Raw genomic sequence first — 115343 nt, forward strand, 5'->3', positions numbered from 1 at the left:
TCCGTGCCCCCCGAACTTTGGTCCGGATGCCGCCGAACGAGTCGCTGGCGCTGTCCTCGATGATCCGCTCGACCGCGTCATAGTTCCGGCCGACCGCATCGATGAGCTCCGCCTCCTCCTCGTGCTTGGGGTTGCCGGTGTAAACGCCGCCGACGTCGGTGAGCGTCACCAGCAGGTCCGCCCCGATGCCGACCGCGATCGACGAGGAGATCATATCGTTGTCGCCGATGCGGATCTCCTCGGTCGCGACCGCGTCGTTCTCGTTGATAATGGGAACCACGCCCCACTCCAGCAGCGTGTCGATCGTGTTCTTGAAGTTGGTGAACCGATCGGTGTCGTCGAGATCGTGCTCGGTCACGAGAATTTGGGCGACCGTCAAGCCGTAGCGCTCGAAGCTCTCGGTGTACCGGCGCATCAGGTGGCTCTGGCCGATCGTCGACAGGGCTTGAGACTCCTCGACGGTGTCGTCGGGGGCGAAGCCGATCCGGCCCTTTCCGGCACCGACCGCGCCGGAGGAGACTAAAATGACGTCTTTCCCGCGCTCGACGAGCCCGGCGACGTCGTCGACGAGTTTGTCGAGTTTCTCGTCGTCGAGGTTCGACGTCTCGTCGGTGAGCGAGTTCGTCCCGGCCTTGACGACGACCCGTCCGGCCTCAGCGGCGAGTCGGCGCGCGTCGGCGACCTCCGAGGACGTGACGGCCTCGCTCATTTTTCGGCTTCCTCTGCGAGCTCGGCGGAGCGCCGTGACGCGGCGCTCAGCGCGTCGCCGACGACGGCTTCGACGTCGCTGTCCCACAGCACCTCCATCCCTTCGATCGTCGTTCCGCCGGGCGAGCAGACGGCGTCGATGAGGTCCTCGATCGACTCGTCGGAGCGGAGGACCGTCTCCGCGGCACCCTTGAACGTCTGTGCGGCCAATACACGGGCGTTTTCGGCATCCATTCCCTCGTCGACGGCCCGCTTTTGCATCGCGCCGATGAGGTAGAAGACGAACGCGGGCCCACTGCCGTTCAGCGCCGTGGCGACGTCCATCAGGTCCTCGTCGATGACGACGAACTCGCCGAGATCAGAGAGCATCTGTTCGACGTTCTCGTCGGGGGCGTCCCAGGCGACCGCGGCCGCCATATTGCGCGTTCTCGCCGCGAGGTTCGGCATAATGCGGACGACCGTCGCCTCGGTTTCGGCCTCGACGACGGCCCGCGAGACGCCTGCAGCGATCGTGACGAGCGTCTGGTCGGCCCGAAGGTCGAGGTCTTCGAGCACCAGCGGGACGATGTCCGGCTTGACGGCGACGACGACGACAGACGAGTCGCGGACGTCGTCGATATCGGTCGTCGTTCGGTCGGCGTACTCCTCGATCCGCTCGAAGGCGTCGGGGTCCACGTCGTACGCCGTGATCCGGTAGCCTCCGGCCTGTGAGAGCCCCGCGATGATGGCTCCTCCCATATTTCCGCTGCCGATTACGCTGACGTCGATCATCTTAGTTACCTCTACGCGTCTGGTTCGATATACGAACTTTGGTTTTCAGCCGGGTTCTCGGCGGGGTCGGCCGACTGTCTCCCAGCGAGCAGTAGCCACCCGAGAACGGGCATCTCGTCCGTTTCGCTCGGCATTGCTAAGATATTCAGTAGTTGTGTTCAGTGGATTCATTCAGTGATGAATATTATTGTGTGAAAACGGGTCAGCCAGCGAATTGGACCGGAGTGATCCCGAAGCCGCCGCGAGTGGTGACAATATCGGGCCCGAAGCACGTACGCCGTGTCGCGCGTGCGAAAGCACGAACCGCAAAAATGACTAAAACTGTATAAATATATTTAAGTTATATTTTGTCGCTCCCAAACTCAGTATATTTTCTAATACTACGTGAACAAGGTAGATATTGCTTTTATATGCGTTTTAAATAACAAAATAAAGTCATAGTTGATATTGAAAAAGCAACTTAATACAGTATATCTAAATTTCCCGTTATATTGGGATACGGTAAAAAAAACGGAACCGTCGGAACGATGCGAGCGTCTCGGTAGCGCTACGGGGAACGGATATCGATCTCTCGGTACCGCTCGCTCGCCGCCTTCGGGACCGTGATCTTACAGACGCCGTCGTCGAAGACGGCATCGATTTCGTCCATCTCGACGTCAGTCGGGAACTGGATCACGCGGTCGATCTGTACGGTCCGCTCGTTGATCAGGACGTTCCGGCCGTCCTCGATCTCCGAGGGTCGAGTCGCGCTGACGTGGAGCGTCCGCGGATCGCCCTCGAGTTGGATCTCCTCGGGCTTGAATCCCGGCAGATCGATGAACACCCAGATTTCGTCCGTGTTCTCGATGAGATCGATCGAGGGCGTCGGAGCCATCGGGAGCCCACCGACAGCGGACCCCGGGGCGGTCTCCATCTGCGGTGACGGGGTCAGCGCCTCCGGACCCGCCGATTGCGGCGACTGGCCCGATACCTGTTCGGTCGACCAGCCCCTCGATGGCGCGTACGGTGCTTGTGATCCGTAGGGTTCTGAAGACATCTTACTTACGAGAGTGACCCCGATTGGAGCCGGGGAATGCTCTGTTCGATAGAACCGTTCGTCTGTTGGATCCGGCTCAAGACCTCTTGGATTTCGGGTTCGTTGGAGTGCTGCTGGAGCTCTCGGCTCGCGCCTTGGATGGTCCGCTGGAGTTCTCTGGCGGCTCCAGAAGCGAACGGCGAGTCGCGCAGCATGAACTCCTTGGTCATCTCCGCGCAGTCGTGGACGTCCTCACAGGCTCGCGCTGCCGATCCGTTTCCGCGCTGTGTGAGTCGCGTCTTCGCCCAGTCGAGGACGTTGTTGAGGTGGTTCACGTCCTCGATGGCGGCCCGCACCTCCTGTGGGACCGACTGCTCGTACTGGCTGCCGAGGAGCATCGTCTGTTGCCCCGCCGTCGGGCTCCACTCGGAAGCGCCGGGCTGCTGGCTCGACTGCTCGAACTGACCCGATAGTCCCTGTCCCGGTGTGCTCTGTCCGTACTGTCCCAACGTCTGTTGGGTCTGGGCGAGCGGAATCTCGGACGGCTGGGTCTGCATCGCCGCACTGGGCTGTGCCTGCGTCGACGAAGACCGCTGTTGCATCGCCGCAACGGGGCTCACTTGGACCGGCTGTGATCCCGATTGTGACGTCCCTGAGACCGATTCAGGCGTCTGCATCGCTGCGCCCTGCGACTGGGATCCTGCCGGCTGTTGCGGCGCGAACGACTGCGGCTGGATCGCTGCGGGCGGAGAGTACTGCTGTGTCCCTTCGGACGGCCGGGACTGTTGCTGTGCTGTCTGTGACTGCCCGGAGGGAGACTGTGCTGGCTGCTGCTGCGGCTGCCCTCCCTGTCCCTGTTGTCCCGAGATCGACTGCCGCGGTTGCGACTGCTGTGACGGCTGCTGTCCGAACGACTGCTGGGACGGCTGCTGTCCGGACTGGTAGCCACCGGCAGTCGCTTGCCGACCATACGGCTGCGATTGCTGCTGCGGCTGCTGCGATTGCTGCTGCGGCTGCTGCGATTGCTGCTGCGGCTGCTGCGATTGCTGCTGCGGTTGCAGTTGTTGCGGCTGTTGCGGCTGCTGCTGCGGTTGCAGTTGTTGTGGCTGCTGCTGCGGCTGCTGCGATTGCTGTGTCGGCGGCTGTTGTGGTTGGGTCTGTGCCTGTTGCGGTTGCGCCGGGGACTGCTGTGGGTGCGTCTGCGGCTGTTGGGTGTACGCCGAGATCGGCTGCTGGGGTGATTGAACTGGTGCCTGTGTGGGCTGGCTCCCTTGTGTCTGTGTGGGCTGCGCCTGCACGGGCTGCCCCCCTGCGGGCTGCTGTGACGGCAGCTGCTGATACTGGCTCTGTTGCTCCACTGGTGACGGTTGTGGTTGGTTCGGATCTACCATAGTCATTCCCCGAGGGTGACCCCGGGACAGAAACAGCGTTGATCTGGAACCAGTATTGTAATTCAGTGTGTATTCAAAATTCCGGCAGCCGTACTGAGAAGCCCGTTCACGCGTGGTTTCGCCTATTTCACGTGAAGGGAGAACTTACCGGTCGGGGGCGAGTCGCCGGCGTCGTCGGATACACCGAAATTACTGCGAACGTGACACAGACTACCCGTCAGCGAATTTATGCCACCGAACCGACGAACCGCGCCTCCCGACCAATCCTCGAAGCGAACGTTCGGACCACTTCGATAGCGGGGCCAAGGCTGTCTTCGACCGAGAGACGTACCGGGGTTATCCCCATCTGGTGACGGCGAGTGCGCCGGCGAACAACGCGACAACCAAGACGGAGAGGCCCGGATTCGGTCCCCGCCACGAGGAGTCCGGCGCGGAGGTGGACGGTTCTGCGGTCTCCGTGTCCGGAGACTCCGGCGTCGAGGTGGCAGTCGTCGGTGGGTCGGCCGTCGCCGTGGGCGTCGGTTCGAACACGGTGACCGTTCGAGAGACGTTGTGTTCGGCCGCGCCGACGGTGACGTTTAGCTCACCCGTCATCCAGACGTTGCTCCGATACTGCAGTTCGACCGTCGACGATCCGTTCTCGGCGACATCCGTTCGCTGTTCGTCGATGAAGTGACCGTCGATCGTCAGCCGAACGGGGACTGTTCCGGAGATATCGCCGACGTTGCCGACGGTCGCGTCAACGATCAGTGGCTCTCCTGCGGGCACTCTTTCGGGAATATCGACCGACTGTACCTCGAATTCGGGTTCGGGTTCGACGAACTCGACGCGCTCGCTCACGACGTCGTCGGAGGTGTTCGCCGTGATACGGTGCGCTCCGGCGTCCTCGATCGACGTGTTGAGTTCGGTCGTCACCGTCTTCGAATCCCCTTCGGGCAGTTCGATGATGGTTTCGTTGACGGTGTCGCCGTCGAGGGTGAACCAGACAAGTTTCTCGCCGAGATCACGACCGGTGTTTTCGACGGTCGCGTTCATCCTGAGGGTATCGCCCGCGAGAACCGATTCTTCGACGTGCATATCAGTGATCTGGAAGTGGGGGTGTCCGTCGGATCCGGTGGGCCCTCCGGAACTGCCCCGCGACGTGCGAGTCTGCGCCGGCTCTTCGATTGTTACGGTCTCCGTATACCGATCGTCCGGTGTATCGACTCGCAGCGTCCAGTCCTTCGCGTTCTCGCTCTTGCTGACGTACGTGAGCGTTACCGTCTCCGACTCGCCGGGAGACAACTGGAATTCAGCGTCGTCCTTGTAGTACTGGTCGAGGTGGAACCACACCTCCTTTTCCCCGGTTTCGTTACCCACGTTTTCGACGGTAACGGTTACTTCGACGGTCTCACCGGCCTTTATCGGCGTGTTTGTCTCCACCTCTTGAATCTGGAAAAACGGGCCGATTCGCTCCGGCTCGGTCTCGTTCTCCGCGACCTGTAGGTGGACCTCGGACGCACCGATGTCTGCTGGGGCCGCCACGGCGACGCCGACGCCGCTTGCTCCCGCCATCGCGAGCACGAGCACGCACCCGAACAGCGCAGCCCAACCGAACAGCTCCGGTCGTGATATGTTGACCATACGAATGAGATTCACGTCCGTACCGCAATAGTATACATTCGATATCTGATATATGGTGGTCCTACGCAGAATTCGGTGAGTCTATCCACGTCGGGTGCCTATCTCCGGTAAGGCTAACAAAATCGGGGAGTAGAAAGCGTTTATTCAGCTAAAGCGGGAAGATTCCCGGACAGGTGGAAAATAGCGTCTTACGTGTTCTCTCCCAGACACCGGTATGGTGCACACGCACCTCAGTAGACGGCAGTTCGTTGGTACAGTCACCGCCGTAACCACCGTTGGCCTCGCAGGCTGCGGTGGCGACGGAACCGGAAACGGTGGAGAAGACGACAGCGGCGGGACCGAGGAGACGAACGGTTCCCCGACAACGACTGAGACGGACGCCCCCACAGAGACTGAGGCCACGACAGAGGCCGAAGAAACGACGACCGAAGGCGGCGATGGCGACGCACTCGTACGCGTGGTGCACGCCGCGCCCGACGCGCCGAACGTCGACGTCTACGTCGACGACGAGGCCGCGCTGAGCGACGTCGCCTTCCGAAGCGTCAGCGAGTACCTCTCGCTCGCGGCGGGGTCATACCAAGTGCAGATAACCGCCGCGGGAGACCAAGAGACGGTCGTCTTCGACGACGAGGTCGAGGTTTCGGAGGGATCGGCGACGTCACTCGTCGCGCTCGGCGAACTGGAGGCCGAGACGTTCGAGGTCCAGGCCTTCGAGGACGACGTCTCCGCCGCGGGCGCGGAGGAGTCTCGAGTCCGTGCGTTGCACGCGTCGCCTGACGCTCCGGCGGTCGACGTCGCCGTCGAAGGCGAGGAGGAACCGCTGATCTCCGAACTCGCGTTCGGCGAGGCCAGCGACTACGCCACTGTTCCGTCCGGCGCATACACCCTTGAGGTCCGAGCCGCCGGCGAGAGCGAAGCTGTCGCCTCCTTCGACGTCGAACTGGCGTCGATGACCGGCTACACGGCGTTCGCTATGGGGTATCTGAACCCGGACGAGGCGGCGGCGGACGAACCGTTCGACCTCACACTCGCGACCGACACGGTCGAGAGCGAAGCGACTGCGACCGCCAACGGAACGGAGATGACCGAAGAAACGACTGCAGCCACGACGGAGTAGCGGAACAGGGAGACCCCACTAGCGGAATACGGCTATGGCAGTGGAGAGACGCGACGGCTGCGGAACGCTCGTTTGTGGGGGCTTTTGCGGTCTTACTGACACCTCTCGAGCGGTACGTAGGAGCCTTCTCGGGCAGTGATCCACTGCGTGGTTCGGCCCGATTCGGGCGGGTCGAGCGGGTGAATCGTGCACTCGTCCGGACTCTGTTCGTACTCGACGACCGTCGCCCGGAGGGGGTACAACTCCTCGCCCACGTCCACTTTTGATGGCATTTCGATGATGCGTGCGGAACGAGAGGAACTTGTAATACGGTACCTACTACCTGTTCAGTCAGTGTTACGTTTCGTTACTTGTGCGTTGCTTTGGGCTGCCTAGCTTTACATCTATATGTGTGTAATAGCGTATAAGTAAAGCAGTGCTTGAAACGGGATCGAATCGAATCGGTTGAGAGAACGGACCGCGGTGAGAACCATCCGGACGTGCGCTCTCCCACGACCGCTCTCTCACTGAGTAAGGAGTGGCGAAAGCTGTAGCAGGCGAATACCAAAGAGCGTTCTGCGGGAAGGAGAACCCGATGTCATCACAGTGGGACGCGATCGGGTTCATCATCTCCTCGAAGTACCGCTTGGCGGTTCTGAACGTCCTTCAAGACGGTCCGGCGACGACGACCGAAATCGCGAACGCCGAGAGCCTCTCTCCGTCGCACGTCTCTCGCGCGTTACGACGGCTTCGCAACCGCTCGATCGTCGAGCTCGTCGTCCCAGAAGAGCAGCGAAAGAATCGCAGGTACGACCTCACGACGAAGGGAGATCGAATGTGGCAGAAGATACAGTCAGCCGGATTAGCCGATTGAGATGACTGATCCAGAAACGCCCGATCGCCTCCCATCGAGGGGATCGCCATCCGGCGAGTCCGGTGAAGGTCCCGGTTCGGACGGCTGGCGGCGTCGAACGCTCCTCCGGCGAGCACTGGCGGGAACGGTAGGCATCCTTTCGCTTTCGGGGTGCGGCGGTCAGCGAGATCGCGATCGGTCGACAGACGAACTCGCCTCGCCGCCACGGGGAGACGTCGATCCCCCGGCGACGCCGGTCCCGCCGCCGTTCGATTCGGTGACGGATCTGACCGACCTCGGCGTCGATCCCACGGGAGGGGAGCCGATCGGCGACGTGATCAGCGACGCAGCGAGCGACGGAGAGTTGTTGTTTCTGCCATCGGGGGAGTATCCCATCGAGGAGAGCCTCGATCTCTCGGGGCTCGACCGCTTCGGAATCGTGGGAGACGGCGCGACGATCGTGCCGATGGAAGACGCCTCTGGAACCCTCTTTTTCGTCGGCGGCGACGGGGCCATTCATATCCGAAACCTCCAGTTCGATTTCACCGAAAACAACACCGACATCCGCGCACTCGACGTGCGGGCACCGGACGATCTGCGTATCAGCGACGTGACCGTAAACGGGCAGATCGAAGGCGGACGCGGGGCGGTCCGCGTCGACGTCACGGACTCCGACGGTTCTGGGGTCGTCGAGCGGCTTCGGCTTCCGGACGGCTCCGTTCCCGAAGAGCAGGTCACGGGCTGTTACGTCGGTGACGACAACCGGGGAGAGATCACGTTCTCCGACTGCCACATCGTCGGGTTCGGCGACAACGGCCTGTACGCCGACCCCGCTGTCGGGCGAATCATCGTCGACGGGGGCTACTACGCGAACAACGGTATCGCGAACGTCCGGGTACGCGCCGGATCCGTCGTCAGGAACGTACACGTGCGTTGTGACGACGCCTCGAAGGGGTTCGAGAACATGCGGGGCATTCGGCTGACCAATTCCGAACCGGCGGCGGACGCCGAACCGCCGCTGGTCGAGAACTGCCGCGTCGAAATGATCGACGTCTCGTCGAGCGACGGCGGAATCACCCTGTCGTCGGAGCTCCCATCGATGACGGTTCGAGACACCGAGATACGGATCGACGCCGACGACGTTCACGGGGTCTGGGCGAAGACGCCGGCGGACTCCCTGCGCGACGCCACCGAGAAACTGTGGGTCGACTGCGAGGGAGTGACGGTGACGGGCGAGGCCGACAACGAGTTCGCGATCAAGATCGACGGCCGCGGCGGCTGCACCCTGAGCGGAATCGACGTCTCGCACGCGGCTACGAACCGGAACGGTGTCGGGTTCCAGCGCTCTCACGACAACGTCCTGCGAGATGCGACCGTCGACGTCGGCGGCGCGGCGATTGTACTCCAAGAGGCGACGCTTGAGACGATCGATACCAACGTCACACCCGACGAAATACGAACGCTGACCGAGGACGAGTGACGGGAAACAGTTAATCGACGACTGACGAGAAGCACGTTGATACGACAGATTCCCGAGCGCACCGCTTCTCACGGATCGCCCCGTCCGCCGGTAAATCACACCATAACAAAACCGATCTCGGGAATACCGAGCAGTGTCGCGCGGGCCCTGTGCCGTGACAGGACGGACGCGTCCGACCGACTGTGATAATGAACGCAAACGAAACTGCGGAGCGATCCACAGAGGGATACTGGCAGAAGATAGCGCTGATCGGCGGGTATCTCGCTCTCGCTGTCGGGCTGCTTTCGGTCGTACAAACCCCGGTAACGGACTATCAACTCTCAATCTACACCGAAGTTCCCGCCGGATTCTGGGCCGGTGTTACTGTCGCCGTCCTCGTCGCCGTCGCGGTCGCGGTACGGACGGACGCACGGTCGCGGACGCGGGATGCGGGGCTCCTCCTCTCGACGCTCGGCGTGCTCTCGATCGTCGCCCTCCCGGTTCTTCGGTCGTACTACTTCTACGGCCCTGGCGACTCGCTGAGCCACCTCGGGTGGGCACGGGAGATCCAAGCCGGCGTGATTCCTCCCGACGGCATCGTCTATCCGGGAATCCACCTCCTATCGGTGCAGTTTGCTGTGGTGACCGGACTTCCGATCCGGACGGCGATGCTGACGCTCGTCGCGCTCGTGGTCCCGCTGCTGTTCGTGACCGCGTTCGCCGCGTGTGCGTACTACGTCTCCGAGAGCCGTCGAACGGCGGCTGTCGGGGCCGTCGTCGGATTGATGTTCATCCCGATCAACAACGTCAGCGTCCACCCGGTCCCGCACGCGTCGAGCCAAGCGATCCTCCTGTTTCCGATCGTCCTGTTCTGTCTACTGTTGTTTCTCACCACCGACGACGAGGGGTTCGCGCTCGCGACGCCGACGGGCGCGCTGTTGTTGTTCGTCTCGGCGGGACTGCTGTTCGTCCACCCGCAGGAGGCGATGACGTACCTCTCGATGCTCGGCGGCATCGTGCTCCTTCAGTTCGTCGTGCGTCGGTACCGATCGTCTCACCCGATCGCGTCGTTTCGCCCACTGTACGCCCACACACTCGTCATCGGGACGCTGTTCGTTGGGTGGATCCGTCGACAGGGACGCGCCCGATCTCGCGTGACGTCGGTGCTCGATAGTCTCCTCTCGCGCGATCCGACAGTGCTCCAAGAGACCGACACTCGTGGGGCGTCGCTCGTCGACCTCGGCGGGAGCCTCACTGAGCTGTATCTCAAGCTGTTCTCGGTGAGCACGCTGTTGATGATTCTCGCCGGTGCGCTCGCCCTCGCGCTGCTCGTCCGCGCGGTCGACCACCGAGAGAGCCGTCAAAACGCGTTGTCGTTCCTGTTGTCGGCCGCACTGGTCCTTCCGACGCTCGGGTTTGTCGCGATCTTCTTGGCCGATCAGGGGGATCACTACTTCCGGTTCTACGGGTTCATTATGGTAACAGTGAGTCTCCTCGCGGTCATCGCGATCTCGCTTCTCGCCGACCGACTGGAGCGCTCGAGCGGGTGGCTCGGAGGGCTGCTCACGCGCCAACGCGTGTGGACCGCCCTGAGCTTCCTGTTCGTCGCGATGATCGCGCTGCAGCTCGCGACTATCCATCCCTCGCCGTACATCTATCAGGCGAACGATAGAGTGACCGAGACGGTGATGGACGGGTACGAGCAAACGTTCCGGTATCACGACGGAGAAACACCGCTGACTGCCGTCCGATCGGGTTCGAGTCGCTACGTCGACGCCATCTACGGCACGACCACCGCCCAACGAATCAATTACCCGGGATACGAGGACGCCGTCCCCGAAACCGTCTTCAACAACAACGTGACGTCGCACTACGAGGAAGATCGGTATCTCATCGTCACGACGAAAGATCGGAAGAAGGAGGTGGAGTTGTACGATGGGTTCCGGTACAGCGCCGCCGGATTCGAGGCGCTCAACACCGAACCCGGATCGAATCGGATCCGGGACAACGGCGGGTACACCCTCTATCGGCTGCGCGGTACCGACGAGTAACGTCGCAGACGACGCCCGGCGCGATCCGAGGGGAAGCTAGTCTCCCGGTAACGTGGCTCGAATCCGCGTTTCAGCGGTGTTCGAGCGTGTCACTGATCGCGTTTGCCGAGGCGACGATGTAGGCTTCCCGATCGAACGCGTCCTCGTCGGCGGGGACGAACACGAACCGATCGCCGTCGCGGTACGAGACTCGGTGTGACTTCCATTCGGCGAGGTCGTATCCCAAATCCCGGACCGGGTCCGGATCGGCCGCGAGTCGCTTCCAACCGTCTGACGAGTACACGGGCGTCACCTCACTGCCCGTCGATGGTGACGGCCGCGGAACCGTCGAACTCGATTTCGACGATCTGACCGGTGTAGCGGTATCCGTCTATGCCTTTGCTGAGAACGCCCTCGACGGTGTCGCCGTTGACGTAATCTTCGAGGTTGTCGATGCGGGTGTCCTCGGGGTTCGTGCTGATCGAGGAGTCTCGCGTGACCTCGCCGGAAACCCGGAAGGTGTACGTCGCGATCCCGTCGGCGGTCGTGCCGTCGAAGACGACGGTCTTCTCGCGGGACTGAGCCGGCTCGTCGCCGCCCGAATCGGAGTCGTCCGATCCCGACGGTTCCTCGTCGCTGTCATCGCCCGAGTTATCCTCCGGCGGCTCGGCCGCCAGCAGGTCCTCCGTCGTCACCTCTTCGCCGTCGGCGAGCAGCGTCATCTGGTTGACGTCGCCCGACGCGGAGAAGTTCTCCATCGCGCCCTCGTAGTAGAAGGCGTCGCCGCTGGCGCTGCCGCCGCCGGTCGATCCGGTCGCCGTCCACGTGCCGTCGCCGTTTTCGACGGCCTCGTCGACGGGATCCGCCGTGTCCGCGCTGTACTGGCTGCGGTCGTACAGGGGCTCGATTTCGCCGGTCGTGGTGAACTCGTAGTCGACGCCGTCGGAGTTCCGCGAGAGGACGACGAGCTCCGTGCCGTCGGTTCCGACCGGCGTCTCCGATCCGGACGAATCGTCCGAACTGTTGGAGTCCGAGTCGTTCGATCCGGAATCGCTCGAATCGTCTCCGTCCGAGCCGTTCGACCCGTCGTCCGAGCCGTCGGAGTCGTCTCCGCCGGGGTCGGTCGAGCCGTCGGAGCCGCCGTCAGTCGAGTTGTCGTCGCCCGAGCCGTCGTCGGTCGAACCGCCGCTACCGGCACTGTCCTCGCCCTGCGGGTCGTCGCCGGTCGGAACGGGACAGTCGTCGCCGACGCAGACGCCGTCGAAGTTCGACGGGTACTCGAGGTCACCGTCGCCGGTGATCGAAACGTTCTCGGCGCTCCAGCTGCCCGCCGCGCCCTTATCGTGGATCGCCGCCGTTCCGGTGTTGTTCTCGATGAGCGTGTTTCGGATCGTCCCGCTTCCGCCCGAGGCTCCGTCGTGGAGCTCGATCGGCGCGCCCGCGCCCTCGTAGGAGTGAATGACTTCACAGCCTTCGATCGTGATGTTATCTCCGGGCTCTCGGATGCGGATACCGCGCATATTGACGTCCCCGCCCTCGTCGATCGTCGGCGGGCTGCCGTCGTTGAGCACGAGGCAGTTCCGGGCCACGCTGTCGGTGGAGCCGAGTCGGATGCCGGTGATATTGTTGTTGTGCAGGAAACAGTTCTCGACGATCACTTGCCCCCCCGCACCGCCGTCCTGTCCGGGGCCGTCCGCGTAGATGCCGTTGTTCGAGAAATCGGCGATGTAACAGTTGCGGATCTCGACCACGCCGGCGTGGCCCCCGGGGACGTAGAACGCGCGCGCGTCGCCGGGATCGACGTTCCCGTCGGGCAGGTTGAAGTTGTCGATCAGAACGTGTCCGTCAGACTGGGCTTCGAGCCGGAAGCGCGTCTTCTCGGGACCGGATTCGCCCCGGAGCGTGAGGTTTCGGACCTCCACGACGCCGCTTTCGGCCTCGATGGTCTCGCCGTACGCGCCCGCCTCGTTCGTGAGGATCACCTCGCCCTCGCCGACGACGGCGGCGTCGCTGCGCGTGCCGTCGAACCCGGAACCGTGGTATTCGTACTCGCCCTCGGGAATCCGGACTTCCACGCCGCTCTCGAAGTACTCCTCGAGGTAGTCGTCGATGACGTCGCCGTCGGTCAGCCCCTGTTCGCCGAGGTTGACGACGGAGTCGGTCTCCGCGGACTGTGCGACCGCACTCCCCGTTATCGAGGCCATACCGACGGCCCCACCGAGAAGCTTCAGGTACGATCGTCGACCGACACCCGAACTCGCTTCGTCGTTTCCGTTATGGCTGTTTGCCATATCCGGGTAGAGTGCGATTACCGAAAAGAGCGTTTTTGTGGGTTCGTTGGACGAACGAGTAAGCTGTTCTTACTTGCGTAATCGATATTTAACGGATAGTTATTGATTGCTTACGAGTGGTTATGGACTGGCTGTGTCTGGCCGTAATATCTGCCTACTGGGCGCGCGCGACAAATCGTCGAAGTAGGATTCGATTACGGAGCCGATACACGACGCCCTGAGAGAGACAGCGTATTCCGGGTCGGTCTCATACAAAGAGATCGGGAGTAGGACCGCCATACGCCGTGTGGCGCGCGAAGACGTTGAATAAGGAGGGAAAAGAGGGACGTGGTACGAGGTGTGAGAGTCCGAACCCGCCGTCACTCGGTCACCGGTAAGAAGAGTGATTCGAGCGTTAGGAGCCGACTACTAGGCCGATTTCGGTCTCATCAGGGAGAACTAGTACCGAAGTCGGGATCGCGGCCAGCGCGATCTCGCGACGTCGGCGACGACTCACAACAGTTGGTGGGCGCTGATTGGGGAGTGCCCGGAGAAGCGGGGATTTCTCACGACGCCGCTGCGTTCGAGAGCGCCTTCGAGATGAGGGTTGAGACGTCGAGGTCGAAAGCGACAGCCACTGCCGGAGGAGAATCAGTCTTGGGCGGCTTCCGCGGCTATCGCCTCGTCTTCGGTCGCGACGCTCTCTCTGATCTCCTCCATCAGAGCGATCGTCCACCGCGCCTCTTCGAGTGGGACCGCCGGATCGTCGCCGGTGAGGAGCGCTTCGGCCTCGCGGTCGAGCTGGTAGTACAGCGAATCGAGCGCTGTCGCGACCTCCCAGCTGTCGTCGCGCGACCGCCGGAGGACCGATACGGCGTTCTCGACGGTGCCGGTGAATCGGTCGACGGCCTGATCGACGTTGTTCAGCGCGCGGCCGGCTGCCGAACCCTTGTAGTCGCGGTCGAACTCGACGAGCGTCTGTGAGACCACATCGGCCGCGAACGACGTCTCGGTCCCATGAACGTAGAGCACGCGGATCGGGATCGTCCCCGAGAGCATCGTGACGTTGCAGACCACGCCGTCGTCGGTGACGTACCCGACCTGTGCGCCGTCGTATCCGAACGACTGCTCGTACTCGCCGCACAGCGCCGTGTGTGACGATACCCGGGAGCGGTCGTCCGGATACCCGCCGACGCGAAGGCCGAGATACAGCGGGTGCGGGAGCCCCTCCTCGAACTCGCCGCCGAGCAGATCGAACGCCCAGCTGCCGCGGTTGGGCGTGTCCGGCGGCGTCGACCCGGTGTACTGGAGGTCGATTCCACGCATCTCCCCGAGATCACCCCGATCGATGCGGTCGCGCAGCTTCCTGATGACCGGATCGAACACGTGATTGTGAACCACGGAAACAGAGACATCGGCTTCACGCGCGGCCGTCGCCAGTTCCTCCACTTCGCTGACCGTTTCCGCGACGGGCTTTTCGATGAGGACCGGAACGCCCGCGTCGATCGCTTCGAGCGCGATCGGTACGTGGGTCGCGACGGGCGTACAGACGTGCACCCAGTCGAGATCCGCCTCCTCGAACAGCGAAGTCGTATCGTAGTACGCCTTGACTCCGTACTTCACTGCTTTCTCGCGGGCGCGTTCCTCGTCGCGGTCGCAGATCGCGACGAGATCGGTCCGCGGATTCTTTTCGAGTCCAGAGAGGTGCCGTTCGGAGACGACACCCGCACCAACTACCGCCGAACGTAGCGTCATCAGTAAGAGGGGGTCGAGGAAGCTCAATAGTTATGAAGCGCCAAACGTCCGATCGGCGGCGTCGCGAGGAGACTTGTCACCGGTCCCGTCGAGCACTCACTCCCGAGTGACTCACGCGTGGAACGAGCCCAAGCAGTTGTACAGCTGCCGCTCGTAGATGTCGGGCTGCTTGCTGATGCCGAGATGCGAGCCGATCTTCGCGTCCGCCCAGTGGACCGCGTCGGGCCCCGAGAGGAGCCGACCGAGGAGCCGCGGATCGAGCTCGAACTTCACGTAGCCGTCGTACGTCGACAGGTCGGGATCCGTGACGAAGTCGTACCCGTCACCGGTGAACGAGAGTTCGACGTACTCCTCGGGCGCGAGGCCGATCAGCACGGTAGTTTCGGTCTCGTAGCCGAGCTGTTTGCGCTTGCGCTCGAACCGCTCGAACGCGGGTCGGACCTGTTCGCGTAGCTCCGAGACGTCGGGGATCGGGTCGCGTTCGTACGTGAACGTACGGTTCGCCAGTTCCGCCTCGATATACTCGCGTTTGGCGGCCTGATCGACCGGTTCGTACGGCTTCGAGACGCGACCGGCGGCGAGATCGAGGTGTTCGCCCGAGTTGAGGAAGACGCACCGGTGTTCGTCGGGATCGACGTGCGCTTCGAACCATTCCAGCGCCTCGATCCGCGGCGGGTTCGCCGTATAGCGGTTGAGCGGAGCGAGCCGACCGGCCAAGACGTACTCGCCGGCGAACGGCATGTAGTAGTCGGGGTCGAACAAATCGATGAACTCGGTCGCGAGCTCGTGTTTCTCCTCGATCACGTCATCGCGTGCCCGCAGCTTCTCCTCGTGGGTGTAATCCTCCATACACTGCGGGTAGAACTGCGCGGCGCTGTACTGGTGACACACCAAGTCGATGTTGCCGTACCCCTCTTTGACCTGTCGCATACTCCGTTCGACCATCGGGTACGGGCAGTCGTTCATATTGACGACGGTGTACTCCCCGTCGTCGAACACCGCGAGCGAGTCGACCTGCGTCGAGCCGAGTTCGGGGTTCTCTTCGACCCACGAACAGCCGAAGTAGTTGCCGCACACCTCCGGATCGCAGGCGTCGGCCGCGAGGATGTTGACGTGGAGGTCGCCCGCGAGGTGCGTCCGGCTGTTGTGATCGAGTTCGATCACCTCGAATCCGAGCGCGGAGATCTCGTCTTTCAGGTAGTCCCAGCGGTAGTCGTGGATCAACACCGGGATCTCCGTGTTCAGTCGGCGAAGCGTCGCGGGGTCGAAGTGATCGGGATGAATGTGCGAGATGTAGATGTAATCGACGTGATCGAAATCCTCCGGGTCGACGTCGAGCGGCGGATAGTGACACCACGATCCCTCGAACGCGCCGTCGACGAGCCACGGATCGCACAACACCGACGCGCCCTCGGTTTCGACGACGATCGCAGCGGAGCTGAGGTACGTAACCTGCATACGATTCGGCGTCCGACAGGGACGATATTAAGTACCGACCGGTTACGAGAAGCGACGGTAATAACGTCCGACTACCCGAGCGGGTGGGTGCGCGTCATCGAACGTGGGGAGACGTTACCGACAGATTGGGACGGTTCACGCGAGTCTCTGAGCGACGCACGCCTCGCCCGGAGCCGATCACTCCTCGATGCGCCGTTCCTTGTCCGCGTTCTCCTCGAGGTCGAATATCATCGCGAGAATCATCGCGATCCACCCGATCGCGATCAACAGAACGCCGGACGTCGAATCCCCGCTCGTAGATGCCGAGTCGCCGCTCTCATCCGATCCCCGTCCACGGATTCGTGACTGCACAGCGCGCAGCAGAAACGCCGATCCGTAGGCGGTCGCACTCGCGCCGACGCCGTAGAGGAGAACCAGCGGGTGAAATCGGCGAACGAGGTACTTCACGCGGAGTCGCCAGAGGAAGTCGCGCAGCAGCATCGCGGAGACGCGGGGGATGTACGTGTGATACCGGATGCTGCTGGTCTCGTCGCCGTAGTTGGCCCGCCGGGGCACATCGCCGACCCGAAGGTCGGCCACGTTCAACCGGACGAGGAGGTCGTTACAGTAGCCGTAATCCTCGTACATCCGGTCGATGTCGACCGCTTCCAAGGCCTCTCGCGAAATCGCGGTATAGCCGTTCTGGGGGTCCATCGTCCGCCAGTAGCCGCTCGCGACCTTGGTCAGGAAGGTGAGAATCCAGTTCCCGAACAGCCGCCACGTCGGCATCGTCTCCCGGAACTCCCGGTTGAGGAGCCGGTTCCCTTTCGTGTAGTCGACGGTTCCCTCAACGATCGGGTCCACGTACTTCGGGAGTTCCTCGGGGCGCATCTGCCCGTCGCCGCCCATCACCGCGACGACGTCGATCTCGTCTCGGAGGGCGTGCTGATAGCCGGTCTTTATCGCGCCCCCGACGCCCCGGTTGCGCTCGTGCTGAATGGGGCAGATCCGATCCTGAAAGGCCAGGGTGTCCTCGACGGTCCCGTTCGGGGCGTCTCGGTAGTCCGTACTGACGGTGCCGCCGTCGCTTCGATGGTCGTTCGGGGCCGAGTGCCCCGCACCCTCGTCGTTCGCGCGGCCGATCTCGCTTGGGTCGTCGTCCGCATCCGCGGCGTTGACGCGTTCGGCGACCGACAGTATCTCCTCCCACGTTCCGTCGGTCGAGCAGTCGTCGATCACGTACGCGCGGTCGACGAACGGCGGAAGCGTCTCGATCACCCTGCCGACGAGTCCCTCCTCGTTGTACGCCGGGACGACGACGCCGACGACGTTATCCTTGTACATAGCTGTGAGATCCGTTCTCGGGTACTTCGCACCGGCCTATCGTTATGCGCACTCAACGGAGTCGCACCCCCGTAACGAGTCTATACCTTAGTATCTCGGCGGGCGTCGCAGCGTATGAGTACTGAAACAACTGGGGAAGCGGATACGACGGACCTACCGCGCGTGATCGAGAACTGCCGCTTCGGCGACGGCACCGAGGTCGCTCCCTTTGCCGTACTCTCCGACTGCAGGTTCGGACGCGACTGTCGGGTGTGGCGCTTCGTCAACTGTTACGGGGCGACGTTCGGCGACGAGGTAATGATCGGTTCCTTTGTCGAAGTCCAATCGGACGTCGTCGTCGGCGACCGGACGCGAATCCAATCGCACGCGTTCGTCCCCTCGCTGACCGAACTCGGCGACGACGTCTTCTTCAGTCACGGCGCGGCGATCGTGAACGACGTCTACCCGCCGAGCGGCGATTCCGGGAAGTGGGAGGAGACTGCCGTCGGCGACGGTGCCGTGATCGGAACCAACGCGACGCTGTTGCCCGTCGAGGTCGGCGAGAACGCGCTGGTCGGTGCGGGGGCCGTGGTGACCGAAGACGTTCCGCCGAACGCGATCGTCGCCGGAAACCCGGCCGAGGTCGTCGGCTATCGAGAGTAGCGGGAGTCAGAATCGGGGCCGTGCTGTCGTCGGTGAACGCCCTTCGCAGACGACGCTACTCGTGAGAAACGCGTCCGCGAGCGGGCCGCGACCCCGCCGACTCGACCCGGAGCGTCTCGTTTCGGTCTGCCGATCGCTCCGCGAGCTCCAGCAGATCGACCGCGTGCGCGCCGACGCTGCCCGGCGCACTCAGCGTCGATCGACCCTGCGAGGCGGCGACGAACTCCTCGACCTCGGCGCGGAGCGGTTCCGTCTTCGGAGTCTCATACACCTGCTTTCCCTCTTCGCGCGCGTTGAGCGAACCGTCGCGCTCGACGATCCGACTGTCGTACAGTTCGAGGACGGTGTCGTCGAGGTAGTCGATGTACGCGGACTTCTCGGAGCCGACGACGACGAGATCCCGGCGTTTGCCGAACACGGGGACCTGCCACGACTCGTTGATGACGCTCGTTGCGCCGTCGTATTCGAGCACCACCGTCGCCGTCTCGTCGATGCCCTCGCGCACGATCGAGTCCGTCGAGCAGAAGAGCCACTCCGGGTGATCGTCGAGGAGGTAATTCGAGATATCGACGTCGTGAACGGCCAGCGAGTACAGCACGCCGGTCGTCGCTCGCGGCGTCCGAAAGGAGAACCGGTTCGTCGCGAGATACTTCACGCGTCCGAGTTCGCCGCGGTCGATACGCCGCTTCAACTCACAGAGTGCGGGATGATGTCGGAAGATGTGTCCGACCGCGAGCGTTCGATCCTCCTCGTCCGCCGTGGAGACGAGGTCCCACGCCTCGGTGCTGTCGAGCGCGAGCGGCTTCTCGACGAGGGCGTCGACCCCGTCGCGGAGCAGCGTCGTCGCGATCTCGTGGTGCGTCGTCGACGGCGTCGAGACGGTCGCCGCGTCGACGCCGAGCGATGCGAGCTCCGCGTAGTCGGTGGCCGCCCGGACGCCGTAACTCTCCGCGAGCTCCGTGACTCGCGACTCGTCGACGTCGCACAGGACGACCTCGTCGATCACTCCTTCCTCGGCCAGTTCTGCGGCCACGCGGGCGTGATTGCTTCCCCAGTAGCCGGTTCCGATGACGGCGTAGTGCATCGGCGGGAACTCCGCTCGAACGGTGATTGTAATGGGGAATGTACCCGATGTGGTCGGATGCGCGACAGCGAACGGACGGATAGGGCACGACTTACGGAACGTTGGACGTACAGGATGGGGTAGGGACCGGACGCACTCGATGACGCTCGGACGGCGGTCGGGGTTACCGGTAGAACTCCTCGACCGCCGCACAGACGTAGTCGACCTCCTCGTCGGTGAGTCGTGGGTGCATCGGCAGCGAGAGGATCCGATCGCAGAGCGCTTCGGTCACCGGAAGCTCGGGCGTCTCGACCCGGGAGACGATCGCCGGGTGCCGGTGCGCGGGCGTCGGATAGTGGACCCCGGTGTCGACGCCCCGATTCGAGAGGTAGTCCGCAAGCGCCTCCCGGTCGGGCACTTGGATCACGTAGAGGTGAAAGACGTGGTCGACGTCAACCGGGACCCACGGCGTCGTCACCTCGTCGACGTCGGCGAGTCGGTCCGTGTATCGCTGCGCTGCCCGCCGACGCATCTCGCTCCAGTCGCGAACCCGGTCGAGTTGGTTCAATCCGACCGCGGCGTTAGTCTCGTCGAGGCGGTAGTTCAGTCCGAGCCGTCGGTGGACGCCCTCGTCACCGCGACCGTGGTTGCGGAGCATCCGTATATTCTCCGCGAGGTCGGCGTCGTCAGTCGTCACCATCCCCCCGTCGCCCGCGACGGTCATGTTCTTCGAGGGGTAGAAGCTGAACGCGCCCGCGTCGCCGACGCTCCCCGCTGCCGATCCGTTCCGCGTCGCGAAGTGCGCTTGACAGGAGTCTTCGAGAACGAACAGATCGTATTCGTTCGCGATGGCGTCGATCGCGTCCATATCGGCCATCCCGCCGTAGATGTGAACCGGAACCGCCGCCGCGGGTCGCTCGACCTCGGCGGCCGCGGTCGCGAGCGCGTCGGGGTCCATCGTGTACGTCTCTGGGTCGATATCGACGAATACCGGCGTCGCGCCGAGTTCGAGCACGGGACTCGCGCTCGCGAAGAACGTGTGTCCCGGGACGAACACCGAGTCGCCTTCGCCGACACCCGCTGCCGCGAGCGAGAGGAGGATCGCCGCGGTGCCGCTTGAGACCCCGACGGCGTGGTCGACGCCGCAGGCCGCGGCGAATCGGTTTTCGAACTGTTCTACCAGCGGGCCCTTCACGAACCGACCGCTCTCGAGGACGTCGACGACGTCTTCGATCGTCTCGTCTGCGATGCGAATGTCGGTGAACTCGACGCTGTCGACCATCGTCTCCGGCTCTCGGCCGCGGCAGATTGTAATGGGTCGACTGCGACGGTAACGTACTGACTACCCCGAGAAACCGGGGCGACCGGCTTCAGTGGGCGACGGGTTCAGTGGGTGCGATTACTCCGCACACAGCGAAACGGGATCATAACAAACCCGTGTCCATCCGCCCGTGCAGGTATGCAAGCCGTCGTACTCGCGGCCGGGAAGGGAACGAGACTCCGCCCGCTGACCGAGACCAAACCGAAGGGGCTCGTCGAAGTGAACGGCAAACCGATCCTGACGCACTGCTTCGAGCAACTCACGGAGTTGGGTGCGGAGGAGCTCTTGGTGGTCATCGGCTACCGCGGCGAGGACATCGAGGAGTACTACGGAGACGCCTTCGCGGACGTCCCGATCCGGTACGCCCGGCAGGACGAACAACTCGGCCTCGCGCACGCGCTCAACACTGTCGAACCGCACGTGACGGACGATTTCATGCTGATGCTCGGCGACAACATCTTCCAAGCGAACGTCGAGGACGTCGTCCGCAGACAGCGGGAGAGCCGCGTCGACGCCGCGTTCCTCGTCGAGGAAGTGCCCGAATCGGAGGCCTCTCGATACGGCGTCTGCAACACGAACGACTACGGCAAGATCGTGGAAGTCGTCGAAAAACCGGACGATCCGCCGTCGAACCTAGTTATGACAGGGTTCTATACGTTCTCGCCCGCGATCTTCCACGCGACGCGGCTCGTCCAACCGTCCGATCGCGGCGAGTACGAGCTCTCGGACGCGATCGATCTGCTGATTCGATCGGGACGGACTATCGATGCGGTCGAACTCGACGGTTGGCGGATCGACGTGGGATATCCCGAAGACCGGGCTGAAGCGGAGCGCAGGCTGCAGCGGCGAGCCGAACAGACGACGTCACGCGTATGACAGATGTCATACGAAAGCGGGAACTATTTGTATAAGCACCCGTAACGGAGCGGTGACGATTGGATGAAACAAGCACAACCAGACGAACTATCGGATTCTACGCTGTCGACGAATAGCACAACGTTCCAGTTCGCGCCCGAACGCGACACCATTGTAGTCGATGTGGTAGAAGCTGTTTCGAGGATGGCTGGCGTTGAAGCGATGCGTTTCGAACCGCGGTTGTACGACGTCGTCGATCCTGACGCACTGTCACAGTGCATCCAATCGGGTGGAGACGACGTCAGCGTTTCATTCCAGATGGGGGCGTATGACGTTACTGTTCGGGGGTGCGGAGAGATAGAGGTTGCCGAATTGTAAGCGTCGCAGATGTGTGACCGGCGGTATATTTATTACCGTCTTCTTTGAATTAACTAGTGGATGTCAGAATGGTTCACTGACGAGGAGATGGAGCGTATCGTTCGGTTTGCACAATCGTCTGGGTACGCTCGGGACCCGACTATGTTGCTACCAGACGAGGAGACGCTGACCGAGGAGGAAGCGAAGTGAAAGATCGAGAGAGATCCCAGCGAGGTCGTCTAGCGGTAACGTCAACCAAGTGAAAGATCGGGGCGGGGATCAAAAGGAAACTCGTCCGTTTTCTCTACTGTTGCTGTGTCGACGTGAGTGACTGAATCACGTTGCTCGGGGACGTCAACCGGATCACAGCGTCAGATCAGTGCGGTCGGATCACTCGTCAAGGAGGCCCTGTTGTTCGATCTCCTGCCAGAGGTCTTCACCGCGTTCTGTGATCCCGTAGACGCGACCCTTTCGGCGGTCTTCGGAGACCAGAAGATCGACGAAGCCTCGGTCGCGCAGACTCGTGAGCGCGTGTGAGACCGCAGCGATTCCGATTTCCTCGTCCTCTGCGATCTGCGACGGCGTGGCTGGTCCCTCGGCGAGTCGACTCAGTACCGCGACGCGGTACTGTGAGCTTATCACGAATCCGATGTGGTCCCACGTATCTGTCATTGGCGCTCACTCATTGTGGTTCGAATCGTTTTCCAGCGGGATCGTCGCCGAGTTAGTAAGCAAGCGGTTCGCGTAGGCGTAGTGCAAGACGCTCACGAGGACGAGACCCACGAGGATGACCACTGCGACGTATTCCGGACGAACGACAGAAAAGTCGAGAAGCGACGAGAACAGATAGCCAGCGAGCCCGACGACGGCCACGGACGCGTAGATCAGTTGCCACGGGATCGGTTCCCGCTCATCCTCGAAATACTGTGCGAGTTCGTCGACGTGACGCGTTGAGTATACCATTCCTGTCTCCGAGTCGTAGCGGACCACGTTGGCGTCGGCGAGTTTGGGGATGTGTGTTTGATACAGAGAGACGTACGTTCGCTTCCGTTGCTGTGCGGACAGTTCGGGAGGGGCGAGTCCGTTCTCCTCGGCGGCGAGCTCTTCGGCGAGATCACTGAGTTCGATCCCGCCTCGCTGCTGTTGTAAGCGTCTGAGTACGAACCGCCGTCGTGCGTTGCTCAACAGATCGAATGCGGTATCCTGCGACAGCGTTTGGGGTTCATGTGGTGACATCAGAATCTCGCGACCGCGGGGAGCAGTGATACAGCCTTCCGGAGGTATGCGCTTTGTTAGATGTTCGTTATCCGATGACAGCGATGGCGTGTTTACGGTAGCCGGGTCATTACAATGCCCATTTCTCGGTGATCAGCGAGACATGCAACAGCGCCGGATTTCTCGTTCGATAGCGACGATTTCTCATACGACAGCGACGAATAGACGCGGATCGACGTTCTCCGCACGATAATGCGCGGGGACGGAGTGGGACACGGCTCGTCGTTCGGACGAATCAGCTACGCGCCGGTCGATCTGCTGTTGACCGGACTCGTCGGGACCGTGGCGTACCTCCTCGTTGCCGTCGACAGCGGTGCGCTACGGCTTCTCGCCGGGGGCGTTCTGCTGTGGGTTCTTCCGGGGTACGTCACGCTCGCAGCGCTGTTTCCGCGGATCAGCGTCGATGTCGACCGGTCGGACTCGGGCGCACGGACGGGTTTGTCACTGCGTCAGCGTGGGATGCTGACGCTCGGGGTGAGTCCGTTCGTACTCGTCCTGATCGGGCTGGTCGTCGGGACCGTCTATCCGACGATCACCGCGGACCTCGTGAGTCGGGCAGTGTTGGCATACGTGCTAATCGGCGGAGGGATCGCCGCCGTCAGGCGGTACCGAATTCCACCCGGAACCAGGTTTTCGCTGCCGGTGCAATCGTGGGTCGACGAAGCCGTCGAAGCCTTCACTCGGGGGTCGCTGACGAATCGGGTGCTGACAGTGGGTGTGGTCTGTAGCGTACTCTTGACGGTCGGCGCGTTCGGGTTTGCGGTAGGCACAGGCCCCGCCGAACAGACGTACACCGATTTTTACCTCGTCACACCTGACGGAGACGGAGAGTACATATCCGGTGGATATCCGGAGAACCTGACCGTCGGACAGGAAGCGACGCTCACGTGGGGGATTCACAACGCCGAGTCGGAGCCGACGAGTTACACCGTCGTCGTCGTCTTGGAACGAGTCGTCGAAAGCGGAGGGGACTCCAGAGTGATCGAAAGCGAGGAGCTCAACCGAACGGCTGTAGACCTCGACAGCGATGGGGCGGAACGACGCAACCACACGGTGAGGCCGTCGATGGTGGGTGAGGACCTTCGGCTCGGGTATTACCTCTACCGCGGTGAGGCCCCCGACCGGGTCCGCGCGGAGACGGCGTACCGACACCTGCACGTCTGGACGACGGTCTCCCCCTCCTCCTGACGATGTGGCCGTGGGAACACGCCGCCGTCGGGTATCTCGCGTGGTCGGTCCTCGTGCACGTGCTTCGACGACGACCGCCGACCGGAGTGGAAGCCGTCGTCGTCGTCCTCGCCTCGGTGCTCCCCGATCTCGTCGACAAACCGCTCGGGTGGGAATTCGGCGTCTTCAGTTCTGGGTACGGAGCGGCGCATTCGGTGTTTTTCGCTATCCCCGTGGCCGTCGGCGTCACGCATCTACTCGACGAGCTCGGTCGGCGGGAGATCGGAGCGGCGTTCGCAGTGGGATATCTGAGCCATCTCCCGGGAGACCTTTTCGTCGGATTCGTCCGCGAGGGTCGCCTCCCCATCGAGCGCGTCCTCTGGCCGATTCGGACCGTCGAATCGTCGTATCCCGGAGGGTTTTCTGGGACGCTTCGGGAGTATCTGCGCGCGTACGCCGGCGAACTCCTCGAGGGTGACCTCGGGACGGCTGCCGTCGTCGGGAGCGGTGCCCTAGCCGTGTGTGTGGCCGTGTGGCTCTACGACGGCGCACCCGTTCTCAGAGAGATATTCGCATTCGTATCTCCGCGTAACCGGGAGTGAGGCGAACGAGGGCCACGCCGGCGGTGAGCGATGACAGCTGTCGTTCACCTGCCGAAGCCGGGATGTACCGCCGACACGCCAGCCATAACAAAGCCCGAATCGGCGCGTTATCGCGATACGCCTCCATACGATTATGTCACCGCGTCAGAATACGGCAAGACCACCCCGACAGATAGCCTTCCGTACCCCCGAAAACACGGCTGAGGGATGCCCACAGTCGGGGGAAGGATGGGAGGATAACCGATGAGTATTCCGATCGCTTCCCCCGAGCTCGGAATCGGCGCGCTCGGCGACGTGATAGAGACCGTCGAGGGCGCACGGCTCGCCGATGGTCCGCCGGTTAGAGCGTTCGAGGCCGCCTTTGCCGACTACTGCGGGCGCACACACGGCATCGCGACGTCGAACGGGACGACGGCGTTGCACGCGGCGCTCCGCGGCCTCGAAATCGGTCCGGGCGACACCGTCGTCACAACGCCGTTTTCGTTCGTCGCGACGGCGAACGCGATTCGCCTCTGCGGAGCCGATCCCGCCTTCGCCGATGTCGACCCGCGGACGCTGAATATCGATCCCGACGCGGTGCGCGCCGCGATCGAAGTGTGCGACGGCGACGTCGACGCGATCCTCGCAGTGCATCTGTACGGACTGCCCGCGGAAATGGACGAACTGCGAGAGATCGCCGAGGAGAACGGGATCCCGCTGATCGAGGACGCCGCGCAGGCACACGGCGCGAGTTACCGCGGCGATCCCGTCGGGTCGCTCGGAGACGTCGCGTGCTTCTCGTTTTACCCGACGAAGAACATCACGACCGGCGAGGGCGGGATAGTCGTCACCGACGACTCGGAGGTCGCCGATCGCGTGGCCCGATTCATCAACCACGGCAGGTCGGGCCGCTATGACCACGACATCGTCGGGCACAACTTTCGGCTCACGAGTATCGGAGCGGCGATCGGCAGCCAACAGCTCCGACGGCTCGACGACTTCGTCGAGATCCGCCGCCGGAACGCCGCCGCGTACGACCGGGCGCTCGCGGACCACCCGTCGGTCTCGGCACCGATCGAGCCGAGCGGGACGCATCACGCGTACCATCAGTACACGGTGCAGTGCTCGGCGCGTGCGGCGTTGCAGGAACACCTCGCCGACGCCGACGTCGACACCGGCGTCTACTATCCGACGCCGATCCACCGCCAACCCGCGTACGCGGACGTCGAGGCGGACGCTCCGGAGGCGGAACGGGCCGCCGATCGCGTGCTCTCGGTCCCGGTCCACCCCACGCTGAATCGATCCGAGGTTCGAGCGATCGCGGACGCTCTCGCGGGGTTCGAGCCGTGACGATCGACGTCGGCGTCATCGGCGTCGGAAGCATGGGCCGACACCACGCCCGGGTGTACCACGAACTGCCGGGTGCGAACCTCGTCGGCGTCGCCGACGAAGATTTGGAGACCGCCGAATCGATAGCAACCGAATACGACACCGAAGCGACGACGACGACGGCGTTGCTGAATCGGGTCGACGCGGTGTCGATTGCCGTGCCGTCGCGATACCATCACGACGTCGGACACCGAGCGATAGACGCCGGCGTCCACACCCTCGTCGAAAAGCCGATGGCCCCGACCATCGCGGAGGCGAGTTCCCTCGTCGACGCCGCGGAGGACGCCGGGGTCACGCTTCAAGTCGGACACATCGAGCGGTTCAATCCCGCGGTGATCGCCGTCCGAGAGTTCGTCGAGGATCTCGATCTCATCGCCGTCGAGGCCAGACGACTCGGTCCGCCCGTCGGCGAGAAGCGAGACGTGAGCAACGACGTCGTCTTCGATCTGATGATCCACGACATCGACGTGATCCAGTCGCTCGTCGACGGTGGGGTTCGGACGGTGACCGCGACCGGAAGTCCCGATAGGGAGTACGTGAACGCCGCAGTGCGGTTCGAGAACGACGTCGTCGGATCGCTGACTGCGAGCAGAGTGAGCCAGCGGAAGGTCCGGGAACTCACGCTTACCGCGACCGACTGCCTCGTGACGGTCGATTACAGCGACCGGGCGGTCTGGATCGACCGCCGAACGCGACCGACGTACCTCACCGACGACGGCGACCTCCGCTACCGCAGCGAACGCGTGGTCGAGCGGCCGACGGTGGACAACGGCGAACCGCTGAAAAAAGAGCTTCGCGCTTTCATCGACGCCGTCGAGAACGGGACTATTCCGGTCGTCACCGGCGAAGACGGGATCGAAGCGCTCTCGCTCGCGGCGCGGATTCGCGAGGCGATGAGATAAGGCCTGTCACCCGAGCGAGACGGTATCGCGCCGAGAAACCAACTTTTTTTCGAGTCAGGACGATCGCGACCGACTGACGGCTGCCAGTGTCGCGAGTGCCACGGCGAGGATCGCGGTGAAGACTCCAAACCCGTCGACGGCCCCCAACGTTTCCGTGGGACCGTCTGCCGTTGCACCGGAGTCGTCGCCCGCGTCGCCACCGGTCTCGTCGCCCTCGACGGTGAGCTCCGCGGACCGATCAGCGACGGAGACGTTGTAGGTTCCCGGGGCCTCGAACCGTTGTGTGAGCCTGATTCGTTCGGTTTCGCCCGGCATCACTCGGACCACCTCGACCGCCGACAGCGACCCGGAGACCGCGAGCTCCGCGCGGTACTCGCCGGGGATCGTCCCGTCGTTTCGGACCGTCGCGAGAACGACCGCGTCGTCACCGACAGCGATGCGATCGCGTTGCAGTTGCATCGCCGTGACTTCGAGATCGACCTCCGCCGGGGCGACCGACGTTGTCGTCGTTCGGTTCCCGGCTTCGATATCGACGGTCCCCGACTCCGAGACGGTCGTCGTAACCGTTCGCGTGACGTTCTCACCCGGCGAGAGAGAGACAGAGATCGTCTCCCGCTCGTCGCCGTCGACCGTGATCGGGATCTCCGTGTTACCTTCGAGGTCCCCGGTGTTGCCGACGGTGACGGTGATCTCGAAGGGACGGTCGACGACGGCGGCGGCGGCCTCGAGATCCGTCACGGTGAAGTTGGGTCCGGCAGGTTCGGGAGTGCTAGCGCCGCCACTGGAGCCGCCACCGCTCGATCCTCCCCCTCCGCCACCGCTCGAACCACCGCCGCTCGGCGCGCCGCCACCGGATCCGCCGTTACTCGGCGGACCCCCGCCCGGATCTCCGCCGGGGTCGCTGTCGTCGTTACCCCCCTCAGTCCCGTCGTTTCCGCCGCTCTCGTCGTTGCCGTCCTCTCCGTCGTTCCCGTCGTCCGTCTCCTCGTCGACCGATATCGTCGTCGAGTCAGTGGACGTCTCGTCACCTCCGGTCACAGTCAGGATCACCGTGTAGTTCCCGGACGCACCGTACGTGTGTGTAACGGCCGAGCCCTCAGCCGTCCGGTTTGCCGATTCGTTGTCGGACTCGTTCCCGTCGGAGCGCTCGGCGTCGACGAGCGTCCACTCGTAGCTGTCGATCTCGCCCGTCGAGTTGCTCGCGTCGAACGTCACCGACTCGTTGATCGTCGGTTGGGCGGGTCGCGTCTCGATCACCGCGGTCAGCGCCGGCGCGACCGACACCTCCGTCGAGGCGGTGTCCGATCGGGTCGTGCCGTCGGTGACGACGACCGAGACGGTGTAGCTTCCCGAGTCGTTGAACTGGGCCTCGAACGCGGGGTCGGACCCGTTCGCGACCGTCTCGCCGTCGACCTGCCACTCGTAAGTCAGGTTGCCCGCCGCGGCGACCGAGTCGCTGGCGTCGACAGTGACGGTGTCGCCAGCCGTCACCTCGTCCGGCGCGTCGATCGCCGCCGTCGGGCTCGGCTCTTCGACCAGCACTGTCCCGGTCGCCCCCGCGGTGTCACCGCCTGCGTCGCTGACCGTCAGGGAAACCGTGTACTCACCCGCCGAGTCGTAGCTGTGTTCGACGGTCGATTCGTTGGTCGTCGACTCGTTTCCGTCCCCGAACGACCACGCGAACGACGACACGTCACCGGTCGACTCGCCCGCATCGAACGTGACCGGCTCCCCGACGGCGACCGGATCCTCGGGCACCGAGAGCGCCGCAGAGAGGGGTTCGTTAACCGCCACTTCGGCGGTCGCCTCGCCGGTCCGGCCGATGGCGTCAGTCACGACCACCTCGACCGTCCGCTCGCCCGACGACTCGAAGGTGTACTCGAGAGTCGACCCGTTGGTCGTCGTCACCGTCTCGCCGTCGACGCGCCACTCGTACGTCGCCGGCGGTTCGTCGACGGTACTGGCGTTGGCGTCGAACAGGACCGTCTCGTCGACGGTCGCGTTGTCGGTGACGTTCAGCGCGGCCGCGGGCGCACCGCCCGCACCGACGGACACGGACGCGTTGGCCGTCCCCGTGCCGTTCGCCTCATCGACGACGGTGACCGAGACGTCGTACGTCCCCGGGCTGTTGAAGGCGTTTTCGAGCGTCGGTTCCGCAGTGGTCGAATCGGCGGTCCCGTCGCCAGTCAGATCCCAGCGGTACTCCCGTATCGGGCGCACCGACGTCGTCGCCGACGCGTCGAGCGTGACAGTGTCACCGACGCCCGTGGCCGACGGCGTCACGTCGAGCGACGCGTCGGGACCGGGACGCTCCTCACAGGAGCCGACCCAGATGTACACCGGAGCGCTGAGGCTCGATAGCTCCCGGCGCTCGAACCCGTCCTCGGTGTTGTCGATCGCCTGCCACGAGGAGATCACGCCCTGCTCCCCCTCGAATTGCCGTTCGAGCGTGGCGTCCTCGTTGAATGCCGGGTCGATTCGGATCGTCGAGCCCGGTTCCAAGCCGGTAAACGCCGCGCCGTCGTTACGGCCGTCCGACCAGACCCAATCGAGTTCACTCTCTGTACCCTCGTGGCTGAACTGATCGGTTTGGTCGTCGTAGTCGTCGTCCTCGACGGTCCATTCGCCCTCCGTCGGCAGCCCGCTCACGTCGAAGGAGGCAACGCCGCCGTCGGTTCCCGAATCGTTCGCATCGCCGGGGTACCGATCGTGAACGACGACGAGACTGAGCCCGTCGGGACCGTCGTGAAACAGGAGAATGCTCGTGTCGTTCCGCTGGTATTGGACCGTGCCGTGAGAGCTATACGGACTGGATCCGCCCGTGTAATCGTAGAATTCCGCAGCGGTCTGATCTGTCGATACGGGATCGACGACGCGACAGACGCCGTCCTGCTCGACAGCGACAGTGCCGTGCTCGTTCGCGAGCGAGACGCCGGACAGAAGCGAGACCGCGAGAACGAGCGCGAGCACACCGAAGACGAGCCAGCGTGCGCGGACCGTCCCGATACCGGACGACCGTTCCGACGAACCGTTGCTCTCGGCCCGCTGTTTCGGTCGCGTCATCGATGGGTCTCCGAATGGAACGCCTCACCGAGGCCTGTCACCGCGGTTCGAGCGCGTTTTCTCACGGGTGAGCGAGTCGCAAAACCTGATGGGCGAGTCTCGGAACGGACGGGGATCGCTGCCGACGGTCGTCGTGTAACGGTGTCTGTAAACATAGTATGATTTGCTGAACCGTCTACGGTGGGGTCGTAGGCGTACAAACGCCGTCCGGTGGGCATTGTTATATTCGGTGAAACAGCGGGTGAGGACGGTAGCGAGGGGTTTACGGGCCGTTACCGCAACCAGTCGTACGCCGCGGCGACGAGCGACCGCGGAACGGGGCTGCGAGTCAGTTCGTAGTACGGCGCGACGTCGGGCGCGAACTTCGATTTGTACTCACAGAGGCGGGGGTTGTTGGCACCGACGAGGTCGTAGCGGTCGCAACCGCGTTCGATCCCCCGTTCGATGAGGTGCCAATCGAGGAGGTCGTGTGCGGGGACCGGCGACTCGACGTCGACGACGCTCTGCCAGCGGTAGACGGTGTCGTCGTCGACGAGCACGATCGCGCCGCCGGCGAATTCGCCCGCCGCGGTACAGACGTACGCGGCCAAGTGTTCGGGGAGCGCGCGCGCCAGATCGTGGACGAAGGGAACGGTCACGCCGTAGGAGACGTCCTGTTCGGCGTGGCGTTCTTGGGCGAACTCCACCACGTGGGAGATACCGGAGCGACCGACAGTGTCGATCTGATAGCTCGTTTCGTCGGTGTTTCGGACGTTCGATCGGAGATCGCTGCTGACCGCCGAGAGAATCTCGTCGGTCGGTCGGTCCAAGTCGACGTGATACGTGTACCGGGGCGTCGCGTCGAACCCCGTCCAGAGGAACGGACGCGGGTCGTGGTACGCTACCGGTGGGCGGACGTTCACGTAGCGAGGGTTGATCTCGTCGTCGAGGTACGCGAGCGCGGCATCGACGAATCGGCGGTGGGACTTCTCGTGAGTGCGCTGTTTCGCGCCGGCCTTTCGCAGTACGACGGGGCCGAGATACGGGATCTTCCGCCCCGGTGGCGGGGAGAACGCCGCCGTGAGCGGACCCTTCCGGAGTTCGAAAATCGGCAAGAGGCCGACGGGTTCTTCTCCCTTGTAGCCGACGAGCGGGTGTAACGTCGTCCCGGTGTGGTCCGCGAAGACGTCAAGCGCCTCGCGGCGGTGAAACGGCGTGGCTCCGCCGGCGCGGTCGACGAGGCGGTTCCACGCTTCGTCGTCGTGGAGGGTGCGGACGTCGATACTCATTCTAGATATCCGATATCCGCCAGACGCGTCTCGACGTCGGCGTCGTCCGTCGCGACGGTCTCACCGCGGTAAGGCGGATACGATTCGGTTCCGGGCGGCTCGACGATCGGGAGGACCGTCCCGTCCATCCGGTCACTGACGGGAACGCCGAGCGTCGCCAGAACCGTGGGAGCGACGTCGAACAGGTGTGCGCCCTCGATGGTCTCCGACTCGACGTCCGATCCGGCGACGCCGATGATGCCGTGGCGTTTGTGTGTCCACGGTTCGCGCGGCGAGCCGAAGGTATCCTCGCGGAGCGACGCCGAGAGCGTGTGCTCGAATTCCCTCGGGACGAGTATGATATCTGGGGCCTCCTCGATGTAGGGGCCGTGAAACACCTCTTCGCGCGGGATCACACCATCAAAAACAGGCTCGCTCTCGGGCGTTTGAAGCGATTCGAACGTCTCGATGAGTTCGGCGCGGACGTCCCGATACTCGTCGGGGCTCACCGTCCCGTCGGGCTCGCGTCCTTCGAGATTGAGTCGGAGTCCGAGTTCGATTCGATCGCGGAGGTACGCCGTCGAATCCGGGAAGTCGACCGTCTCTTCGGCGGCCGCGGCGAGATCGGGCGGAACGACGCGTAACACGAGTCCGTCGAGTCGGAGTCGCCGCAGAACGGCTTCGATCCGCTGGCTGGTGATCCCAACGTTCGCCGCGGCGGCGAGGGCTCGGATGGCTAGCGAAGAGTCGTCGGGGGACGCGACCTCGCCGGTGTCACCGGTCCGGAGCCGCTCCGTCGAGATCTTCGACCACGACGGTTTCTCACCGTCGGTGGTCGTCTCGACGTACCCGCGGTCACGAAGGAGCACGTTCGGACGGACCTCATAACCCGAGCAGGGGCCGATCCCGTGATCGCTGACGATCACGACCGTCTTGGGCGGAAACGCCTTTATCGTGGCTTCGACCTCCGCGTCGATCGCGGCGTACACCCGATCTGGCGCGTCGCCGTCGGGGAACTCGTGGAAGACGGTGTCGCTCTGTTGGAACTGCACGAACGCGAACTCCGGGTCTTCCCGGTCGAGCAGGTAGCGAAACGCCTTCCCGCGCATTCCGATCAGTTCCTCGTAGCCGTCTACGCGTTCGTCTTTCGAGGCCCCCTCGCGGAGTTGCCTGTTGTAGAGTCGGTACTCGCCGATCGCGTCTCGGACCTCCTCGAGGAGCCCGGACGGGTGGCACTCGGGGTCCTCCGGCGCAATGTAGCCCGGAATCAACGCCCCCTCGAACGACGAGGGCGGATGCGTGACCGGCACGTTCACGACGACGCTCGTGAGCCCCTGTGCGGAACAGAGATCCCAGAGCGTCCGCTCTCTGACGTCCGTCGAGTTGACCACGTCCCAGTCGTAGCCGTCGAACCGAAGAAACCCGTAGACGCCGTGTTTCCCCGGGTTGACACCGGTGTAAATCGACGGCCACGCACTCGGCGTCCACGGCGGCAGTTGCGATTCGAGCGGACCGCTCGCTCCCGACGCCAAAATCGACTCGATCGTCGGCACGGTCCCGCGAGAGAGTCGGGAGAGCACGTCCCCGCTGAGCGCGTCGATCCCGATCACGAGCGTTCGGGGACCCGCTGCACCTGTCTCAGACATACGCCGGAAATCGCACACAGTTCGGCTTTGTTAGCCCCACGATACGCCCGAATCTGTCGTCGGATGCACGGATTTCGCGGTGCCTCTCGGAAGTCGACCAACGGCGAAACCGACCTCGCCGATCTGGGAGTGTCGTCGGTTGCAGGTGAGCAGTCGGAGACCGCGCGATCACGGGGAAAACGGAAAGATCGACATCGATGAAAACGATTCTGTAGGGCTGTGTACCGCGAAATTAGCTTCTCTGGTAAACCCCCGACTGCGTCGAAGTCTGGCGCTACGGCGGAACGTATCGCATAACAAAGTGCTCCAGCGGAGATGGTCCGACAGATCACCCGACGGTTGGAACACCGTCGCGGACGGACGATCTAGCGCAGTTACCACCGCTATGAGACGCAGTTACAACCTGAGTAAACCGAACCGGAGTAGAGCCACCGATCGTCGGGCATCGAGCGGCAGTCAACCGCACGCGGGCAGATGACGAAGTCGAACGACTCCCGCCCGGACGCGGTGGGAACCGACACCGGGATCGACGCCGACACCGAGATCGACGACGGCGTGCGAATCGGTGGCGACGACAGCGACGCCCCGACGGTGATCGGCGCTGGGGCGCGGATCCGCTCGGGGACGGTTATCTATCCGGACGTGCGGATCGGCGAGAACTTCACGACCGGGCACGACGCGGTCGTCCGCGAGGACACGTGGATCGGCGACGACGTGCTCGTCGGGACGAAAACCGTGATCGACGGCACCACGACGATCGGCGATCGGACGAGCCTCCAGACCGGCGTCTACGTCCCCAGCGAAACGTCGATCGGATCCGACGTGTTCGTCGGCCCACGGGCGGTGCTGACAAACGATCCCTACCCCGCTCGGACCGACGTCGAGCTGGTTGGGCCGGCGTTGAAAGACGGCGTCAGCGTCGGGGCGAACGCGACGCTGTTACCGGGGGTCACGATCGGTGAACGAGCGTTCGTCGCGGCCGGGGCAGTCGTCACCGAGGACGTTCCCCCGGAAACGCTCGCGGTCGGCGCGCCGGCGAGACACCGGCCGCTCCCCCCCGAACTCGACGGGAGGAACGAGCTCTGATGACCGGACTCTACGAGTCCGATCTCACACCGTCAGCGCAGCGAGACGCCTTGGTGAGCGGAGAGGTTCCGATTGCCGTGTACGGGCTGGGGAAGATGGGCCTGCCCGTCGCGTCGGTGCTGGCGGACGTGACGGGTTCTGTGATCGGTGCCGACGTCGACCAAGACGTCGTCGACGCCGTTCGGCACGGGGAGTGTCACGTCACGGGGGAGCCCGGGCTGCCGGAGCTCGTCGCCGAAATGGTCGCCGCGGACCGACTGCGAGCGGTGTCAGACCCCACTGAAGCCGCCGAGTCCGCGGCGGTGCACGTCATCGTCGTGCCGACGCTCTTAGACGACTCCGACGAGGTGGATTTATCCGCGCTCGGGTCGGTGCTACGCGACATCGCCGCGGGGCTCGATCCCGGCGACACCGTCTGTCTGGAATCGACGGTGCCGCCGCGGACGTGCGAGGACGTCGTCGTCCCGCGGCTGGCCGGTCGCAGCGGCCTCGACCCGGCCTCGTTCGGCGTCGCGTTCTGCCCGGAGCGGACACTCAGCGGACGCGCGCTGACGGACATCAGGGAGGCGTACCCGAAAGTCGTCGGCGGCGTCGACGACGAGAGCACTAGGGTCGCCGCGCTGCTGTACGACGAAGTGACCGAAAACGACGTCATCACGCTCCCGGACGCGACGACCGCCGAGGCGACGAAAGTGTTCAGCGGCGTCTACCGCGACGTCAACATCGCGCTGGCGAACGAGTTCGCCCGGTACGCAGACGAGCTAGCCATCGACGTCAGAGACGCCATCTCCGCCGCCAACAGTCAGCCCCACGCCAACATCCTCTCGCCGGGGCCCGGCGTCGGCGGGCACTGTATCCCGGTGTACCCACACTTCCTGCTCTCGCCGTTCGACGTCGAAAGCCCCCTCACGCGAGTCGGACGCGCGGTCAACGAGTCGATGCCCGCGTTCACGGTCGACCTCGTGCGCGACGCGCTGGCGGACGCCGGCGTCGAGACCGCGGACGCGACGGTGCTCCTCCTGGGGACGACGTACCGTCCCGGCGTGGCGGAGACGCGGAACAGCCCCGCCCTGCCGATCGCGGAGGGGCTGGCGAAGTACGGCGCGGACGTCTACAGCAGCGACCCGGTCGTCGACGGTCCCGACCAAATTGCCGCCGAACCGGTCTCACTGCGACAGGGCCTCGATCTCGATCCGGACGCGATCGTCGTCGTGACGCCGCACGAGGAGTTCACGTCGATCGATTGGGCGAACGTCGAGCCGACGGTCGTCGTCGACTGTCACGACGCCCTCGGTCTGGACGGGACCGCGCACGCCGAGTACGCTATCGGGTCCCCGAGAGCGCGGGCGACGGTAGCAGCCGAAGCGGGCGCGGCTGAAAACACGACACGCAGCGATTCGGAAGCGGTGAGTCACGGATCCGACGGGACAGATCGAACTGCGACCGTTTTCGACGGGGGAGACCTCGGTGCCGCGAGTCGGGAGGGGGGCGACCGGAGCGAGCGATGAGCCGCGTCCAGTTCGACGTCACGCATCCGGCGCACGTGCACCTGTTCAGACACGCGATCGGGGAACTCGTCGCCGACGGGAACACCGTCGCGGTCAGTTCGCGGGAGAAGGAGATCACGACCGACCTGCTCGACGCGTACGGCATCGAACACACGGTCCTCTCCGAGAAGGGAGTCCGGAAGGCGGCGCTGCTCTCCGAGTGGGTCCTCCGAGATGTGAGGACGCTGCGGTTCGCCGCCCGCTTCGATCCCGACGTGATCGTGAGCCGACTCAGCCCGACAGCGGTGCACGCCGCGGCGATGGTTGGGGCGGGGTCGGTGGCGTTTCACGACCACGAGGGGACGAACCGGTTGGCGAGTCTCCTTGCACCGTTCACCGACCGACTCTGCACGCCATCGACGTTCGAGGCTGACTTCGGCGCGTCGCACGATCGCCACGACGGCGTCCAAGAGTTGGCGTACCTCCACCCCGATCGGTTCGAACCGAACCGCGAACGGTTGCGCGAATTTGGGGTGAACCCGGACGAGCCGTACGTAGTCCTTCGGTTCGTCGAGATGGGCGCGCATCACGACGTCGGCTTATCAGGCATCTCGGCGGCCGCGAAGCGACGGCTCGTCGACGAACTATCCGCGGACGCGGCGGTGTACGTTTCCTCGGAGGGAGCGGTCCCGACGGAAACCGACGCGGAGCCGGTTCCCGTTCCGCCCGCGCTGATGCACGACCTCCTGAGCGAGGCGTCGCTCTTCGTCACCGACTCGAACACGATGGCGACCGAGGCCGGCCTCTTGGGCACGCCGACGATCAGGTCGGGCGCGTACGCGGAGACAACCGAGTTCAGTAACTTCGAGGTGCTCGCCGAGGCGGGCCTCGTCGAATCGGTCCCCGCGGAGGATCGCGCCGTCGAGCGCGCAGTAACGCTGTTCGAAGATCCGAACGCCGAGCGTCGGTGGCAGCGGCGACGGGACGACTACGTCGCCGACAAACCCGACCTCACCGACTACATCGTCGACACGACACTTTCGGTCGCGACGGACGCGCCGCGCGAGACCGACGTGAGCGCCCGGCGACACCGAGGGCTGGAGGACGAACCAGCGCGAGCGGTCCCGCGAGGAGAGGGCGATGACTGAGATCGAGTCGGCAACCGCGGCGGACGACGGTGTCAGGGAACGCGTCGAGGCCCGTCGTCGGCGACAGGTCCCCGAGGGCAAGTCGTTCGCGCTTTGTCTCACGCACGACGTCGACCGTCCGTACAAGACGTATCAGTCGATCTACTACGCGGTTAGTCAAGGGAAGCTCTCGCAACTGAAATCGCTGCTTCCGGGGCGGAATCCGTACTGGTCGTTCGATCGGATCAAAGCGATCGAGTCCGACCTCGGCGTCCGCTCCTCGTTCAACTTCCTCGACGAGCAGTCGCTCTTCACCGACCGGCCGCGGCGAGAGCTCCTCAGCCCGGAGTCGTGGATGCGCTATGCCGGGCGATACGAGCTCACCGATCCGAAGATCATCGATCTGATCCACGACCTCGACGCGGGCGGGTGGGAGATCGGGCTACACGGGTCCTACGACTCCTACCGGGACCGCGAGCGGCTTCGCGCCGAGAAACGGGGCCTCGAATCGGTGTTGGGTCGGGAAGTCTCCGGAATCAGACAGCATCACCTCAACCTCTCGGTGCCCGATACGTGGCGACACCACTCGGCGATCGGTCTCGACTACGACACGTCTCTCGGATCGTCGGTCGAGTACGGGTTCCAGCACGGCTATGGGATCGTGCGTCCCTTCGACGACTCGTTCGTCGTGTTCCCGCTGACCGCGATGGAAATCGCGTTGCCCATCGACCGCGATCCGCAGGCCGCGTGGGAGGTCGTCGAATCGCTCCTCCTCGAAGCCCGAGAGAACGGTGCGGTGATGAGCGTGCTCTGGCATCCGCGGTTCTTCTGCGAGGACACGCCGGCGTACGGCCCGCTCTACGAGCGGTTAATCGAGCGCGCGCTGGAACTCGACGCGTGGGTCGGGCCCCCCGGGGAGTTATACGAACGGCTCGATCACCCCTCGTCGACGGCGGGTCACGCGTCTCCCTCGGACTGATACGGCTCGCCGACCGCCTCGCGGGGGAGCGTGTTGTGCAGTTCCGATTCGAGGTCCTCCGCCGACTCGAACCTGTCGCTCGACGTCTCTTCGATCAGCTCGCCGAAGTTCTCCGAGCCGTCCGCCAACAGGAGCGTGACGTCTGCGAACTCGTCGGCCGCGTTCGCGCGGTCGATCGGATACTCCAGCGTTTCGAGCGCCTCTCTGACGTGGCTGAATTTCACTTCTCTGCCCATACCTTTCGTACGTCGACACGATACTTGAAGCTGCTCCGTCGGAGAGTGATTCGAGGGCGGACTCGCCCGGGGTAGTGCGGGCGAGAACGAGCTAATCACACGACTCCGTCGACGAGAGGTCGTCGTATGCGCCGAGAGCGTGCAGGTGATATGACAGTATGAGCGAGTTAACAAAGCCTCCGAGACCGGAGGATACACCCAATGGAACTCGAACGGCTCTCGCTATCGGAGTGGGACGACGCACTCCCGAAAACCGGATTCGAGGTGTTCCACTTCCCGGAGGCGCTGTCCGTGCTCGACGATCACACGCCCGGGCAAATGGAGTTACTCGGCGGATTCAAAGGCGACAGACCGACGGCACTGATCCCGGTTTTCGTTCGAGAGCACGCGGTGGGCCGGGTCGTGACCTCACCGCCGCCGGGGATGGGCGTTCCCCGCCTCGGTCCGGTTTTGATGCCAGCGAGTCCGAAGCGTCGGAAACAGGAGAAAGTGAACCAGACCTTCGCGGAACTCGTCATCGACGAACTGGGTCTCACCGCCTCGACGACACTGTTTTCGATGGTGTGTCACTCTCGATTCAGCGATCCCCGGCCGTTCGGCTGGGCCGACTTCGACGTCGGGACGCGATTCACCTATCGGCTCGATCTCGCCGGCCGGGAACCAGAATCGGTGCTCTCGACCGCGAGTAAGAGTCTCCGCCGCGAGGTGAACGACGCCCGCGAGTTAGATCTCAGCGTCGATCGCGAAGGGATCGATTCCGTAAAGCGGATCTTCGAGGACACGCGCGACCGATACGCCGAACAGGGCGAGACCTTCCCCCAGACGTGGCCGTACGTCCGTGACCTCTTCACGGCACTCGGTGAGTACGCGAGGGTCTACGTCGCCAGAGACGGTGACGGCGAATTTCTCACCGGCGTCACAGTCCTGTACTCCCCCCAAGACGCGTACTTCTGGCAGGGCGGCAGTCGGACGGTTCACGACGGCGTCGCCGTGAACAGCCTGCTCCACTGGCGCGTGATCGACGACATCATTCGGGATCCGCCGGTAGAGACCCTCCGATTCTACGACCTGCACGGAGCCAACACCGAGCGGCTCTGTCGCTACAAGAGCAAATTCGGCGGCGATCTGATCCCGTATCACTCCGTCGATACGAACGGGTACCGTATGGACGTCGCAAAGCGCGTCTACGAGCGGTTCGTGCGGTGATTCGATGCGGGTGCTCAGCCTCGTCACCAACAGTCACTCGCGGTTCTACCGCCAGCAGTGCGCCGGGCTCACCGAGCGCGGTCACGAGGTCAATACGGTGGCCGTGCCGGGTCGCTCGAAGGAGTCCGGGCGGTCGCCGTGGACCTACGCCAAGTACTATCCGCGCGTCGTCGCCGCCTCGTTCGGCGACTACGACCTCGTCCACGCGAACTACGGTCTGAGCGCACCGCCGGCGGTCGCGCAACCATCACTGCCGACCGTGCTCTCGCTTTGGGGGAGCGATCTGATGGGCACGTACGGGTGGCTCTCGCGGTACTGCGCGCGGTTCGCAGAGGAGGTGATCGTGATGTCACCGGAGATGGCCGCGCTCCTCGATCGTCCGACGCACGTGATCCCGCACGGGATCGACCTCGAACTGTTCCGACCGCTGCCGCAGTCGTTCGCGCGACGGGAGGTAGGCTGGGACGACGACGCCTATCAGGTGCTTTTCCCGTACCGCCCCTCCCGCCCGTTGAAGAACTTCGAGCGCGCGGAGCGCGTCGTCGACATCGCTCGCGAGCGCGTCGACCGACCGATCGAACTCCGAGTGGCGATCGACGTCGAACACAGCCGGATGCCAGTGTTGATGAACGCCGCGGACGCGGTGCTGCTCACGTCGAAGCGCGAGGGGTCGCCGAACACGGTGAAAGAGGCGATGGCGTGTAACGTTCCGGTGATCGCCACCGACGTCGGCGATCTCGCGGAGCGACTGGAGCCGATCTCACGCTCGGCGGTCAGCGACGACGATACCGCGCTCGCCGCCGCGCTCGCGGAGACTCTCCGCGCGGGAGAGCGCTCCGATGGCCGCGAGGCGATCGCCGAGATCGGCCTGCAGCGACAGCTTGACCGGCTCGAATCGGTGTTCGAGCAGGCTGTAGACGCGGCGTGAGGGCTGGAACGATGCCGTTCGATATCCCGCATCAACTTCCGAGAAACGGAGAGACGACCGCTTTTGCCCCCTCCACGAGATGCGGAAGCGGATCGCTCGCAGAGAGGTTCGTGCCCGTCCGCGCCGAGACGAGGTCGCCGGCGACCGCGGGCGTCGAATCGGGGCGGGCGACGGCGTGTTGGATGTCTCCCGAGAGCGGCCAGTGAAACCGCCGAGAGGAAAACGAGAAGTCGGGACGGGTTCCGTCCCGGAGATAGCGTACCATCGCTGCGGGGAAGTCCAGTCCCGAAGCGATCGCGAGGTCGAGCGAGCCCCAGAACTTCGGGTTGATCTCGATCAGGTTCGGCGTCCCGGACGCGTCGCGTTTGAACTCGACCATCACCGGTCCGTTCCAGCCCAGGGCATCGAGGATTTGAGTCCCGTACTCGGTGAGCGTCTCGTCGGTGATCGATTCCGCACAGGCGCTCTTGCCGCCCGTCGGCGGGAACTCTCGGATTCTCCTGTGTGAGTAGGTACCCGCCGGTTCACCGCCGAGGTAGAGCGCGAAAAAGCCACAGCCCTCCCCGGGGAGGTACTCCTGTGCGAGCGGTGAGTCCGCGTACCGCTCGGCGTAATCGTCGACCGCCGCGCGCAGTTCCGTCTCCGAGGAGACGTACTCGACGTATCTGGGGACTGATTCTGTTCCGGCCTTGACGACGATCGGAAACCCGAGGTCCGCCGCGTCCGAGAGGCTGCCCGCGGGATCGAGCTTCACTGTTTCCGGCGCGGGGACCTCAAGCGCTCTCGCGAGGAGGTAGCTCCGCCATTTGTCCTGTGCGATCCGCATCGAATCGCGGCTCGGGAGGACGTCGTCGACCGGGGCGGCCAGCGAGTCGCGGTACTCCGAGAACACGTTGGTCGTCCAACCGCCGACCGGAAGCACGTATCCGTAGCCGAAGCGGTCGATGACCTCGTTCACGCCGTCGACGTACGCCCCCGGCGAGGTCCGTCTGACCCGGTGCTGTCCGTCCGCGAATCGAGACATCCCGGCCATCGAACGCCGATACGACGAAACGACGCCCGTCCGCGAGGCGACAGGCGCGACCGATCGGAGTACCGAGAGCGACTTTTTCATCATTCCGTCGGTTATGAGGACCTCCATACTCCCTACTCAACGCGAAACCACAAAACCGCACGTGACAGGTACTTGTCTTTGGTGCCGTAAGATGAGCGTACGCCGCAGAGGTGGGGGTGTGCCGCGCCGACCACACCGAGTGGTGCCAACGCAGATGTGCCACCGCACGACGACGAGGCGTGTGGCTCACGAGGCCCGATCGGAGCCGTGTTTCCGGTCGCTAGCTCCGAGGTAGACGGACTCGAACCGACGGCGCTTCCACGATAATTACCGCCTTACAAAGCCGCGAGCGGCACCGCTATCGGTATGACAGATCTCCCGCTGCCGGAAGCTGATCTCGGAGACGCGACCGTGCTCATAACCGGCGGTGCCGGGTTCATCGGAGGCCACTTGGCGGCGGCCTTGCTGCCCGAAAACGAGGTTCGCGTCCTCGACGACTACTCGACCGGTGAGACGTCGAACGTCCCGGACGGTGCGGCGGTGTTCTGCGCGGACGTCCGAAACGAGGACGCCCTCGAACGCGCGATGGCGGGCGTCGACGTGGTGTTTCACCTCGCCGCGGTCGTCAGCGTCGAAACGTCCGTCGAGAATCCCGTCGAAGTCCACCGCGTGAACGTCGACGGGACGTTGGCGGTGCTCGAACGCGCCCGCGACGAGAACGCTCGCGTGGTAGTGGCGTCGAGCGCGGCCGTGTACGGCGAACCGACCGGTTTGCCGGTGAACGAGGACGCAGACACCGATCCACTGTCTCCGTACGGAGCCGATAAACTGGCCGCGGACACGTACGCCAGAGTGTACGCTGACGTCTACGACCTTCCGGTTGCAGTCCTTCGATTTTTCAATGTCTACGGACCGGGGCAACGGGGCCCCTACAGCGGTGTCGTCGACGCGTTCTTACAGCGCGCTTTCGCAGACGAGCCGCTGGTTGTCCACGGTGACGGCGAACAGACCCGAGACTTCGTCCACGTTACCGACGTGGTTCGGGCGCTACTCACCGCCGCGTCGACGGAGCACACGGGACTGGCGTTCAACGTCGGCACCGGCAGCTCGGTCTCGATCAACGAACTCGCCGACGTGATACGCGATGCGACCGGCGCAACCGCCGGCGTCGACCACGAGCGCGCACGCCCGGGCGACATTCGCCACAGCCGGGCCGACTGCACCCGAATGCGGGAGCTACTCGGCGTGCAGCCGACCGTCTCGCTGCGGGAGGGAGTCGAACACCTCGTCTCCTACCGACTGGACCGGGCAGCCAACGCGACGGGCCGAGACGAGGCAATCAGTGACTCCATCGCGGAATGACGCACCACGTCGCGCCGATCCGTCCCCGGTTCAGATTCAGCTGGCTGCTGGACCCGTGCCCTCGGTCGATCGGTTGGCTCGACGACGACTCGTGGATACCGCGCGGGCACCGGCGGGTGTATCGATGGGCGAAACAGGGGCTGACGGCGGCGTTCGAGACAGTCAAACCGGAGGAAACGGTGCTTCTTCCCGCCTACGCACCGGGCGGCGTCACGTGGGCGGCACGTAACGCTGGGCTCGACGTCCGGTACTACCCGGTCTCCGCCGATCTCACGCTGCCACTCGCCGAAATCAGGCAGCGAATTCGGTCGATCGGCCCCGCGGCGATCCAAGTCATCCACTACTTCGGCTTCGTCGACGAGGGATTCGACGAACTCGTCTCCATCGCCCACGAGCACGACGCGCTGGTGATCGAAGACTGTGCGCGGGGGTTGTTCGGTCGCGACGAGAACGGACGATTACTCGGATCCCGAGGAGATTTTGCCGTGTTTTGTCCACACAAGACGCTGCCGGTCCCCGACGGTGGAATCGTCGTCTCGCAGACCGATGCGAGGCTTCCGGAGGCACCCCCGACGTGGAACTGGCGTCACGACGCCCAGTACCTCTTCGGCTCGCTTCGAGATCGAATTCCCGTCGATCTCGTACCGGAGGCCCTGCTCGGTCAGTTTCACTCCAGCGACGCCGAGGAGGTAGCACCGGAGGAATCGTTGGCTGGACCCAGTCCACTCACGTCGTTCGGACTCGCTCGGTGCCAGCCGGCGGCCGTCAGATCGGCGAGACAGGCCCGATATCGCGTCCTCAGGGCGCTTCTCGACGGAAGCGACGAGTTCCGAGTGCTCTCGGGCGACGTATACGACGGCGCGTGCCCGTACGGCGTCGTCGGGATCGCAGACTCCGCCACGGCGCGCCAGCAACTGTTTCGAGAGCTTCAAACGGACGGGCTCCCGTGCGAAGCGCTCACGTGGCCGCCGGTGTACCGACACGAGGAGGTACACGGCTTCGAGGAGTCGACAGCCCTGCGAAATCAGCTGTTAGTGCTGCCGACGCACCAGCAGTTGTCGTGGAGTACGATCGGCCGGATAGCCGCACACGTCATCGAATGGTGACAGCCATCGGATGGCTACGTCCTCGCGTTCTCGATGAGGGGAGCGAGGTCCGGGTGGTCGCGAAGCCGCCCGCGGAGTTCGCCGCCGTCTTCGAGAAACGTCGCGACGGCGTCTCGACAAGCGGCCCACTCGTCGTGTCGCCGGAAGATAACCACCGGAACGACCTCGACGCCGAGGACCTTCGCGATGGCCAAGCGGTTGCGTCCGTCCGAGAACAACAGCTCGCCGTCGCGGCCGACGTCGACCGCGATTTCGTCGTTGATGATCCGTTCTGCGACCGTCTGTCGGCGGCGTTCGATTGGATCGTCGACGCCGGACTCCACCAGTTGTCGCTGACTGAGAAAGCCGTGTTCACGGATCGACTCGTACAGCTGATCGAGCCGGTCACAACGGTCGTAAAAGTCCGCTCGGGACGTACAGCCCCACCGTTCCCTCCCGTCGTCGATCTCCGCGACGACCCGGTCGAAGAACGCGGTTTCGTCCCACGGGACGCCGTCTTTGTAGTGGCTCTCGAACGCGCAAAACACGTCGGTATCGCGGAAGCGGATCTCGCAGCGATCCCAGTCTCCGTCGGCGACGGTCCCGAAGCGACGGAACCGCGGGCGGGTCGACCGCGCCGAGAGCCGGACGATGCGCCCCGGATCGACCCACGCTACTCGATACGGTTCGATAGGGGCCGAGTGTCGGCGGTTGTATCGCCAGCACGTGAGGCGTACGATGGCGTCGGCGTACACCGACCGACCGAGACGAAGCTGTGTCTCGAACGCGGGGAACGCATCGAAGAGCATCCGCCCGAATCGCCGGAGTGACGAATCGAGCGACGTGCCGAACTGGCCCGCGAGGCCATCCGACGGCTCGATCGCGGATTCGGCGGGCCCGCGGGGCATCGGTACGGGTTCGCGCGGCGGTCGCTCCGGAGCGCGCCGGCCCTCCACAGCGGGGCCAGACGGGGGAGGATCCATAGCGATCAGGTACCCGAAATCCGAATCAACGGCTCCGAAACGAGCCGTGCAATCGCGGCGGTCGGGACGCCGTACGTTCGACTGATAGATGCGGGATAGCCCGAGACGACACCGCGGGACAGGTCACGGAGGCGCATACTTCGTTCGAACGGTCCGGTCACGCTGGAAGCCGACGTGAACGAACCAGTTTGTATTGCTCCGGATACCGAGGATACGGACTGACTACGTTCGACGTCGGAGAGCCGCCCGCGGATCCCACAGGACGCTCAACCGCCACGACGACACACGTTTGGGGAGGTTGCCGATCCGAGCGTCGTCGAGCGCGTAGGAGAGCCGAAACAGGACGTCCGGAACAGACGACGGGAGTTGGCGAGTCGCTAAACGAATCGATAACGCAAAGTAACGTTCCGATACTGAGACGATACCCGACACAAAAGTCAGGTGGTTTTAATATTGTGCTTCTTAATAGTGTGTTTGTCACAAGAAAAACACCTATGGGCTGTGGCCGAGAATAAGACTTCCATCGAGATGAGGCGAAAAAGGTAACAACGGAGCGATCCATTCGTATGCAACAGACTACCACAAATTCGAGGGTGGAGTGTCGCGAGCGCCAGCGGATATACCGGCGCGTACCGACCGGAACGGGTCCCCGTGCTCGATCCAGTCGAGGGGCGGCCGATCGGCGGTTTAGTAAGCCCTCGAGGGCTATACGGCCTCCGGGAGTTCCCCTCAGTATTCCGGGAGTGGACCGCGTTGCACCCGTGCAATCGCACCGAAGACGCAGGAGGTGGGTATGACACCGCGCGTCCGCGGTCCCCAGTCAGTACCGGGACGACACCTCGGCGCGAAGAGCTCCCTGAATCGAGTTTTCGCAGTTGCCCTCACAGTGACGAGTAACGAGTTATGAGCGTATCAACACAGCAACACGAAGAACGGAGCGGCACCGAAGCGGAGTCAACAGAGACAGCGGAGGCGAGTCACGACGTCAGGCAGGGCGGGCCGTCACTGGACGTCATCTTCGACGTGCTCAGAAACCGCCGTCGACGGCTCGTGATGCAGGCGGTAGAGGAGTGCAACGGGGAAACGACGCTGAGTGACCTCGCCGAGCACATCGGCGGAATCGAGAACGACAAACCGCCGGAGGCGCTCAACGCGCAGGAGCGAAAGCGCGTGTACGTCGGCCTGTATCAGTGCCACCTGCCGAAGATGCACGACGCCGGCGCGATCGAGTTCGACAAGGACCGCGGGACCGTCGAGCGGGGAGAAGTCACCGAACGGTATCACAAGTACCTCCAACGAGAGGTTGAAGGGGGCTCACCGTGGCCGACGTACTACGGAGCGCTCGCCGGCGGCACGTTTTTCCTCTACGTCGGGACCGTCGCGCTCGTCGGCCCGCAACCGGTCGTCGCAGTCGCCTCGCTCGTTCTCATCGGCGCACTGTCGGCGTATCACTGGAAGAACGAATCGGCCTGAAAACCGCGGAGCGAATCGACCTGAGAACCGCTGACCGAGGGTTCACGCGCTGATTTTGCGGCATAATTAGGAGACCTCCGCATACGGCTGTGAGAGGGTTGTCACGGGGATCACGGTCATCGTGTCGGCATCGCTACAGCGACCACCTAACTGGTGTTGGTTCTGAGTGTCTCATCATAACAAAGCCCGGTGCTCCAGTCGAATACAGCCGTCCGCTTCGGTTCGGTTCCGGGCGGGTCACACAACGTATGGTCCCACAACGCAGATTCGATAGTTCACGGACGAGTCGTACCGAAACCGACGAGAGAGCGAGGGTGTAAAGATGTGTGGTATCATCGTCCGCGCCGGTGTCGGCGACGCCCTCGGAGAGCTCTTGACCGGCCTCCGAAACCTCGAGTACCGCGGGTACGACTCCGCCGGGGTGGCACTCCGGCGGAACGACGGAGAGATCGTCGTCTGCAAACGCGAGGGCGAGACAGACGCCCTCGAAGCCGACCTCGACAGTGACCGCCTGAGCGGTTCAGTGGGGATCGGACATACCCGGTGGAGCACGCACGGCGCTCCCTCCGACGCCAACGCCCACCCACATACCGACGGGTCAAACCGGGTCGCAGTCGTTCACAACGGGATCATCCGAAACTACGAGACACTCAGACGCGAACTCCGAGATCGAGGCCACGAGTTCACCAGTGAGACCGACACCGAGGTTATTCCGCATCTCGTCGCCGACGCGCTCGACGCCGGTATCGATCCCGAGACGGCGTTCCGATCGGCGATAGACCGGATCGAGGGGAGTTACGCGATCGCGATGGTCGTCGACGGTCGCGAGGAGGTGTACGCGACACGGCGCGGATCGCCGTTGGTCTTGGGGGTCGGCGAGACCGCGAACTACCTCGCGAGCGACGTCCCCGCCTTCCTCGAGTTCACCGACCGCGTGGTGTATCTCGAAGATGACGACGTCGTCGTCGTCGACGCCGAGGGCTATCAGATCTCCGACGTGGCCGGCGATCCGATCGAACGGACCGTCGAGACGGTGGACTGGGACGCCGGGGACGCCAGGAAGGGCGTGTACAATCACTTTATGCGAAAAGAGATCGACGAACAGCCCGTCTCGCTCAGACAGACTATCAACGGCCGGATCGAGGGCGGAAAGAGCGTCCTTTCGGAGTTCCCGCAGGGATCGCTCGCGGACGTCGACGAGGTGATCTTCGTCGCCTGCGGCACCTCGTATCACGCGGGGATGTACGGCTGTACGCTGCTTCGGCGACGGGGTATTCCGGCGACAGCGGTTCCCGCCAACGAGTTCGCGCACGAACCGATGCCCGTCACGGACCGCACACTCGTAATTGCCGTGACACAGAGCGGCGAAACCGCCGACACACTGGCGTCGTTGCGGGCGGCAAACAGCTCGCCGGCACGAACGCTCGCGGTGACCAACGTGGTCGGCTCCACGGCGGCGAGGGAAGCCAACGACGCGCTCTTCATCCGCGCGGGGCCCGAGATCGGCGTCGCCGCGACGAAGACGTTCTCCTCGCAGGTCGCCGCGATCGCGCTGCTGGCCGATCGGCTGGAAGACGACGGAGCGGGACAGAGCGCGGGATGGTCGACGGCCGAGGAGACTGATCGATCCGCGGATCAGATCGATCGATCGGTTTCGACGACCGCAACGAAGAATCGCGAAGGCGCGAACGGTCGGACTGGAGGAGGCGATCGCGCGGAGAACGACGGCCAAACCGCGTACGACAACGGTGATGTTTCCGAACTTCGCGCGTTGCCGGACCACGTCGAAACCGTCGTCGGCGACGGCAATGCGGCGCGTTTGGCCACACAGTACGCAGATGCGGACTCGTACTTCTTCATCGGCCGGGGCGTCGGGTATCCAGTGGCGCTGGAAGGCGCGCTGAAGTTCAAGGAGATAACCTACGAGCACGCCGAGGGGTTCGCGGCCGGAGAGCTGAAACACGGGCCGCTCGCGCTCGTGACACCCGCCACCGTCGTCGTCGCGATCTTCACCGGTCGCAACGACGAGCGGACGCTTCACAACATCCGCGAGGCGCAGAGCCGCGGTGCGCCCGTCATCGGAATCGGTCCCGAATCCGCCACGGACGTTCGAGAGAAAGTCGACGAGTATCTGTCTTATCCCGACGTCGGACCGAACCTAGCCGGGATCCTCGCCAACGTCCACCTGCAGTTGCTCGCGTATCACGCCGCGGAAATTCGCGATCGAGCGATCGACAAACCGCGAAACCTGGCGAAAAGCGTCACAGTCGAGTGACTATCGAGCGGTTCGATGTCCAGTATGAGCGGTGCTGTATCCGGAATAGAAGCAGGACTCAGGGGGTGGCACGGAGTGGGAGACGCAGAGAGTCAGAGAGTGGAGTACGTGAGAGAGACAGGGAGAAAACGAATTAGGGCGCGTTGCTCGTCGGCCATCGGATCCCCGCGCTGGCCTCCTTCTCCTCTGTCTCCGTCCGCATCGCAGCCTCGCCGACCGCCAGTTCGGTACGGGTGAGACAGTTGAGACAACCGTGAACCGTGTTGTCCAAGCCGAACACCCGAACGAACTGTTTGCTGACGGCCGCACCGCACCGTTCACACTGCCGGTTCGTGTCCATCGTGTACCTTCGATCTGGCATACACACCCCGATTGCCGAATATGGTCTTGGTTATGTGGGAGGTAATAGAACGGCCGATTGTTCACAGAGGAGTACCGAAGGGCACACCCCGAGAGTGTGGTACCGCCCCCGCGAGAACTGTTCACACGGATCCTTTCGGACAGTACGGGGGGAAATCGTCCGTAGTAGGTGTCGGCAACCACGGTCTAACGGGGTGATAACGAAGGCAGTGGGGGATGTGGTTCCGAACGCCCGGAGCGCCCGACGGTCACCCCCCCACCCCCCTTCACTGGCCCCCACACGATGCGTCGGGTTCTCGGGCAATTTTTCGGCCACCGGTCAGTACCCACCGAACACGCATCCATACGCGAGCGACGGCCAAACCCGTGAGTACGAATCTCTCTGACGAATCCGCAAAGACGAATCCACAATAAGCCGAAACGAAACTGACCGAGAGCCTCAGGAACCGGGACCGAGGAGACGCGGTGCGTTCGTTGAGGGCATCGAAGCGGGCGTCGTTCCCGCGACGAACGTCTCTGACCCCGCGACTAGGGCGCGCGACACCGTCGGCGGCGACGCCGGATCGACGACGATTACGTCGGCGCGCGCACCGGTTTCGAGTCGCCCTCGATTGTCGAGCCCGACCGCGTCGGCCGGGTTCCTCGTCACTCGGTTCACCCGCTCGTAAAGCGGTTCACCCGTGTCAGTGAGAGCCGCTGCGAGGAGCGACGGCGGGTGGTAGTCGGCACAGAGAACGTCGACGAGACCCTCGTCGATCGCCTCGCGAGCCGAGAGGTTATCCCAGAGGCTCCCGCCGCGAACGAGGTTGGGGGCACCCATCGCGATACCGATGCCTCGGTTCGCGGCGCGTCGCGCGGCCGCGAGAGTCAGCGGGTACTCGCTGATCGAGACACCGCACGCGGCCATCCGGTCGACGGTCGCCGCGCTCTCGTCGTCGTGCGACGCGAGCGGAACGCCGAGACGGTCCGCCAGCGTCGCCATACGCTCGACAAGGTCGTCGCGTTCCGATTGTGAGAACGACCTTCTCTCGGTGGCGGCCCGAGCGACGGTATCAGCCGACCACCCGCGGTTCTCTCCGTAGTGTTGCTCGAACTGCTCGCGATCGAACTGCCCCTCCTCGGGCGCGTGGTGCATCACTGAGAGGAGGTCCACGGAGACGTCCGAAGCCAGCCGCTCGACCGCCTCCACGCTCCGTTCGACCAGTTCGCATCGAGCGTGAAACCGGTTGTCGGCGATCGTGTACGACGCCGAGTCGATCTCGCGGGCGATGGCCGCCGCGTCATCGAGCGACCGGGCGTCGTCGGGAGCGTCCTCGAAGGCGACGGCGTGAAACTTGGTCGTCACACCGTTGAACAGGTTCGTTCGATCCGCCGACGCGAGAGCGGTTTGGGCGTCGACCGGGGCGTCAGACCGCGGGTACAGGTGGCTCTCGATGTCGTCTCCGTGGAGATCGACGAGTCCCGGCAGGACGAGCTGTCCGTCGACGTCGATCGATCTCACACCCGCCATCGATCGGGGTGTCGTCTCTCCGACGTGCGTGATCTGGCCGTTCGCGACCACCACGCGACCGCCTTCGATGGTGCGCGTCGGTGTGACGACTCGGCCGTTTTTGAGCTCTATCGGTCGGGTCATCGAATCCGAACTGACCCCCGGACAACCCGCGGTGACGAACGTAATTCGGCCCGGTTTAACAGTAGATGACTCTGTCTCGCGGTACTAATTGGAGCGTGCGACATACTTCGAACCGACGAGGAAATACGGCTTTGTTAATCACCGTACGGGTTCTGACTGCGGGAAGTCCGTCGTGGTAGTAGGTTACTACCCGAAGAAAGAAAGAGTGAGGATAGGCGAGATATATAATATAAATTTATATGTAATATTGATTTGGTAAATAAAACAATAAATAGTCAAAGATCTAATAAACGACGATTATACCCTATTCTTCTTATTTTTAAATGTTGGAGATCTTATTTATACAGTTAAAATTATTATTTCATATGAATCATCGGAAGGCTACTGATCCGGAACCCGCCGGGGGAAGAGACACAGATCCGCCCGGCCGGTCGCAACGAGCGTGTTCACTTTGTCGACGGACGTCGTCGGCGCAGTCGCGATCGTGGAAATCCCGGTTTCGTTGCGGAGATCGTCACTGAAATCGCTCGGACCCGATTGATCGAGGGCACGCGAGCCACGCTGCGCGTCGACGGGGGCGACCACATCACAGCCGACCGTCGCGAGTCGATCTGCGATTTCGAACGCATCCGTCATCGATATTCCCGTTGGTTCCGCCCCAGAAACAGGGATCGTGACGCCCAAGGCGTTCGAATCGGGCCACGACTGAGAGACTGCTGAAACGACGTCTCGGAGGAGTTCAGTGCGGTCGTCGAGCGACCCTTCGAGAGCGAGGAGATCGCCGAACAGCGAATCGGTACCGCCGTCGATCTGGAGGTACTCGAATCCAGCGTCGGCCGCCCGCCGCGCTGCATCCGAGAAGTTCTCGACGACCGCTTCGCGCTGAGATGACGAGAGTGCATCCGGCGCGAACTCGGCTGGCCGAACCGGATACTCGTCGCTGAGTCGCGGAGCCCACGTCGATTCTCGTTCCTTGTATCCCCCGGATTCGAGAATTTGAGCCTCAACGCCACCGTGAGCGCCCGCGTGAAGTAACCGCGTTCCGACGGTGACGTCCGCGGGGACGGACGCGAGGACATCGGCCCACGCGTCGGTATGTTCCTCGGTGTACAACCCCGGTGATCCGGTGGTTCGACGCGCGTCCGGAGCGACGGCGAGCGGTTCCGTGAGCACCAGTCCAGGACCGTCCGCGGCGGCGTCGGGCACCATCGACAGTTGTTGGGTGGACGGTGTGCCGTCGACCGCGGAAAATGTCGTTTCGAGCGGTCGAACGAACCGGTTTTCGAGGCGGGTGCCGCCGACATCGAGGGGTTGATACGCCGGGGGAAGCACCGAGTCGCCCGGCGTCGTCCGTGCGAACCACTCGTCGAACGCCTGCACGAACGACGGATCCCGTCGCTTCAGACTCCCGTAGGTGAGCCGACCGCTCCGCGTGAGATGGTGCACCGCGAACTGTCGCGGGGGCAGGTCGTAGTATCGCGCGACCTTCTCGAAGTGGATTCGGCTGCGCTCCGCCGCCGAGAGAAGGTTATCGACGAACGGCCGCCTCGATGCCTCATAGGCCGAAAGCGCCCGTTCGATGTCGTCGTGAGACTCGAACGTCTCCATCAGTCCGATTGCGTCCTCCATCGCGAGCGTCGTTCCCGATCCGATCGAATAGTGGGCTGTGTGGGCCGCATCGCCGAGGAGGACCATATTGTCGTGGTGCCAGCGCTCGTTCGTCACCGTCTCGAATCGCCGCCACTGGTCCTGTTGGGACAGCAGCGAGTGTCCGCCGAGGTGGTCGGCGAACACGTCTTCGAGGTAGGAGAGGTACTCCGACTCGCTGGCCTGTTCGAGGCCGGACCGTTCCCACGTCTCCGCGTCGCAGTCGACGATGAACGTGCTCGTCGGGCTCGGGTACGTGTGCGCACACCAGATGCCGTCGTCGTTCTCGACGAAGATGTGCGTGAGCGCCTCGAAGTCCTGCTCGGTGCCGAACCACGAAAAACGCGCTTCGCCCTCGACGATGTCGGTGCCGAACTCGTCGGCGAACGCGTCGCGCGAGCGACTGTGGATACCGTCTGCGAAGATGCAGAGGTCGGATTCAGCCGCCAGTTCCCCCGGCTCTGAGATGGTCGTCTCGAACTGGAGATCGACGCCGACGTCCCGACAGCGATCTTGCAGCACCGTGAGCAGATCAGTCCGCATCATACTCGCGAACGTGTTGCCGCCGCAGCGATAGCGTTCGTCGCCGTAACGGATGTCGAACGGATCCCAACGCTCGAAGTTTTCGGTGATCGCTCGATGAGAGGGGGCGTCGGCCTCGGCGAGGTTCGAGATCGTTCGATCGGGGAAGACGATCCCCCAGCCGTACGTTACGCCCTGTGGATTGCGCTCGTAGACGGTGACGTCCCAGTCGGAGTGGGTCTTCTTGAGCAGGATGCTCGCGTACAGTCCGCCGGGGCCGCCACCGATGATGTTGACGTTCATGAGAGAGTGTGTCGAATTAGGGCGCTCACAGTCGCGTTCGCGACGTGAGCGGTGGTTTCAGTATGCTGTGCAGCGGTTACCAGATGTTCTCGAACAGCTGTTCGTACTGTTTCACCTTATCCTTGGGGGGTTTCTCCGTGGCGTAGGCGACGAGCACCATCAGAACGATTTGGGTCACGACGAGGGGAACGAACGGCAGGAATCCGAACGTCAGACTGGCCGGAAGCAGGCCCAGTTCGAACGCCCAGATGCCGATGAATCCCCAGATCAGTCCGGCGTACGCCGCGTACTTGTTCGAGCGACGCCAGTAGAACGCCGAGCAGATGGGGAAGAACATCAACCCATAGCCGGAGAACGCGAACGTCGCGGTATCGACGATGCTGTCGCGGGTGAGCATCGCGCCAGCGAAGGCGGCGAGGAAGATGAGGATCAAGAACCCGCGTGTGTAGTAGATCTCGCGGTACTCCCCGATGTGGAAGAACTCCCGGAGGACGTCCTCGGTGAAGAACGTGCTCAAGGTGAGCACCTGTCCGTCCAGACTGGACATCAGCGCCGCGAGAATCCCCGCGAGCGCGAACCCGACGACCCACACGGGGAGCGTTTGTTGGACCAACGTCGGAAGAATGAAGTCTGGATTCGCCAAGTCCGGGAACTGCGCCACGCCCCAAAACCCCAAGAGAACCGCCGGAGTCCAGACGACGATGACCGCGATCGGGTACAGCACTGCAGTCTGCTGTAGGTTCTTCACGGAGCGGGCGGTCATATACCGCACGAACAGGTGCGGGAACATAAACGCGCCAAGGGCGACGATTAGTCCCTGTGAGAACCACGGACGGGGTTGGAACGGCGGAATACCGCCCCTGTTCAGAAGGACTCCGTCGTTGATCTGTGCGACCGCCGCCGTGGCGCTCTCGAAGCCGCCCAACCGAGTGGGCACCCAGAAGAACATCGCGAGGAGAAAGACGATGAAGACGGCACCTTGGAAGGCGTTCGTCCAACCGGTACCGCGCATCCCGCCCTGATAGACGTAGCCGCCGACGACGAGGAGGACGATCGCGGCACCCAACCAGTACGGGACAACTCCGCCGGTGAGCGCCTCGAAGACGATACCGCCTCCCTGAACGCCGACGAGGATGTAAGGGATCGTCCAGATAGTGAACATCAGCATCGCTACGAGACCGAGATACGACGCGTCCCACCGGTGATTGATGATCTGGGCGGGCGTGATGTGACCGAACTCCTTGCCGACCATCCAGATCCGGTATCCCACCGTCATCAAGAAAACGGGGAATAAGAACGCGAACAGCACGACGAAGAACCCGAACGCCCCGGCACCAGCACTGTACGCCAAACCGGGGGCACCGATCATCACGACAGCGGTCATATTCGTCGCGAACAGCGCAGCCAGCAGGATGATCGTGCTGAAGGAGCGATCCGCCATCAGGTAATCCTCTCGCGAGGTGCCGGTCGCACGCGCGGCCACGTGGCCGACGCCCAGCACGATGAGTAAGTACGCGGCCGTGATGCCGATAATCAGGAGATTCGAGCTCGAAACCATTATTCACCACCGTTCCCGACCGTCGAGGAGTCCGTCGAAGTCGCGTCTCCGTCGATAGTCGCTTCGTGTTCGGCTGGCGGTTCGGGAGCGAGCACGTACATCACTGCGAGAATGGCGGTCCCGACTAACAGGAACGCGACGTCGTAGGCGATCTGTACGGGGATCCACCCGAAGACGAGTGCCTGTGAGTTCATCAGTCCGAGCAATTCGCTCTGATGCAAGACGACCATCGCGAGCACCGCCCCCAGTAGGGCGATCCGCACCGGTCGCTTCGGTGTCCAAAAGCTATCGCCGATCATGATAACGATACCCACGTTTGAAACAAGGGTACTTGAAACTATCTATAAAGTACGTTAATATTCGACCTTCGTAGCAACGAGGTGGCTGTCAGCGTTTGCGGCCGGTAACACTATAGATTTATCACGCTGGATTAGCTACGTGACACCGTATCAATGACCGCAGGAGAGTCTACGGATACGTCCTCGTTAGCCGGATACGTCCCGTTCGACGCGCAGCGGCAGCAGTCCTACGTCGAAGAGGGATACTGGCGGAACGAGACGTTCCACGAGGTGGTCGACCGGCACGCTGAATCGACGCCTGACCAAACGGCGCTCGTCGGACCGAAGCGCGAATTGACCTACGCAGAACTCGCGAAGAACACACGACAGATTGCGGCGTATTTCCTCGGTGAACTCGGCCTCCGTCCGAACGAGCGGGTAGTGTTCCAATTGCCGAACTGTACGGAGTTCGTCGAAGCGTTCCTCGCCTGTTCGCGGATCGGCGTGATCCCGGTGATGGTTCTCCCGCGTCACCGCGAGGCGGAAGCGAACCACGTGGTGGAGTTGACTGACGCGCGTGCGTACGTCGTCGATCACGACAGGTACCCGAGCGGGTTCGACTTCGTCGATCTGGCCGATGACGTCCGAACGTCGCACGACTGTCTCGACCACGTGATTACCGTCGTCGACGAGGAGACCGACGCTGTAGATGGGTGTGTGACGTTCAGTTCGATGCGGGACGAGCAGTGGACCGAGCGGCATAGTGAAAACGTCGCAGAGAGGACTGTCGATCCGACAGAACCCGGTGTGATGCTGCTCTCCGGCGGGACTACTGGACTGCCGAAGGCGATTCCACGGACCCACAACGATTACGTGTTCCAGTGGGAGAAGATGGCCGAGGTCGCCGGGGTCGAAGACGACTGGGTGGCCTTTCCGAGCGTCCCGATCGGACACAACGCTTCGCTGAACTGTATCGTCGGTGCTGCGCTGTGGCGTGGGGCGACCGTCGCAGTCGAGCCAACGCTGAAGCCGGAGAGCCTGATGGCGTTCATCGAACGGGTCGGCGGTAGCTACACGCTGCCGATGCCGACGCAGATATTGGATATCTTGGATCATCCGGACGTCGACCAGTACGATTTGACGTCGCTGAAGGTCCTCGTCAGCGGTGGACAGAAGGTCCCGCCCGCGGTCGTCGAGCAGTCGGTCGATCGTTGGGGAGTCGGGTTCTGCAACATCTTCGGGATGGCGGAGGGACCGTTAATCTGCTCTCGTCCCGACGACGCCGTCGAAATACAGGCCAACACCGTCGGGCGTCCGATCGCCCCGGAAGCCGACGAAATTCGCATCGTCGGCGGCGACCGCGAGGACGAACTCGACGCCGGAGAACCCGGCGAACTCTCCGTGCGTGGACCCGGATTCTTCACGGGCTATTTCAGAAATGAGGAGGAGAACGCCGAAAACTTCTCTGCGAACGGCTGGTTCTTTACCGAGGACGTGCTCGCGCGGCGACCCGACGGAAATCTCCAAGTGTTCGGACGAATGAAGGACACGATCATCCGCGGCGGAGAGAACATCTACGCGCCGGGCGTCGAAGACGAACTCATCGAACACCCGAAAATCGCGAACGTGGCCATCATCGGCGTCCCAGACGACCGTCTCGGAGAGCGTCCCGCTGCGGTCGTGGAATTGGCTGACGGCGTCGAAGAGATTACGCTCGAAGAGATATCCGCGTTCTTGGACGAGCGAGGAATCGCCGTATTCAAACGCCCCGAACGGCTGGCTACCGTGCGCTCACTCCCGCGGACGGAGGTCGGTAAAATCGAGAAGAAAGAGCTCGAAGATCGAATACTCGATCTGATCGAGTCGCCCGAATCGGACACCGAGTAGTACCGCAGAGCGGATCGGTTGTCTCAATTTCTGTGTTCTGTAGCGCCGCAAGCGATTGGTGTAGTACCTCGAATGCGAGTTGGCGTCGTCCAGCTCGTTCAACTGGCAGACGACCGGAGCTCCTGAGAACTGGATGTGATGATGTATCACGATGTGCAACCGACGATCCGAACAAGGCGGATATATATCTCACAGGATGCAGATAGTACGAATAGAATTGGGCTGATAGATCGAATAGTAGTGTATTTCTTCGTGTAAAAGACCACAATATCCAGATCTGACAGATATTATAAAAATTCCACGTCACGGAATATCAGCGGGAAAACCGAGGAACGGTCGTGAATGACTCGACTGGCGTTGCACGAGGCGGAACAAATTTGTAGGAGTCGATAATAGAAGATAGCGAAATGAACGCACCACCTCGGGACACAATCAAGTCGGACGAAACACTCCTAGAGATACTCGACGCGCTTCACAGTCTCGAAACAGCCACGCTGACAGCGATCGCGTCGGAAGTCGGCGTCTCCAAGAGTACGGTTCACAGACACTTAGAAACGCTCCGAGCGCAGCGGTTCGTCGACAAGCGTGACGACGAGTACGTTCTGGGACTCGAGTTTCTCCGGTATGGCGGGGCGGCCCGCGAACGCTACTCGTTTCATCGCCAATCGAAATCGATCGTCCAACAGGTGGCCGACCAGACCGGTGAGTTCGTCGGATTCCTCGTCGAAGAACAGGGCGTCGGCACGTTCATCTACTGTGAGATGGGGACGGAGGGAGTTCCGTCGGAGGCGAGAGTCGGACAGAACGTGTTTCTCCACCAATCGGCGTCCGGAAAAGCGATTCTCGCGTTTCTTCCGGAGGACCGACGGGACCGGATACTCGAACGGTACGGACTGCCGCCACGGACGGAGCAGACGTTGACCGATATGGACGAACTGCGCGCTGATCTCAGTGACGTCCGAGAGCGGGGGTACGCTTACGCCCACGAGGAGTACACGACGGGACTTCGAGCGGTGGCCGCACCCGCTTTCGACGCCCAAGACGACGTCATCGGAAGCCTCGTCGTCGCCGGACCGACCCACAGGATGCGCGGCGAGCGCTTCGAGTCAGACCTGCCGGAACTGGTCACGGGTGCCGTAAAGGAGTTTCAACTCACTATCTCATACACGTGACGGCTACCGAGACATACATAACACGCGTACGTCCGTTAGGTGATTTCGAGACACGCGTTAGCTAAACGTCGGGAACTCCTCGTCGGTCTCTTCCATATTGATGTTCACCTCGATGACGTTCGCCGTGTTGACGACGTCCTCGATCAGTTGTTTGTGGTAGTCAGCACGCTTCATTCGACGAACGGGGCCGGATACGCTGATCGATCCGAGGACGCGCCCGTGACGGTTCGTCACCGGCGCACCGATGGCTTGCAGTCCGGTGATCTCCTCCTCATCGTTGAGAGAGTAGCCACGTTCACGTATCGTGTCGAGCTCCTCGAACAGGTCCTCACGGTCGGTGATCGTCGAGTCGGTCTTCGCCGGAAGTCCGTACTTGTCGACGATCCACTCGACGCGTTCGCGCGGGAGATGCGCCAATATCGCCTTCCCTGTCGCCGAAAAATGGAGGTAATCCGCGCGCTGAAGCTTGTTCACTTGGTAGTCGCTGCCGACGGCTTTCTCGCCGCTCACCTTGTAGAGATTGACCCCCAGTCCGTGCTGTTCGGTGGCGAGGTGAGCGAACTCGCCGGTCGTTTCGGCGAGCTCTTCGAGTTCGGGCTTCCCGATCCGATAGAGCGTGTTCTGATATCGTACGTACTCGCCGACAAGCAGAAACTGCAACGAGAGCCGGTAGGTGTCGCCCTCCTTGACGACGAACTTCTCCGCGCGAAGCGTACTGAGGTAGTTGTAGACGACGCTCTTCGAGAGGTCCAAGTACTCCGCTAATTCGGTGACGCCGGCCCCGTCTAACTCCTCTAAGGCCCGAATGAGATCGAACGCGCGCGATACCGTCTTCAAGGTCCGCGGCGAACCGGTCGGCCGTTCGTCCGTCATACCTGTTGTTCTGGTCCGTGCGACTATAGTTGTTTGTATTTCGTAAACCCGCAGTTTCGAGGTGTCGAGTTCAACCCCTCGGAGACGGCGTTCAGGGACGTCCGCGAACGAGTTGAAATATCGAAAACGCCAATTACTGGGTATTCATCGGCAATGAAGGCCGAATACGACCTCGTTCACATACAGCAGAAAAACGGGTCGTCGTTCCGGCCGAGGACGGAGACCAAACGATTGCGTATCAGCGTCGACGACGTGTTACCGATCGACGGGCCAACGGGCTGGCGAATCGAAAAGGCGTCGAGAGCCAAAGTGATCCACGGAGAAGCAAGAGTGCGCTATTCAGACGAGGAAACGCTATTCGGACGCCAGTCGTGCGAGCGCACCCGCGAGCACTCGCGTCGCGTCCGCACAGTCCTCCCAGTCAGTCCACTCGAGCGGATTGTGAGAGATCCCGTCCCGTGACGGCGCAAAGAGCAGCGCGGCGTCGGTCACGTCAGCGACGTGCATCGTGTCGTGGCCCGCGCCGGAGTGGAGGTCGATCGTATCGAGGCCGCCGTCGGCCCCCGCGGCGTGGAGCGCATCGCGGCAGCGCCGACTCATTTCGATCGGGCGACGGTCCCACGGATGCTCGAGCGACGTTTCGACGGCTCTGTCGGATTCGATCCGGTCGAGACTCGATCTCGCGGCGTCGATGACGTGAGTGATCGAGTCGTAGTCGACGTCGCGGACGTCGAGGGTGAGCGACACCCGACCCGGGATCACGTTGGGCGCGTTCGGCGACACGTCGAGCTTCCCGACGGTGGCGACAGCCGACTCCGAAACCGATCGGCGGTCGTTCGTCGCTCGTTCGACGTCGAGGACGAACTCGCTGGCGGCCGCGAGCGCGTCCCTTCGTTCGTCCATAAACGTCGATCCGGCGTGATCGGCCTCGCCGGACAGTTCGACCTGACACCGGGAGAGACCGACGATGGTCGTAACCACACCGCCGACGGCGTCGGCAGCTACCAAACGCTCGGCCTGTTCGATGTGGAGTTCGATCCACGCATCCCACGCGGCCGCGTCGAGCCGGCCCTCCCCGCAGTAGCCGATATCCGCGAGCGCGTCGCCCAGTGGAACGCCGTCGGCGTCCTCGATATCGAGTGCCGTTTGGACCGTCATATCACCCGCTGCGACCGCCGAACCGATCAGTCCCCCGTCGAAGCGTTGGCCCTCCTCCTCGGTGAAACAGACGACTTCGATCGGCCGGGCGGGCTCGGCGGCAGCGTCCTGCATCGCCCGGATGCTCTCCAACCCGGCGTACACGCCGAGCGGACCGTCGAAAATTCCGCCCTCCGGGACAGAGTCCAAGTGACTCCCGGTCGCCACAGCGGCAGCGTCAGGGTTGGCACTGTCTGGGACCCAGCGTCCGACGATGTTGCCGACCTCGTCGATCGAGATCGAGAGGTCGGCGTCGCGGAGTCGTTCGCAGAAGAATTCTCGGGCCCGCCGGTCGGCTTCGCTGCCGGTGAGAACCGTCCGTCCACGGCCCTCGTCGGTGGGAACGGCTCCGAACTCCGCGTTGGACTCGATGTCGCTTCGGAGTCGCTGCTGGTTGATCTGCATAGCGCGTATTCGCTGTGTCTATCTTCTCCTATATTATCCTATCGTCTATCTGTGGGTGGGGGGCTGGTCAGTTCGACGCATAATACTGCGTATTCCAAAATATTTATATGATAGTGTATTCTCTGACGAGCCATATGCAAGAGAATGGCAAGGAGGTAGAGTCAACTACGGATAATGATAACGGGTCGGGACGCCTCGGGCGTCGGACCTTCCTCGGTACCGCCGCGGCGACGGGTGCGGCCGCGCTCGCTGGGTGTTCGGGCGGCGGTTCCGGTGACGGCTCCGGCGACGACTCCGGCGACGGGAGTGGCGGGGATAGCAGCGGCGATTCCGGGACGGGAACGGAGTCGTCCGGGAACCCGAAACAGGGCGGCACGCTGAACTGGGGCGGCGCGGTCCCCGTGCAGGGGCTCGATCCCCACATCGACACCTCCGCGGCGTCGAAGCGCGTCCTCGAGAACATCTACGAGGAGGTCGTCGCACTGCAGGACGACTACTCGATCGAACCACACCTCGCGGAGTCGATGGAACAGTCCGAGGACAACACGCTCCTGACGTTCGAGCTCCGCGAAGGCGTCACGTTCCACAACGGAAAGGAGATGACCTCCAAAGACGTGCTCGCGACGTACGAGCGCGTTCAAAACGGCGATTACCTCGCGACGGGCTTTTTCGAGTACGTCGAGGAACTCCGCGCTCCCGACGACTACACCTTCGAGATCCAGCTCACCGAACCGTTCGCGCCCTTCCTCGCGAAGATGGCGACGGCGGAGCTCTCGGTGATGCCCGCCGAGAACGCCGAGAAGGACATGGTCGAGGAGCCGATCGGCACCGGTCCCTACAAGTTCGAGAGCCGTGAGATCGAGACCTCGTTCACGATGGTCCGCAACGAGGACTACTGGGGCGCATCCGAGGAGGATGGCCCGTTCATCGACACGATCGTCAAGAGCGAGATCCCCGATTCGAGCGTCCGACTCCAGTCGTTCCAAGCCGGCGAGTACGACTTCATCAACGGCGTCGCTCCCAAGGACGTGTCCACCGTCGAACAGAATCCCGACGCCAGGTTCGAGCGGCAGTTCCCGAAGTCGCTCGTCTACCTCGGACTGAACTGCGACGAGGAACCCTTCGACAACAAGGACGCCCGCCTCGCGCTCGATTACGCGATCGACAAGGAAAAAGTCGCAGAGGCGGCCCTGTACGGCACCGGACAGACGACCGCATCGCCCGCAGCACCCGGCAGCCCGTGGGTCCACCCGGACATCGGACCTCGCGAGCGCGACCTCGACAAGGTGCAGGAACACCTCGACGCCGCCGGGATGCCCGACGGCTACTCCGCGACGTTCAAGGTCCCGCAGTCGTACCCCGCACAGGTCCAAGCCGCCGAGGTCATCGCGGGCGACGCCGCGGAGGCCGGAATCGATCTGGAAATCCAACAGATCACGTGGAACTCTTGGCTCTCGGACGTCTTCACCGACCAAAACTTCCAAGCGACGACGAGTTCCTACCTCGCGCTGTGGTACCCCGACGTTTCGTTCTACAAGTTCCTCCACCCGAACGGGGCGTTCTTCTTCACCAACTGGGTCAACGAGGACTACAACTCTCTGGTCGAGGAGGCCCGAACGCTGTACGACGAGGACCAGCGGGCGGATCTGTACCACCAAGCGACGGAGATTCTCCACGAAGAGCGTGCGGGACACCTCTTCCTGTGGTGGCAGCCCAGCCTGTACGCGGCAGCCCCGCAGTACAAAGGTGACATCGGTGCGCCGGACGGATCGACGCTCCAGTTTTCGGACAACTGGCTCGACAGGTAACTCACCGAAAGCCATCGATGTACAATTACGTTTTACGGCGCGTCGGATTCATGGCGGTAACGCTGTTCTTAGTGACGCTTATCGCGTTCGCCGTCACGAACATTCTCCCCGGAAACGTCGCGCTCGTGATACTGGGCCCGAACGCGACAGAGGAGTCACTCGCCGCGCTCGAAGCGCAGTTGGGGCTCAATCGACCGCTGTACATACAGTATTTCGACTGGGTGTTGGGACTCCTCCAAGGAGATATGGGTCAGTCGCTCCGCTTCGGTGAGCCGGTCACGGCGCTCATCGCCGAACGGCTCCCCCGCTCGCTGTTGCTCGCGGTGACCGCGACGCTCATCGCCGTCGCGCTCTCGATCCCGCTCGGGGTCTACGCCGCAGTCAACCAGAACGAAGCGCCCGATCTGACCGCGTCGATGTTCGCGTTCATCGGGATCTCGATGCCCATCTTCCTGTGGGGGCTGGTCTTCATCCTCGTGTTCGCCGTCTGGTTTAACCTCTTTCCGACCGGCGGCTACGTCTCGCCGACCGAGAACCTCGTCGGTTCGGTAAAGCGGTTGGTGCTCCCGGCGGGGGCGATGGGCTTCGCACTCACGGCATACATCATGCGAATGACTCGATCGTCGATGCTGGAGGTGCTGAGCGCCGAGTACATCAAGCTCGCTCGCGCGAAGGGGATGAGCCAGCGGGTCGTCGTGCTCAGGCACGCGCTGAAGAACGCGGTGATCCCGGTCATCACCGTCATCGCGTTCCAGTTCAGCTACGCCTTCGGCGGCGTCGTCGTGCTCGAAGAGGTGTTCTTCTGGCCCGGCATCGGTCGCCTGACGCTGACGGCCATTCAGAGCCGCGACATCCCGCTCATCCAGGGATGCATCATCGTCGTCGCACTGATCTACATGATATCGAACTTCGCCGCGGACCTGCTGTACGCGTACTTCGATCCGCGGATCAGATACGGAGGTGAAGAGTAATGGCCGTCGAACAGCACCGCGATGAGGGCGAAGACGAGGGATTCCTCTCGGAGTCGCAAAAAGAGCGCATCGACAACTTCGCACGGAAGTTCCGATCGAACACGAAGGCGATGGTCGGACTGTTCCTCGTGGTCTCGCTGATCCTCGTCGCCGTGTTCGCGCCGTTCATCGCCCCGTACGGAATGAACGAGACGAGTATCGAAGACCGGACGGAGGCACCGTCGGTCGAGCATCCGTTCGGCACGGACGATCTCGGGCGCGACATCTTCAGCCGCGTCGTTCTCGGCAGCCGAATCTCGCTGTACGTCGGCTTCGGCGCGATCTCCGGCGCGCTCCTCGTCGGGGCCGTCGTCGGCGTCATATCCGGATACGCCGGGGGACTCACGGACGAAGTGATAATGCGGGTGATGGACGCCGCGATGGCGTTCCCACCCGTGTTACTGGCACTGACGTTGCTCGTCGTGCTGGGTCCAGAGTTGGTGAACGTGATCATCGCGCTCGCGTTCGTCTACACGCCGTACATCGCGCGCGTCTCGCGCAGCGCGGCGCTCGCCGAGCGCAACGAGGCCTACGTCGAGTCGGCCGTCGCGCGCGGCGAGAGCGATACGAGAATCGTCTTCAGTGAGGTGTTCCCGAACTGCACGGCACCCATCCTCGTCCAAGGGTCGCTCAACGTCTCGTTCGCGATTCTGGCCGAGGCCAGTCTCTCTTTCCTCGGACTCGGCGCACAGCCGCCGCGTCCGTCGTGGGGACTGATGATCAACACCGGTCGAGGGTTCATGGAGACCGCACCGTGGATGCTGCTGTTCCCGGCGCTGGCGATCGGCATCGCCGTCGTCGGGTTCAACATGCTCGGTGACGGCCTCCGCGACGTCCTCGATCCGAAAGTGGAGGCGATAGAATGAGCACACAGCGCATCGAAAACGCAGAGCCCGCCGACGGCGTCGAGGAATCGACGGATGCAGAGGCACCCCTCCTCGACGTCCGGGGGCTTCGCACCGAGTTCCGGACGGAAGACGACCCGGTCGTCGCCTCCAACGGCGTGTCGTTCTCGTTGGACCGCGGCGAGACGATGGGTCTCGTGGGCGAATCCGGCGCGGGCAAATCGGTCACCGCGCGGTCGCTGATGCGTCTGATCGATCCGCCGGGCGAGATCACGGGCGGCGAAGTCGTCTTCGACGGCGAGGACCTGTTGAAGAAGTCCGAAAAGCAGATGCGCGACATCCGGGGCAACCGGATCGCGATGATTCCGCAGGATCCGATGTCCTCGCTGAACCCGGTGATGACGGTCGGCGAGCAGATCATCGAGACGATTCGGCGGCATCAGGACGTCTCCAAGTCGGAGGCGCGTGAGCTCGCGATCGAGTGGATGGACGAGGTCGGAATTCCGGACGCCGGAGAGCGCATCGACGACTACCCGCACGAGTTCTCCGGCGGAATGCGCCAGCGCGTCCTCGTCGCGATCGGCTTCTCGTGCGAGCCCGACCTGATCATCGCCGACGAGCCGACGACCGCGCTCGACGTCACGACGCAGGCGAAGATCCTCGACCTGCTCAACGAGATGCAGGCGCGGGAGAACACGGCCGTCCTGATGATCACGCACAACCTCGGGGTCGTCGCGCAGACGTGCGACCACGTCGGCGTGATGTACGCGGGCAACCTCGTCGAGACGTCGGAGTTAGACGACCTCTTCGAGCGGCCGCGGCACCCCTACACGCGGGCGCTGATCGACTCGATCCCCGAGGTCGACACCGATTACGACGAGCTCCCGACGCTCGACGGTGCGATGCCGGACCTCTCGGATCTCCCGAACGGTTGTAACTTCGCGCCGCGGTGTCCGCACGCGACCGACGAGTGTCGATCCGGCGGCGATCCCTCTCTCGACAGCGTCGGCGACGACTCCTCGCGCGCGGCGTGTATCCACGCCGAGGAGTTGGACCTCTCCGAGAGCACCGCAGCGAAAGCCGGAAGCGGACGAAAGGAGATCGACCGCTCCGGCGAACCGCTGTTCGAGGTCCGCAACCTGAAGAAGTACTTCAGCGCGGGCGAAGGGGTGCTCGGGAACGTCCGGCTCTCGTGGGACGGCGGCGGGTTACCGTCGATCGAGCGCCGGTACGTCAAGGCCGTCGACGACGTGAGTTTCGACATCTACCCCGGCGAGACCGTCGGCCTCGTCGGCGAGTCCGGCTGTGGGAAGTCGACCGTCGCCCGGACCGCGCTCCGACTGTTGGAACCGACCGACGGCGAGGTCTACTTCGAGGGCGAGCCGGTCCACGAACTCGGATCGGGGGCGATTCGAAGCCTACGCCGGGAGATGCAGATCATCTTCCAAGACCCGCACAGTTCGCTCAACCCGCGGAAGCCGGTCGGCCGGATCATCGGCCGCGCGATGGAGCGACACGACATCGCGACCGGCGAGGAGAAACGCGAACGCGTTCGAGAGCTCTTAGAGCGCGTCGGCCTCTCGGGCGACGCCGCGAGCAAGTACCCCCACGAGTTCTCCGGCGGCCAACAGCAGCGCGTCGCCATCGCGCACGCGCTCGCCGTCGAGCCGAAGCTGATCGTCTGTGACGAGCCGGTTTCGGCCCTCGACGTGAGTGTGCAGGCACAGATCCTCAATCTGCTGAACGAGATCCAAGCGGACTCGGACATCTCGTATCTGTTCATCTCGCACAACATCGGCGTCGTCCGCCACATCTGCGATCGCGTCGCAGTGATGTATCTCGGCAAAATCGCCGAGTTCGGACGCATCGGGGACGTCTTCTCCGCGCCGTTCCACCCGTACACCGAGAGCCTGTTGTCCGCGGTGCCGCACGCCGATCCGAACCGGAAGACCGACCGGATCCTCTTGGAGGGCAGCGTTCCGAGCCCGATCAATCCGCCCTCGGGCTGTCCGTTCCAGACTCGGTGCCCGAAGAAGATCGGCGACGTCTGCGAGACGGACGTACCGGAACTGGAGGCCGTCGGCGACGGCGACCATCAGATCTCCTGTCACCTCTCTATCGAGGAGATGAGCGAGCGCGGTTCGTTCATTAGCACGGAACCGAGCGGCGTCGAAACGGCCGAATCAGACTGATCGGTCGAAGCCCGCGGGGCCGTACTCAGTATTTGACGCCGAAATTCAGCAGTTCTTCGGGGTAGTCGTCGAACACCTCGTCGGTCTCAGTCCGCACCCGCTCTCTCGCCTCACGCGCTTCCGCAAGTAACGCGCGGAGGTCCGAGACCGGCGTCTCAGAGCGGTCGATTCGGAGGTTGTGGTAGAACTGCGGTTCGGGCGCGTGAACGAGTATCGCCGCGCTCAGTTCGCCGCGGTCGTCGCCGCCGGCGCGTTCGCCCGCTTCGAGCGCCGAGACGAGTCGTTCGGGCATATCCCCCGCCGCGGATTCGTATGCGTCCGCCACAGCCTCGACGACATCAGGGCCCGTGAGGAGGTTTCCCGCGACGGTGTAGTGCTCGCCCACGCGGTGGCCCGCCCACTCGCTGCACTCCTCGCCGGTGAAGGCGAACTCCGTCTCGGCGTCGACGCCGTGGACCTGCCGATAGGACGCGTACTCGTCGGCCGCGAGCAGCGACTCGAACGCCTCGTCGACCCGTTCGCCGGCGTCGACGCGGGCGACCGTGTCGCGACCGTGCTCCGTCTTCGTGAACGCCTGCGTGAGTGCCGCCGCGTTCTCACTCACGTACGGACAGGTCGCGCCGACCGCGACTGTACCAGTCGTCACCGCGGCACCGAACGTGTTGGTCTCGGGATCGTGCGCCGCTATCGAGAACGTGCCGGGAGTGTATCGCATTGCTTCGGTTCGTGTCATCGTGTGGAACCGCTAAATAGGTGCCCGTCTCGGTCGCCGTCGCGTGCGACACGCGGTCGTCGATTCACACCGGTTCGTACACACCGCGATCCGTCGGCGAACCACAGGAGGCGACAAGTGGGGGATAGCAAAATCTTACACATAGATAAGTATGACAGATTACGTTTAATTTTTTGATGATTCTCGCGTAAATGTCGGTACCGGCCTGAAACAAGACTTTTTAGAATAGTCGTGCTATTGTATAACAATCGAATCGGACAAATTTCAATGATACGATCCCGGAAGATTAGCTAACAAAGGTACGACTGTTATTTTCTCCCCCGGAAATACTATAAGATAGTATCGTATACTCGAACTGGCTCCGGTATCTGGTAGTTCCAGAAGAGTATCGAAAATATATGTTCGAACTTGTGTTTTATACCTACAAAAGTGGAGTAAATTCGAGTATTTGGGTGTTATCCGTATGTGTTTGGCAGGAGAGTTGGGGATACGTTTCGATCGGAAAATCGGCCTCCTATCCGGAGGCACGAAGCGGCAGTGACGTCTCCGGAAGGCTCAGTCGCTTCACCCAAGCCACAGCGGAGTGCCGCGAAACGCCGTCCGATACTCGTAGCGGTGTGACTTTCTTGCCATCGCTTCCGAACGCGATGCGAGTATATTCGATTATACGAAACTATTATCATCCTATGGGAATACGTACCATTCAATGTCGGATACTGGCTCGACGGTGAAGACGACGCAGACGTCGCTGGAGATCGTTTCGACGATTCGAGAGCGCGGAGGCGTGCGGACGAACGAGATCGTCGAAGCACACGATGTCGCCAAGAGCACGGCTCACAAGCATCTGACCACACTCGAACGCGCCGGATTTCTGCGGAAGGTCGGCGAACGGTACTACATCGGTTACAAGTTCCTGAATCTCGGTGAGTACGCTCGCGAACAGTGGCCGTGGTTCACGGCGGTCAAAGCCGGCGTCGAGGAGTTGGCCGAGCGGACCGAAGAGGAGTGTGACTTCGTCGTCGACGACCACGGGCAGATAATCACCATCGTCGAGTCCTACCACAAGTGGGCCAAATACGGGAGCGGCGACGGGACCAAGCGCTATCGAGCGAACATCGGGACCTACTACCCGATGCACGCCACCGGTTCGGGTCTCGCGATACTGGCGTCGTATCCCCGGTCCCGGGTCGAAGCGATACTCGACAAGTGGGAGCTTCCCGCACTCACCGACCAGACGATCACCTCCCGATCGGAGCTGTTCGACGAGCTCGATCGCATCGAGGAGCGCGGGTACTCGATCGGCGACCAGTATTACGCCGAGGGACTGCGAAGCGTCGGGACGGTCGTCACGGGAGCGGACGGGACTCCCCTAGGAGCGCTCAGCGTCTCGGGACCGAGCTATCGGATCGACGGGTCGGTGCTCGACCGCGAGATCCCGCGTGCGATCACCGACGTCGCGTCGTCGATCGAAGCCGAAGTGGAGTCCATCGCCGGCCCCGTCTGAGCGTCCGCGTGGTACGCAAGTACGAATCGACGGGTATTCACGTGGGAGAAGATTTTTGGTAAGTGGTCACACACGTCAAGTCGTATGCGAGCAGCAGTACTCGAAGAGTACGAGGAGCCGTTAGCGATCAGAGACGTCGAACGCCCGAGCCCGGACCCCGACGGCGTCGTCGCGCGCGTCGACGCCTGCGGCGTCTGTCGCAGCGACTGGCACGGCTGGGTCGGTAACTGGGAGTGGTTCGACTACAAGCCGCCGCGAGGACATATCCTCGGACACGAGCCCTCCGGAACCGTCGTCGAGGTCGGCGAGGACGTCGAATCCGTCAGCGAGGGCGACGAGGTCGCGATTCCCTTCAATTTCGCCTGCGGGCACTGCCACGAGTGCCGCGTCGGATACGAGAACCTCTGTGAGAACCACCTCGGACTCGGGTTCCAAGAGGGCGCACCCGGCGCGTTCGCCGAGGAGGTGCCGATCCCGCACGCCGACATCAACGCCGTTCCGCTCCCCGACGGCGTCGATCAGGTGGAGGTCGCCGGGATGGGCTGTCGGTACATGACCGCCTACCGCGGGATGGCTCACCAAGCGGACGTCAGCCGCGGCGAGTACGTCGTGATCTACGGCCTCGGTGGCATCGGCCTCTCGGCGGTGCAGATCGCCAACGCGCTCGGCGGCAACGTGATCGGCGTCGATCTGATGGACGAGAAACTGGAGATGGCAGCGGAACTCGGCGCGGTCGCAACCGTCGACGGATCGGAAGTCGACGATCCCGTCGAGGAGGTCAGAGACATCACCGACGGCGGCGCGCACGTCTCCTTGGACGCGCTCGGAATCGAGGAGACCTGCAAGAACGCGGTTAACTCGTTGCGAACTCGCGGTCGCCACGTCCAGATCGGTCTCACGACGAAGGAGCAGCACGGGTACAACTCGCTTCCGACCGATACCATCGTGATGAACGAGATCGAGATCAACGGCTCCAGCGGCCTCCCGCCGTCGAAGTACGGCGAGATGTTCCGGATGGTCGAACACGGGAAGTTAGATCCCGGGGCGATCATCACCGACGAGATCGGACTCGAAGGCGTCACCGACGAGCTCGAAGCGATGACGGACTACCAGACGGTCGGCATCCCCGTCGTCACCCAGTTCGCCTGAGCGATGGTCCGATCGGACACGCGAGACGCGATTCGGCAGCGGCACCGCGAGGCCCACACCGAGGCGCTTCTCACCGTCGATGTCGGGCCGTGGATCGACGGGGAGACGAGAACCGACGAGGGCATAGGCGGCGAATCGGTCGCGACGATCGATCCGGTGATCGACGAGCCGATCGTCGAGGTCCCCGCCTGCGACGATACCGGGGTCGATCGCGCGGTCGACGCCGCGTGGGACGCCTACGAGCGAACGTGGCGCGAGACGACGCCGAGAGAGCGTTCAGAACGGCTCTCCGAGTGGATCGACGCGATCGAAGACCACAGCGAGGAGCTGACCAGACTGGAGTCGCTCGACACGGGGAAGACGCTCGAGGAGGCGCGCGGCGAGGTCGAAGGGACGATCGACACGCTTCGGTACTACGCCTCGATCGTGCGCGCACAGACCGGCGATCAGATCCCGGCAGGAGGGGAGTTACACCTCTACACCCGCTCGGAGCCGTACGGCGTCGTCGGACAGGTGACGCCGTGGAACTTCCCGGCGTGGGCGGCGGCGTGGAAACTGGGCCCCGCGCTCGCCGCCGGGAACTGCGCCGTGCTCAAGCCCTCGGCGCACGCCCCGCTGAGCACGTTGCGAATGGCGCAGCTCTCTGAGGACGTACTACCGGACGGCGTCGTGAACGTCCTCACGGGGCGGGGGTCGACGGTTGGCGAGGCACTCACACAGCATAAGGGAATCCGAAAGGTATCGTTCACCGGAAGCGAGAGCGTCGGCGAGGGAGTGATGCGAACGGCCGCCGGACGTATCGCGCCGGTGACCCTCGAACTGGGTGGGAAGTCCCCGCTCCTCGTCTTCCCCGACGCGGACCTCGACAAAGCCGCCGACGCCGCGGCCGACGGGGTCTACTACAGTACCGGTGAGATCTGCGATGCGCTCTCGCGGGTCCTCGTCCACGAGGACGTCCGCGACGAGTTCGTCGGTCGGTTCGTCGACCGCGCGGAGGAATACGTCCTCGGCGACCCACTGGTCGAAGGGACGACGATGGGACCGCTCACGAACCGAGAGCAGTACGACACCGTCCGGGGGTACATCGACGCGGGAATCGAAGCGGGGGCGACGCTGAAAGTCGGCGGCGACGTGCCCGAAGATCCCGCGCTCGCGGACGGCCACTACGTCGAACCCACCGCCTTCGCCGACGTCGACAACGATATGCAGATCGCCCGCGAGGAGATCTTCGGCCCGGTCCAGACCATCCAGTCGTTCGAGGCGTACGACGAGGCGATCGCGTTGGCGAACGACACGAAGTACGGGCTCGCGGCCGGCATCGCGACCGAATCAACTGACCTCGCACACGGCGCGGCGGCCGACTTAGAGGCCGGGATCGTCTACGTCAACGCCTACGGTCCGATCCTGCCCGAAGGCCCCTACGGCGGGTTCAAGCGATCCGGAATCGGCCGCGATCTGGGCGAGGAGGCGATCGATCACTACAGGCAGACCAAGACGGTCTACGTCAATCTCGACGATCCCGCCGGCGCGGGCGGATCGTAGTTCCGCTCGGACCGTGAGACCGAACGGCAGCCAAACGTTTTTTTCAGAGAAGCCGGATACTCCGACAGAGAGAACGATGGGACTAGTAGACACGCTCAAACGGAAGCTCAATCAGGAGAACGCATCGCGTGACACCGCCGGGATGGACAAGGAGCCGGGAGTGACTCGAATCTTCTACGCCACCGACATCCACGGCTCCACGGCCTGTTGGCGGAAGTTCATCAACAGCGCCGACTTCTACGACGCCGACGTGTTAGTGCTCGGCGGCGACACCACTGGAAAGGCGATCTTTCCGATCGTCGACGAGGGCGATCGATACACGTACACCCGGCAGGGCGACGAGCACACGATCACCGACGACGGCGAACTTGACGAGCTACTCGAAACACTCGAGAACACGGGCTATTACCCGTACGTGATGGACGAGTCCGAGTACGAGAGCCTACAGAACGCCGACGACGCCGACGAGCGACAGAACGAGATCTTCATCTCGGAGATGAAATCGCGAATCGAGGAGTGGATCGAATTCGGCGAGGAGCGCCTCGACGATACGCCGGTGTACGCCAGCCCCGGTAACGACGATCCCTTCGAGATCGACGCGGTGTGGGAATCATCCGATCTGGTCCGCCTCGTTGAGGGCGAGGTCGTCGAACTCGACCAAGGCTATCAGATGGCCAGTTCCGGCTGGACGCATCCGACACCGTGGGACACCGACCGCGAGGAGTCCGAAGCGGAGCTCAGAGAGCGGCTCGAACGCGTCGTCGGAAAGGTCGACGACTACGACCGCGCGATCTTCAACTTCCACGAGCCGCCGTACGACTCGGGCCTCGACGAGGCACCCGAACTGGACGAGGACCTGCGACCCAAGTTCGGTGCGCAGTCGACGGAACCCGTCGGGAGCGAGTCCGTCAAAGAAATCATCGAGGAGTACCAGCCGCCGCTCTCGCTGCACGGGCACATCCACGAGTCCCGCGGGCAGACCGAAATCGGTGAGACGACCGCGATCAACCCCGGAAGCGTCTACTCGGAAGGATCGTTACAGGGGGCCGTCATCGACCTGACGCCCGAGGTCGACGTCGTCGGGTTGGTCAGGGGGTAGGTTTAACTACCGGCGTAAGATGCTACACGGTAGCAAGGTGAGATCGTCGTGAGCCAAACCGAACCGCGGTCCGACCCGATCGAAGAGGCCCAACGAGTCATCGAGCGCGCCGACGAACGCGGCTTGACCGTTCGGTTGATCGGCGGAACCGCGATCAACCGCCACGCCGAGACGGCCCGTGAGGAACCGTTCAAACGCGGGTACCGCGACGTCGATTTCGTCGGACGGCGCGAGGAGGAACAGGAGATGACCGAGCTGATGCTCGATTTGGGCTACGAGGCGAACGAGCGGTTCAACACGATGCGCCGTTTCCGACTAGAGTTCTTCGATCCGGTGAACGAACGGAAGGCCGATTACGTCATCGATCGATTCGATTTCTGTCACGCTTGGGGCCTCCGCGACCGGATCGACCTCGACCATCCGACGGTCCCGATCGAGGACCTACTGCTCTCGAAACTGCAGATCGTGGAGGTCTCGGACCGCGACGTCCGCGATATCGTCGCGATGATCGCCGACCACGCCGTCGAAGCCGGGAGCGACGATACGGAAGTGATCGATTCGGCGTACATCGCCGGCCTCTGTAGCAGCGACTGGGGGCTGTGGCGGACGGTCACCTACAGCCTCGACCGGGTCCGCGAGTACGTCGAATCGAACGACGTGCCGATCGACGAAGAGGCGGTGTTCTCGCGTCTCGATAGTCTCAGAGGCAGGATCGACGACAACGCGAAAAGCCTCCGATGGAGGCTCCGCTCGATCATCGGCGAGCACAAGCAGTGGTACAAACGGCCCGAACTCGGCTGACGCGTCCCGAGTGGTGACTCTCGGCTTCTGATTCCGGCTGAATCGGATGCGAGACCGGCCCGAACCGCGGTTCTTTCGCTCGCGGGACTCCGGGTCGTGCATACCGCGTCAACAAAAAGGAAAACGTGAATTTGCAGACGCCGAGGCCGTGGCGTCGTGCTGACGATCAGTCCTTCGGGATCTCCGAGTGGAGGTTGCCGAGATCGACGCCCTCCTGCGCCCGGTAGTACTTCATTCCGAGGTAGATGATCGCCGAGAGGAGATACAGAACGCCGAGGAAGCCCATCGAGCGCGCGTTGTTGAGCCCGTAGACGCTCTCGGTCGCCCACAGGTAGAACACCGAGAGCAGGATCAGCACGTACACGCCGGCGACGATCGAGACGACCGGAACGCCCGCGATCGTGTACTTCGACACGGGGTTCTTCGAGAACAGCTCCGGACGCCGCCACGGGAACAGCATACACGCGATCGTCGAGCCGAGGAACGTCACGGCGATGGCGAACGTCGCGGCGAGCGTGAGCGTCTGAAAGCCCGGCGCGAAGAAGTAGATCACCGTGAGGATCGCGGCCGGAATCGCCATCAACAGGATGGCGTAAATCGGCGTGTTGTACCGGCCCTTGACCTCGGAGAACACCTCTGGGATCGTCCGGTCGAACGCCGTCGCGAAAATGACGCGCGTCGACGAGAGGAACACCGTCCCCGACCACGCGAAGAACCAGCCGGCCATCAGGATCGCCATCAGTTTCGCGAGGATCCCGTTGCCCATCGCGATCGCCGCGATCGTCGTCGGCGAGGAGAGCCACTGTTGGGCACCCGCGCCGACGAAGTAGTTGTAGTTCAGCGCCTGATAGAACGTGTACCCGACCGCGGAGTCGAAGAGCGGCCACAGGACGATCGCCAGCGCCGCGGCGGCGATCAGCGCGCCCTCGAAGACGCCGAACATCTTCTTGAACTCGCCCGCTTCGCGAACTTCACCGAAGAGCGTCGAGCCCCAAACGGTCCACATAATCCAGAACAACAGCATCGGGAAGAGCTTGTACGACGCCCCCCAGTTGAGACTCCACAGCGACGCGAAGCTGACTGAGGTCCCTTCGATGACGCCGTTGTACGTCACGTCCATTCCCCACGCGGTCATCTGAGCGTCGAACGCCGACTGAAACTGCGAGGGGCTCGTCGTGAGCAGGCCGCCGATGAAGAGGAGCATACCGACGACCCCCACGTAGAACAGCGCCTGCTGGATTCGCGCGTACCACTTCATTCCGAGGCTGACGTAGAGGAACACGAACGCGACGACGATCATCGAAGAGGTGAAAAGTCCCATACTGGAGTTCCAGAAGTTCGCCAGTTCGACGAACCCGAACAGCGCCGAAATCGGGCCGAGCACGAGCCACGAGAGGATCGACCCGTAGATCGGCACCCACAACCACAGAATAAACACCCAGCCGGGCCACGAGAGGAAGAAGCCCCAGAAACCGCTCAACAGGCGGCTCTGCCACACGTAGTCGCCACCGACGCGCGGCATCGACGCCACGAGCGTCGCGTAGACGACGTTCTGTAACGTGATCGCGACAACGGCAATGAGCGTCGCCAGTATGGGGCTTCCCTGCGGAATGAACGCGTTAAACGTCCAGATGTAGAACCCCAACGTCACGATGTTCACTGACAGGAACGCGTATATTCCTGCGTCGTACGATGACCAATCACGGACTAAGCCCGTGGCTTCTCGAACGAAGAGGGTATCATCCCCTGACATAATCGACCTCCGTGACAACGCTGATCACGTCAACACTTAACAGTGGTGGTTAGCGTGCAGATCGTTCGGACACCGTGCGTAGATCGAACGCGGTAATTCATAATATATTATAGAAATCAGTACTAGTAAATAATATTATTATTCAAGGTAGCACGAATTACTATGAATCCTATTTTTTGGAGGATACTGAGGTTGTATAGGATAAATTAAGTATGTTTATTTATAAAGTGATATTCAATAAGTAGAATCAATTCAGCTTCTTCGATCGAGTACCGAGTCGGGCAACTGGCAGTCAGTTCCGATTTCCGGGGCAGCTACGGGGCCCGATAGAGCAAGTCGTACTGGTGAGCGCTGTAAAATAACGTTCCACCGGCGAGTTGTCGCCGTCGCGTCGACAGCCACGAGTCGAACTGGCCGGGTGCGTGTTCGGTGGTCGCGAGCGCTCGCTCGACGAACCGAAGGATTTGAGAGAGGAAGTACCGCTCGTCCGCAACGTATCGCCCCTTACGCGGGCGTACGATCCAGTCCGAACTCGCCGCCGCGAGAAGGTCACCCTCGCCTTGGCCGAACCGGTGAGCCAAGTGCCGCCCCGCGCGGACGTCCCGTCCCGGCGCAGTACCCATCGCCGCGTGGTACGCCCGCTCGACTGCCTCGTCGGCCGGGTGGTCCGGTTGGAAGATCGTTCCGCCATCGAACGTCAGCGGGAGGTACGCCAGTCCACCGGACGTGAGCGCGGACTCGATTGCAGAGGTGAGTCGCGAAAGCGGGACCAGATCCGCGAACGACTGCGCGACCACGAGGTCGACCCCAGCCGACGATTCGAGGGCATCGAGCGCGTCACCAACCCCGAAGGAGACGCCGAGATCCCCGACAACGAAATCGCGGCCCCCAGAGACCTTCCGGGACGTCGAACCGTGTGCGCTGGGGTCCTCGGAAACTCGGTGACCGTCCCAGCGGAGCGCTGCCGGACGAGCGCGGCGAGCGAAAGAGACGATTCGTTCGTCGGTGTCGATTCCACGATACTGTCCCGCGTCGACGCCCCACGAGAGCAGTTGTGGGACAGTCACGCCGGTCCCACAACCCGCCTCGACGATCAGCGGTTCCTCGGGGAGCGCCGCGAGCAGTCGGTCGCGGACGCGTGGCGATCGGGCACGATCATCGACGGATCGCTTCGATTCCAAGTACCGCGGACGTGCGTGCTTCATTCGTTCAGGCGACGAGTGTGGCTCGCCCACGAGACCTCGTCCTCCCATATCCGGACGGTCAGCCCCGTTGGTGTCGGGTCGACTAAGCGCTCTTCGACACGGTCACCGAACAGGCGAGCGAAATGTTCGATACTGGGGTTCAGCCCCTCGAACTCGGGGAGATCGTTGAGAAGGGCATCCCGATAGTGGCCTTCGAGCACGTCCAGAACGCCTTCGACTGCATCGATATCGACAAGATAGCCGAAATCGCCGAGATGGGGGCCCGTGAAGTGGAGTTCAACCGTGAAGTGATGGCTGTGAACGTCGCCCTCTGGTCCCGGATCGGGAACGGTGAGAAAGTGCTGTGCGACGAAATCTCTGGTGACGGACAGTTCGTACGCGTCGGTGGTGTCAGTTCCGGACATAGTATCGGTCGTATCGTCTCAGTCGTAGGTGAGGAGGACTTGGAGGACACCGTCGCCGCGGTCATCGAGTAGTCGATACGCCTCGGACGCCTCGGCGAACGGAATTCGATGGGTGATGAGCGACGCGACGTCCACCGCGGCGAGGCGTTCCAGTGCCACCGACGAGCGACGGGATTTCGTCCACCGGCCCCGAGTCTCCGGTGCGAGCGTGCTCACTTGGCTCGATTCCACGGAGATCCGATCGCGATGGAACGACGTGCCGAGATCGAGGGTCGCCGGTTTCTCGCCGTACCACGAGCCGACGATGACGCGGCCGTCGTAGCCCGCAGCGGCGACGGCGGTGTCGAGAGTCTGCGGTCGCCCGGAAAGCTCATACACCAGGTCGGCACCGCTTCGAGGAGAACCGTCGGGGGCTGATCCACCCGCACCGCCGATATCGAGAACCGTGTTCAGTTCCTCCGGAGCGACGGCGACGTCTGCGCCCATCGCTTCGGCCCGGTCGCGGCGTTCGGCGATCGGTTCGACGGCAATGAGCCGTCCGAGCGGAAACGACGAGAGAATCCCGATCGTGCAGAGGCCGACCACGCCCGCGCCGAACACGACGACGTCCTCGCCGATCCGGGGTCGTCCGTCGAGCACGAGCGAGGTGGCCGTTTCGACCGACGGAAAGACCGCCATCGTCGACGGGGCGATCCCGTCGGGGACGGGGATCGCGTTCTCCGGAGCCACCGAAACGTGCGTCTCGTGGGGCGCGAACGCGAACACCGACCGCCCGAGCCACTCGTCGTCGACCGCCTCCCCGACAGCCACGACGTCGCCCACCGCAGCGTACCCGTACCGGAGCGGGAAAGAGAGGTCTCCGTCGAGCGTCTCGAGCGTCTCGTCGGCCGGGAGTTCCGCAGGTGCCTCTCCTCGGTAGATGAGCAGTTCAGTTCCGGCACTGACGCCGGAGATGTTTGTTTCGACGAGCAGCTCTTCGGGGCCGAAATCCACGGTCGTCCGCCTGATCGCCGTCTCGTGCGGAGCGGTGAAGTACAGCGATCTTCTGTTCATTGGTTCGGTTCCGGCGGTGTCAGTGGAACGAACGGGTCGCAGACGGTTCCGGAAACACCGCCCGCCGGTGAAACCGCCCCACGAACGAGCTGATCTCGACAGCGTTGGTACACAGTTCAGTAGTGTGGTGCGTTTTGCGCGGTATTCATACTGTCGGCCATATTGTCGCCTGAGAGGAAAAGATAGCGTGCGGAGAGTCCATCCGAATACCACATCGAGACGACTCGCTGTTTGTTCTTTCTACTCAAGAGAGTACCTCATAACTCTGAAAAAGTCTATATAAAAGGTAGAATTGAAAATTATTGTACTAGTGATCAACAAATAGGATACTAACAATAACTTCTAGTCTACTAACGTCACGAATCCAGATGTGTAAATATAAAATGGTTTATAATAATGATAGTATTGTATAATGATCTAATTCGGGGTTCAAGTCGGCACCATCGAGAGCAATGTATCGGCTAGATCGACCGGTCCGCTCCGTAATATGCATAAAGAATATGTAGTAGTACGGTAGAAAACCGTATGAGGAGTGGGGAACCGTTCGATGTAGTGACTAGGTCTCCCCTCTCAGTGACGACACCCTACTCCTCGATTATTTCGGATCGGAAGCGGCCAACGCCAGTGTTCTGACGTTATTCACTCCACACTGCGTCGACAGACGCTCGCTCGTGGATGATGCGGTCGAGTGCGGAAATGACGGCCGTGGGGTCCTCGGTCTTCCAGATCGATCGGCCGATCATAATTCCGCGTGCACCACTCGCTATCGCTCCGTCGACGTCGGTGAGCATCGCTGCGGTCGTCCCAGACTTCGGGCCGCCGAGGATCATCACCGGGACCGGTGAGTGTTCGACGATCGGTTCGAACGTTTCAACGTCTCCGGTGTACGGGAGTTTCAGGATGTCAGCGCCGTATTCCCAAGCCATACGGGCGGCCCGTGCCACGTACTCCGGATGCGTTTCCAGTTCAGCGGGGACCCGTTCGCCCCACATCACCGGTTCGACGACGAGCGGGACGTCCGTCCCACGGAGCTGTTCGGCCATTTCGGCGATGTACGAGAGGTTCCGTCGGAACAGCTGTCGGTCGTCGCGACCGAACACGAGCACCACTTTGACGCCGACCGGCTCAAGTTCCAACAGTAGTTCGGGATCGAATCCGGGAGTCCACACGTCGTGGCCGTCGTCGAACCCCGGACGCGTGGAGTTTGTCACGATATCTGCCGTCACGACGACGTCGACGCCGGCGTTCGCGATCAGTTCTCGATAGCGACGCGCGAAGTGTGGACCGACGAGAATCGCGTCCGGGTCGCCGTCCAAGACGGACCGAAGCGTCGCTTCCGGATCGCGGAACCCCTCCGTGGCACCGAGACTGAGGCCGTGATCGATGGCCGTGACGAGCGCGTTTCCCGATGCGGTGTCTAACAAGTCGTAATCGTCCATTGTCGCGTCCTCGGTCTGAGTGAGTCGACGACCGACAAAGTGTTTGGGGTTCGGCAACCTCAGACCGAGAGCAGTTCCTCGTATTCGTGTACGACATCGACGATCTCGTCGAAGGCGGGCGGGGAGCCGGTCCGGACGAAGTGGTTCGCGACGGCGTTACCCAGCACCAGAGAGGCCGGATCGTCGAGGCCCTGCAGCAGCCCGAGCGAAAGGCCGGCGTTGAAGTGATCGCCCGCGCTCGTCGTTATTTCGGGTTCGGCCACTTTCGGGACGTCAACGCGAGCGGTCCCGGCGTCCGAAACGGAGACCGAAAAGTCCACGTTGTGACCGACGAAGCGCGTCACGTCCACGTGGTCGTACACAGTCGTTACCGCCGAGGTAAACGATCGCCCCGGGTCGTCGGTCGTCAGCATATCCGCCAGCGCGAGCGTCTCGACGCGGTTGGCGCTCACCGTGAGCGACGTGACCGAGGCGAGGCGCTCCAACGCCTCGATTCCGGGCTGAATCTGTTCGTCGGGTAGCTGACGGATGTCACCGGGATCGAACAGGACCTCTTCGGGCGGGTCCGAGAGCATCGGCCAGACTTCCTCGCGGATTCCGTCGATGATTGCTGGAAGTCGGGGCATCACGGTCCAATATCCGATACCGAAGAGATCGGTTCCGTCGATGCGCTCGGCGAGAGCGGTGGGTGAAATACGCTCGGAAAACGACTCCCAGTCGAACCGGAGATAACTCCCCGGTTCGATGAGCATACACTTCCCGTCGTCGAACTCCACGGCGTGTGTTTCGCCGGGCTCACCGATCGAAACCATCTCGTACTCGCCGAACTCCGTTTGGAACGTCTCGCGCGGCGGCGTCCCGAACGTCCCGACCAACGTCGGATCGTATCCGATGCCGCCGTAAAACCGAGTCAAGTGGGACGTATGGCCACCCAATCGGGTCCCGTCGTTGACCCATTCGATCGCGATCGAGCTGTTTTCATCGGCCGAGGCGCGAAAGCGGTCGGCGAGCGAATCGAGCGTCCGGATCGGCGTGTACGACTCCGGATCGCGGCGCGTGTCGACCATCCGCTGGACGGAGTCGACGAACCCATCGAAGCCGAAGACGACGTTCCCGCCGCCGACGGCGTCTGGTAGCTGTCGCTGGCAGGCGGGTATCGCCTCCGCTGTCGTAACGTCCGGCTCGAAATCAGTCGTATCCGAAGTCGTCATAGCTCATCGAACATTGTTTGGATGGTAGTTACCCGAACGGATACGTGAGTCAGTTGTCGCGGACGAACGTGACGGGGCACGGCGCAGACAGCAGTACCTCCTGCGCTGTCGAGCCGAAGACGGCCTTTCCGGTGGGCGAGCGTCGACGACCGCCGACAACGAGTAGATCGGAGCCGAGATCGTCAGCCAACTGGACGATCTGTTCGCCGCGAGATCCCACGTTGCCGCGGATCTCGTAAGCGATCCCCTCCTCTTCGAACACCTCGGCGATCGATCGAGTCGCCGAGTGGCGCTCGGCCACGCGGTCCGGCGTGGCGTCCGACGAATCCGCTAAATTGAGCCGATCGATCGTGGAATCGTACTGTTTCTCGCTGAAAACGTGAGCCAACACGACCGTCGCTCCCGCCGGACCGGCGATATCGACGACCAGTTGTGCCATTCGCTCCGCGCGATCGGAGTCTTCAGCACCCACTGCGAGTAACACTGAGTTCAGCGCCATACCCCCACCTCAGAGCGGAGCGCCTTATATTTATATCCCGTACCGACGGTTTCGGCGGTCGTGAATCCGCGATCGACGAGTGAGGCGGCTACCAAACGAGGCAGAGAGATCGGCCGCCTCCGCTTCGATCCACAGGACTCCGTTCTACACTTCTCCGACCGAGATCATTCCCTTGATCACGGTGGGTTCCATCGCGCGGTCGAACGCGTCGTCGATGTTCGAGAGCGACGCTTCGAAATCGACCATATCGGCGACGTCGACGACGTCGTCGGCGAGAAGGTCGATGGCTGCACCGTAGGTGTTCGCATAGCGGAACGAACCGTGGACGTCCAGTTCGTTGTCGATCACGTCGAGGACGTCGAACGGGACTTCCGCCTCGTCGGCCAACCCGACGAGCACGACCGTTCCACCGCGTCGGACCCCGTCAAGCGTCGACCTGATCGACGGCTCAGCGCCGGACGCCTCGACGACGACGTCGGCACCGACACCGTCGGTGTACTCGTCGACGGCGTCGTCGAGGCTCGTCTCCGCGACGTTTACCGCGCGGTCGATTCCGCGATCGCGGGCGTATTCGAGCTTTTCGGGGACGATATCCGTGATGAGCACGTCCGTCGCTCCCGCGGCGCGAGCGGCGTCGGCGACCAGCAGGCCGATCGGCCCCGCACCGGTGACGAGGACCGTATCGCCAGTCGCGACGTTTCCACGGCGAACGGCGTGGATCCCGACCGAGAGGGGCTCGCACAGGGCACCTTCGAGCGTCGACACGCTCTCGGGGAGCTTGTAGGCGAAATCCGCCGGCCACGCGACGTACTCGGCGAACGCCCCGTCGTGCGGTGGCGTCGCCATAAACTCCACCGCCTCGCACAGGTGGTACTCCCCGCGTTTGCAGTGTGCGCAGCGGCGGCACGGAACGCCGGGTTCCAACGCGACGCGATCGCCGGGTTCGAGGTCCGAGACGTCGTCGCCGACGGCGATAACCTCTCCGGCGCTCTCGTGGCCGAGGATCAGCGGGTCCTCGACGACGTAGTCGCCGATCCGACCGTGGTTGTAGTAGTGCACGTCCGACCCGCAGATTCCGACCTCCCGAATCGCGACGAGTACGTCGGTCGGTCCCGGTTCCGGCCGGTCGCGATCGCGGAGTTCGAAACTCGTCGGTTCGACTAAGACAGCGGTCTGCATATCGATCGGTACGATAATCGGTTACTAAAATCTACGGGTCGGCACGGCGGTACGCCCGCTTCAGTTTCGGAAGACGACGTCACCACTCGGCAACGCTGCCGTCCTCGTGGTGCCAGACCGGGTTGTACCAGTTGACCTCCGCTTCGGCCTGTTTCCGGACGCGGTCCTCGTCGATTTCGATCCCGAGTCCCGGACCGGTCGGCCGTTCGACGTACCCGTTTCGGAACTCGAACGTCGCCGGGTCTTCGAGCAACGACAGCCGTTGGCTCTCGTCCGGGGTTTCGAGATTGAGATCTTGCTCTTGCATCACGACGTTCGGGGAGGAGAACCCGACCTGGAGACTGGCAGCGAACGCGATCGGGCCGAGCGGGCAGTGGGGGATGACGGCGACGTCGAACGTTTCCGCGAGTGCGGCCACCCTCCGAAGTTCGCTGATTCCGCCGACGTGTGTCACGTCCGGTTGGATAACCGATACCGCGTCCTCGACGAACAGTCGCTTGAAATCGTACCGCGAGTAGAACCGCTCGCCGGTCGCGATGGGGATCGTGGTCCGGTCGCTGATCGCGTCGAACCCGTCCGCGTGTTCCGGAAGCAGCGGCTGGTCGATGAACATCAGATCGTACGGTTCGAGCCGCCGGACGAGTTCGGCGGCCATCGGCTTGGAGACTCTCCCGTGGAAGTCGACGCCGAGGAACGCGTCGTCACCGACGGCGTCTCTGACGGCGGCCACCCGATCGATCGATCGATCCACGACCGCCGGCGTTTCGAGAAACCGGAACTCCCGGGCGAAGTTGAGCTTGAAGGCGCGGTAGCCGTTCTCGTAGTCCTCGCGCGCTGACGTCGCGATCGTCTCGGGGTCCTCACCGCCGAGCCACTGGTAGACGAGCATCCGATCCCGGACATACCCGCCCAGTAGATCGTAGATCGGCGTGTCGTAGTAGCGGCCCTTGACGTCCCAGAGGGCTTGGTCGATTCCCGCGAGCGCGCTCATCAGGATGGGCCCACCGCGGAAATACCCGCTCTGATAGAGCTTCCGCCACTGGTACTCGATTCGAAGCGGGTCTGTCCCCAGCAGATACCCCTCGATCAGCTCTTCGACCGCCGTCCGGACGGTGTCGAGTCGTCCCTGAATGATCGGCTCTCCCCATCCGACGATCCCCTCGTCGGTCTCGAGTTTGAGCAATAGCCACCGTGGGGGAACGGCGAACAGTTCGTATCCGGTGATTTGCATACACGTGATCACTCCGAGCATCCACTTGAATGGGCGGGCTCTTGCGACTCGATAGAGAAATCGATGCGTCGCGGCGTCGCATAGTTTTAATTACCGTGGACCCGCGAATACGCACGTAGTATGAGCGCACTCGAACGGTTTTCCCTCGACGGAGAGGTAGCTATCGTCACCGGTGCGGCACAGGGACTCGGCAAGCAGATGGCGGCGGCACTCGCCGAAATGGGCGCGGACGTGGCGATCGCCGACGTGAACGCTGAGAAGGCCGAACGCACGGCGGCGGAGCTCGACGGCGAGACGGACGTCATCGGCGTGCCGGTCGACGTCACCGACGAAGCGTCGGTCGAAACGATGGTCGAAGCGGTCACCGACCGATTGGGGCCGATCGACGTCCTCGTCAATAACGCCGGCATCGTCGAGAACTCGCCCGCGGAGGAGACGAGTTTCGATTCCTGGCGGCGGGTCGTCGCCGTCAACCTCGATGGGGTCTTCCTCTGTGCGAAACACGTCGGTCGGCAGATGTTGGACCGAGAGGAAGGACGGATCGTCAACATCTCCTCGATGTCCGGGTTCGACGCCAACGTCCCGCAGAAGCAGGCCAGCTACAACTCGACGAAGGCCGGCGTATCGATGCTCACGGAGTCGCTGGCCGTCGAGTGGGCCGACCGCGGCGTCCGCGTGAACGCCATCGCGCCGGGATATATGCGGACTGAGCTCGTCGACGAGACGCTCGAAGAGAGCCCCGAGATGGAGGATACGTGGCTCGAAAACACGCCGATGGGTCGCCTCGGCCGACCCGAAGAGCTGCGCGAACTAGTACTGTATCTCGCGTCCGACGCCTCCTCGTATATGACCGGGTCGACGGTGCTGATCGACGGCGGGTACACGTCCCGATAGCCCGACTGAGACCGATAGGACGGTCACCGAGAACGGTTGCTAATTTCTCTTGCGACGCTACTCCGCCGGGAGCGTCCGCATTCGTTCTTTCGCGTCCTCCCACGCCTCCGACGACGACGGCTCGTACGTTTCGAGCGCGAACGATTCCCCGATGAGTCGACGGCCCGCTTCGACGTCCGGAAGCGTGCCGACGGCGACAGCCTGTGTCAGGACGTTTCCGACGGCCGTCGCCTCCACCGGACCGGTGGTCACCGGTCGTCCCGTCGCGTCCGCGAGAAGCCGACAGAACAGCTCGTTGCGGACGCCGCCGCCGCCGAGGACGATCCGCTCGGGCGATCCCTCGACCGCTGCAGTCAACCGCTCGAACGCGAGCGCCGTCTTGGTCACGAGGCTGTCCAACAGACAGCGAGTGACCGCTCCCGGTGTGGTCGGGACCGGCTGTTCTGTCCGACGGCAGTACGATCGGATCTGTTCGGGCATCGGCTCATCGATGGAGAAGCAAGAAGCGTCAGGATCGACCAGCGCCGTCCCCGTGTCCACTCGCTCGGCCGCGGACAGGAGGTGGTCATAATCCACCGACTCGCCGGCAGCCCGCCACGCCGTGCGACACTCCTCGAACAGGAAGAAGCCGTTGACGTTCTTCAGGAATCTGACGGTGTCGTCGGCACCGAGTTCGTTCGAGAACGCGTGCTCGAACGCCGCGTCAGTGAGGACCGGTTCGTCCCGTTCGACGCCCAAGATGAACCACGAACCCGTGTTCAAGAACGCGGCGTCGTCGGAGAGCGGGAGCCCGGCGACGGCCGCCGCCGTGTCGTGACTCGCGGGCGTGAGCAGTTCGAGCGGGGCTGACGGATCGGGCGCGAACCGCTCGTCGACCCGACCGAGCCGTTCTCCGGGCTCGGCGAGTCGCGGGAGGAGGCCGGTCGGCAGCCCCAGTTCGTCGAGGAGGTCCGTCGCCCAGTCCCGACGGCCGGCGTCGACCATCTGGGTCGTCGAGGCGATCGTCACCTCGCCCGCGGGTCGACCGCCCAGCAGGAACGACAGCAGCTGCGGCATCAAGAGCAGCCTGTCGGCGCGTTCGAGCAGTTCCGGTTCACGGGCGGCGATCGTGTGGAGCTGCCACAGCGTGTTCGGCGTGTTCCAGTTCGTGAGGCCGGTGGCCTCGAACAGCCGTCGCTTTCCGACCGAATCGAACAGGTCCTCGCGTGTGGCAGTCACCTCGGGGTCGCGGTACGACGTCGGCGCGCGGACGAGTTCGCCGTCCGCGAGGAGACCGAAGTCCAGCCCCCACGTGTCGATGCCGACGGTGTCCACCCGATCGGCGCGGTCGGCGGCGGCCGCCAGTCCGGCCGCGATCTCGTCGACGAGCGCCTCGACGTCCCAGACGTACCGCCCGTCGCGTTCGATCGGCCCGTTGTCGAACCGATGTACTTCGCTAACCTCGAACGTCGAAGGGGTGACGGAGCCCAGATACACCGTTCCGCCGCTGGCACCGAGATCGATGGCAACGTGGTTCATCGGCTCAGCTCCCGACACTCACTGCCCGTAACTGTCGAGTTTCTCGCTCAGGCGGCCGATCTCGTCGTCCGGGAGGACCTCCGGGTCACCGATAGCGCGAGCCTGGTAGTGGATGCGGGCGCAGTACTCGACCATCAGCGCCACGGTGTAGGCGTCTTCGAGAGAGTCGTCCGCGGTCAACACGCCGTGGTTGCGGAGCAGCGTCGCGTTGTAGGAGTCGCCGAGGGCGTCGACCGCGGCCTCGCCCAGTTCGGCCGTCGCGTGCGTTGCATACTCCGAGGCCGGGACCTCCGTTCCGGTGAACGCGAGGAGGTAATGCGACGCCGGAATCGACTCGCCGAGGGAGGCGAATGTCGTCGCGTACGGCGAGTGCGTGTGGACCACGCCGCCGACGTCGGGGCGCTCGCGGTAGACCGCGAGGTGCATCGGGACCTCCGTCGACGGGTCGACATCGCCCTCGACGACGTTGCCGTCGGTGTCGACAATCGGGACGTCGGACGGGTCGATGTCCGCGTACGGAATGCCCGACGGACTGATCGCGATGTGGTTCTCGTCGAGCCGAGCGCTGAGGTTGCCGCCGGTACCGGTCGTCAGGTCGTCCTCCAGCAGGCTTCGGCCGTACTCGCAGATGGCGCTACGCGTCTCGTAATGAGGGATTTCTGTCTCTGACATTCGTACGTGATGTGAGTTGTCGCGGGATGGTAAATAACGCGGTGGTTCGATGCCTAGACGGCAACGTCGCGTCGGTGAAGACGGACACACGCCGAACGCGCAGGTCGTCTTCGGTTTTCGAAGGCGGGAAACGGTTCGTAAAGTGTTGCAGCGATTCGTGAAGGGCTCCAGCCCTTCACGAAGAACAGCTCCGGTCGCTTACATTTGGCCTTCGAGCGCAACTTCGGCATCATCGCCGAGTTTGCGCTGATGGACGGTCTCACCATCTTCACCGTCAAACAGGTGAACGTCCTCGTCGGGAACCTCGACGTACACCGACTCACCCTCGCTGATCGCTCGCTGTCCGTCGACCTCGACGATGAACGTCCGGTCGGCGTCCTGATCCGTCGCACGGAGGTAGACGTACGAGATGCTACCCATCGGCTCGACCACGTCGACTGTGGCCTCCAGCTCGTGGCTGGATCTGGCCGTCTCGTGGATCTGCGCGTCCTCCGGACGAACGCCCAACACGAGCTCGCTCTGGCTCCCGGCCGCCGACTGCATCTCTTGGGTGAGATCGAAATCGAACCCGTCGAGGCGAAGCGTCCCGCCCTCGATCTGGCCCTCGAAGAAGTTCATCGACGGCGACCCGAGGAACCCGGCGACGAACCGGTTTGCCGGCCGGTAGAAGCACTCAAGCGGCGTGCCAACCTGCTGGAGTTCACCGTGGTTGAGGACGACGAGCCGGTCGCCCATCGTCATCGCCTCGGTCTGATCGTGCGTGACGTACAGCGTCGTCACGCCGAGTTCGTTCTGGAGGCGGTTGATCTCGGTTCGCATCTCGGTTCGAAGCTTCGCGTCGAGGTTCGAGAGGGGCTCGTCCATCAGGAAGACGTCCGGGTTACGGACGATCGCCCGTCCGAGCGCCACCCGCTGCTGCTGACCGCCGGACATCTCGCCGGGAGTGTTGTCAAGCAGCCGACCTATTCCCATCTTCTCGGCCGTCTCGCGGACGCGGGTCTCGATCTCGTCGTCGGCCATATCCGTCGACATCTTGAGACCGAACGCCATATTCTCCTCGACGGTCATATTGGGGTACAGCGCGTAGTTCTGGAACACCATCGCGAGGTCGCGTGCCCGCGGGCCGAGTTCGTTAACGACCGTGTCGCCGATGACGACGTCACCCTCGCTCTGTTTTTCGAGTCCCGCAACGATGCGCAGGAGCGTCGACTTGCCGCTGCCGGAGGGGCCGACGAACACGACGAACTCGCCGTCATCGATCCGGAGCGAGACGTCGTCGACGGCGACGATCTCGTCATCGCCGGACCCGAACCGCTTCGTGACGTCGTCGAGGTCTATCTTTGCCATCGGTCCCCTCCGAGAGATCGGTCGATCCCCGCGGCTACGGGGAGGTGGTTCGGAGACGGTTCGGCCGGTCGTGTGTGTAGCGCGTTCATTCTTTGATCACCACGCCGAAGCTGAGTCCGGCAGCGAGATACCTGTTGACCGCGATGACGAACAGAACGACAGGGATGATCGTCGCGGTAGTCGCCGCGGCGAGCATCCCCCATTCGATCTGGCGCACACCGATGAACTGGTACACCTGCATCGTCACCGTCACCGCGTTGTTGTTCGTCAGCACCAACGAGAACAGCAGTTCGATCCACGCGAAGATGAAGCTGATGATCGCGACCGAGAAGATGCCGGGCTTGGCCGCCGGCAGGATCACCTTTCGGAACGCCTGAAACTGCGTCGCACCGTCGACGCGTGCGGCCTCCTCGAGCGTCTCCGGGATGCCGTCGAAGAAGGCCTTCATCACCCACACGACCAACGAGATGTTGATCGTGATGTACATAAAGATCATCCCGATCCGCGTGTCGTAGAGGTTCAGCGCCCTGAAGATCACGAAGAACGGGATGATGACGGCGACGGGCGGGAGCATCCGCGAGGAGAGGATCCACACGAGGACGTCCCGCTGTTTCGGAATATCGTACCGCGAGAGCACGTACGCCGCCGGGACCCCGATCAGCAGGACGAGGATCACGGAGGCGCTGACCATAAACACGCTGTTGAAGAACGCGTTGACGAAGCTCGACTGCTGGAGCAACTGGATGTAGTTGTACACCGTCGGCAGGAAGATCCAGTCCGGCGGCAGCGAGATGGCGTCCCTCGGTGGCTTTAGCGACATCGAGACGATCCAGTAGAACGGGAAGAGGACCACGAACGACCAGACCAACAGCGCGGCGTGGCGGCCGACAGCGACGAGTCGCTCCCGGTTCGTCTTCGACAGTCGGCTGTCGGGCTGTCGCGGGTCGTCGACGGTCGCCATCAGTCCCACACCCCCTCGAAGCCGACCTTGATGATCAGGATGTTACACAGCGCGATGATGCCGACGAGGTAGACGATGGCGATCGCGGCCGCCCCGCCGAGGTCGACGAACGTGAACCCGGTCTGGAAGATGTTGATGCTCACCAACTCCGTCGCCGTCCCGGGGCCGCCGCTCGTGAGGCTGAACACCAGTCCGAACGTTCGGAACAGGTCGATCAGCCGAATCAGGATGGCGACGAACAGCACCGGCTTCATATACGGAATGATGACGTGGACGTAGCGACGCCAAAGGGGCGCGCCGTCGACGCGCGATGCTTCGAGCAGCGTCTTGGGGACCGAGGACATCCCCGCGTAGAAGATGATGAACATAAACGGGGTCCAGTTCCACGTGTCCACCAGAATCACCGTCAGCAACGGTACGTCACTGAGGAAGTTCGGAGCGACGAACGGCGTGAACTGCTGGATCATATACGGGATGATCCCGATCTCGGTGTTCAGCATAATCCGTCCGATAGTCGCGAGCGAAACCGGCGCGACCGCCATCGGGATGATGAAGATGATTCGGTAGAACGTCTGCATCCGATCGGACTTGACACCGGTCACGAGCGCGGCGAGGACGAACCCGATGCCCGTCTCTAACGCCAACGCGCCGGCGACGAACGTGATCGTGATCACGAAGGAGTTGATCGCCCCGCCGCTGGTGAACACCCGTTCGTAGTTCGCAAGCCCGTTGAACTGGCCCACCGTGTTCGGGTCGGTGAGCTGATACTTGACGAGGCTCAGATACAGGTCGTACGCTCCGGGGAAGATGGTGATCAGTAGCATCACGAGCACCATCGGCGTCATAAACCAGTACGGGAGGTAGTCGTTCCACAGCTCCCGGAGCCTCGCCAGTCCCGATGGGGCCTGCGATGCGGTTTGAGTCGGTGTACTCATTTGGAGTCTTGAAGGCTGTCTGTCGTCTTACTCGCTGACGATGTCTTCGGCTGCCGACGCGGCGTCGGTCATCGCTTCCTCGGCGCTTTGAGAGCCGGCGATCGCTGTCTGCAGTTCCTCGGAGTAGGTCTGTCCCCACTCGGGGTACTGGCTGTCGAACGGATCCGGCGCGGCCTCCTGTAGCGACTCCAACGTCACGTCCGCGAAGTTTCCGCCGACGCGGTCGCGGTACTCGTCGTTCTCCCAGACGGACTGTCGCACCGAGAAGCCGGCTCCGTTCTCCACGTGCATCCACGTGTTGGTCGGCTCCGAGGAGGCCCAGATCATGAACAGGAACGCCTCCTCGGAGTTCTCGGCGTTCTGTGACGTCGCGATCTGCCACGCGAACGCGTTCGGTGAGAACTCACCGTCGGCCGGCGATGGCGCTTTGGCGACCGCGATCTGGTCGGCCACGTCCGAGGACTCGGGGTCGGTAAGACCGGGCCAAAACAGGTTCGCGTCGGAGACGATGTGTCCGGCACCGCCGGACTGCATCGTCGAGAGGACGTCCGACCAGACCTGACTGGAGGCACCCTCCGGACCGTAGTCTTGGAGGAGGTTCACGTACCACTCCGCCGCGGCGATGGCCCCCTCCGAATCGAGTCCGGAGTCGCCCGGGTAGCTGTCCCAGAGCTCGGCACCGAACTGCCGGATGAACGTGTTGAGGATGTAGATGTTCATTCCGTAGCCCTGCTGGCCGCGACCGACGGTCCCGACGATGTCGTCTTCCTCCTCGTGGATCGTCTGGGCGTTGGCGCGGAACTCCTCTAGCGTCTCGGCGACTTCGAGATCGTACTCGTCGTAGAGGTCCGATCGGTAGAACTGGGTCTGGACTTCGACGGTGATCGGCATTCCCGTCCACGTGTCGCTGTACCCGCCACCGTGGGCCTGCCACCGCGTGGCCTCGAAGAGGTCGTCCATCCCGTACCACTCCTCGTCGTACATACTGTCGTCCTCGAAGTAGGGGTCGAGCGCCTGAAGCCACCCCGACTCGCGGAACTGATTGACGACCTGATCGAGGAAGAACACGTCCCACTCGCCGGCTCCCGTACTCACGTCGGTCAGCCGCTTCGTCCGGAACTCCTGCTCGGGGAGGACGTTCCAGACGACCTCGATACCGGTTAACTCCTCGAAGACGGGAACCGCCGGTTCGATGGCGTCGACCCACGCGTGCTCGACGGCTCCGATGTTGATCGTCGAGCCCTCGAACTGCCGCCAGTCGATGTCCGCGTTCTCGTACTCGCTCAGTGGGATTGCGAGTTCCTCGGAATCCCCGCCGGAGTCGCCTCCACCGTCTCCCGAGTTGCTATCTCCCGTCCCAGTTCCACCGCCGCTGTCGCCGCCTCGCGTGCAGCCGGCGAGCCCGCCGAGTAGACCCACGCCCGCTGCTTTGAGAAAATTACGCCTCTTTCGATTGCGTTGGCTCGTCATCGTTGTCAGCCTCATTCCTCACGAATAAACCATCAGTAATAAATCTATCTATCAATAATATATCTTATATAGGCGCTTCGCACGCGCTCGCCCGAACAACCAACGCTCCCCAGACCCGTTTTGTGGAAACATTTTAATATGAGTTGCCGATACACATACGTAGCGGAACTGTCGGAGCCACAGGCCTGCGGGGCGGCCCCGAAATGACCGATGGCACCGACCACAACCGAGTGGAACACAATGAGACGACGAGACTCGACACGAGATGCGATCAGAATCGTGACGGTAACAGGCTGCGATACGGAGTCGAGCGACTGATGCGGGCGGCGGCATTGACGGACGTCGGTTCGATCGACGTGCAAGAGCGCGAGCGACCGACGCCGGCCGACGACGAGGTAGTGGTTCGAATCGGTGCGTGTGGGGTCTGTATGACCGACTACCACATGTACCACGGGACGTTCGACGTCGAGACGCCGATGGTTCCGGGCCACGAGAGCGCGGGGACGGTTGTCGATGTCGGGAGCGCAGTCGAGAGATACGACTCCGGAGATCGGGTGGCGATCAATCCGACGGTCCCTTGCAACGCCTGTTCGTACTGTAAACACGGCGAGACGCATCTCTGTGAGAACAACACGAGTATCGGTGGTGCCGCCGACACCGTCCTCGACGGCGCGTTCGCGGAGTACGTACGTGTCCCACACACGAACGTCGAAGACATCGGAACGATGTCGTTCACGCAAGCCTCGCTGGCGGAACCGTTGGCATGTGGGCTTCACGGTGTCTCAAAGGTCGACTGCGCGCCGGGAGACGGCGTCGCGATCATCGGCGCGGGCCCGATCGGACTGCTCCTGCTACAGGCGTTCCGCAACGTCGGTGCCGCTCCGATCGTCGTCTCCGAACTCGACGACGATCGCCGGGCACTCGCCGCCGATCTCGGCGCTGACGCGACCGTCGATCCCGACGCCGTTTCGGATCCGGTTTCGGCGATCAAACGGGCCGCGAACGGCCCCGTCGACGTCGGCGTGGAGGCGATCGGTCTCGTGCCGACGATCGAGCAGGCGAACGCTGTGACCGCGAAGGGCGGCTCGACCCTCATCTTCGGTGTGCCCAAAGAAGACGCGCGGATAGACGTCAGTCCGTTCGACGTGTTCTTCGACGAGGTAGGCTATCGGGGATCGTATTCGCTCACAACCGAAGACTTCGAGCGGGCGGTGACGCTGCTCGAACACGATCGGATAGCGACGGACCCACTGATCACCGACCACGTCGGACTCGATGACCTCCCCGAGACGTTTGAGCGGATGGAGAACACCGAGGGGTTGAAACACGTCGTTGTGCCGAGTTCGGAATGAACCGTTCCGTCGGTTCACCTGTTCGAGTCCAGCGAACGACGGCATCGTCCTGAACCCCACGATAGTCGCGCATCGAACGCTGTTCGTAAACGCCGGTGTCGTCGGTCGTATCAGGCAATCTCTCGGTGTCATAGATCGATACTCACCCCCAGCACCGCACGGTGTAGGCAGTTGGACACGCGATGTTCTTCAGAGATGAATAATTATATTTCGCCTAGAAGCGTAGTGAGAAATAGTAGAGTGTTAACGACCGTGATAGATTATGGTGGGCGGTCGCGGCCGTGTTGTGAGCCAAGTGTTCTGCTCTAATGAACACACTTTTGTCGATCGGCCGTAATTCGAAGTCGGAATGACTGACACACCGAAGTACGCTGTCGAGGCGACTGGGACGTCACTGCGAATCCTACGAACACTTATCGAATCGCCTGACGCCAAAGGAGTAACGGCCGTATCCCGAGAGGCAAACGTCGCCAAGAGCGTCGCGCACAACCATCTCGCGACGCTTCGAGCGCACGCCCTCGTAACGAAGCGGGGAACGCGATACGAGCCGTCGTTACGGCTGCTTTCACTCGGAGAAGAGGTTCGGAGAAACGTGCCGATCTATCGGAAAGCAAAGGAAGCCGTGGACAATTTAGCGGCCGCAACGGGGGAGACAGCCACGTTGTTCCTCAGAGAGAACGAGGCGGCGATTCCGATATACATCGCCGACGGCGACGCCGAGTGGACTGCGCCGTTCATACTCGGCGAAGCGTTGCCGCTACACGCTAACGCACCGGGGAAGTGCCTCCTATCATTGCTGTCAGACGAGGACCTCGAGTCAGTGCTTTCGAGCTCCGAGTTGACCTCGTTCACCGATGCGACCACCACTGACAGCGACGAACTCCTCGCCGAGATCAGGCGGATCCGTGATGACGGCATAGCGTTCTGCAGAGGTGAACACTACGAGGGCGTGGTGGGCGTCGCTGCGCCGATCTCACTCGCAGACGACGACCGATCGACCGCGCTCGGGGTGATCGGGCCTGTCAGCCGGCTAAACGGTCGATACCTAGAGGAGGACATTACCGGACAGGTGCTCAGTACGACGAAATCGGTAGAAGTTGATCTCGCTAGCACGTGAACCGTCCCTGTCGCCCTCCGGAACCGTTCAACCGACGAGGAGGATAACACAAGTACATCTGTTATCCTTTGGTCGGTGGTCTCTCTCGCCTCGGGCGGTCGGGGTTACGTCCTGCCCAAACACAACTGTATGTGGTCGTATCGCTCCCCAGCCGTGTTCGGTTTCGTGACGCCGGTGGAACCATTATGTAGGATCACAATACTAATCAATTTTTAGATATTATTCTACTACTATCAACGATAAGTACTACTGTAGATCTTTGATTCATCATCACGTTGATGTATTACTCGCTTTAACTGGCGTTATTTTTCTTTCGGTCATCTCGTTTATGCAACTAGTTCTTTAACTGATTGATATTTAATCTTAGACATATACTGAATATCTAAGTTTATGGCAGAGGGGATGGTTCGAGCTGAGTCACAACCGCAGAGATCGGTCGTACACCGAAGGCCCCGAACGCTCGATTAGCGGTCCTGCCCCGACAACTCATTATAAGTCAGTCCGGAAGCGACACCGACTATGTCGCGTAGCCGGAATATGCTGTCCAGCGACGATCTTCGCGGTGACGGGAGCCGAAAGACGAGCAGATCCGTGCGTACCACAGTCGAGAGCGGGACAGGAGCCGTATCGAGGGTGTCCTGAATGGGCCGGAGACCGATCGGCGTCGACGTCGGCGGCACGTTCACCGACGTCACGCTGTTGTGCGACGGCGAACTCGTGACCGCGAAAGTCCCGAGCACCGAGGACCAAAGCGAGGGCGTGCTGGCCGGGATCGAGAAGGCCTGTGAGGAGGCCGGGATCGAACCCGAGACGCTGACGGGGTTCTCCCACGCGATGACCGTCTCCGTCAACGCGCTCTTGGAGGACGCGGGCGCGAGGACAGCGCTCGTCACCACCGCTGGCTTCCGCGACGTCCTCGAAATCGGGCGACAGGACCGACCGTCGCTGTACGATCTCGACGCCGAGAAGCGCACCCCGCTCGTTCCGCGCCGCCGCCGCTTCGAGGTGTCCGAGCGGGCGACCGTCGACGGGATCGAACAGTCGGTCGACGAAGCGGAAGTGCGGGCGATCGCCGACGAGATCCGAGACGCCGACGCGGAGGCCGTCGCCGTTTCGCTGCTGCACGCGTACGCCCACCCGGAGAACGAGAGGCGCGTCGCGAGCACGCTGCGAGGGGAACTCGAAATACCGGTGTCGGCGTCTCACGAAGTGCTCGCGGAGTTTCGCGAGTACGAGCGGACCTCGACGACGGTCGTCGACGCGTACGTCCGCCCGGCGATCGACCGGTACGTCGGCCACCTCACCGAGCGCGCGAGCGAGGCCGGGATCCCACGGCCGCAGATTATGCAGGCGAACGGCGGCATTTCCGACGCCGACACGGTCAGAGAAAACGCCGTCTCGACGGTCCTCTCCGGACCTGCCGCGGGCGTCGTGGGCGCGAGCGCGATGGCGGGCGAGGAGGGTGAGGGCCTCGTCACCTTCGATATGGGCGGGACCTCCAGCGACGTGAGCCTCATCCGCGATGGCGAGGCCGAGCGGACGACCGAGGGCGTCATCAACGGCCGGCCGATCCGGACGCCGATGGTCGACATCGAGACGGTCGGCGCGGGCGGCGGGTCGATCGCGTGGGTCGACTCCGGCGGCGCGCTCCGAATCGGCCCGAAATCGGCCGGAGCGGATCCGGGACCGGCCTGCTACGGCAACGGCGGCACCGAACCGACCGTCACGGACGCGAACCTCGTCTTGGGCTATATCGGGGAACGCACCAGCCTCGGCGGCGAGCTATCCCTCGACGCCGCGGCCGCCTACGAAGCCCTCACCGGTCTCGCCGACGAGGCGGGAATGGACGGCCCGCTCGACGCCGCCCGCGGGGTGTATCGCGTCGCGAACGCGAATATGACGCGGGCGATCCGCGCGGTGACCGTCGAGCGCGGCATCGACCCGCGGACGTTCGGGCTCGTCGCGTTCGGCGGTGCGGGGCCGATGCACGCCGTCTCGATCGCGGACGACCTCGATATGGATCGGGTGCTCGTCCCGCGCGCCTCGGGCGTGTTGTCCGCCTTCGGCCTCCTCGCAGCCGATGAGAAGCGAGACGCGGTCCGGACGTACCAGCGTCCCCTCGACGAGGCCGGTTCCGACGACGTCGACGGGGTGTACGAGGAACTGGCCGAGGGATTGCTCTCGGAGGTCAGCGACCGGGACGGGGCGACCGTGACGCACTCGGCGGATCTCAGATACGCCGGCCAGAGCTTCGAGCTCACGGTCGAGATCGATACGCCGTTCGACGCCGACGAGGTGAGAACACGCTTCGCCGACGCTCACGAGGCCGCGTACGGCTATCAGACGGACGAACCGATCCACCTCGTCAACTGCCGCGTGACGGCGACTGTCTCCCGGAGCCCGCCGGAGATCGAATACGCGGGCGGTGGAGACGCGCGGAAGGGAACCCGTGAGGCGACGTTTACAGACGGAAGCCACGAGACGCCGGTCCACGAGCGAGAGCAGTTGGCCGCCGGGGGGACCGTCGAGGGCCCGGCGATCGTCGAGGGAGAGGAGAGCACCGTCGTCGTCCCGCCCGCGTGGGACCTGCAGGTGCGCGACGACGGCGCGTTAATCGCGGAGGTGAACGGAGAATGAGCGACGAATCTCGCACGTCCGACGGGGTGATCGACCCGGTAACGCTGGAGATACTCAGAAACCAACTGGAGAGTGTCGCCACCGAGATGGGGCACGTGCTCATTCGCGGGGCCTACTCGCCGAACATCAAGGAGCGGCAGGACTGTTCGACCGCGCTCTTCGACGCGTCGGGGCGGATGATCGCGCAGGCCGAGCACATCCCGGTCCACCTCGGCGCGATGCCCGACGCCGTCGAGGTCGTCTTGGAGAAAGAGCCGAAGCCCGGGGACGTCTTCGTCGTCAACGACCCCTTTGCGGGCGGGACGCACCTCCCCGACATCACGCTCGTCTCGCCCATCGCGCCCGACGACGAGGTGATCGGCTTCGCCGTGTCGAGAGCGCACCACGCCGACGTCGGCGGCGGGTCACCCGGGAGTATGCCACCCGGAGCGCGGGAGATATATGAGGAAGGCCTCAGACTGCCGGCGGTCCGACTCGTCGACGGCGGCGAGCCGAACGAGGCGGTGCACGAACTGATCCGCGCGAACGTCCGCACGCCGGACGAGCGGAAGGCCGACCTCCGTGCCCAGCGCGCGGCCAACGCGCGGGCAGAGGAACGCGTCGGCGAACTACTGGACGAACACGGCGCGCGACTGCTCGACGCGTTCGACGCCGTCATCGACTACTCTCGCGAGCGCGTCGAGGCCGAGTTGACCGACCTCCCGAACGGCACCTACCGCGCCCACGACGTCCTCGAAGGCGACGGCGTGACCGACGAGGACATCCCGATCGAGGTGGCGGTCACGATCGACGGCGCGACAATCGACGTCGACTTCGCCGGGACTGCCGAGCAGGTGGCGGGCAACCTGAACGCGCCGCTGTCGGTCGCCAAGAGCGCGGTGTACTTCGTCGTTCGCGCGGTTACCAACCCGGAGATACCGCCGAACCACGGCTGCTACGAGCCGGTGTCGGTGTCGGCACCCGAGGGTTCAGTGCTCAACCCCACGCCCCCGGCGGCGGTCGTCGGCGGGAACGTCGAGACCAGCCAGCGGGTGATGGACGTCACGCTGGCGGCGCTGGCGGAGGCGGTTCCCGCGGAGATCCCCGCCGGCGGACAGGGTACGATGAACAACCTCATCATCGGCGACAGGCGTGGGGAGTTCACCTACTACGAGACCATCGGCGGCGGATTCGGTGCCCGCTCGGACAGAGACGGGATGGACGGCGTCCAAGTGGGGATGACTAACACGCTCAACACGCCGGTCGAGGCGCTGGAGACCGCGTACCCGCTCCGCGTCGAGCGGTACGGGCTCCGCCCCGACAGCGGCGGCGACGGGCGGTTCCGCGGCGGACTTGGGATCGAACGGACCGTCACCGTCGAGACCGACGCGACGGTGTCGCTGATCACCGAGCGCCGCCGGACCGCTCCCGCGGGGGTCGACGGCGGCGGCGACGGCGCGACCGGCGAGAACCTCGTCGACGGCGAACCGGTCCCCTCGAAGGCGTCCGTCGACGTCGAATCGGGAACGACCGTCTCGATCCTGACGCCGGGCGGCGGCGGCCACGGCGACCCGGCCGAGCGCGACCCGACAGCTCGGGAACGCGATCGGCGCGACGGAAAAAGTGGACAGGGAGTGAGCGCCCGTCAGTAGACGGACGCTGACCGCAGTCGGATCCCGATCCCGTCCGGGTCGACGAATTCGATGCCGGTGACTGAGTCGGTGTCAGCGACGTCGACATCGCGGTCAGTCGCGTCGCAGTCAGCGACGTCGCGCTCGGCGACGGCGACGCCGGTGTTTTCGAGGCGGCTTCGAACCGCGTGTACGGCATCGGCGCTCGGAAGAACGACCTCGAACCAGTCGAGACCGCGGCCGCCCGCGGGTTCGGAGCGCCGGTTCCACGCGTTGAGTCCGAGGTGGTGGTGGTAGCCGCCCGCGGAGACGAACAGCGCGGAGCCGACATCCATCTGCACGTCGAACCCGAGCGTCCGGACGTAGAACTCGCGAGCGGTCGGGACCGAGCTCACCTCGAGGTGGACGTGTCCGAGCGTCGTCCCCGCGGGGGCCGGTGACGTGCCGTCTGACTCGGCGGCGACATCGTCGAGATCCAGCGGGAGCGTCGGCATCTCGACGCCGCCGTCGGCCGTGGTCGGCCACGCCGCGCGCGGTCGGTCGCGGTAGAGTTCGACGCCGTTTCCCTCCGGGTCCGAGAGGTACAGCGCCTCGCTCACCCGGTGGTCGGACGCGCCGTCGAGCGTCCAGCGCTCTCGGACGCGTTCGAGTGCGGCACCCAGCGCGGCATGGGAGGGAAAGAGGAACGCGTTGTGGAACAGTCCGGCCTGTTCGCGACCCCGTTTCGGCGCGTCGGCGTCTTCTCGCAGGACGAGAAGCGGCACGTCGTCGACGCCGAGCGTCGCGCCGTCGTCGATCCGCTCGATGACCGCGAGGCCGACGACAGTTCGATAAAAGTCGATCATCGATTCGAGGTCGTTTACGCGGAGTGCGGTCCGGCCGAGCCGCGTCCCGGCGGGCAGCGACGGAGCGGTGGCGTCAGTCATTCGTTCGAATGGATAGTCGATGCCGGCCCGTGAAGCAGTTTCGGTGGAAGAGAGGTGGTAGCCGACGATGCCGAGTGGCACGTCGGGAACGACGACGCCCTGTCGATAGAACACCACTCGCGGAAGGCGCTCGCGCAGTCCTCGCAGTAGCAGCGGACGGTCTCGTGACAGCCGTACTCGTTGTCGGTCTGCCAGCCGACGACGGCGTCGACGTCGGCGTACCGCTCGGTCATCTCCCGGGCGATTCGCTCGGTCTCCTCTCGGTACACATCGGAGTTGAAGCAGTAGTGACGACGACTGCCGAAGTCGCGGGGCGTTCCGTCGGGTTCGACCTGGAGGATCTCGGGGTACTCGTCGATCAGCCACTTCGGCGGCGTCGCTGTCGGGGTGCAGAGTACCACGTCGATCCCGGCCTCGCCGAGCAGCGAGACGGCCGTATCGAGCCATTCGCAATCGAACTCGACCTGACCGACTGATCGGAGCGTTCACTACTAGCGAACGGATTCTTGTGTACCAGTGTTGTGTACTGATAGCGAACTGCATTGTGCGTCTCGAATCCGTTCGCCGGGGGCTTTATTTGCGATTCCCGACACAGAGAGCGTATGAGTCGGAATCGACACACGGATCTGGAGCGGCTTTTCGACACTGGAATCGTCGGCATCCTCCGCGGGGTTCCCGCCGAAAAAACGGTCGATGTCGCCGACGCGCTCGTCGCGGGCGGCGTCGACGTGATCGAGGTGACAGCCGACACCGACGGTGCGCTCGACACGATCGCACGCCTGCGAGAGACGTTCGACCGTTCCGAGGCGCTCGTCGGCGCTGGGACCGTCCTCGATAGCGACACCGCCGGGGCGGCGCTCCGCGCCGGGGCGTCGTTCGTCGTCACTCCGAACTTCGACGAGGAGGTCGTCCGGACGTGCAACCGCTACGGGGCCGTCGTCGCGCCGGGCGTGATGACCCCGACAGAAGCCGTGAACGCGTACGAAGCGGGCGCGGACGTGCTGAAGATATTCCCCGCGTCGACGCTCGGTCCCGGGCACCTGCGGAGCATCAAGGGACCGCTCGATCAGCTCCCGCTCGTCCCGACCGGCGGCGTCTCGCTCGACAACGTCGAGGCCTTCGTCGGGGCCGGGGCCGACGCTGTCGGCGTCGGGAGCGGGCTGGTCGACGGCGAGGCCGTTGCCAACGAGGACTACGAAGCGCTGACCGAACGGGCCGAGGCGTTCCGCGGAGCGATCGACGACGCTCGGGAGTGATCGACGGCACACTATCGGTGACGACCGGTGTCGCCGGTACGTGAACCGCCGGTAGTCGGGAGCCGCCGTGCAACGCGGCCCTCGCGGCCGTCTGCAATACGTATCGTAGATTGATAGTTTCACTATAGATTAATCATCGCATACCAATTGCGGTAACTGCTACCACAGCACGTCAAATCGGCAGTTTCAACGATCGAGAAACCATCAATTTCCAGATTGATTGTGATAATAAGAGGAGTTTTCCAGCAAGCTTAACCGTCGGAATCGTCGACAGTCGACCGAGATGGCAAACGCGACCCGCTGGCCGGCAGTCGAGGACTTCCCCGATCCGACGACAGCGGACCACATCACGTACAACCCGTCAGATGCCGAACTCCGCGGGTACTCCTCTGAGATGGAGACGACCACCGCGTTCGGCGCGCCGTCGTACGTGAGCGACTACCGCTCCAGAAGTGCGGACCGAACCTCGAACGCTGTGGACGTACCCTTCGGTGACGACGACTTCGACACCTTCGAGACGGCGCTCGAGTGGGTGAACGACCCCGAAAACGACGTGCTCTGCGTCGACCGAAGGGTGGGGCGTCACGAGAGCGTGTCCGCCGTGTGCCGGCTGTTTCTTCCGAAGAAGTACGGTCGCATCGCGCTCGCGTGGGCGAAGCTCCTCGATCCGGTCGATGGAACCGACGGCTCGGCGCATTCCGACCCGGTCGATGGGATCGCCGACCCGCCCCACACAGTGGAGCCGGATTTCGTCACGGTCCAGCTTCCGGACGCCACCGACGAGCCGACGATCCGCATCCTCCCGGACGAAGGACTCACGGCCGTCCTCGGCAGCGACTACACCGGCGAGGCGAAGAAGTCGTTCCTCCGGCTGTATATGTACCGCGCGAAGCAGGCGGGCGGCCTCGGACTCCACGCGGGGAGCAAGCGGGTCACGCTCGACGATGAGGACGGCCCCCGTGAGGTCGGCCAACTCTTCTTGGGACTGTCCGGCACGGGCAAGTCGACGCTGACCAGTCACGGCCTCTGGTTGGACGAACCCGAGGGCGCGGAGATGCTCCAAGACGACGTCTGCGCGCTGCTGCCGTCGGGGACCGTCGCGGGCAGCGAGGGCGGCGGCCTCTACATCAAGACGCTCGGACTGGACGCCGACGAACAGCCTGAACTGTACGACGCCGCCACCGACGCCGGGGCCGTCCTCGAAAACGTCGCCGTCGACGGTGAGCGACGCCCGCCGTCCGCAAGCGGGACAGCGTCCCGCCCTGTCAACGACGACGGGGCCGTTCATTTCGACGAACCCCGATACGGCCGGAACGCGCGGGCGGTGATCCGCCGCGATCACCTCGAAAGCTCGGCCAAGGAGATCGATCTGCCGCGGGTCGATCAGGTGTTCTTCATCACGCGGAACCCGCTGATGCCGCCGATCGCGAAGCTGACGAAGACGCAGGCGGCCGCGGCGTTCATGCTCGGGGAGTCCGTCGAAACGAGCGCCGGCGACCCATCCCGCATCGGCGAATCGATTCGCGTCGTCGGCACGAACCCGTTCATCGTCGGCTCGAAAGGCGAGGAGGGGAACCGCTTCCGCGAGCTGATCGACGACCTCGATCTCGACTGCTTCGTCATCAACACCGGCGTCGTCGGGACCGACAATCCCGTCGACGTCGGCGTCGAAGAGACCGTCGCGATCTTGGAGGGCACCGCCCGCGGGAGCGTCGAGTGGACCGAAGACGATTCGATCGGTCTGACAGTGCCCGCGACGATCCCCGGCGTCGACATCGACGAGTTCGCGGTCGAAGATCACGTCGACGACTTCGGGGACGCCCACGGTGATCTCCGCGCGGAGCGCCGCGCGTACCTCTCGCAGTTCGACGATCTCGACGACGAGATCGTCGGGTCGGCGTACTGAATCGCGGTCGCATTCGATAGAACGTACGAATACGTCGACTGCGGTGACGACCGCCCGTACGTCCGTCCGGAACGGACACGAGCCCAGTCGTGCCGGCCAATTACTGCCACTCACGTACCGATGGTTACGGTAAGTTTTCGTTTTGGTTTTCCGGTCGTTGGATAACAAAGCGGGTCCGCAGACGCGTCGGTGTATGGACCGCAGCGTGTTACAGGAGGGCCTTCCACTGGTATTCGTACTCGTGACGTTCGTCGTGTTGGGGGGCGCGGTCGTCGCCGTGAGCGAGTTCGTCGTCGACGACGGACCCGGCGAGTCGATTCTCGCCGATCCGAACCTGAACGAGCAGAACGTGAGTTCGCTGACCGGCGGGGCCGATCAGACGGGCGGCTCCGACCGAGCCGCGGTAGCGAACGGAGGAGCTGACTTCCACGGAGTCAACGCGACGGTTCGGGGAGTGACGGCGAACGGGACTGCAGGCTACGACATCGCCACCGGAGACGTCAACGGTGACGGATATCAGGACCTTCTCATCGCCGCCCCGGCCGCCACGAACGGCGTCGATCCGGAGACGGCGACCGTCCGTTCGGAGCCGACTACAGTCTACTTGTTTTACGGCCCGATCGAGGGGGAAACGATCGACGTCGACGACGCGGACGTCACGTTCACCGGCGGCAGGGGCGACGGCGTCGGCTGGTCGGTCGCGATCGGGAACCTGACCGCGGACGATCGCGCCGACATCGTGATCGGCGCGCCGTTCGATGCCCGGAGCAACAGCGACAACGCGACGGAAGGCGTCGTCTACGTCGTCCGCGGCGAGGACCTGTCCGGCGGGGAGATGGACGTATCGAGCGAGGCGTACGCCACCTACTACGGCGTCGGCGACGGCGACCGGGCCGGATACGCCGTCGCGGTCTCGAACGATCGTCGACGCGAGGGGACCGCGTCCGACTCGGGAGCGCGAAGCGGAACGGGGACCGACGCGCTGGTGATCGGCGCACCCTATGCGACACCGAACGGGAGCGAATCGGGTGCCGCCTACCTGATCGAGCGAATCGCGCCGGGGAGACATCGTCTCGATGAGGGAGCGAACAGCACCTACGCGGGCGTCAGCGGTGGCGACCGTGCGGGCTGGTCGGTCGCCGCAGCCGACGTCACCGCGGACGGCGACCGAGAGGTGCTCGTCGGTGCGCCGTTCAACGACAGCAACGGGGTCGACGCCGGCGCGGTCTACGTACTCTCGGCGACCTCGGACGGAGGGACCGCTGCCGACGCTGGGAGCGGCGGTGCAGACGACAGCGGCGTCGTCTCAGTCGACACCGGACAAACGCTCGAAGGCGTCGCGGCGGGTGACGCCGCCGGGTTCTCCCTCGAACCCGTGGGACAGGTTGTGGAGAGAGAAAGGGGGAGCTCAGCCGGGAATCGAGGTCCCGACATCGCGATCGGCGCACCGTTCAGCGACGCCGCCGCGACCGACGCCGGCGCGGTCTACGTCATCGAATCCGGTGAATTCGACGGCCTCGACGCCGACGAGCGCGATCGGCGGACGTCGCTCTCGGGAGCCGAAGCGACGGTGACGGGCGAGACCGCGGGCGACCGGGCGGGCTGGAGCGTCGCCGGCGACACCCAACTCCGCTGTACCCGCCACGACGATCTCGTGGTCGGAGCCCCCTTCAGTAACAACGGGGCCACCGAATCGGGATCCGCCTACGTCGTCGGCGGTCTCGACGGCGAGCGGCAACTGGACGGTGACGACGTGCGAATCGACGGTGCAGCGGCGTTCGATCGCGCCGGGTGGGCGGTCACGAGCGTCTCGGACGCGACGGGCGACGGCGCGACGGACGTCCTCGTCGGAGCACCGTTCTCCGACAGCGGAGCACCCGACGGCGGTGCAGTATATCTCGTCGCCGGGAGCTGTCAGGAGACGAAAGACGACAGAGGATCGGGCGGCGGCGATGGCGAGCGGGACGACGGAGACGACCGCGGTCGGGACAGGAGCGACGACCGCGACCGTGACGAGCGAGATCGTGATAGCGGAGACGGAGACGGCCGCGACGACAGAGATGGCAGAGACAGTCGCGACCGCGACGATCGCGGTGATAGAGACGATCGTGGGGATCGTGGGGATCGTGACGACAGAGACAACAGCGACGGGAGAGATCGAGATCGGAGCGATGACCGCGACGACAGGGACGATAGAGACGACGACTCGGAAACAGACACGCCCACCGATGGGGCCCGAGCGATCGACTCCTGTACCGTCATCGACGAGCCGGGCGCTTACGCGCTGACGACCGACATTCAGAGCGGGACGTCGGGGACCTGTGTCTTGATCAGTTCGAGCGACGTCGAACTGACCGGTGACGGCCACTCGATCGACGGCGAGCGCGTCAACGACAGCGTCGGGCTCCAAGTGGCTACCCGGGGCAGGGCCACCATCGAGAACGTCACGATCCGCGACGTCAGTGCCACGAACTGGGAGACGGGCATCGAAATCGGAGACTTCAATAATGCGTATCCGGTGGCTGCGACGCTCTCGAACGTCGAGTCGAGCGAAAACGAGTGGGGGGGAATCTTCTTCGTGGACGCCTCCGGCTCGGTGCTCGAGGACGCGAGCGCCACCGGGAACGGATACAACGGAATCACGCTCTGGGAGACGAACGACGTGCGGTTCGAGGACGTGACCGCAGCCGAGAACGGACGGTCAGGACTGTGGATATGGGACAGCGTCGGCGACAGTGAGTTCGTCCGGGTGACGGCGACGGGCAATGCGGACCACGGAATCCGAACGGGGACGGACGTGTTCCGTAACACCATCTCCGAGTCCACCGTCGCGGACAACGGAGATCACGGGATCGAAATAGACAGAGACAGCGGTCGCTCGAACGTCATTCGAGACACGACTGTCGAACGGAACGGCGGAGCGGGAATCCGAGCTGCCGACGGCGGCGAACTCGAAGACGTCGTCGTCCGCGATAACGACGGCAGGGAGTTGGACGCTCGTGTCGATTTCGCCCAACCGGCCCTATCCGCCTCGGAGTTGACGATCGGCGACAACGCGGGGTTCGAGTTCACCGACGAGGCGCTCGCAATCGAGACCGTCGATCGGGAGTCGCTTCCGGGGCTGCCCGCCGACGCGCAGGCCGTCGGTGACGGCGTCGAGGTCGTCGACGTCGAGAGCGCAACCGTGACCCTCCAGTACGACGACGGCGTCAGCGGGGATCAGATCGAACTGTGGCGCTACGACGGGAGCGAGTGGGACCCAGTGGAGACGTTCGAGGCCACGGGCGGGGAAATCACCGCCGAACTCACCGAGGACGGCACCTACGCCCCCATCGAGGTAGCTCAGAGCGGGTCGTCTACGTCGGGAGCGGACACGGAAGCGACGACCACTACCGAACCGACGACGACCGCTGACGAAACCGCCACGGTCACTGACGAACCGACGGCAACCGCGGATGAAACCGCCACGACCACTAACGAACCCACGATGGCCACCGACGAACCCACAGCGACGACAGCAGAGACACCCAGCACCGAGGACTCGAACTCGACGTCCGCGGAGACGCCGACGACCGCCGACGCGTCGACAGAGCCACCGGACGAGACACCCACGGCCACCGACGAGCCGACGGAGCCACCCGCTGAAAACCCGACAGCCATCGACGAACCGACCGAATCAGCTGATGAAACCCCCACAGACGAGGACGAGTCGGATCTGGCTGCGGCCATAGAGGCGTCCACGGATGGGGAGACGACGGCCGATCCGACCGACGAATCGACGACGGCTTCGACTCCCCAACAAACCACAACGGCGGCGGCCGAAACCGAGACACCATCGACCGCGGAGCCCGGATCGACGGAGGCGTCGGGAACAACAGAATCGATCACAGCCGAGCCGCAGACGACAGCGGTAACCACAGCGACCGAACAAGCGACGACAGGAGCACAGACTACGGAATCGCCGACTACGACATCACCAGCTACGGCGTCACCAACTACGGAGCCTCCGACAGCGACCGAAACACCCACAACTGAACCACAGACAGCGACCCAGTCGACGACCGAACCGCCAACTACCGAACCGCCGTCCCCTGATACCGGACCTCCCGTGGAGGTCGAACGGAGCGACCCGAGTGCAGCGGACGACGAGACGGAGACACCGACGCAGACGACCGCCACAGCGACGCCAGAGGAGAGAGAAACGGAAGAAGACGACAGTTCGGAGGAGGAAACGTCGGAAGCGAATGACGAAGAAACGACAGAATCCGAAGAACAGACTGACGAGGAAACGACAGAATCCGAAGAACCGTCAGCGAGTGATGAAGCGTCGACAGCGGAGAGTCGGGGACGGGGACCGCCGGCTACTCGGGGGAAAGAAGCGGCCGAAAAAGCGGGCAGATCCTCACGCGGATCTGGATAGATATCCACGAACTTGTACATCGACCGTTCACTTACACAAGACTTTTACTGAATTCGTATAATAATCTGGATACGGTCGCGGACGAACGCGTCGACGGGCGCGCGGGTAGGGGTACACGAGCGAACGTCGACCGCCGTCCGACGGACATTTTTCGGGAACCAACGGGGAGAGCCGAGAGTATCGACGACATCGATTAGGCGACTAGCGCGACGTACACGACGGCGTACCCCACGAGCGCGACGGTGGTCCCGGCGAGCGCGATCGCGACGAACGCGAGATCGGGCCGGAACGCTCGCGGGTCGAACCTGTCGGTGCCGATCACCGCGTAGAGCGGCGGCATCGATCGGTACCACGCGAGGACGCCGCAGACGGAGCCGACAGCGAGGATCGAGAACACGAAGTGATACGACACGTCGAGCGTCGGCGGCGCGAGAACGATCGCCGCGGCCCCGTACGTCGCGCCCAATGCAGCGGTCCGATCCGAAAAGAGCCGAACGGAACGGTCAGTGAGTCGCACAACGGCCAACACGGCGAGCCAGACGACCGCCAGTTCGAGCGCGAACGCGCCGAGGAGGTGGATCGTCGGATCGGGGTGTAACGCGACCCGGCCGTCGAACACGGTGAACTGCAGCGGATACAGCAGCCGCGGCGGCTCGCCAGTCACGAGATCGCCCCACGGATGCGTGAGGAGCCCCGCAGTGGCGGCGAGCGCGATCTGGCGAGGAGACAGCGGGGTCCGACGCGCCGCGAGCGTGGCGAGCGCGGCACCGCCCACGACGAACGCGCCCATCACGAGCGTCCCCAGCGGTCCGCTGACGGCCGTCGCGACCGCGACCAGACCGAGCAGCAGCGTCACGGCCCCCGTCCGAGCGAGCCATTTCCTCCGAGGCGGGGCGTGCCGAACAGCCCAGAGACCGGCCGCGGGACCGGCGACCGCAGCGACGAGAAGCGAGTGCGTCATCGACCGATGGACCGCGTTGGCGGCGCTCCAGAACACCTCGGGGTCGACGGAGCCGCCGCCGAGGAACCGTCCGCCGTCGATCGCGGCCAGCGCGTAGACGACGTCGATGTCGGGTAACGCCGCGAACAGCCCGGTCACGATGCCCAGAAACAGCGCGTTCCGTGCCGGCCAGCCTCGCCACTCTGCGAACAGGACCGCGAGGGCGAACGCGAGCAGCGCGTGGCCGACGAACACGGGTATACAGCCGCACGCGTCGAATATAAGCGTCTCGTCTGCGTGATAGCAGAGCGCACGGGGTCGGGTATCGTAGCGTTAACTGATTGCTCACCCGACCGTACGACCGCATTCGATCGATGAGTGAAGACTTCCAAACGCTACTGTAGAGACGCCGTACCGACGTATCCACCAAAGCGACTGACGGTCCACACACCGGTAACCGAAGTATCTCGACCAAATTGCCGTCCAACAGACTAAGTGTCGACGACGAGATGTCCACCGCGATGACGACGCCAGCCGAGGTTCGGGAGTCGGTCCCGATTTTCGATGAGACGAGGTATCTGAACACCGGTGCGAGCGGACCGAGCCCGCGGCCGGTCGTCGAGCGGGCACAGGAGACGATCGAAGCGCACGAGTGGGAGTCCGCGGCCGATCCGGGGCCGTACCCGTACGCGTTCGGCGTCTACGAGGACGCGAGAGCGGACGCCGCCTCGTTCGTCGGTGCCGACGCCGACGAGATCGCGCTGACGCAGAGCACGACCGACGGCATCAACCGGATCGCCTGCGCGTTAGAGTGGGAACCCGGCGACGTGATCGTCCGGACCGATCTCGAACACCCGGCCGGTATCCTCCCGTGGGAGCGGCTCGAACGGCAGGACTGCGAGGTGCGCGTCGCGCCCACGATCGAAGGTCGGATCGATCGCGACGCGTACCGCGACGCCGTCGCGGACGCGAAACTCGTCTGTCTGAGCGCGTTGACGTGGAACTACGGGACGCACCTCCCGGTGACGCAACTGGTCGAGGAGGCCCACGACGCCGGAGCGCGCGTGCTCGTCGACGCCGTCCAAGTCCCGGGCCAGTGCGAATTCGACGTGAGCGAGTGGGGCGCAGACGCCGTCGCGATGGCGAGTCACAAGTGGATGCTCGGCCTCTGGGGCGGCGGCTTCCTCTACGTGAACGAAGACGTCGTCGACGAGTTACACCCCGGGCAGATCGGCTACCGGAGCGTCGCAAGTTCGGGCGGCGCTGACTCGGACGAAGACGGGTACGAGCTGAAGCGCGGCGCGGCGCGCTTCGAGATCGGGACGACCAACCCCGCACCGTACGCGGCGCTCTCGGAATCCATCGAACTCCTCGAATCGGTCGGGCTCGACACGATCGAGTCACATATCCACGAACTCTCGACCCGGTTCGTCGACGGCGTGCCAGAGGAACGGCTGGTGAGCCCGCGAGAGCCCGAATCGGGGCTCGTGACGGTCCGCGTCGACGACCCCGAGGAAACGGTCGAGCGCCTCCGAGAGGAGTACGGCGTCGTCGTCCGCTCGCTCCCGTATCCGGAGGGCGTCGTCAGGGCCTCCCTGCACGTGTACAACGACGCGAGCGACGTCGATCGGCTGCTGGAGGGCCTCGACGAGATCGGGTGGTAGCTCGCGTTACGCAGCAGTCTCCGCCAGTTCGTCGAACAGTTCGCGCACGCGGCGCTCGATCTCGTCGCGGATCCCCGAGACAGCGTCCGATGATCCGCCGTCGGGGTCGTCCAACCCCCAGTCTCTGTTCTCTCCGCCCCAGCCCGCCGGACAGACGTCCTCGGCGGAACAGCCCATCGTGATGACGTACTGGCAGGGTTGGATCTCCTCGAAAGAGATTTCTCTCGGTTCCCGCCCGGAGACGTCGATTCCGACGTCCGCCATCGCCTCGACGACTTCCGGATGGACGTGATCGGCGGGGCGGGTCCCACCGGTGAGCAGTTCGAGTTCGTCCTCCAGTCCGCGGCGGTGTCGCTCGCGCTCGGCGAAGGCGTACGCCATCTGCGAGCGCCCCGCGTTCTGCACGCAGACGAAGGCGACGCGCGTGGGAGTCGCCTCGGTGGAGTCGTCGGTCATCGAGTCGTCGAGGGAATCGGGTGTTTCGGTTGTCATATCAGGCGTGTGGGGCAGTTAGTCGTTCTTGGGTGAGACGTCCGGAGCCGTCGAATCGAGCGATCCGGTCTCGAAGCCTCGCCAGTCGAAACGTCGCTGGAAGTACAGCGCCACATTGACGAGCGCGAGCAACACGGGGACCTCGATCAGCGGGCCGACGACCGTCGCGAAGGCGACGCCGGAGCCGACGCCGAACACCGCGACGGCGACGGCGATCGCGAGCTCGAAGTTGTTGGATGCTGCTGTGAACCCGATCGCAGTCGTCGTCGAGTAGTCCGCGCCGATCTCCCGGCCCATCCCGAAGCTCACGAGGAACATCACGACGAAGTAGATCGTCAGCGGAACCGCGATGAGCAGCACGTCCGCCGGCGAGGCGACGATCGCGCCACCCTGCGTGGCGAACATAACGATCACGGTGAAAAGCAACGCGACGAGCGTCAGCGGACCGATCTTCGGGATCAATGTCTCGTCGTACCACTCCTCGCCCTTCGTTCGCGTCCCGACGTAACGGGTGAGAAAACCGCCCGCGAAGGGGATTCCGAGGAAGATCACGATCGCCTCGAACACCTGCATCGGCGTGATATCGAACGCCGAGATCCCGGCGACGAGCGATTCCATCCCGAGCAGCGGCGGAAGCACGAGCGCGAAGAACCAGACGTAGACGCCGTAGGTAACGATCTGAAAGAGGCTGTTGAACGCGACGAGCCCCGTCACGTACTCCGTCGAACCCTCAGCCAACTCGTTCCAGACGAGCACCATCGCGATACAGCGCGCCATCCCGATGAACACGAGGCCGAGGAAGTACTCCGGGCGCGCCGGGAGGCCGGGGACGAGGCCGCCGAAGAAGACGACCGCGAGCCCGAACATCAGCGTCGGCCCGATGAGCCAGTTTTGGAGCAGGCTCAGCCCCAGCACCCGCCAGTTGCGGAAGACTGTCGGCAGGCGGGAGTAGTCCGCCTTCGCCAGCGGCGGGTACATCATCAGGACGAGACCGATCTCGACGAGATGGAAATCCTGAATCGGTGCGGTCACAGACGGGGCGACGAATCCGATTCCGACGCCGATGGCCATCGCGCCGAAGATCCAGACGGTGAGGTACTTATCGAGGACGTCCATCGACCGCGGATCGCCGCAGGCCTCGCAGTCGCAGTTCGGCCCGTGCTCGTGCGCGCCGCCGCTCATTCGCAGTCACATCCGCTCGTCGTCTCCGACACGTCTCCGCCAGCGTTCGGCGTGTCCGCCACGTCGCCGCGTGGGGTTGGCGGGACCGCATCGACCCCGTCGAGTACGGTCACCAGTGCGACGGCGACGGTGGTGGCGCGGTACTTCCGCCACCGACCGTCCCTGCGGCGGGTCACAACGCCCGCCTCGGTCAGCGCCGAGAGCGCGTGACTGATCGCGCTCTCGCTCCTGTCGACCACGGCGTTCAGCTCGCAGACGCACAGCTCCCCCTCGGCGGCGACGAGTAGTCGAACGAGCTTGTACCGCGTCTCGTTCGAGAGCGCCGCGAGGACGTCGAGGTCGTGGTCGATCCGATCCGTCGAGAGGACCGACTCCAGCGCGTCCAACTCGTCGAGCCGTTCCTCGACGTCTTCGGACCGACACTCGGTCAGTTCGTCTTCGAGGTATCGCCGTAGTCGCTGCGTCGCTGTCGACATACAATTCAATTGAAGAAGTTCTCAATTAAGGCTTTCGAGACTGGGTTCGAATATTATGGAAGGACACTAATCGAGGCGGTTTGAATTTGATTTTGGCCACACAAGGACCGAGGTTCAAATATAGAGTAATTCAATTGTAGTGCAACTAATTAAGATCAGAGCGAATAACGGAGCCAAGACGAGACCGTGCGGTCGGATCACTTATTTTCGGACCGCACGAGGGGGAGACCGTGACACTTCGGAACGCGAGCGATACGTTCGACATCGGCGGGGAACTGACCGTCCATCGTCTCGGCTACGGAGCCCTGCGAATCACGGGCGAGGACGTCATCGGCGAGCCCGACGACGTCGAGAACGCAGAGCGCGTCCTCCAGACCGCAGTGAGCCTCGGCGTGGACTTCATCGACACCGCAGACTCCTACGGGCCGGGTGTCTCAGAGCGGCTGATCCGCGAGGCGCTCTCGCCGTACGCCGACGACCTCGTGATCGCGACGAAGGGCGGACTGCTCAGAAACCGCGAGGGGGAATGGCTCAAGCGCGGCGATCCCGACTCGCTGCGGAACGCGCTCCTCTGTAGTCTCGACCGACTCGGCGTCGACTGCATCGACCTGTATCAGTACCACCGGGTCGACCCCGACGCCGACTTCGAGGAGTCGGTCACGGCGCTCGCGGAGCTGAAAGACGACGGCGAGATCCGCCACATCGGCCTGAGCAACGTGAGCGTCGAGCAACTGGAGACGGCGCGGGAGATCGTCGACATCGCGACCGTACAGAACCAGTACAACCTCGCGAACCGCGAGTCGGAGGCCGTCCTCGACGTCTGCGAGTCGGCGGGGATCGGCTTCATTCCGTGGTTCCCGCTCGGCGCGGGAGACCTAGGGTCGAAAGCGGGAGTTCTTTCGACGGTCGCCGACGCCCACGACGCCTCGAAATACCAAGTCGCGCTCGCGTGGCTGCTCCAGCATTCGCCCGTGATCCTACCGATTCCCGGGACCTCGTCGGTGGCGCACCTCCGAGAGAACGTCGCTGCCTCCCATCTCGAACTGACGGCCGACGAGATGCGGCGGCTCGACGGTCAGTGAACGCGACGAACGACGGTCAGTAAGCGCGTACCGGTGATCAGCTATCGGGATCGTCGGCGTCGTTAACGGCGGATTGCGTCGATTCTTCGGGAGAGCGATGGCCGAGTGCGACGAAGACCGGCACCACGAGGAGTCCCAAGAGAATCGGCGGCGCGACATCCAGCGCGACCGCCGGAACCGTGATCGAAACGAGAACGAGACCGTAGGCGACGACGAGCCGTGCCGGGCGGTCCGCGTGCGCTCCCGCCCAGCGATCGACGGGGGTGAGATAGTACAGCCAAGAGAGAAGCAGTACAACGACGACGGTTAACGGGAGGAGTCGCCACAGTGGAGTGACGAGCGCGTACGCGATCACGAGCGTCGAACCGAACGCGACGAACATCGGCGGTCCCTCGCTCAGTACGACGACGGACTCGGCGTCCTGTCCGCCGGTCGGCGTCCGCCGTATCGTCGCGAACACCAGCAGCGTCAGAAGCGGCCAGCTACTCGCGAAGAGCAGCTCCACAGTGCCCGGGGAGAGAGCGCCGCGAAGCGAACCCACCGAGAGCTCGATTTCGAGCGTTCGCGCGAGCGCGAGCGCCGCGGCCGGCAAAAGCATCCCGACGGGCCGGGCGGGGACCGTCTCGGGCGGAGCGGTGGATTCGCCATCCGCGGCGGTCGCAGGCTGCAGTGCCGGCAACCGTTGGATCTCTCGAAACCAGAACCACACCGCGGCCGTCGCCGCGATCGGAATCGAGAGGAGCTCACCGGTCGCGGCGACGGCCGCCACGAGCCCATCGAAGACGGTCGTCAGCCGGACGGTGGCGAAGAGCCATCGATACAGATACTCGAACGCGAGCCCCCACGCCGAAATCGCATACCGCGGCGTGAGATAGCCCCCGTTGAGGAGGACAACGATGGAACCGACCGGGGCGATGACCCCCAGAACGGCGGTGATAGCTCCGGCGGCACCGGTCGAACCGCGTGTCACGACCGTCAGGTGATCGTAAAACGTGTCTTCGATTTCGGGAAACGCCGACGACAGCCGCGAGTCGGCGTCAGCGTCGCCGGTGAATCTGAGTAGCAACCCGCAGAGAACCACCAGTTCTAACACCGGGAAGACGGCGTTGAGCGCGCCGCCGAGCAACCCGAATAGGATCATCGGAATGACGTGCGAGGCGGCGACCGAGGTGGCGACGACGATGGTCGTTCCGGCTTGGTGCCACTGCGGCAGCGACGCCGACAGCCACGTTCCCAACGGCGTCGAAGCCGAATCGTATCGTCGCTCAGGAATGATCGCGTGTGCCTTCCCGGACGGATCGATCAGCGCCTCGCGCTGCGTCCCGCGTAGGAATGCCGCGGTGACCGCAAGCGTCAGCGCGGTCGCCGCCACCAAGTAGATAGATAAGAGACCGCCGGTCCAGCCGGCGGCGGTCCAGACGCCGGTCGAGAGGAGGACGACCGGCAGCGAGTACACACCCGCGACGAGCGCCAACGTGGCCCGGTAGGGAGGTTCGCGCGCGGCCCGCTGGCTCGCATCGCCGGGGAGAACCGACGGGAGGAACGCATAGAACGAGACGACGAGGAAGAGAACCTGACTCCCCGCGAGGACGAACCGGTTCTGGATCCCGAGGTTGATCGCCGCCGAGGCGGCCACGACACCGAGCGTCGTATCGAGGACTCCGGGGGAATCGAAGAGTGCCTTCGCGGCGAGCTCAACCGCGCCCGACCCGAGGACGGCCAACCCACTCCGGCCCAGTCGATCGGTGAGACGACCCCACATAACCCGAATGGTGGCGGTATCGTACTTAAACGTTCGTCGGGGACGCTCGCTACTGTGTAGTTTGGGGTGAAACCGTCGAAACGCGGTGGAGAAGACCGTGGAAGCCCCCGCGCTCTCGACTCGATGCGTTCGCTGTGGTCCTCATCGTTCGCTCCACTCACTCTTGCGGTCCTTGCGTCGCGCGTCGGCGTCGAGAGCGCGGCCCCTTCCATTCCCGATGGAGGCGGCGGGCCGATCCGACGTCGAGAGCGGTCCCGATCCGCAGACAATCCGGTCGACAAGATTCCAGATGGAACCGGTGATTTCCGCCGTTTTCGTGGAGTAAGCGGGCAGGTTACAGCGGACAGGGTGGTGTTCCCCTGCCCCCGGATCGAAGATATTTAAATACCGGAGTGTACAGAGACTGTCTTTTAAATGCGAGCGGGAAAATGCGCGGTGTTACACACCACATAACATACATTGTCTTTATTACACGTTATCGTATCCACATATTTGTAACGATTGCACGCAATTAACTGACCATATAATTCGGGTATGTTGTAGTTTCGATGCGGAATAGCCAGAGATTTAAACCTCGGTAGTGTTACTGTGAGTTGGTATGTCATCCGAAGAAACTCGACGACGATTCCTCGAAGCGGCCGGACTCGCTGGCGTTGCCGCGCTCGCTGGTTGTAGCGGCAACGGTGGCGACGGAAGCGGTGACGGCGGTGACGGCGGTGACGGTGGCGAAGACACCGAAACTGACACCGAAACTGAAACGGAGACGGGAGGCGACGACGGCGGCTCCGAGACGCGTCTGAGCTGGCATGCGGGTGGCACGGGCGGCACGTACTACCCGCTCTCGAACGAGTTCAAGACCATCGTCGAGGAGAACACGGACTTCACCCTGAACGTCCAGTCGACGGGTGCGAGCGTCGAGAACGTCGGCAGTCTCGCCGACGAATCGGCCGACTTCGCGCTGATTCAGAACGACATCGCGTACTTCGCGCGGAACGGAACGGGCATCGAGACGTTCGAGGGCAACGCGATCGAGAACCTCCGCGGCGTCGCGACGCTGTACCCCGAGACGATCACGCTCGTCACGCTCGCAGACAGCGGCATCGAAACGCTCGAGGATCTCAGCGGCGCGACCATCAATACCGGCGACCTCGGCTCGGGGACGCAGGTCAACGCGCTGCAGATCCTCGAAGCCGTCGGAGTCGAGGACTTCAACGAGCAGAACGCGGGGTTCTCGCAGGCGTCAGAACAGCTCGCTAACGGCGATATCGACGCCGCGTTCGTCGTCGGCGGCTGGCCCGTGGGTGCCATCGAAGACCTCGCGACCACGAACGACATCCGGATCGTCCCCATCGACGGCGAGGCTCGGGAATCGGTCAAGGACGCCGCGTCCTGGTTCGCCGACGACACGATCCCGGGTGGAACCTACAGCGGCGTCGAAGAGGACATCGAGACCGTCGCCGTGCAGGCGATGATCGCCACGAACGCGGGCGTTCCCGCCGACACCGTCGAGACGGTCACCGCAGCCATCTTCGACAACGTCGATGACCTCACGATCAAGACGGACTTCATCACCGTCGACAGCGCACAGGACGGGATGTCCATCGAACTCCACGAGGGCGCTGCGGCGTACTTCGGCGAGTAAAGATACCGCCCCCATCGACGGTTTCCCACTATTTTTTCGTATCGTAGGC

The 115343-nt window shown here is 63.5% G+C and carries 94 protein-coding genes and 3 pseudogenes (1 of these 97 cut by a window edge); 46 read left to right on the forward strand and 51 right to left on the reverse strand.

The genetic code is table 11. The annotated features are described in order from the left end of the window. The 4 genes from proB to U5919_RS08305 all read right to left on the reverse strand — a co-directional run. Nucleotides 1–709: the 5' portion of a glutamate 5-kinase gene (gene proB / locus U5919_RS08290; protein WP_336023488.1), read on the reverse strand. Its footprint begins 119 nt before the window's first position; the window shows 709 of its 828 coding nt (coding positions 1–709); its start codon is at nt 707–709; its stop codon lies off the left edge, out of view. Next, a complete protein-coding gene (gene proC / locus U5919_RS08295) occupies nt 706–1479 on the reverse strand; it encodes a pyrroline-5-carboxylate reductase (RefSeq protein ID WP_336023490.1) in 774 nt (257 codons plus the stop codon). The genes proB and proC overlap by 4 nt, the downstream gene beginning before the upstream one ends. A gap of 547 nt (nt 1480–2026) precedes the next feature. Next, on the reverse strand, nt 2027–2353 hold the full coding sequence (locus tag U5919_RS08300) for an Hsp20/alpha crystallin family protein (RefSeq protein WP_336023492.1): 327 nt from the start codon (nt 2351–2353) through the stop codon (nt 2027–2029). A 167-nt stretch (nt 2354–2520) separates the two neighbouring features. Continuing rightward, nucleotides 2521–3171, reverse strand: coding sequence for a hypothetical protein (locus U5919_RS08305; RefSeq protein ID WP_336023494.1), 651 nt, complete (start codon nt 3169–3171; stop codon nt 2521–2523). Between the two features lie 303 nt (nt 3172–3474). On the opposite strand from U5919_RS08305, the gene U5919_RS08310 reads away from it, so the two are divergent. Next, complete coding sequence (locus U5919_RS08310) at nt 3475–3735, forward strand: hypothetical protein (RefSeq protein WP_336023496.1); 261 nt, start codon at nt 3475–3477, stop codon at nt 3733–3735. A gap of 486 nt (nt 3736–4221) precedes the next feature. On the opposite strand, the gene U5919_RS08315 is transcribed toward U5919_RS08310, so the two are convergent. Further along, nucleotides 4222–5508, reverse strand: coding sequence for a CARDB domain-containing protein (locus tag U5919_RS08315; RefSeq protein ID WP_336023498.1), 1287 nt, complete (start codon nt 5506–5508; stop codon nt 4222–4224). A 214-nt stretch (nt 5509–5722) separates the two neighbouring features. Between U5919_RS08315 and U5919_RS08320 the strand changes: the two genes are divergently transcribed. Further along, entirely contained in the window at nt 5723–6625 is a 903-nt protein-coding gene (locus U5919_RS08320; protein WP_336023500.1) for a DUF4397 domain-containing protein, read from the forward strand. A gap of 92 nt (nt 6626–6717) precedes the next feature. Here U5919_RS08320 and U5919_RS08325 read toward each other — a convergent pair whose 3' ends face one another. After that, nucleotides 6718–6897, reverse strand: coding sequence for a DUF7511 domain-containing protein (locus U5919_RS08325; RefSeq protein ID WP_336023502.1), 180 nt, complete (start codon nt 6895–6897; stop codon nt 6718–6720). 302 nt (nt 6898–7199) lie between these two features. On the opposite strand from U5919_RS08325, the gene U5919_RS08330 reads away from it, so the two are divergent. The 3 genes from U5919_RS08330 (at nt 7200) to U5919_RS08340 (ending at nt 10967) form a co-directional block, all read left to right on the forward strand. After that, entirely contained in the window at nt 7200–7478 is a 279-nt protein-coding gene (locus U5919_RS08330; protein WP_336023505.1) for an ArsR family transcriptional regulator, read from the forward strand. 1 nt (nt 7479) lies between these two features. Further along, nucleotides 7480–8937 carry a hypothetical protein gene (locus tag U5919_RS08335; protein WP_336023507.1) on the forward strand — a complete coding sequence of 486 codons (1458 nt, stop codon included), beginning with the start codon at nt 7480–7482 and terminating at the stop codon, nt 8935–8937. Between the two features lie 188 nt (nt 8938–9125). Beyond that, a complete protein-coding gene (locus U5919_RS08340; protein WP_336023508.1) occupies nt 9126–10967 on the forward strand; it encodes a hypothetical protein in 1842 nt (613 codons plus the stop codon). A gap of 70 nt (nt 10968–11037) precedes the next feature. Here the strand turns inward: U5919_RS08340 and U5919_RS08345 are convergent, their stop codons facing one another. From U5919_RS08345 to U5919_RS08365, 5 genes are all read right to left on the reverse strand, one after another. Then, nucleotides 11038–11250, reverse strand: coding sequence for a hypothetical protein (locus tag U5919_RS08345; RefSeq protein ID WP_336023509.1), 213 nt, complete (start codon nt 11248–11250; stop codon nt 11038–11040). A 10-nt stretch (nt 11251–11260) separates the two neighbouring features. Next, the gene (locus U5919_RS08350; RefSeq protein ID WP_336023510.1) at nt 11261–13237 is read right to left on the reverse strand and encodes a right-handed parallel beta-helix repeat-containing protein; all 1977 of its coding nucleotides are present in this window, start codon (nt 13235–13237) and stop codon (nt 11261–11263) included. Nucleotides 13238–13867: 630 nt separating this feature from the next. Further along, on the reverse strand, nt 13868–14971 hold the full coding sequence (locus U5919_RS08355; protein ID WP_336023511.1) for a Gfo/Idh/MocA family protein: 1104 nt from the start codon (nt 14969–14971) through the stop codon (nt 13868–13870). A 111-nt stretch (nt 14972–15082) separates the two neighbouring features. Continuing rightward, complete coding sequence (locus U5919_RS08360; protein ID WP_336023512.1) at nt 15083–16429, reverse strand: MBL fold metallo-hydrolase; 1347 nt, start codon at nt 16427–16429, stop codon at nt 15083–15085. Between the two features lie 177 nt (nt 16430–16606). Further along, nucleotides 16607–17752: a glycosyltransferase family 2 protein gene (locus U5919_RS08365; RefSeq protein WP_336023513.1), complete on the reverse strand. Its 1146-nt coding sequence runs from the start codon at nt 17750–17752 to the stop codon at nt 16607–16609. Nucleotides 17753–17866: 114 nt separating this feature from the next. Between U5919_RS08365 and U5919_RS08370 the strand changes: the two genes are divergently transcribed. Beyond that, on the forward strand, nt 17867–18394 hold the full coding sequence (locus tag U5919_RS08370; RefSeq protein WP_336023514.1) for an acyltransferase: 528 nt from the start codon (nt 17867–17869) through the stop codon (nt 18392–18394). A gap of 55 nt (nt 18395–18449) precedes the next feature. On the opposite strand, the gene U5919_RS08375 is transcribed toward U5919_RS08370, so the two are convergent. Next, on the reverse strand, nt 18450–19478 hold the full coding sequence (locus tag U5919_RS08375; RefSeq protein ID WP_336023516.1) for a Gfo/Idh/MocA family protein: 1029 nt from the start codon (nt 19476–19478) through the stop codon (nt 18450–18452). Nucleotides 19479–19641: 163 nt separating this feature from the next. Then, complete coding sequence (locus U5919_RS08380) at nt 19642–20739, reverse strand: DegT/DnrJ/EryC1/StrS family aminotransferase (RefSeq protein WP_336023518.1); 1098 nt, start codon at nt 20737–20739, stop codon at nt 19642–19644. A gap of 177 nt (nt 20740–20916) precedes the next feature. Between U5919_RS08380 and aglF the strand changes: the two genes are divergently transcribed. The 3 genes from aglF (at nt 20917) to U5919_RS08390 (ending at nt 22200) form a co-directional block, all read left to right on the forward strand. Further along, nucleotides 20917–21654 carry a UTP--glucose-1-phosphate uridylyltransferase AglF gene (aglF, locus tag U5919_RS08385; protein ID WP_336023520.1) on the forward strand — a complete coding sequence of 246 codons (738 nt, stop codon included), beginning with the start codon at nt 20917–20919 and terminating at the stop codon, nt 21652–21654. Between the two features lie 63 nt (nt 21655–21717). Beyond that, the gene (locus tag U5919_RS15925) at nt 21718–22011 is read left to right on the forward strand and encodes a HalOD1 output domain-containing protein (protein WP_425604205.1); all 294 of its coding nucleotides are present in this window, start codon (nt 21718–21720) and stop codon (nt 22009–22011) included. Between the two features lie 60 nt (nt 22012–22071). Next, nucleotides 22072–22200: a hypothetical protein gene (locus U5919_RS08390; RefSeq protein WP_336023522.1), complete on the forward strand. Its 129-nt coding sequence runs from the start codon at nt 22072–22074 to the stop codon at nt 22198–22200. Between the two features lie 180 nt (nt 22201–22380). Here the strand turns inward: U5919_RS08390 and U5919_RS08395 are convergent, their stop codons facing one another. Then, nucleotides 22381–22662 (reverse strand): winged helix-turn-helix domain-containing protein, encoded by a 282-nt coding sequence (locus U5919_RS08395; protein WP_336023524.1) that lies wholly within the window; start codon nt 22660–22662, stop codon nt 22381–22383. A 6-nt stretch (nt 22663–22668) separates the two neighbouring features. Continuing rightward, nucleotides 22669–23226: a DUF7344 domain-containing protein gene (locus tag U5919_RS08400; RefSeq protein ID WP_336023527.1), complete on the reverse strand. Its 558-nt coding sequence runs from the start codon at nt 23224–23226 to the stop codon at nt 22669–22671. A 231-nt stretch (nt 23227–23457) separates the two neighbouring features. Between U5919_RS08400 and U5919_RS08405 the strand changes: the two genes are divergently transcribed. From U5919_RS08405 to U5919_RS08420, 4 genes are all read left to right on the forward strand, one after another. After that, a complete protein-coding gene (locus U5919_RS08405) occupies nt 23458–24453 on the forward strand; it encodes a DUF1616 domain-containing protein (RefSeq protein WP_336023529.1) in 996 nt (331 codons plus the stop codon). A 2-nt stretch (nt 24454–24455) separates the two neighbouring features. Further along, nucleotides 24456–25034, forward strand: coding sequence for a metal-dependent hydrolase (locus U5919_RS08410; protein ID WP_336023531.1), 579 nt, complete (start codon nt 24456–24458; stop codon nt 25032–25034). 243 nt (nt 25035–25277) lie between these two features. Beyond that, nucleotides 25278–26363, forward strand: a complete 1086-nt coding sequence (locus U5919_RS08415; RefSeq protein ID WP_336023532.1) for a DegT/DnrJ/EryC1/StrS family aminotransferase — start codon at nt 25278–25280, stop codon at nt 26361–26363. Further along, nucleotides 26360–27304 carry a Gfo/Idh/MocA family oxidoreductase gene (locus tag U5919_RS08420; RefSeq protein ID WP_336023534.1) on the forward strand — a complete coding sequence of 315 codons (945 nt, stop codon included), beginning with the start codon at nt 26360–26362 and terminating at the stop codon, nt 27302–27304. The genes U5919_RS08415 and U5919_RS08420 overlap by 4 nt, the downstream gene beginning before the upstream one ends. 54 nt (nt 27305–27358) lie before the next feature. Here U5919_RS08420 and U5919_RS08425 read toward each other — a convergent pair whose 3' ends face one another. The 3 genes from U5919_RS08425 to U5919_RS08435 all read right to left on the reverse strand — a co-directional run bounded on the left by U5919_RS08425 (nt 27359) and on the right by U5919_RS08435 (nt 33260). Further along, on the reverse strand, nt 27359–30367 hold the full coding sequence (locus U5919_RS08425) for a PKD domain-containing protein (protein WP_336023536.1): 3009 nt from the start codon (nt 30365–30367) through the stop codon (nt 27359–27361). A 272-nt stretch (nt 30368–30639) separates the two neighbouring features. Then, nucleotides 30640–31635, reverse strand: a complete 996-nt coding sequence (locus tag U5919_RS08430) for a GNAT family N-acetyltransferase (protein ID WP_336023538.1) — start codon at nt 31633–31635, stop codon at nt 30640–30642. Then, entirely contained in the window at nt 31632–33260 is a 1629-nt protein-coding gene (locus tag U5919_RS08435) for an alkaline phosphatase family protein (protein ID WP_336023541.1), read from the reverse strand. Before U5919_RS08435 ends, U5919_RS08430 begins: the two co-directional genes overlap by 4 nt. A gap of 474 nt (nt 33261–33734) precedes the next feature. Between U5919_RS08435 and U5919_RS08440 the strand changes: the two genes are divergently transcribed. Genes U5919_RS08440 through U5919_RS08455 form a run of 4 tightly spaced genes read left to right on the forward strand, consistent with a single transcriptional unit; the run spans nt 33735 to nt 37939 of the window. After that, entirely contained in the window at nt 33735–34346 is a 612-nt protein-coding gene (locus U5919_RS08440; protein ID WP_345786335.1) for a DapH/DapD/GlmU-related protein, read from the forward strand. Beyond that, nucleotides 34346–35854, forward strand: a complete 1509-nt coding sequence (locus tag U5919_RS08445; protein ID WP_336023544.1) for a nucleotide sugar dehydrogenase — start codon at nt 34346–34348, stop codon at nt 35852–35854. Before U5919_RS08440 ends, U5919_RS08445 begins: the two co-directional genes overlap by 1 nt. Continuing rightward, nucleotides 35851–36981, forward strand: a complete 1131-nt coding sequence (locus U5919_RS08450) for a DUF354 domain-containing protein (RefSeq protein ID WP_336023546.1) — start codon at nt 35851–35853, stop codon at nt 36979–36981. The genes U5919_RS08445 and U5919_RS08450 overlap by 4 nt, the downstream gene beginning before the upstream one ends. Further along, nucleotides 36974–37939, forward strand: coding sequence for a polysaccharide deacetylase family protein (locus U5919_RS08455; RefSeq protein ID WP_336023549.1), 966 nt, complete (start codon nt 36974–36976; stop codon nt 37937–37939). The genes U5919_RS08450 and U5919_RS08455 overlap by 8 nt, the downstream gene beginning before the upstream one ends. On the opposite strand, the gene U5919_RS08460 is transcribed toward U5919_RS08455, so the two are convergent. Beyond that, nucleotides 37918–38175 carry a DUF5789 family protein gene (locus U5919_RS08460; protein ID WP_336023551.1) on the reverse strand — a complete coding sequence of 86 codons (258 nt, stop codon included), beginning with the start codon at nt 38173–38175 and terminating at the stop codon, nt 37918–37920. The two genes, U5919_RS08455 and U5919_RS08460, sit on opposite strands and share 22 nt — an antisense overlap. 201 nt (nt 38176–38376) lie before the next feature. On the opposite strand from U5919_RS08460, the gene U5919_RS08465 reads away from it, so the two are divergent. Further along, nucleotides 38377–39381, forward strand: a complete 1005-nt coding sequence (locus U5919_RS08465; protein WP_336023553.1) for a GNAT family N-acetyltransferase — start codon at nt 38377–38379, stop codon at nt 39379–39381. A gap of 4 nt (nt 39382–39385) precedes the next feature. Further along, the gene (locus U5919_RS08470) at nt 39386–40309 is read left to right on the forward strand and encodes a glycosyltransferase family 4 protein (protein WP_336023554.1); all 924 of its coding nucleotides are present in this window, start codon (nt 39386–39388) and stop codon (nt 40307–40309) included. 31 nt (nt 40310–40340) lie between these two features. Here U5919_RS08470 and U5919_RS08475 read toward each other — a convergent pair whose 3' ends face one another. After that, the gene (locus tag U5919_RS08475; protein ID WP_336023556.1) at nt 40341–41450 is read right to left on the reverse strand and encodes a carboxylate--amine ligase; all 1110 of its coding nucleotides are present in this window, start codon (nt 41448–41450) and stop codon (nt 40341–40343) included. Nucleotides 41451–41729: 279 nt separating this feature from the next. Here U5919_RS08475 and U5919_RS08480 point away from each other — a divergent pair, with 279 nt between their 5' ends. Together U5919_RS08480 and U5919_RS08485 are read left to right on the forward strand one after the other, a co-directional pair. Then, the gene (locus U5919_RS08480) at nt 41730–42725 is read left to right on the forward strand and encodes an NAD-dependent epimerase/dehydratase family protein (protein ID WP_336023558.1); all 996 of its coding nucleotides are present in this window, start codon (nt 41730–41732) and stop codon (nt 42723–42725) included. After that, nucleotides 42722–43831, forward strand: coding sequence for a DegT/DnrJ/EryC1/StrS family aminotransferase (locus U5919_RS08485; protein ID WP_336023560.1), 1110 nt, complete (start codon nt 42722–42724; stop codon nt 43829–43831). The genes U5919_RS08480 and U5919_RS08485 overlap by 4 nt, the downstream gene beginning before the upstream one ends. Nucleotides 43832–43845: 14 nt before the next feature. Here the strand turns inward: U5919_RS08485 and U5919_RS08490 are convergent, their stop codons facing one another. Next, nucleotides 43846–44793 carry a hypothetical protein gene (locus tag U5919_RS08490; RefSeq protein WP_336023563.1) on the reverse strand — a complete coding sequence of 316 codons (948 nt, stop codon included), beginning with the start codon at nt 44791–44793 and terminating at the stop codon, nt 43846–43848. Nucleotides 44794–45696: 903 nt separating this feature from the next. Between U5919_RS08490 and U5919_RS08495 the strand changes: the two genes are divergently transcribed. Together U5919_RS08495 and glmS are read left to right on the forward strand one after the other, a co-directional pair. Continuing rightward, complete coding sequence (locus U5919_RS08495) at nt 45697–46266, forward strand: DUF7344 domain-containing protein (protein ID WP_336023564.1); 570 nt, start codon at nt 45697–45699, stop codon at nt 46264–46266. A 322-nt stretch (nt 46267–46588) separates the two neighbouring features. Beyond that, entirely contained in the window at nt 46589–48541 is a 1953-nt protein-coding gene (gene glmS, locus U5919_RS08500; RefSeq protein ID WP_336023566.1) for a glutamine--fructose-6-phosphate transaminase (isomerizing), read from the forward strand. 133 nt (nt 48542–48674) lie between these two features. Here the strand turns inward: glmS and U5919_RS08505 are convergent, their stop codons facing one another. The 5 genes from U5919_RS08505 to U5919_RS08525 form a co-directional block, all read right to left on the reverse strand. Next, complete coding sequence (locus tag U5919_RS08505; protein WP_336023568.1) at nt 48675–48902, reverse strand: DUF7563 family protein; 228 nt, start codon at nt 48900–48902, stop codon at nt 48675–48677. A 438-nt stretch (nt 48903–49340) separates the two neighbouring features. Further along, nucleotides 49341–50534: an alpha-D-ribose 1-methylphosphonate 5-triphosphate diphosphatase gene (locus U5919_RS08510; RefSeq protein ID WP_336023570.1), complete on the reverse strand. Its 1194-nt coding sequence runs from the start codon at nt 50532–50534 to the stop codon at nt 49341–49343. A gap of 381 nt (nt 50535–50915) precedes the next feature. Further along, nucleotides 50916–53006, reverse strand: a complete 2091-nt coding sequence (locus tag U5919_RS08515; RefSeq protein WP_336023572.1) for an oxidoreductase — start codon at nt 53004–53006, stop codon at nt 50916–50918. A 76-nt stretch (nt 53007–53082) separates the two neighbouring features. After that, a complete protein-coding gene (locus tag U5919_RS08520; RefSeq protein ID WP_336023574.1) occupies nt 53083–54564 on the reverse strand; it encodes a sodium:solute symporter family protein in 1482 nt (493 codons plus the stop codon). Beyond that, complete coding sequence (locus U5919_RS08525; protein ID WP_336023576.1) at nt 54564–54863, reverse strand: hypothetical protein; 300 nt, start codon at nt 54861–54863, stop codon at nt 54564–54566. The genes U5919_RS08520 and U5919_RS08525 overlap by 1 nt, the downstream gene beginning before the upstream one ends. Before the next feature lie 153 nt (nt 54864–55016). On the opposite strand from U5919_RS08525, the gene U5919_RS08530 reads away from it, so the two are divergent. Both U5919_RS08530 and U5919_RS08535 read left to right on the forward strand, forming a co-directional pair. Beyond that, nucleotides 55017–56729, forward strand: a complete 1713-nt coding sequence (locus U5919_RS08530; RefSeq protein ID WP_336023577.1) for a (2,3-dihydroxybenzoyl)adenylate synthase — start codon at nt 55017–55019, stop codon at nt 56727–56729. Between the two features lie 407 nt (nt 56730–57136). Further along, nucleotides 57137–57901 carry an IclR family transcriptional regulator gene (locus U5919_RS08535; protein WP_336023579.1) on the forward strand — a complete coding sequence of 255 codons (765 nt, stop codon included), beginning with the start codon at nt 57137–57139 and terminating at the stop codon, nt 57899–57901. Between the two features lie 57 nt (nt 57902–57958). On the opposite strand, the gene U5919_RS08540 is transcribed toward U5919_RS08535, so the two are convergent. Both U5919_RS08540 and U5919_RS08545 read right to left on the reverse strand, forming a co-directional pair. Then, nucleotides 57959–58774, reverse strand: coding sequence for an IclR family transcriptional regulator (locus tag U5919_RS08540; protein ID WP_336023581.1), 816 nt, complete (start codon nt 58772–58774; stop codon nt 57959–57961). Between the two features lie 354 nt (nt 58775–59128). Beyond that, nucleotides 59129–60376, reverse strand: coding sequence for a Zn-dependent hydrolase (locus U5919_RS08545; protein WP_336023583.1), 1248 nt, complete (start codon nt 60374–60376; stop codon nt 59129–59131). A gap of 134 nt (nt 60377–60510) precedes the next feature. On the opposite strand from U5919_RS08545, the gene U5919_RS08550 reads away from it, so the two are divergent. The 4 genes from U5919_RS08550 to U5919_RS08565 are packed head-to-tail and all read left to right on the forward strand — an operon-like array spanning nt 60511 to nt 66231. Beyond that, entirely contained in the window at nt 60511–62184 is a 1674-nt protein-coding gene (locus tag U5919_RS08550; RefSeq protein WP_336023585.1) for an ABC transporter substrate-binding protein, read from the forward strand. 17 nt (nt 62185–62201) lie between these two features. Further along, on the forward strand, nt 62202–63155 hold the full coding sequence (locus U5919_RS08555; RefSeq protein ID WP_336023587.1) for an ABC transporter permease: 954 nt from the start codon (nt 62202–62204) through the stop codon (nt 63153–63155). Next, on the forward strand, nt 63155–64060 hold the full coding sequence (locus U5919_RS08560; RefSeq protein WP_336023589.1) for an ABC transporter permease: 906 nt from the start codon (nt 63155–63157) through the stop codon (nt 64058–64060). Before U5919_RS08555 ends, U5919_RS08560 begins: the two co-directional genes overlap by 1 nt. Beyond that, nucleotides 64057–66231 carry a dipeptide ABC transporter ATP-binding protein gene (locus U5919_RS08565; RefSeq protein WP_336023591.1) on the forward strand — a complete coding sequence of 725 codons (2175 nt, stop codon included), beginning with the start codon at nt 64057–64059 and terminating at the stop codon, nt 66229–66231. The genes U5919_RS08560 and U5919_RS08565 overlap by 4 nt, the downstream gene beginning before the upstream one ends. Before the next feature lie 25 nt (nt 66232–66256). On the opposite strand, the gene U5919_RS08570 is transcribed toward U5919_RS08565, so the two are convergent. Next, a complete protein-coding gene (locus U5919_RS08570) occupies nt 66257–66946 on the reverse strand; it encodes a DUF1028 domain-containing protein (protein ID WP_336023593.1) in 690 nt (229 codons plus the stop codon). 724 nt (nt 66947–67670) lie between these two features. Here U5919_RS08570 and U5919_RS08575 point away from each other — a divergent pair. From U5919_RS08575 to U5919_RS08595, 5 genes are all read left to right on the forward strand, one after another. After that, complete coding sequence (locus tag U5919_RS08575; RefSeq protein ID WP_336023595.1) at nt 67671–68468, forward strand: IclR family transcriptional regulator; 798 nt, start codon at nt 67671–67673, stop codon at nt 68466–68468. Between the two features lie 84 nt (nt 68469–68552). After that, the gene (locus U5919_RS08580) at nt 68553–69617 is read left to right on the forward strand and encodes a zinc-dependent alcohol dehydrogenase family protein (RefSeq protein ID WP_336023597.1); all 1065 of its coding nucleotides are present in this window, start codon (nt 68553–68555) and stop codon (nt 69615–69617) included. Nucleotides 69618–69620: 3 nt separating this feature from the next. After that, nucleotides 69621–71159: an aldehyde dehydrogenase family protein gene (locus U5919_RS08585; RefSeq protein WP_336023599.1), complete on the forward strand. Its 1539-nt coding sequence runs from the start codon at nt 69621–69623 to the stop codon at nt 71157–71159. Between the two features lie 76 nt (nt 71160–71235). After that, the gene (locus U5919_RS08590; RefSeq protein WP_336023602.1) at nt 71236–72258 is read left to right on the forward strand and encodes a metallophosphoesterase family protein; all 1023 of its coding nucleotides are present in this window, start codon (nt 71236–71238) and stop codon (nt 72256–72258) included. A gap of 48 nt (nt 72259–72306) precedes the next feature. Continuing rightward, nucleotides 72307–73059, forward strand: a complete 753-nt coding sequence (locus U5919_RS08595; protein ID WP_336023603.1) for a hypothetical protein — start codon at nt 72307–72309, stop codon at nt 73057–73059. 166 nt (nt 73060–73225) lie between these two features. On the opposite strand, the gene U5919_RS08600 is transcribed toward U5919_RS08595, so the two are convergent. The 9 genes from U5919_RS08600 to dgoD all read right to left on the reverse strand — a co-directional run bounded on the left by U5919_RS08600 (nt 73226) and on the right by dgoD (nt 83033). After that, the gene (locus tag U5919_RS08600; protein ID WP_336023605.1) at nt 73226–74812 is read right to left on the reverse strand and encodes an APC family permease; all 1587 of its coding nucleotides are present in this window, start codon (nt 74810–74812) and stop codon (nt 73226–73228) included. A 314-nt stretch (nt 74813–75126) separates the two neighbouring features. Beyond that, entirely contained in the window at nt 75127–76017 is an 891-nt protein-coding gene (locus tag U5919_RS08605) for an SAM-dependent methyltransferase (RefSeq protein WP_336023607.1), read from the reverse strand. Further along, on the reverse strand, nt 76014–76421 hold the full coding sequence (locus U5919_RS08610; protein WP_336023609.1) for a 6-pyruvoyl trahydropterin synthase family protein: 408 nt from the start codon (nt 76419–76421) through the stop codon (nt 76014–76016). The genes U5919_RS08605 and U5919_RS08610 overlap by 4 nt, the downstream gene beginning before the upstream one ends. Before the next feature lie 18 nt (nt 76422–76439). Continuing rightward, nucleotides 76440–77474, reverse strand: coding sequence for a zinc-dependent alcohol dehydrogenase (locus U5919_RS08615; protein ID WP_336023610.1), 1035 nt, complete (start codon nt 77472–77474; stop codon nt 76440–76442). Nucleotides 77475–78109: 635 nt separating this feature from the next. Then, on the reverse strand, nt 78110–78913 hold the full coding sequence (locus tag U5919_RS08620; RefSeq protein WP_336023612.1) for a class I fructose-bisphosphate aldolase: 804 nt from the start codon (nt 78911–78913) through the stop codon (nt 78110–78112). Between the two features lie 59 nt (nt 78914–78972). Beyond that, complete coding sequence (locus tag U5919_RS08625) at nt 78973–80124, reverse strand: hypothetical protein (RefSeq protein WP_336023614.1); 1152 nt, start codon at nt 80122–80124, stop codon at nt 78973–78975. 49 nt (nt 80125–80173) lie between these two features. Further along, on the reverse strand, nt 80174–80623 hold the full coding sequence (locus tag U5919_RS08630) for a universal stress protein (protein ID WP_336023616.1): 450 nt from the start codon (nt 80621–80623) through the stop codon (nt 80174–80176). A 144-nt stretch (nt 80624–80767) separates the two neighbouring features. Further along, nucleotides 80768–81802, reverse strand: coding sequence for an NAD(P)-dependent alcohol dehydrogenase (locus U5919_RS08635; protein WP_336023619.1), 1035 nt, complete (start codon nt 81800–81802; stop codon nt 80768–80770). Between the two features lie 79 nt (nt 81803–81881). Next, entirely contained in the window at nt 81882–83033 is a 1152-nt protein-coding gene (gene dgoD, locus U5919_RS08640) for a galactonate dehydratase (RefSeq protein ID WP_336023621.1), read from the reverse strand. 120 nt (nt 83034–83153) lie between these two features. Here dgoD and U5919_RS08645 point away from each other — a divergent pair, with 120 nt between their 5' ends. After that, nucleotides 83154–83927, forward strand: a complete 774-nt coding sequence (locus tag U5919_RS08645) for an SDR family NAD(P)-dependent oxidoreductase (protein ID WP_336023622.1) — start codon at nt 83154–83156, stop codon at nt 83925–83927. Nucleotides 83928–83984: 57 nt separating this feature from the next. Here U5919_RS08645 and U5919_RS08650 read toward each other — a convergent pair whose 3' ends face one another. The 6 genes from U5919_RS08650 to U5919_RS08675 form a co-directional block, all read right to left on the reverse strand. After that, nucleotides 83985–85445: a rhamnulokinase gene (locus tag U5919_RS08650; RefSeq protein WP_336023624.1), complete on the reverse strand. Its 1461-nt coding sequence runs from the start codon at nt 85443–85445 to the stop codon at nt 83985–83987. An 18-nt stretch (nt 85446–85463) separates the two neighbouring features. After that, nucleotides 85464–86117, reverse strand: coding sequence for a class II aldolase/adducin family protein (locus U5919_RS08655; RefSeq protein ID WP_336023626.1), 654 nt, complete (start codon nt 86115–86117; stop codon nt 85464–85466). Nucleotides 86118–86315: 198 nt separating this feature from the next. Continuing rightward, nucleotides 86316–87464 carry an ABC transporter ATP-binding protein gene (locus U5919_RS08660; RefSeq protein ID WP_336023628.1) on the reverse strand — a complete coding sequence of 383 codons (1149 nt, stop codon included), beginning with the start codon at nt 87462–87464 and terminating at the stop codon, nt 86316–86318. An 85-nt stretch (nt 87465–87549) separates the two neighbouring features. Continuing rightward, a complete protein-coding gene (locus tag U5919_RS08665; RefSeq protein ID WP_336023630.1) occupies nt 87550–88425 on the reverse strand; it encodes a carbohydrate ABC transporter permease in 876 nt (291 codons plus the stop codon). Then, on the reverse strand, nt 88425–89360 hold the full coding sequence (locus U5919_RS08670; RefSeq protein WP_336023632.1) for a carbohydrate ABC transporter permease: 936 nt from the start codon (nt 89358–89360) through the stop codon (nt 88425–88427). Before U5919_RS08670 ends, U5919_RS08665 begins: the two co-directional genes overlap by 1 nt. 27 nt (nt 89361–89387) lie before the next feature. Continuing rightward, the gene (locus U5919_RS08675; RefSeq protein WP_336023634.1) at nt 89388–90830 is read right to left on the reverse strand and encodes an extracellular solute-binding protein; all 1443 of its coding nucleotides are present in this window, start codon (nt 90828–90830) and stop codon (nt 89388–89390) included. A gap of 317 nt (nt 90831–91147) precedes the next feature. On the opposite strand from U5919_RS08675, the gene U5919_RS08680 reads away from it, so the two are divergent. The 5 genes and pseudogenes from U5919_RS08680 (at nt 91148) to U5919_RS08695 (ending at nt 97567) form a co-directional block, all read left to right on the forward strand. Then, on the forward strand, nt 91148–92182 hold the full coding sequence (locus U5919_RS08680; protein ID WP_336023636.1) for an alcohol dehydrogenase catalytic domain-containing protein: 1035 nt from the start codon (nt 91148–91150) through the stop codon (nt 92180–92182). A gap of 349 nt (nt 92183–92531) precedes the next feature. Then, nucleotides 92532–92702 (forward strand): annotated as a pseudogene (locus U5919_RS15815) (helix-turn-helix domain-containing protein); the annotation flags it as partial. Nucleotides 92703–92774: 72 nt separating this feature from the next. After that, nucleotides 92775–93299, forward strand: coding sequence for an IclR family transcriptional regulator (locus tag U5919_RS08685; RefSeq protein WP_336023639.1), 525 nt, complete (start codon nt 92775–92777; stop codon nt 93297–93299). A gap of 642 nt (nt 93300–93941) precedes the next feature. Beyond that, a complete protein-coding gene (locus tag U5919_RS08690) occupies nt 93942–95936 on the forward strand; it encodes a hydantoinase/oxoprolinase family protein (protein WP_336023641.1) in 1995 nt (664 codons plus the stop codon). Further along, nucleotides 95933–97567 carry a hydantoinase B/oxoprolinase family protein gene (locus U5919_RS08695; RefSeq protein ID WP_336023643.1) on the forward strand — a complete coding sequence of 545 codons (1635 nt, stop codon included), beginning with the start codon at nt 95933–95935 and terminating at the stop codon, nt 97565–97567. Before U5919_RS08690 ends, U5919_RS08695 begins: the two co-directional genes overlap by 4 nt. Here the strand turns inward: U5919_RS08695 and U5919_RS08700 are convergent. Both U5919_RS08700 and U5919_RS08705 read right to left on the reverse strand, forming a co-directional pair. Next, on the reverse strand, nt 97561–98472 hold the full coding sequence (locus U5919_RS08700; RefSeq protein ID WP_336023645.1) for a VOC family protein: 912 nt from the start codon (nt 98470–98472) through the stop codon (nt 97561–97563). The genes U5919_RS08695 and U5919_RS08700 overlap by 7 nt on opposite strands. A 113-nt stretch (nt 98473–98585) precedes the next feature. Further along, nucleotides 98586–98933 (reverse strand): annotated as a pseudogene (locus U5919_RS08705) (beta-galactosidase); the annotation flags it as partial. 141 nt (nt 98934–99074) lie between these two features. Here U5919_RS08705 and U5919_RS08710 point away from each other — a divergent pair. The 3 genes from U5919_RS08710 (at nt 99075) to U5919_RS08720 (ending at nt 106054) form a co-directional block, all read left to right on the forward strand. After that, entirely contained in the window at nt 99075–99728 is a 654-nt protein-coding gene (locus U5919_RS08710; protein ID WP_336023647.1) for a bifunctional 4-hydroxy-2-oxoglutarate aldolase/2-dehydro-3-deoxy-phosphogluconate aldolase, read from the forward strand. A gap of 283 nt (nt 99729–100011) precedes the next feature. Continuing rightward, the gene (locus U5919_RS08715) at nt 100012–101634 is read left to right on the forward strand and encodes a phosphoenolpyruvate carboxykinase (ATP) (RefSeq protein ID WP_336023649.1); all 1623 of its coding nucleotides are present in this window, start codon (nt 100012–100014) and stop codon (nt 101632–101634) included. 193 nt (nt 101635–101827) lie between these two features. Beyond that, entirely contained in the window at nt 101828–106054 is a 4227-nt protein-coding gene (locus U5919_RS08720; protein ID WP_336023651.1) for a right-handed parallel beta-helix repeat-containing protein, read from the forward strand. 193 nt (nt 106055–106247) lie between these two features. Here U5919_RS08720 and U5919_RS08725 read toward each other — a convergent pair whose 3' ends face one another. Next, the gene (locus U5919_RS08725; RefSeq protein ID WP_336023653.1) at nt 106248–107249 is read right to left on the reverse strand and encodes a metal-dependent hydrolase; all 1002 of its coding nucleotides are present in this window, start codon (nt 107247–107249) and stop codon (nt 106248–106250) included. 266 nt (nt 107250–107515) lie between these two features. Between U5919_RS08725 and U5919_RS08730 the strand changes: the two genes are divergently transcribed. After that, nucleotides 107516–108658, forward strand: a complete 1143-nt coding sequence (locus tag U5919_RS08730) for an aminotransferase class V-fold PLP-dependent enzyme (RefSeq protein WP_336023656.1) — start codon at nt 107516–107518, stop codon at nt 108656–108658. Between the two features lie 6 nt (nt 108659–108664). Here U5919_RS08730 and U5919_RS08735 read toward each other — a convergent pair whose 3' ends face one another. From U5919_RS08735 to U5919_RS08745, 3 genes and pseudogenes are all read right to left on the reverse strand, one after another. Further along, nucleotides 108665–109114, reverse strand: coding sequence for an arsenate-mycothiol transferase ArsC (locus U5919_RS08735; RefSeq protein ID WP_336023893.1), 450 nt, complete (start codon nt 109112–109114; stop codon nt 108665–108667). Nucleotides 109115–109168: 54 nt separating this feature from the next. Beyond that, nucleotides 109169–110332 (reverse strand): ACR3 family arsenite efflux transporter, encoded by a 1164-nt coding sequence (gene arsB / locus U5919_RS08740; RefSeq protein WP_336023658.1) that lies wholly within the window; start codon nt 110330–110332, stop codon nt 109169–109171. 95 nt (nt 110333–110427) lie between these two features. Then, nucleotides 110428–110808: pseudogene (locus U5919_RS08745) on the reverse strand (ArsR/SmtB family transcription factor); the annotation flags it as partial. A 230-nt stretch (nt 110809–111038) separates the two neighbouring features. Between U5919_RS08745 and U5919_RS08750 the strand changes: the two are divergent. Beyond that, nucleotides 111039–111890 (forward strand): aldo/keto reductase, encoded by an 852-nt coding sequence (locus tag U5919_RS08750; RefSeq protein ID WP_336023662.1) that lies wholly within the window; start codon nt 111039–111041, stop codon nt 111888–111890. A 37-nt stretch (nt 111891–111927) separates the two neighbouring features. Here the strand turns inward: U5919_RS08750 and U5919_RS08755 are convergent, their stop codons facing one another. Further along, nucleotides 111928–113652, reverse strand: coding sequence for a hypothetical protein (locus U5919_RS08755; RefSeq protein WP_336023663.1), 1725 nt, complete (start codon nt 113650–113652; stop codon nt 111928–111930). A 598-nt stretch (nt 113653–114250) separates the two neighbouring features. Here U5919_RS08755 and U5919_RS08760 point away from each other — a divergent pair. Continuing rightward, nucleotides 114251–115294, forward strand: coding sequence for a TAXI family TRAP transporter solute-binding subunit (locus U5919_RS08760; RefSeq protein WP_336023665.1), 1044 nt, complete (start codon nt 114251–114253; stop codon nt 115292–115294). Nucleotides 115295–115343: the final 49 nt, after the last annotated feature.

The organism is Halobellus sp. LT62, from assembly GCF_037031285.1.
GTDB classification, from domain to species: domain Archaea; phylum Halobacteriota; class Halobacteria; order Halobacteriales; family Haloferacaceae; genus Haloquadratum; species Haloquadratum salinisoli.

What these genes read in the sequence shown, in the direction of transcription:
- proC (WP_336023490.1), bottom strand. Translation starts at nt 1,479, where the DNA reads ATGATCGACGTCAGCGTAATCGGCAGCGGAAATATGGGAGGAGCCATC.
- U5919_RS08300 (WP_336023492.1), bottom strand. Translation starts at nt 2,353, where the DNA reads ATGGCTCCGACGCCCTCGATCGATCTCATCGAGAACACGGACGAAATC.
- U5919_RS08305 (WP_336023494.1), bottom strand. Translation starts at nt 3,171, where the DNA reads ATGCAGACGCCTGAATCGGTCTCAGGGACGTCACAATCGGGATCACAG.
- U5919_RS08315 (WP_336023498.1), bottom strand. Translation starts at nt 5,508, where the DNA reads ATGGTCAACATATCACGACCGGAGCTGTTCGGTTGGGCTGCGCTGTTC.
- U5919_RS08320 (WP_336023500.1), top strand. Translation starts at nt 5,723, where the DNA reads ATGGTGCACACGCACCTCAGTAGACGGCAGTTCGTTGGTACAGTCACC.
- U5919_RS08325 (WP_336023502.1), bottom strand. Translation starts at nt 6,897, where the DNA reads ATGCCATCAAAAGTGGACGTGGGCGAGGAGTTGTACCCCCTCCGGGCG.
- U5919_RS08330 (WP_336023505.1), top strand. Translation starts at nt 7,200, where the DNA reads ATGTCATCACAGTGGGACGCGATCGGGTTCATCATCTCCTCGAAGTAC.
- U5919_RS08335 (WP_336023507.1), top strand. Translation starts at nt 7,480, where the DNA reads ATGACTGATCCAGAAACGCCCGATCGCCTCCCATCGAGGGGATCGCCA.
- U5919_RS08340 (WP_336023508.1), top strand. Translation starts at nt 9,126, where the DNA reads ATGAACGCAAACGAAACTGCGGAGCGATCCACAGAGGGATACTGGCAG.
- U5919_RS08350 (WP_336023510.1), bottom strand. Translation starts at nt 13,237, where the DNA reads ATGGCAAACAGCCATAACGGAAACGACGAAGCGAGTTCGGGTGTCGGT.
- U5919_RS08355 (WP_336023511.1), bottom strand. Translation starts at nt 14,971, where the DNA reads ATGACGCTACGTTCGGCGGTAGTTGGTGCGGGTGTCGTCTCCGAACGG.
- U5919_RS08360 (WP_336023512.1), bottom strand. Translation starts at nt 16,429, where the DNA reads ATGCAGGTTACGTACCTCAGCTCCGCTGCGATCGTCGTCGAAACCGAG.
- U5919_RS08365 (WP_336023513.1), bottom strand. Translation starts at nt 17,752, where the DNA reads ATGTACAAGGATAACGTCGTCGGCGTCGTCGTCCCGGCGTACAACGAG.
- U5919_RS08370 (WP_336023514.1), top strand. Translation starts at nt 17,867, where the DNA reads ATGAGTACTGAAACAACTGGGGAAGCGGATACGACGGACCTACCGCGC.
- U5919_RS08375 (WP_336023516.1), bottom strand. Translation starts at nt 19,478, where the DNA reads ATGCACTACGCCGTCATCGGAACCGGCTACTGGGGAAGCAATCACGCC.
- U5919_RS08380 (WP_336023518.1), bottom strand. Translation starts at nt 20,739, where the DNA reads ATGGTCGACAGCGTCGAGTTCACCGACATTCGCATCGCAGACGAGACG.
- aglF (WP_336023520.1), top strand. Translation starts at nt 20,917, where the DNA reads ATGCAAGCCGTCGTACTCGCGGCCGGGAAGGGAACGAGACTCCGCCCG.
- U5919_RS15925 (WP_425604205.1), top strand. Translation starts at nt 21,718, where the DNA reads ATGAAACAAGCACAACCAGACGAACTATCGGATTCTACGCTGTCGACG.
- U5919_RS08390 (WP_336023522.1), top strand. Translation starts at nt 22,072, where the DNA reads ATGTCAGAATGGTTCACTGACGAGGAGATGGAGCGTATCGTTCGGTTT.
- U5919_RS08395 (WP_336023524.1), bottom strand. Translation starts at nt 22,662, where the DNA reads ATGACAGATACGTGGGACCACATCGGATTCGTGATAAGCTCACAGTAC.
- U5919_RS08400 (WP_336023527.1), bottom strand. Translation starts at nt 23,226, where the DNA reads ATGTCACCACATGAACCCCAAACGCTGTCGCAGGATACCGCATTCGAT.
- U5919_RS08405 (WP_336023529.1), top strand. Translation starts at nt 23,458, where the DNA reads ATGCGCGGGGACGGAGTGGGACACGGCTCGTCGTTCGGACGAATCAGC.
- U5919_RS08410 (WP_336023531.1), top strand. Translation starts at nt 24,456, where the DNA reads ATGTGGCCGTGGGAACACGCCGCCGTCGGGTATCTCGCGTGGTCGGTC.
- U5919_RS08415 (WP_336023532.1), top strand. Translation starts at nt 25,278, where the DNA reads ATGAGTATTCCGATCGCTTCCCCCGAGCTCGGAATCGGCGCGCTCGGC.
- U5919_RS08425 (WP_336023536.1), bottom strand. Translation starts at nt 30,367, where the DNA reads ATGACGCGACCGAAACAGCGGGCCGAGAGCAACGGTTCGTCGGAACGG.
- U5919_RS08430 (WP_336023538.1), bottom strand. Translation starts at nt 31,635, where the DNA reads ATGAGTATCGACGTCCGCACCCTCCACGACGACGAAGCGTGGAACCGC.
- U5919_RS08435 (WP_336023541.1), bottom strand. Translation starts at nt 33,260, where the DNA reads ATGTCTGAGACAGGTGCAGCGGGTCCCCGAACGCTCGTGATCGGGATC.
- U5919_RS08440 (WP_345786335.1), top strand. Translation starts at nt 33,735, where the DNA reads ATGACGAAGTCGAACGACTCCCGCCCGGACGCGGTGGGAACCGACACC.
- U5919_RS08445 (WP_336023544.1), top strand. Translation starts at nt 34,346, where the DNA reads ATGACCGGACTCTACGAGTCCGATCTCACACCGTCAGCGCAGCGAGAC.
- U5919_RS08450 (WP_336023546.1), top strand. Translation starts at nt 35,851, where the DNA reads ATGAGCCGCGTCCAGTTCGACGTCACGCATCCGGCGCACGTGCACCTG.
- U5919_RS08455 (WP_336023549.1), top strand. Translation starts at nt 36,974, where the DNA reads ATGACTGAGATCGAGTCGGCAACCGCGGCGGACGACGGTGTCAGGGAA.
- U5919_RS08460 (WP_336023551.1), bottom strand. Translation starts at nt 38,175, where the DNA reads ATGGGCAGAGAAGTGAAATTCAGCCACGTCAGAGAGGCGCTCGAAACG.
- U5919_RS08465 (WP_336023553.1), top strand. Translation starts at nt 38,377, where the DNA reads ATGGAACTCGAACGGCTCTCGCTATCGGAGTGGGACGACGCACTCCCG.
- U5919_RS08470 (WP_336023554.1), top strand. Translation starts at nt 39,386, where the DNA reads ATGCGGGTGCTCAGCCTCGTCACCAACAGTCACTCGCGGTTCTACCGC.
- U5919_RS08475 (WP_336023556.1), bottom strand. Translation starts at nt 41,450, where the DNA reads ATGGAGGTCCTCATAACCGACGGAATGATGAAAAAGTCGCTCTCGGTA.
- U5919_RS08480 (WP_336023558.1), top strand. Translation starts at nt 41,730, where the DNA reads ATGACAGATCTCCCGCTGCCGGAAGCTGATCTCGGAGACGCGACCGTG.
- U5919_RS08485 (WP_336023560.1), top strand. Translation starts at nt 42,722, where the DNA reads ATGACGCACCACGTCGCGCCGATCCGTCCCCGGTTCAGATTCAGCTGG.
- U5919_RS08490 (WP_336023563.1), bottom strand. Translation starts at nt 44,793, where the DNA reads ATGGATCCTCCCCCGTCTGGCCCCGCTGTGGAGGGCCGGCGCGCTCCG.
- U5919_RS08495 (WP_336023564.1), top strand. Translation starts at nt 45,697, where the DNA reads ATGAGCGTATCAACACAGCAACACGAAGAACGGAGCGGCACCGAAGCG.
- glmS (WP_336023566.1), top strand. Translation starts at nt 46,589, where the DNA reads ATGTGTGGTATCATCGTCCGCGCCGGTGTCGGCGACGCCCTCGGAGAG.
- U5919_RS08505 (WP_336023568.1), bottom strand. Translation starts at nt 48,902, where the DNA reads ATGCCAGATCGAAGGTACACGATGGACACGAACCGGCAGTGTGAACGG.
- U5919_RS08510 (WP_336023570.1), bottom strand. Translation starts at nt 50,534, where the DNA reads ATGACCCGACCGATAGAGCTCAAAAACGGCCGAGTCGTCACACCGACG.
- U5919_RS08515 (WP_336023572.1), bottom strand. Translation starts at nt 53,006, where the DNA reads ATGAACGTCAACATCATCGGTGGCGGCCCCGGCGGACTGTACGCGAGC.
- U5919_RS08520 (WP_336023574.1), bottom strand. Translation starts at nt 54,564, where the DNA reads ATGGTTTCGAGCTCGAATCTCCTGATTATCGGCATCACGGCCGCGTAC.
- U5919_RS08525 (WP_336023576.1), bottom strand. Translation starts at nt 54,863, where the DNA reads ATGATCGGCGATAGCTTTTGGACACCGAAGCGACCGGTGCGGATCGCC.
- U5919_RS08530 (WP_336023577.1), top strand. Translation starts at nt 55,017, where the DNA reads ATGACCGCAGGAGAGTCTACGGATACGTCCTCGTTAGCCGGATACGTC.
- U5919_RS08535 (WP_336023579.1), top strand. Translation starts at nt 57,137, where the DNA reads ATGAACGCACCACCTCGGGACACAATCAAGTCGGACGAAACACTCCTA.
- U5919_RS08540 (WP_336023581.1), bottom strand. Translation starts at nt 58,774, where the DNA reads ATGACGGACGAACGGCCGACCGGTTCGCCGCGGACCTTGAAGACGGTA.
- U5919_RS08545 (WP_336023583.1), bottom strand. Translation starts at nt 60,376, where the DNA reads ATGCAGATCAACCAGCAGCGACTCCGAAGCGACATCGAGTCCAACGCG.
- U5919_RS08550 (WP_336023585.1), top strand. Translation starts at nt 60,511, where the DNA reads ATGCAAGAGAATGGCAAGGAGGTAGAGTCAACTACGGATAATGATAAC.
- U5919_RS08555 (WP_336023587.1), top strand. Translation starts at nt 62,202, where the DNA reads ATGTACAATTACGTTTTACGGCGCGTCGGATTCATGGCGGTAACGCTG.
- U5919_RS08560 (WP_336023589.1), top strand. Translation starts at nt 63,155, where the DNA reads ATGGCCGTCGAACAGCACCGCGATGAGGGCGAAGACGAGGGATTCCTC.
- U5919_RS08565 (WP_336023591.1), top strand. Translation starts at nt 64,057, where the DNA reads ATGAGCACACAGCGCATCGAAAACGCAGAGCCCGCCGACGGCGTCGAG.
- U5919_RS08570 (WP_336023593.1), bottom strand. Translation starts at nt 66,946, where the DNA reads ATGCGATACACTCCCGGCACGTTCTCGATAGCGGCGCACGATCCCGAG.
- U5919_RS08575 (WP_336023595.1), top strand. Translation starts at nt 67,671, where the DNA reads ATGTCGGATACTGGCTCGACGGTGAAGACGACGCAGACGTCGCTGGAG.
- U5919_RS08580 (WP_336023597.1), top strand. Translation starts at nt 68,553, where the DNA reads ATGCGAGCAGCAGTACTCGAAGAGTACGAGGAGCCGTTAGCGATCAGA.
- U5919_RS08585 (WP_336023599.1), top strand. Translation starts at nt 69,621, where the DNA reads ATGGTCCGATCGGACACGCGAGACGCGATTCGGCAGCGGCACCGCGAG.
- U5919_RS08590 (WP_336023602.1), top strand. Translation starts at nt 71,236, where the DNA reads ATGGGACTAGTAGACACGCTCAAACGGAAGCTCAATCAGGAGAACGCA.
- U5919_RS08600 (WP_336023605.1), bottom strand. Translation starts at nt 74,812, where the DNA reads ATGTCAGGGGATGATACCCTCTTCGTTCGAGAAGCCACGGGCTTAGTC.
- U5919_RS08605 (WP_336023607.1), bottom strand. Translation starts at nt 76,017, where the DNA reads ATGAAGCACGCACGTCCGCGGTACTTGGAATCGAAGCGATCCGTCGAT.
- U5919_RS08610 (WP_336023609.1), bottom strand. Translation starts at nt 76,421, where the DNA reads ATGTCCGGAACTGACACCACCGACGCGTACGAACTGTCCGTCACCAGA.
- U5919_RS08615 (WP_336023610.1), bottom strand. Translation starts at nt 77,474, where the DNA reads ATGAACAGAAGATCGCTGTACTTCACCGCTCCGCACGAGACGGCGATC.
- U5919_RS08620 (WP_336023612.1), bottom strand. Translation starts at nt 78,913, where the DNA reads ATGGACGATTACGACTTGTTAGACACCGCATCGGGAAACGCGCTCGTC.
- U5919_RS08625 (WP_336023614.1), bottom strand. Translation starts at nt 80,124, where the DNA reads ATGACGACTTCGGATACGACTGATTTCGAGCCGGACGTTACGACAGCG.
- U5919_RS08630 (WP_336023616.1), bottom strand. Translation starts at nt 80,623, where the DNA reads ATGGCGCTGAACTCAGTGTTACTCGCAGTGGGTGCTGAAGACTCCGAT.
- U5919_RS08635 (WP_336023619.1), bottom strand. Translation starts at nt 81,802, where the DNA reads ATGCAGACCGCTGTCTTAGTCGAACCGACGAGTTTCGAACTCCGCGAT.
- dgoD (WP_336023621.1), bottom strand. Translation starts at nt 83,033, where the DNA reads ATGCAAATCACCGGATACGAACTGTTCGCCGTTCCCCCACGGTGGCTA.
- U5919_RS08645 (WP_336023622.1), top strand. Translation starts at nt 83,154, where the DNA reads ATGAGCGCACTCGAACGGTTTTCCCTCGACGGAGAGGTAGCTATCGTC.
- U5919_RS08650 (WP_336023624.1), bottom strand. Translation starts at nt 85,445, where the DNA reads ATGAACCACGTTGCCATCGATCTCGGTGCCAGCGGCGGAACGGTGTAT.
- U5919_RS08655 (WP_336023626.1), bottom strand. Translation starts at nt 86,117, where the DNA reads ATGTCAGAGACAGAAATCCCTCATTACGAGACGCGTAGCGCCATCTGC.
- U5919_RS08660 (WP_336023628.1), bottom strand. Translation starts at nt 87,464, where the DNA reads ATGGCAAAGATAGACCTCGACGACGTCACGAAGCGGTTCGGGTCCGGC.
- U5919_RS08665 (WP_336023630.1), bottom strand. Translation starts at nt 88,425, where the DNA reads ATGGCGACCGTCGACGACCCGCGACAGCCCGACAGCCGACTGTCGAAG.
- U5919_RS08670 (WP_336023632.1), bottom strand. Translation starts at nt 89,360, where the DNA reads ATGAGTACACCGACTCAAACCGCATCGCAGGCCCCATCGGGACTGGCG.
- U5919_RS08675 (WP_336023634.1), bottom strand. Translation starts at nt 90,830, where the DNA reads ATGACGAGCCAACGCAATCGAAAGAGGCGTAATTTTCTCAAAGCAGCG.
- U5919_RS08680 (WP_336023636.1), top strand. Translation starts at nt 91,148, where the DNA reads ATGCGGGCGGCGGCATTGACGGACGTCGGTTCGATCGACGTGCAAGAG.
- U5919_RS08690 (WP_336023641.1), top strand. Translation starts at nt 93,942, where the DNA reads ATGGGCCGGAGACCGATCGGCGTCGACGTCGGCGGCACGTTCACCGAC.
- U5919_RS08695 (WP_336023643.1), top strand. Translation starts at nt 95,933, where the DNA reads ATGAGCGACGAATCTCGCACGTCCGACGGGGTGATCGACCCGGTAACG.
- U5919_RS08700 (WP_336023645.1), bottom strand. Translation starts at nt 98,472, where the DNA reads ATGACTGACGCCACCGCTCCGTCGCTGCCCGCCGGGACGCGGCTCGGC.
- U5919_RS08710 (WP_336023647.1), top strand. Translation starts at nt 99,075, where the DNA reads ATGAGTCGGAATCGACACACGGATCTGGAGCGGCTTTTCGACACTGGA.
- U5919_RS08715 (WP_336023649.1), top strand. Translation starts at nt 100,012, where the DNA reads ATGGCAAACGCGACCCGCTGGCCGGCAGTCGAGGACTTCCCCGATCCG.
- U5919_RS08720 (WP_336023651.1), top strand. Translation starts at nt 101,828, where the DNA reads ATGGACCGCAGCGTGTTACAGGAGGGCCTTCCACTGGTATTCGTACTC.
- U5919_RS08730 (WP_336023656.1), top strand. Translation starts at nt 107,516, where the DNA reads ATGACGACGCCAGCCGAGGTTCGGGAGTCGGTCCCGATTTTCGATGAG.
- U5919_RS08735 (WP_336023893.1), bottom strand. Translation starts at nt 109,114, where the DNA reads ATGACCGACGACTCCACCGAGGCGACTCCCACGCGCGTCGCCTTCGTC.
- arsB (WP_336023658.1), bottom strand. Translation starts at nt 110,332, where the DNA reads ATGAGCGGCGGCGCGCACGAGCACGGGCCGAACTGCGACTGCGAGGCC.
- U5919_RS08755 (WP_336023663.1), bottom strand. Translation starts at nt 113,652, where the DNA reads ATGTGGGGTCGTCTCACCGATCGACTGGGCCGGAGTGGGTTGGCCGTC.
- U5919_RS08760 (WP_336023665.1), top strand. Translation starts at nt 114,251, where the DNA reads ATGTCATCCGAAGAAACTCGACGACGATTCCTCGAAGCGGCCGGACTC.